Source organism: Rhodobacter ferrooxidans (assembly GCF_000176015.1).
Lineage (GTDB): Bacteria > Pseudomonadota > Alphaproteobacteria > Rhodobacterales > Rhodobacteraceae > Pseudorhodobacter_B > Pseudorhodobacter_B ferrooxidans.
On the sequence record NZ_ACYY01000003.1, the window covers coordinates 53,990 to 166,038 of the forward strand.

Here is a 112,049-nt window from a genome sequence, read left to right on the forward strand (position 1 = left end):
CGCGCGGCGGTTGCGGCCATGCGCTATGCCCCGCGCGGGCTACGTGGCGTGGCCGGGATGACGCGGGCCGGGCGGTTTGGTGCGGTGCAGGACTATGCCAACCGCTGCGAGGCAGAGCTGTGTCTGCTGGTGCAGGTGGAAACCGCCGAAGCTCTTGGCAGAATTGAGGAAATAGCCGCAGTCGATGGGGTGGACGGGATGTTCATTGGTCCTGCTGACCTTGCGGCTTCGATGGGCCATGCGGGCAATTCCGGCCACCCCGAGGTGGTGGCGGCGATCCGGGATGCCATTCAGCGGATTGTGGCAGCGGGCAAGCCTGCGGGAATTCTGTCGCTTGATCCGGCCTTTGCCCGGGCCTGCATCGGCTGGGGCACGCGGTTCACCGCCGTGGGGATGGACATCGCCCTGCTGGTCAATGCCGCGCGCGGGCTGGCCTCCGGGTTCCGCGACACCTGACGCCATTCTGGCACAAGGATCAATGCCGACCCCGCATGGGGATCAATTTTGGTAGGCCCGGAGGGACTCGAACCCCCAACCAAGGCGTTATGAGCGCCCTGCTCTGACCAGTTGAGCTACAGGCCCGGTCGGGCGCAGGGGTAGCAGAAATCCACTTGCGGTCAAGCGCGACGGCCGGGAATGTCAGGGCCGGACCAGACGCGGGTCTGTTCAGGCAATCGTCTGGTAAAGCGCGAAATCGCTGGCTGCAAACTGCCGCAGCAGCGCCTCGGTTTGCGGCGAAAGCGCATCGTCGCCGGGGGGCGAGACGTTCAGGCGGGGGATGTCCAGCGTGCAGCCCAATTGCGCTTGCAGGAACTCCACCAGCGAGCCGATCTGGTCATAGCGGAACAGCCGGTCGGCACCGCGGCCATTCTTGCCGGCCAGAAAACGGGCCTGCGAGCCGACATTGGCAAATTCGGGCGGTTTGTCCTGACACCAGGCGCGCACGAAATCATCAAAGCTGATCGCCGCCGTGCTGCGGGCCGGCCTGCCGATCTCGGGGCGTTGGCGATAGCGATACCAGCTTCCCAGCCAGTCGCGCGGCTCGCGCATCACTGCCAGCACGGTGAAATCCTCGCCTGCGGTTGCCGAAAGCCAGGGCGCCACGAAGCGATGATACCGCTGCGCCGAGGTGTGTTTCAGCGCCGGCGGGCCCTTGGCAATCACCGCCGCATGTGATTCGAGAGCGGCCTCCAGCGCCGTGGTGCCGGTCTTGGGCGTGGCCAGCAAGGTCAGCCGTTGCGCCCAGAATACCAGCATAGCCGCCCCTTTTTTTGCATGGCCCCGCCCTTGGGGGCCGATTTTTAAACTATACCTTAACCAAAATGGGAAAAAGCTGATTTTGCGAAAAAGCGATTGAAATGTTCTCGGTTTGATCGCATAAAGCAGGAACATAATGCGAACAAGGCCAAGGATTGCTGCCCGCGTGCAGCTGTGAAATAAGGATCAGGACATGGCAACGGCGACCCTCCTCGACTTGAACGGAAAGCGCGATATGGACAAGGCAAAGGCGTTGGAAAGTGCTCTGGCGCAGATCGAGCGGCAGTTCGGCAAGGGCTCGATCATGAAGCTGGGCGCCAACAGCCCGGCGATGGATATCGAATCCACCTCGACCGGCTCGTTGGGGCTGGACATCGCGCTGGGCATCGGCGGGTTGCCGAAGGGCCGGATCATCGAGATCTACGGGCCGGAAAGCTCGGGCAAGACCACGCTGACGCTGCATGTGGTTGCCGAGGAACAGAAAAAGGGCGGGGTCTGCGCCTTTGTCGATGCCGAACACGCGCTCGACCCGCAATATGCCAAGAAGCTGGGCGTCAATCTGGACGAGCTGCTGATCAGCCAGCCCGACACCGGCGAGCAGGCGCTGGAGATCGTCGATACGCTGGTGCGCTCCGGCGCGGTCAGCCTGGTGGTGATCGACTCGGTGGCGGCCCTGGTGCCGAAATCCGAGATCGAAGGCGACATGGGCGACATGCAGATGGGCAGCCAGGCCCGGCTGATGAGCCAGGCGATGCGCAAGCTGACCGCAAGCATCGGGCGCAGCAACTGCATGGTGGTGTTCATCAACCAGATCCGCATGAAGATCGGCGTGATGTTCGGCAGCCCGGAAACCACGACGGGCGGCAATGCGCTGAAATTCTACGCCTCTGTGCGGCTGGACATCCGCCGCATCGGCTCGATCAAGGACCGCGACGAGGTGGTGGGGTCTTCGACCCGCGTCAAGGTGGTGAAGAACAAGGTGGCGCCGCCGTTCAAGCAGGTGGAATTCGACATCATGTATGGCGAGGGGATTTCCAAGACCGGCGAGTTGATCGACATCGGGGTGAAGGCCGGCGTGGTCGAGAAATCCGGAAGTTGGTATTCCTATGGCGACGAGCGCATCGGCCAGGGCCGGGAAAACGCCAAGCTGTTCCTGAAGCAGAACCCCGCCGTGGCGATGGAGATCGAAGACAAGATCCGCGCCGCCAACGGTCTGGATTTCCACATGGCCGAAGGCGGGCCGGATGCAGCGGGCGACGATCTGGTCGATATGTAAACGCTGCAATCGCGGGCAGTTTCGGGGCCGGGCGTGCGAGCGTCCGGCCCTTTTCCATGCCGGATGCTGGTCGCTGTGGACAGCCCGCCGCCGCGCCGTTAAACGGATGCCAAACGCAGCCATCCGCCAGACCACAGGCCGAATTGGGGGGCCAGGACCATGCCGTCGCTCAACGATATCCGTTCCACTTTTCTTGAATTCTTTCAGCGCAATGGCCACCGGGTGGTGGAAAGCTCACCGCTGGTGCCGCGCAACGACCCGACGCTGATGTTCGCGAACTCCGGCATGGTGCAGTTCAAGAACTGCTTCACCGGCGTCGAGACCCGCGATTACACCCGCGCCACCACAGCGCAGAAATGCGTGCGGGCGGGCGGCAAGCACAACGATCTGGACAATGTCGGCTACACCGCGCGGCACCACACGTTTTTCGAGATGCTGGGGAACTTCAGCTTTGGCGACTATTTCAAGTCCGACGCCATCCCCTATGCCTGGGAACTGCTGACCCGCGATTTCGACATCCCGAAGGACAAGCTGCTGGTCACGGTCTACCACACCGACGACGAGGCGGCGAATATCTGGAAGCGGGTGGCGGGCCTGCCGGACAGCCGCATCATCCGCATCCCGACCGACGACAATTTCTGGCGCATGGGGCCAACCGGGCCTTGCGGTCCCTGCACCGAGATATTCTTCGACCATGGCGACAAGATCTGGGGCGGCCCGCCCGGGTCGGCGGATCAGGACGGCGACCGCTTCATCGAGATCTGGAACCTGGTTTTCATGCAGAACGAGCAGTTCGCCGATGGCCGCCTGGTGCCGCTGCCGAAGCAAAGCATCGACACCGGCATGGGGCTGGAGCGGATCGGCGCGCTGCTGCAGGGCAAGCACGACAACTACGACACCGATCTGATGCGGGCGCTGATCGAAGCCTCGGCGCACGCCACCAGCACCGACCCGGATGGCGAGGGCAAGACCCATCACCGGGTGATCGCAGACCACCTGCGCTCGACCTCTTTCCTGATTGCCGACGGGGTGATGCCGTCCAACGAAGGCCGCGGCTACGTGCTACGCCGGATCATGCGCCGCGCCATGCGGCATGCGCATCAACTGGGCGCGCAAGACCCGCTGATGCACCGGCTGGTGCCCGCACTGGTGCGGCAAATGGGCGGCGCCTATCCCGAACTGACCCGGGCGCAGGCGCTGATCGAAGAGACGCTGCAACTGGAGGAAACCCGGTTCCGGCAGACTTTGGAGCGTGGTTTGCACCTGCTGGCCGATGAACTGTCGCGCATCCCGGAAGGGGCGGCGCTGCCCGGCGAGGCGGCGTTCAAGCTTTATGACACCTACGGCTTCCCGCTGGACCTGACGCAGGACGCGCTGCGCGAGCAGGGCCGCAGCGTCGATACTGCCGGGTTTGACGCGGCGATGGCCGAGCAGAAGGCCAAGGCCCGCGCCAGTTGGGCCGGGTCGGGCGAGACTGGTGACGCGAAAATCTGGTTCCAGATTGCCGAGGATTTCGGGCCGTCCGAATTTCTGGGCTATGACACCGAAACCGCCGAGGGGCAGGTGTTGGCGCTGGTGGCCGATGGTGCCGCGGTGCAGACCGCCGGGGCCCGCGTGCAGATCGTGGTCAACCAGACGCCGTTCTATGCCGAAAGCGGCGGTCAGGTTGGCGATGCCGGCTGGATCAGGACCGAAACCGGCGTGGCGCAGGTGACCGACACCAAGAAGGCCGCGGGCGTGGTGATCCATGTGGCGGAAGTGACCGAGGGACAGATTTCGCAGGGCCAGCCCGCCAAGCTGGAGGTCGATCACTCGCGCCGCGCCGCCATTCGCGCCAACCACTCGGCGACGCATCTGTTGAACGAGGCGTTGCGGCGCGCACTTGGCGATCATGTGGCGCAGCGCGGTAGCCTGAACGCCGCCGACCGGCTGCGCTTTGACTTCAGCCATGCCAAGGGGATGACCCCTTCGGAACTGGCGCAGGTCGAGGCCGAGGTGAACGCGGTGATCCGGCAGAACAGCCCGGTGGAAACCCGGCTGATGACCCCCGATGACGCCCGCGGTCTGGGTGCGCAGGCGCTGTTTGGCGAGAAATACGGCGACGAGGTGCGCGTGGTCTCGATGGGCGCTTTGGCCGGTTCGGGCAAGGGCAGCGATGGGCAGACCTATTCGCTGGAGCTGTGTGGTGGCACCCATGTGGCGCGGCTGGGCGAGATCGGCTCGTTCCTGATCCTGTCGGAAAGTGCCTCTGCCTCGGGCATCCGGCGGATCGAGGCGATCACCGGCGAGGGTGTTTTGCGCGACGTGCGGGCGAATTATGCGCATCTGGAGGCGGCCGCGGCGGCTTTGGGCGCGGTGCCTGCCGACCTGGCACCCCGGATCAAGGCGCTGATGGCGGAACGCAAAGCCTTGCAGAACGAGGTGGCGCAACTGCGGCGCGAAGTGGCGATGGGCGGACGTGCCGAGGGGCCGGAAGCCAAGGATATCAACGGGGTAAAGTTCATAGCTCAAGTGCTTTCGGGCGTGTCGGGCAAGGACTTGCCGGGGCTGATCGACGAGATGAAGGCGCGGCTCGGCTCGGGTGCGGTGCTGCTGATCGCCGATACCGGCGGCAAGCCTGCGGTGGCGGCGGGGGTGACGGGCGATCTTGTGGCGCGGCTCTCGGCGGTGGCGCTGGTCAAGGCGGCAGCCGAGGCGATGGGCGGCAAGGGCGGCGGCGGGCGGCCTGACATGGCGCAGGCCGGCGGCGCCGATATTGCTTTGGCCGACGCGGCGATTGCTGCCGCCGAAGCCGTGATCGGGGGCTGACATGCCAACAGCCCTTTGGATCGCCCATGTGCAGGTGACCGACGCCGAGGCTTACGGGCGCTATGCCGCCCTTGCCGGGGCGCCGATTGCGGCACATGGCGGCGTGTTCCTCGCCCGCGGGGGCCGCTATGTGCAACTGGAAGGCGTTGAGCGTCCGCGCAACGTGGTGGCGCGGTTTCCCAGCCTGGAGGCGGCGGTGGCCTGCTACAACTCTGAGGCGTATCAGGCGGCGTTGGCCCATGCCAAAGGCGCCTCGGTGCGCGACCTCATGGTGGTTGAAGAGGCCGAATAGGGCGATTTGCCGCTAAATATGGTTCCGCGTGCCGGAAAAACCGTGCTAGCCTTGGGAAAAGACCACGAGGCAGAGCAATGTGTTGTAAACAGTTGAAGCGGGGGGACCGCTGATGTGCCGCTGGGCCGCCTATGTCGGGGCGCCGATCTTTCTGGAAGAGATCATCAGCCGCCCGCGCCACTCGCTGATCCACCAAAGCCATTGCGCCACCGAATGTTCCTCGGCCACCAATGCCGACGGTTTCGGCATCGCCTGGTATGGCGAGCACGCGGAACCGGGGCTGTACCGCGATGTCTATCCGGCCTGGTCGGACCCCAACTTGAAAAGCCTGACGGCGCAGGTGCGATCCGGGCTGTTTCTGGCGCATGTGCGGGCCTCGACCGGCACGGCGACCAGCCGCAACAACTGCCATCCGTTCACCGTGGGGCGTTGGAGCTTCATGCACAACGGTCAGGTTGGCGGCTATGACAGCTTTCGCCGCGATGCCGACATGCTGATCCCTGACGCGCTTTACCCCAACCGCCGGGGGGCGACGGACAGCGAGGCGCTGTTTCTGGTGGCGCTGGCCGAAGGCATGGACAGCGACCCGAAGGCCGCCTTGCTGCGGGCGGTGGCGCGGTTCGAGGCGCTCAGCCGCGCCAAGGGCGATGCGCCGCACATGCGGCTGACGGCGGCACTGTCGGATGGCCAGCGGCTTTATGCGGTGCGCTATGCCACCGATGCCTTCGCGCCGACGCTGTATCACCGCTGGTCAGGCTCGCGTGGGGGTCGGGCGGTGGTGTCGGAACCGCTGGATACCGACGAGGACGACTGGCAACTGGTGCCCTCGGGGTCGTTCTGCACTTTTGAGGGCGAGAGCGTGCGGATCGAAGCCTTTGCCCCCGAACCCCTCGCTGCCGCCGCCTAGAAAAAGGCCGCCCCGAAGGGCGGCTTTTTCAATTCAGGCCGATTTGGCGGCGCGTTTGCGTTCATGCGGGTCCAGATAGCGCTTGCGCATGCGGATGTTCTTCGGCGTCACCTCGACCAGCTCGTCGTCGTCGATATAGGCAATCGCCTGTTCCAGCGACAGCTTGACCGGCGTGGTCAGCCGCACCGCCTCATCCGTGCCGGAGGCCCGGACGTTGGTCAGTTGCTTGCCCTTCAGCGGGTTCACTTCCAGATCATTGTCGCGGTTGTGCTCGCCGATGATCATGCCGGTGTAAACCGCTTCCTGCACGCCGATGAAGAAATGGCCGCGGTCTTCCAGCTTCCACATCGCATAGGCGACCGACGTGCCGCTTTCCATCGAGATCAGCACCCCGGCGCGGCGACCCTGGATCGGCCCCTTGTGCGGCGCCCATTCGTGGAACACCCGGTTCAATACGCCGGTGCCGCGGGTGTCGGTGAGGAACTCGCCGTGGTAGCCGATCAACCCGCGCGACGGCACATGCGCGATGATGCGGGTCTTGCCGACGCCGGCCGGTTTCATCTCGACCAGGTCGCCGCGACGCGGGCCGGTGACCTTTTCGATCACCGAGCCGGTGTATTCGTCGTCCACGTCGATGGTGACTTCCTCGATCGGCTCGTGGCGCACGCCGTCGATGTCCTGGAACAGCACGCGCGGGCGCGAAATCGACAGCTCGAAGCCCTCGCGGCGCATGTTCTCGATCAGCACGCCCATCTGCAATTCGCCACGGCCCGCCACTTCGAACGCATCGCCGCCGGGGGTGTCGGTGACCTTGATCGCCACGTTGATCTCGGCCTCTTTCATCAGCCGCTCGCGGATGACGCGGGATTGCACCTTGGTGCCATCCTTGCCGGCCAAGGGCGAGTCGTTGATGCCGAAGGTCACGGAAATCGTCGGCGGATCAATCGGTTGTGCGGGCAGCGGGATCTCGTTTTCCAGCGCGCACAGCGTGTCGGCCACGGTGGCTTTCGACATGCCGGCCAGGGTCACGATATCACCGGCTTCCGCCACGTCGATCTGGGTCTGCGACAGGCCGCGGAAGGCCAGCACCTTGGAAACCCGGAACTGTTCCAGCTTCACGCCATCGCGCGACAGCGCCTTGATGGTTTCGCCCGCCCGCAGGGTGCCTGCCTCGACACGCCCCGTGAGGATGCGGCCGATGAAGGGGTCGGCCGACAGCGTGGTGGCCAGCATGCGGAACGGCTCGTGCCGATGCGCAACCTGCGCCGGTTCGTGGACGTGGCGCAGCACCAGATCGTAAAGGGCGGAAAGATCCTTGCGCGGGCCATCCAGCGTCTCGTCGGCCCAACCGGCCCGGCCCGAGGCGTAAAGATGCGGGAAATCAAGCTGTTCGTCGTTGGCGCCAAGGTTGGCGAACAGATCGAACACCTCGTTCAGCGCCCGGTCGGGTTCGGCGTCGGGCTTGTCGACCTTGTTCAGCACCACGATCGGGCGCAGGCCCAGCGCAAGCGCCTTGGCGGTGACGAATTTGGTCTGCGGCATCGGGCCTTCGGCGGCATCGACCAGCAGCACCACGCCATCGACCATGCTGAGAATCCGTTCCACCTCGCCGCCGAAATCGGCGTGGCCGGGGGTATCGACAATGTTGATCCGCTTGCCCGCCCATTCCAGCGAGGTGCATTTGGCCAGAATGGTGATGCCGCGCTCGCGCTCGATATCGTTGCTGTCCATGGCGCGTTCGGCCACGGCCTGATTGTCACGGAAGGCGCCGGACTGCTTCAGCAGCTCGTCAACGAGTGTGGTCTTGCCATGGTCCACATGCGCGATGATGGCGATGTTGCGAAGCTCCATCGGGAGGGTCTCTTTCATTTGTCTGATGTTGTCGCGGCGTTACAGCACGGGCGGGCAAAACGCCAGAGGAAAGGCGGAAATCGCTTTGAATCTTGGTCAGGTGGCGATGTAGCGGTCGCGGCGGTGGTTGATGGCGACCACCAGATTGACCACCGCGGCACCGAGGAAGCTGTAGGCGACGGTCGTCGGGTCGCGCAGGAACAGGGCGGCGGTGAACAGGGCGGCGTCGAACAGCAATTGGGTGTAGCCCGCGCGAAAGCCGGTCTTGTCTTGCAAGGCCAGCGCCAGGATGCCGACGCCGCCCAGGCTGGCGCCGTGGCGGAACAGCGCCAGCAGGGCGGAACCCGAAACCGCGCCGAACAGGATGGCACCGAAGATCGGGTTCAGGTGGGCAAAGCTGACCCAGGTCGGCATGATCAGGGTGAGGCCCGAGACCGTGGCCACCGCGATGAAGGTTTTCACCGTGAAGGCCAGCCCCATGCGGCGGTAGCCGATCCAGTAGAACGGCAGGTTGATCAGGAAGAACACCGCGGCAAAGCTGTATCCCGTGGCGTAGGAGATCAGCACCGCAAGGCCTGCGGTCTGGCCGGTGATCAGGCCAAGATGCGTCAGCAGGATGACGCCGAACGCCGCCATGCCCGCGCCATAGGCGATGCCCTGGGCGTCTTCGATCAGGGTGTGGGTAAGGGTGTCTGCCATGGGCTTTCAATGGAAAGGCCGGGGGGCTGACTGCCCCCCGGACCCCCCGTGGATATTTGATAACAGATGAAAGGGGTTGCGGCGGTTTCTTAACCCTTCAGCGCCTTGTTCAGATACTCATCGACCTTTTCCAGATAGCCGATGGTGGTCAGCCATTTCTGATCCGGGCCGACCAGCAACGCCAGATCCTTGGTCATGTGGCCATCCTCGACCGCATCGACCGTGACCTTTTCCAGCGTGTTGGCAAAGCGCAAGAGTTGGGCGTTGTCGTCCAGTTTGGCGCGGTGCTTCAGCCCGCCGGTCCAGGCATAGATCGAGGCCACCGAGTTGGTGGAGGTGGCCTTGCCCGCCTGATGCTGGCGGAAGTGGCGGGTGACGGTGCCATGCGCCGCCTCGGCCTCGACGGTCTTGCCATCGGGGGTCATCAGGACGGAGGTCATCAGGCCGAGGCTGCCGAAGCCCTGCGCCACAGTGTCGGACTGCACGTCGCCGTCATAGTTCTTGCAGGCCCAGACATAACCGCCCGACCATTTCATCGCACTGGCAACCATGTCGTCGATCAACCGGTGTTCGTAGATGATGCCCTTTTTCTTGAAGGCATCGGCGAATTCTTCCTCGTAGACCTTGGCGAACAGATCCTTGAAGCGGCCGTCATAGGCCTTCAGGATGGTGTTCTTGGTGGACAGATACACCGGCCAGCCGAGGTTCAGGCCGTAGTTCAGCGACGCACGGGCGAAGTCGATGATGCTGTCATCGAGGTTATACATGCCCATGTAGACGCCGGAGGAGGGCGCGTCGTAGACCTCGCGCTCGATCACCGTGCCGTCGTTGCCGACGAACTTCATCGTCAGCTTGCCGGCACCCGGAAAGCGGAAGTCGGTGGCCTTGTATTGGTCGCCAAAGGCGTGACGGCCGACCACGATCGGTTGGGTCCAGCCCGGCACCAGGCGCGGCACGTTGCGGCAGATGATCGGCTGGCGGAAGATCACGCCGCCCAGGATGTTGCGGATGGTGCCGTTCGGCGATTTCCACATCTGTTTCAGGCCGAATTCCTCGACCCGGGCTTCATCAGGGGTGATGGTGGCGCATTTGACGCCGACGCCGTATTGCTTGATCGCATTGGCGGCATCAATGGTGACCTGATCGGCGGTGCGGTCGCGTTCCTCGATGCCCAGGTCATAGTATTTCAGGTCGATGTCGAGGTAGGGCAGGATCAGCTTCTGCTTGATGAAATCCCAGATGATCCGGGTCATCTCGTCGCCGTCGAGTTCGACAACGGGGTTGGCTACCTTGATCTTCGACATGCGGGCCTCTTGCGGTTGGGGATTCGGGTTGCTTGGGTCTTAGCGGAAAACGGCGGGCTTGGGAAGGGCGGTATGCGAATGTATACCGAAATGTCGCGGGGCGTCAGAAGCGGTGGCGGCGCCACAGCCAGAAGCCGCTGGTCAGGGTGCAGCCGACCAGCACGCTCAAAGCAAAGGCCAGCCAGGAAAGCGGCCACAGCCCGGTGGCGATGCGGCCCAGCGCCATGCCGCAGGTGGCGGCGGTCAGCAGGTTGACGAAATGCTGCGGCGTGGTGTGGACAGGGGCCATGGCGGCGGTCAGGGCCAGGCACAGCAGCACCAGCGCCATCAGCCCAGATCGCAGCATCGGCGGGCCGGGCGGGGTGGCGGGCGTGCCATCGGTCAGGGCATCGGTAAGGGCATCGGTAAGGGCGGGGGCCGCGTCGGCGATTTGCGCCAGCACCGGTTGCAGCAGCCAGCCCACGCCCAGCCACAGCCCCAGCGTCAGGACAAAGACCGCAGCGATCCGCAGGGTTGCCGCCATGCCTTACACCTTTGCGAACCAGTCCAGCGCCTGCGCCCGGACCCAGGTCCACAGGGCGGGGGCACCGCGGGTGACCTTGGCGCCGACGCGGGCTTCCAGTTGCTGGGGCGTCACGGCATATTCGATCCAGGTGCCGCCACCGGATTGCAGGTTGGCCATCACCGGCTGCACCCGGTCGAGGCTTTTGGCAAAGACGGCATCCGGGGTTTCACCGGCCTCGAACTCTTGCCACAGCGCGTGAAGATCGTGTCCCAAGTCCATGGGAAGCAATTCGAAGATGCGCTTGGCGGCCTTCGCCTCGGCGGCCTGCACATCGCTTGATCCATGCGCCGTGCCACCCGCCGAATGGATCGGCACGTCGCCCACGTCGATCTCGACCAGATCGTGCAACAGCAGCATGCGGATGACGCGGTTGATATCGACGCCCGGCGCCGCCTGATCGGCCAGCACCAGCGCATAAAGCGCCAGATGCCAGGAATGTTCGGCCGAGTTTTCGCGCCGCGAGCCGTCGCAGAGCGTGGTGGCGCGCAGCACCGATTTCAGCTTGTCGGCCTCGTTCAGAAAGGCGAACTGCGCGGCCAGCCGGTCGGTCATTCCGGCGCCTTGGCCTTGGCGGCGCGGGCGGCGTGCAGCGCGTCTTCAACGTATTTTCGCGCCCGCCGTTCGGCCAGCCGCACCCGGATTGCGGTCATGTAGGCCTCTTGCGTGGTGGGCGACATGTCCAAGAGCAGCTTCGAGACCTTCTCGAAAAACCGGTCGTCGCCGATCTCGTCCATCGCGGCGATCACGTCGCGGGCCAGGGCGTCTGTCAGATCTTCCAGCGTTCCCATGGGCTTACCGCGAGGCTTCGGTCAACCGCCGTTTCACATAGGTGGAAACGGTGTCGATCATCGGGATCATATGCGCCTCTTCGTCCTTGAAGAAATGGTCGGCGCCCTCGATCTGGGTGTGGGTGATGGTGATGCCTTTCTGCTCGTGCAGCTTGTTCACCAGATTGACCGTGTCTTTCGGCGTGGCCACCCGGTCGGCGGTGCCGTTGATGATCAGGCCCGACGAGGGGCAGGGGGCGAGGAAGGAGAAATCATACATGTTGGCCGGGGGGGCGACCGAGATGAAGCCGGTGATTTCCGGACGCCGCATCAGCAGTTGCATGCCGATCCAAGCGCCGAAGGAAAACCCGGCGACCCAGCAATGCTTGGCGTTCTGGTTCATTGATTGCAGATAATCCAGCGCCGAGGCGGCATCGGACAATTCGCCAATGCCCTGATCATACTCGCCCTGGCTGCGGCCGACGCCGCGGAAGTTGAAGCGCAGCACGGTGAAACCCAGCCGGTAGAAGGCATAGTGCAGGTTGTAGACCACCTTGTTGTTCATCGTGCCGCCATAGGACGGGTGCGGATGCAGCACGATGGCAATCGGCGCATCACGGTCTTTTTGCGGATGGTAACGACCTTCAAGCCGCCCCTCGGGGCCTGCGAAAATCACTTCGGGCATTGTGCGCCTGTCTCTTTCCCACCCGAGCCAATCTTGACCATTTAACTCGGATAACTTAGAACGGTTCAAAAGGGACAGGCTGCCTGCCCCCGGTTGGGTCTGAGTTAAGCACCCCGCCTGCGCACGTCAATGGAATTGGAGAAAGGACCGCATGAAACTGTCGACCAAGGGGCGTTATGCCATGGTGGCGCTGGCCGATCTGGCTTTGGCGCGGGATGACGATCTGGTGTCGCTGGCGGAAATATCGCGGCGGCAGGATATCTCGCTGGCCTATCTGGAGCAGTTGTTCGTGAAACTGCGGCGGGCATCGCTGGTCGAGGCGGTGCGCGGGCCGGGCGGCGGCTATCGGTTGGCGCGCAGCCCGGATGCGATAAGGGTCAGCGAGATATTGGAAGCGGTAGAGGAAACCGTTTCCGCCATGCATTCCGGTGCCGGGGCCAGCGGCGGGATTTCGGGCAGCCGGGCGCAATCTCTGACCAACCGGCTGTGGGAGGGGCTTTCAGCGCATGTCTATGTGTTTTTGCATCAGACAAGGTTGTCGGACGTGATTGGCAACGAGATGCGGCCTTGCCCCGCGGTGCCGGCGTTGTTCCGGGTGGTGGACGAGGAGTGAGGCAGCGGGATTGCGGCGCGGCCGGGGGCTGCCTGCCCCCCCAGCGTCGCCACGGGCGACGCGTTCCTTGCTGAAATGGTCCACTGGACCATTTCCGGGCGCGCGTCACCCCCGGGGATATTTGTGCAGAGAAGAAAGGTTTTAGGGTGAAGCCGCGGGTTTACCTCGACTGGAACGCCACGACGCCGCTGCGGGCCGAGGCGCGGGCGGCGATGGCGGCGGCGATGGATGTTTTCGGCAACCCTTCCTCGGTGCATGCCGAAGGCCGGGCGGCGCGGGCGCTGGTCGAGCGGGCGCGCGGGCAAGTGGCGCAGGCGCTGGGGGCCGAAGGGGCGGATGTCGTGTTCACCTCGGGGGCGACCGAGGCGGCGGCTTTGGCTTTGGCCGGGCGCGGGCTTTTGAGCGCGGGTGTCGAGCATGAAGCGGTGCTGGCCTGGTGCGATTGCAGTCTGGTTGCGGATTCGCAAGGCCGGGTGGCGGTGGCCGATCCGGGCCGCACGGCGCTGCAACTGGCCAATTCGGAAACCGGGGTGATGCAGGATTTGCCTGCCGGTCTTGCCGTTTCCGATTTGACGCAGGCCTTCGGCAAGGTGGCTTTCGCCTTCAACTGGCTGGGCTGCGACATGGGGCTGGTGTCGGCGCATAAATTGGGCGGGCCGAAGGGGATTGGCGCGCTAGTGCTGCGGCGGGGGCTTGATTTTGTTCCACAATTGCGCGGCGGCGGGCAAGAGATGGGCCGCCGTGCCGGCACCGAGAACCTGATCGGCATCGCCGGTTTTGGGGCTGCGGCAGAGGCTGCGGCCCGCGATCTGGCCGATGGTGTGTGGGACAAAGTGGCCGAACTTAGAAATATTCTAGAATTGGCATTGTCGGCGCAGGCAAATGAGACTATTTTTGTCGGGAATGGTGCGACACGCCTGCCGAACACGCTGTATCTGGTCACGCCGGGCTGGAAAGGCGAGACGCAGGTGATGCAGATGGACCTTGCGGGCTTTGCCGTTTCGGCGGGCTCGGCCTGTTCCAGCGGCAAGCTGCGCGCCTCCCGCACCTTGCGGGCGATGGGGTTTGACGACGGCCTGGCTGCCTGCGGTTTGCGGGTGTCGATCGGGCCGCAGACGACGCAAGACCAGGTGCTGCGCTTTGCCGAGGCCTGGGGCGCGCAGTATCGCAAGGCCCGCGCGCGGGTGTGACAGAAGAAGGACGGACCGATGAGCGAAGACCAGATCGAAGTGCGCGACGGGGTTGACCGCGAGACGATCGAGGCCGTGCATGCGATGTCGGGCAAGTACAAATACGGCTGGGAAACCGAGATCGAGATGGATTTCGCGCCCAAGGGGGTGTCGGAAGACATCGTGCGGCTGATTTCGGCCAAGAACGGCGAGCCGGAGTGGATGCTGGACTGGCGGCTGGCGGCCTATCGGCGCTGGGTCACCATGACCGAGCCGCGTTGGGCGATGCTGCACTACCCCGAGATCGACTATCAGGACATCTATTACTACGCCAAACCGAAAAGCATGGCGGGCAAGCCGAAATCGCTGGACGAGGTGGACCCGAAGCTTTTGGCCACCTATGCAAAACTGGGTATCCCGCTGAAAGAACAGGCGTTTCTGGCGGGCGTGCAGGACGAGGCAGCGCCGCGCCGGGTGGCGGTGGATGCGGTGTTTGACTCTGTTTCGGTGGGCACCACCTTCAAGGCCGAACTGGCGAAGGCCGGGGTGATCTTCTGCTCGATCTCCGAGGCGCTGCGCGATCACCCGGATCTGGTGCGCAAGTATATCGGTTCCGTGGTGCCGCAGACCGACAACTACTTTGCCACGCTGAATTCGGCGGTGTTTTCCGATGGGTCGTTTGTCTATATCCCCGAAGGCGTGCGCTGCCCGATGGAGCTTTCGACCTATTTCCGCATCAATGCCGAGAATACCGGCCAGTTCGAGCGCACGCTGATCATTGCCGAAAAAGGCAGTCATGTCAGCTATCTGGAAGGCTGCACCGCACCGAAACGCGACACCAACCAGTTGCACGCCGCGGTGGTCGAGATCGTCATTCTGGAAGATGCCGAGGTGAAATATTCCACGGTGCAGAACTGGTATCCGGGCGACGAGAACGGCGTGGGCGGCATCTACAATTTCGTCACCAAGCGGGCCGATTGCCGCGGCGCGCGGGCCAAGGTGATGTGGACGCAGGTGGAGACGGGTTCCGCGATCACCTGGAAATATCCAAGCTGCATCCTGCGGGGCGAGGCGTCGCAGGGCGAGTTCTATTCGATCGCCATTGCCAACAATGCCCAGCAGGCCGACACCGGCACCAAGATGATCCATCTTGGCAAGAACACCCGCTCACGCATTGTTTCCAAAGGGATTTCCGCGGGCAGGGCGCAGAATACCTATCGCGGGCTGGTCTCCATGCACCCCAAGGCGACCGGCAGCCGCAACTATACCCAATGTGACAGCCTGCTGATCGGCGACAAATGCGGGGCGCATACGGTGCCCTATATCGAGGTGAAGAACAACTCATCCCGGGTCGAGCACGAGGCCACCACCTCGAAGGTCGATGACGAGCAACTGTTCTACTGCCGAAGCCGTGGCATGGACGAGGAAGAAGCGGTGGCGCTGGTGGTGAACGGCTTCTGCAAGGAAGTGCTGCAATCGCTGCCGATGGAATTTGCCCTGGAAGCGCAGGCGCTGGTGGCGATCTCGCTGGAAGGTTCGGTCGGATGACCGAGACCGCTGCCCCGACGCGGCCACACCTGACCCTGCCCGACGCCGAGGCGGCGGCGGTGTTGGAGGCCTATGCCGGGGCGGAGTGTATTCTGGAATATGGCTCGGGTGGCTCGACCGTGCTGGCCGGGGATATGCCGGGCAAGACGGTGTATTCGGTCGAAAGCGATGCCGGGTGGCTGGCGATGATGCAGGGCTGGTTTGCCGCCAACCCACCGAAATCGCGGGTTTTTCTGCATCACGCCGATATCGGGCCGACCAAGGAATGGGGCCACCCCGTTGACGAGGCGCAGTTTCGCCGCTGGCCCGGCTATGCGCTGTCGGTCTGGGACCGGCCGGATTTCCGCCACCCCGATACCGTGCTGATCGACGGCCGTTTTCGCATGGCCTGCCTGCTGACCGCGGCATTCCGCATCACCCGGCCGCTGGTGGCGCTGGTGGACGACTATATCGACCGCAAGCCCTATCATGGCGTCGAGCGGTTTCTGAAACCCGCCGCGATGATCGGTCGCATGGCGCGTTTTGAACTTGTGCCCACGGCTTTTCCGGTGGACCGGATGGCCTGGGTGCTGAACTTCTACCATCGCCCCGCCTGAGGCCAGAGGAAAAACATGCTGAAAATCAACAACCTGCACGTCAAACTTGAAGAAGAAGACAAGGTCATCCTGAAAGGGCTGACGCTGCACGTTCCGGCGGGCGAAGTGCATGCGATCATGGGGCCGAACGGGTCGGGCAAATCGACGCTCAGCTATGTCTTGTCGGGCAAAGGCGGCTATACCGTCACCGCGGGCAGCGCGACGCTGGAGGGGGCGGATTTGCTGGAAATGGAGCCCGAACACCGCGCGGCGGCGGGGCTGTTTCTGGCCTTCCAGTATCCGGTTGAAATTCCCGGCGTCGGCAACATGACCTTCCTGCGCACCGCGGTGAACGCCCAGCGCAAGACCCGCGGCGAGCCGGAAATGTCGGCGGGCGAGTTCCTGAAAGTGGTGCGCGACAAGGCAAAAACCCTGAAGATCGACGCCGAGATGATGAAGCGCCCGGTCAACGTCGGCTTCTCGGGTGGCGAGAAGAAGCGCAACGAGATTCTGCAGATGGCGATGCTGGAGCCGAAGATGTGCATCCTCGACGAGACCGACTCGGGTCTGGATGTGGACGCGATGAAACTGGTGTCGGACGGGGTGAACGCCCTGCGCGCGCCGGGGCGGTCATTCCTGGTTATCACGCATTATCAACGGCTTCTGGACCATATCAAACCTGACGTTGTACATATCATGGCGGATGGCCGCATCATCAGGACCGGCGGGCCGGAGCTGGCGCTGGAGGTCGAGCAGAACGGCTACGCCGACATTCTGGCGCAGGTGCAGTGATGGCGATGGCGGCATTGCAACAGGCGCTGGCAGCGCGGATTGCCGGTCTGGACCTGCCGGCGACAGGCTGGCTGGGGCCGCTCCGGGCCGAAGCTTTGGCGCGGCTTTCGGTGCAGGGCCTGCCCGGCAAGCGCGATGAATACTGGCGCTATACCGACCCCGCGGCGTTGAATTCGGCCACACCCCCGCGGGCATCTGCCTTTGATTCCGGCGGCGAGGCGCCGGTGTTCGACGGCATCGACCGGCTGAAGATCGTGTTTGTCGATGGGGTGTTCGATGCCGCCGCCTCGGACGATCTGGCGCTGGCCGGGGTCGAAATCGACCTGCTCAGCCGGGCCATGACCGCCGATATCCACTGGGCGCAGGGGGTTTACGGTCGGCTGGAGGCCGCGGGCCAAGTGCCGGTGAACCGGCCCTTTGCCGCGCTGAATTCGGCCTTCGCACCCGAGGGGGTGCTGATCCGTGTCACCGGCAAGGCGGTCAAGCCAATTTCTATGATTTATCACCATAAATCAGATAGTTCCGACGCGATCCTACATCATTGTATCAAGATCGAAACCGGCGCCGACCTGACGTTGTTGGAGAATGGCCCGGCGGCGGCGCGCTTCAACAAGGTGATCGAGGTGGATATCGCCGATGGCGGCAGCTTTCACCACATACGTGCCCAGGGCCGCGATCATGATCGCCGGGCCGTGACCCATGTCTTCGCCCGTCTGGCCGCGAAGGCGCGGTTCAAATCCTTCACCCTGACCGCCAATGGCATGCTGACCCGCAACGAGGTGGTGATTGATCTGCAGGGCAGCGACTCGCTGGCGCATGTGGCCGGGGCGGCGCTTGGCGACGGGGCGTTTCACCATGACGATACCGTGTTCATCACCCATCGGGCCGAGCGGTGCGAAAGCCGTCAGGTGTTCAAGAAGGTGCTGAAGAGCGGCGCGGTCGGGGTGTTTCAGGGCAAGATTCTGGTGCAACAGGGGGCGCAGAAGACCGATGGCTATCAGTTGAGCCAGGCGCTTTTGCTGGACGATGACAGCCAGTTCCTGGCCAAACCCGAGCTGGAGATTTACGCCGACGACGTGAAATGCAGCCACGGCTCGACCACCGGTGCCATTGATGAAGAGGCGCTGTTCTATCTGCGCGCACGAGGAGTGCCGCGCAAGACCGCGGAATCGTTGCTGGTTCTGGCATTTCTTGCCGAATCCATCGCCGAGATCGACGATGCGGCGATTGCCGACGACATCCGCGCCCGGCTGGAAAACTGGCTGGCGCGGCATGACCACAGCGGAGCGGCGTGAATGGCGATCAGTTCCGATATCGTGGAAAGTTACCGCCATCCGCGGGCGGTGATCCGACGCAGGCTGGATCAGGGTCCGCGCGAGGATCGGGTGCTGGTGCTGCTGATGCTGGCCTGCGGGCTGAATTTCGTGGCGCAATGGCCGGGGCTGGCGCGGGCAACCTATCTGGACCCGTCGCAGCCGCTGGAGGCCCGTCTGGGCGGCGCGCTGCTGGCGACGCTGTTTCTGGTGCCGCTGATCGCCTATGGTGTTGCGGGCCTTAGTCATCTGATTTCAAAGGTTTTCGGCGGCAAGGGCAGCGGCTATGGCGCGCGGCTGGCGCTGTTCTGGGCGATGTTGGCGGCAGCGCCGCTGATGCTGTTGCAGGGGCTTGTTTCGGGGTTCATTGGCGCGGGGTCGGCGCAGATTGCGGTGGGGCTGGTGGTTCTGGGTGGTTTTCTGTTCATCTGGCTGAACGGCCTTGTCGAGGCGGAGCGGTAGAATGGACGCATCAATCGAACTGCTGCGCGATCTGGTCGTCCAAAGCTTTCGCGCCCCCCGTCAGGCCGCTGCCCGGATCATCGCGCTGAACCTGCCGATGGCGGCGCGCTGGGTCGGACTGGGGCTGATGGCGGTGGTCTCCGCTTTGCTGGTGCACTTGAGCTTCTCCATACAACCGGCGGAAGTAAAAGATTTTTTTGTCGAGGCGATGGCCAGCCCGCTGCGAACCGCCTGGATGCAGGCGGTGTTCATGCTGGTGGCGGTGGCGCTGATCCACCGGATCGGGGCCTGGCGCGGCGGTCACGGCAGTTTTGCCGACGCGCTGGTGCTGGTGGCCTGGTTGCAGTTTCTGCTGCTGCTGTTGCAGGGGCTGCAACTGCTGGCCTTCGCGGTGTTGCCGCTGCTGGCCGATCTGGTCGGGTTGGCGACGCTGGGGCTGTTTTTCTGGCTGCTGAGCAATTTCGTGGCCGAGTTGCACGGCTTCCGCTCGCCGCTGGTGGTTTTCGTCGGGATACTGCTGTCGGTTTTCGCGGCGGTGCTGGTGTTGACGCTGCTGCTGACGTTCTTTTTCGGGGGCTAGGCGATGTATGACGTGACCGCGGTGCGCCGCGACTTTCCGATCCTGTCGCGGCAGGTCAACGGCAAGCCGCTGGTCTATCTGGACAACGGCGCCTCGGCGCAGAAACCGCGGGCGGTTATCGAGGCGGTGACGCAAGCTTATGCGATGGAATACGCCAATGTTCATCGTGGCTTGCATACGCTTTCGAATATCGCCACCGAGAAATACGAGGCAGTGCGCGGCACCATCGCCCGCTTTCTGAACGCACCGTCCGAGCAGGAGATCGTGTTTACCTCGGGGGCGACCGAGGGCATCAATCTGGTCTCCTATGCCTGGGCCGCGCCGCGTTTGCAGCCGGGCGACGAGATCGTGCTGAGCATCATGGAGCATCACGCCAACATCGTGCCCTGGCATTTTCTGCGCGAACGCCAGGGCGTGGTGCTGAAATGGGTGGAGTGTGACGCCAACGGCGATCTGGACCCGCAGGCGGTGCTGGATGCCATCGGGCCGCGCACAAGGTTGGTGGCAATTACCCATATGTCCAATGTGTTGGGCACCGTTGTTGATGTGGCAGCGATCTGCGCGGGCGCCAAGTCGCGCGGTGTGCCGGTGTTGGTCGATGGCTCGCAGGCCTCGGTGCACATGCCGGTCGATGTGGCGGCTCTGGGTTGCGACTTCTATGCCATCACCGGACATAAGCTATATGGGCCAAGCGGTTCCGGGGCGATCTTTATCCACCGCGACCGGCAAGCCGAGATGCTGCCGTTTCTGGGCGGCGGCGACATGATCCGCGAGGTTTCGCGCGATGCCGTGACCTACAACGACCCGCCGATGAAATTCGAGGCCGGCACCCCCGGCATCGTGCAGCAGATCGGGCTGGGGGTGGCGCTGGACTATCTGATGGGTCTGGGCATGGCCAATGTTTCGGCACATGAACGGGTGTTGCGCGATTATGCCCGCGATCGGCTTTCCAGCCTCAACTGGCTGACCGTGCAGGGAAATTCTGCGGGCAAGGGGGCGATCTTCTCGTTCACGCTGCAAGGGGCGGCACATGCGCATGACATCTCGACCGTGCTGGACAAGAAGGGGGTGGCGGTGCGGGCGGGCACCCATTGCGCCATGCCCTTGATGACGCATCTGGGGGTGGGGGCGACTTGCCGCGCCTCGTTCGGGCTTTACAACACCGTGCAGGAGGTGGACGTTCTGGTTGACGCGCTGCACCTGTGCCACGAACTGTTTGCCTGAAGCGTCGGGCCACGACCGCCTGGCCGGATCGGTGAAACTATGGTGCCCCCAGAGAGGATTGAACTCCCGACCTTCAGTTTACAAAACTGCTGCACTACCGCTGTGCTATGAGGGCATCGGTTTGATATATAGTTGCCGCAAGCGGCTGGCAAGGGCGCGGCAAGCGGCAGTTGCTTGCACCCCGCGGACAGGGCAGAGCGGGTATTTCAGCCAAGAAGAAACAGCCAGGCCGCCGCTTCATTCTGCAGCGATCTTGATGACCGGCTCCATGCTGGCCAGAACCTCGGCACGCAGGTGGCACTTGATCTGATGACCTGCCACCAGCGTCTGGATCGGCGGCATCTCGCGGTCACAAAGCCCGCCGGGCACCTGCACCTTCCAGCGGCAACGGGTCTGGAACGGGCAGCCCGGCGGCGGGTTCATTGCCGAGGGGATATCGCCTTCCAGCACGATGCGCTGTTTCACCACCCGGGTGTCGGCCACCGGCACCGCCGACAGCAGCGCCTCGGTATAGGGGTGGTAGGGCGGGCTGAACACCTGATCGGTGGTGCCCATTTCCACCACATGCCCCAGATACATCACCATCACCCGGTCGCTGAGGTAACGCACGATGGACAGATCGTGGCTGATGAACAGCAGGGTGGTGCGGTTTTCGCGCTGAATTTCCATCAGCAGGTCGGTGACGGCGGCCTGCACCGAGACATCCAGCGCCGACACCGGCTCATCGGCCACCACGATCTTGGCGCCGCCGGCAAAGGCGCGGGCGATGCCGACGCGCTGTTTCTGGCCACCCGAAAGCTGCCGCGGCATGCGTTCGGCAAAGGCGCGCGGCAGTTTCACCAGATCCAGCAGTTCCAGCATGCGGTCGCGGCGGGCGGCGTCGCTGTCGCCGATGCGAAAGATTTCCAAGGCGCGGATGATCTGCCGCCCCACGCTCATCGACGGGTTCAGGGTGTCGAACGGGTTCTGGAACACCATCTGCACGCCCGACACGGTTTCGGTGGACCGCTTCTCGATCGGGGTGTTCTGGATGTCGCGGTCATAGAGCATGATCTTGCCCGAGGTGGCGGTTTCCAGCCCCATCAGCACCTTGGCGAAGGTGGATTTGCCACAGCCGGATTCACCGACGATGGCCAGGGTCTCGCCCTCATGCGCCTCGAAACTCAGGGTCTCGTTGGCTTTGACCACCTTGCGGCCACCACCGCCGAACAGGCCGCCGCCACCGACCTCGTAATATTTGCGCAGGTCGTCCATCTTCAGAACCACCGGGCCGACCGGGGTCTTTTCGAAGGTCTTGCCCGCCTTCAGCGGCGCATCCCAATCAATTTCGGCAAAGCGCAGGCAGCGGGTTTCGTGGCGGTCGCCTTCGGGCACATGCGCCATCGGCACCTCGGCCGCATCGCACAGCCCGCGCTGGAAATAGTCGCAGCGCGGCCCGAAATTGCAGCCGCGGGGCCGTTCGTGCGGCAGCGGGAAGTTGCCGGGGATCGCCACCAGGGGATGCGCGTTCTTGTCGGCACCGGGCAGCGGGATCGAGCGGAACAGCGCCTGGGTATAGGGGTGGCGCATCTTGTCGAACACCTGCCGGACGTTGCCGGCCTCCACCGCCTCGCCGGAATACATCACGCAAAGCCGGTCGCAGACATCGAGGATCAGGCCGAGGTTGTGGCTGATGAACAGCATGGAGGTGCCGTATTTATGGCCCAGATCCTTGACCAGATCGACAATCCCGGCCTCGACCGTCACATCCAGCGCGGTTGTCGGCTCGTCCAGAATCAGCAGCGCGGGTTTCGACATCAGCGCCATGGCGATGACGATGCGCTGCTGCTGGCCGCCGGAAAGCTGGTGCGGATATGCCCCAAGGATGCGGTCGGGGTCGGGCAGGCGCACGTCGGCAACGATCTGGCGGGCCAGCGCCAGCGCCTCGGCGTGCGGCATGTTCTGGTGGATCATTGGCACTTCGGCCAGTTGCGCGCCGATCTTCATCGCCGGGTTCAGGCTGGCCATCGGCTCCTGGTAGATCATGGCGATTTCGGAACCGCGGATGTGGCGCAGGTCTTCTTCGGACATGTGGGTCAGGTCGCGGCCTTTGAATTTGATCGACCCGCCGACGATGCGGCCGTTCTTGCCCAGATCGCGCATCACCGCGAGGGCCACGGTGGATTTGCCGCAACCGGATTCGCCGACCAGCCCCATCGCCTCGCCCGGCATCACCGTGCAGGAGAAATCCATCACCGCCGGGATCTCGCGGCTGCGGGTGAAGAAGGAAATCGAGAGGTTCTCGATTTCGAGGATCGGTTGGTCGGGGGTCCAGTCAGGCATGGCAGCCTCCGGGTTTGCGGCAGGCGCCGGGGGCTGTCTGCCCCCGGACCCCCGAGGATATTTGAGCAAAGGCGAAATTCATCAGTCTTTCAGGCTTTCTTCGCGCAGGCCGTCGGCCAGCAGGTTGAGGCCGAGGACAAGGCTCATCAGGGCCAGCGCCGGGACCACGGCGGGGTGGGGGAAAGAGGAGAGGAGTTTGCGGCCGGCGTTGATGGTGGAGCCCCAGTCGGGGCTTTCGGGGCTGACGCCCAGGCCGAAAAAGCCCAGCGTTCCCAGAAGGATGGTGGTGTAGCCGATGCGCAGGCAGAAATCGACGATCAAGGGGCCACGGGCGTTGGGCAATATCTCCCACAGCATGATATACCACGGACCCTCGCCGCGGGTCTGGCCTGCGGCGACGTAATCGCGGGATTTGATGTCCATCACGATGCCGCGCACGATGCGGAACACCGTGGGGGCGTTGACGAAGACCACCGAGACGAAGACGTTCAACAGGTTGGGGTCCATCGACCACACCCCCAGCGGGTCGGCGTTGAAGGCAAGGCCCGCGTAGGCCCAAAGGCCGATCACCAGCGTGGCGCCGACGTAAAGATTGCGTTGCCGCGGGTTGGTGAAGAACCGGCTGTTCAAGAGCACCGTGACGAAGATCACCGGGAAGATGAACAGCACCGCCGCCAGCACATTGGGGATCGACGAGCGCCAGGTGGCGTCGGTGAAGGGCAGCGGGATCTCGGTGCCGGTTTGCTGAATCTCGGGGGTGACCAGCAGGTAGAACAGCAGGATCACCGGGAAGGCCAGCACCAGATTGGCCAGAAACGACAGCGCGGTATCAAGGCGGCCGCCGAAATATCCCGCAGGCAGGCCCAGCGTGATGCCCATGATGAAGGCGAATGTGGTGGCGGCGGGGGCGATCGACAGCACCGAGCGCGCCCCCATCACCACGCGGGAAAACACGTCGCGCGCCAGATGGTCGCCGCCCAGCAGGTAATAGGGGTAGATGCCGTCCTTGGCATCGCGCACCGGCAGGCCGGGCAGGGCGTTCTTCATGCCGGAAAGCTGGGTCAGCGGGTCGTGGGTGATGATCTGCCCGGCAAAGATCGCCGTCAGCACCCAGAACAGCACCATGCCGAAGCCGATCATTCCCACCGGGCTGTCGTAAAGCTTGCCGTAAAGCCCCAGCCGCCGCTTGAAAGCGACCGAGACGGCAAAGGTCGCCAGCATGCCAAGCCAGACCGGCAGGAACTGCCAGGCCATCGCGGTGAAAATCTGGGTCCAGCCCAACTCCGGCATGTGCTGTCCCTATCTTACGCGGATGCGGGGGTTGAGCCAGGCATAGCCCAGGTCGGAAATCAGTTGCGTCACCAGCACCACCACCACCGCCACCACCGAACAGCCGAGCAGCAATTCGATATCGTTGTTGCCCGCGGCCTGCACCAGCGTCCAGCCGAAGCCCTTGTAATTGAACAGGGTTTCCACGATCACCACGCCGTTCAGCAGCCAGGGGAACTGCAGCATGATCACGGTGAAGGGGGCGATCAGCGCGTTCCGCAGCGCGTGCCGCAGCACCACGTCGCGGAAGCGCACGCCTTTCAGCCGGGCGGTGCGGATGTATTGCGCCGTCATCACCTCGGTCATCGAGGCGCGGGTCATCCGGGCGATGTAGCCGACGCCGTAAAGGGCGATGGTCATCACCGGCAGGAAGAAATTCTGGAAGGTGATGTCGTCCATGGCACTGGTGGCGGTGCCCTTGAACCATTTCAGCCCGGTGACGGACGAGGCGAAGATGGTGATGAACAGCACGCCCGAGACATATTCCGGCGTCGCCGTGGTGGCGATCGACATGGTGGAAAGCACGCGGTCGGTGCGGCTGCCCTCGCGCATCCCCGCCAGAATCCCGATCAGCAACGACATCGGCACCATCACCAACATGACGCAAAGCATCAGCCAGCCGGTCAGGCCCAGACGGGTGGCGACGATTTTCGAGACCGGCTCTTTGAAGACGTTGGAAAAGCCCCATTCGCCCTGCATGACGCCGCAGAAACTGGGGGCGCTGGCGGCGTCCTGACCGCGGGCGATGCAGCGGCCGGTGGTGGCGCCGTCAATCTCGCGCGTCCAGCCCGGCACCACGCCCAGCCATTCGCCATAGCGCAGCAGCACCGGCTGGTCGTAGCCATGCTTGTGCAGCCAGCTTTCCACATCGGCGTCGGAGATGCGGGTGCCGGCCTCGGACTTGGCGATTTTCTCCAGGTTCGGCGGCAGGTTGGTCAGATAGAACACCACGAAGGTCAGACACAGCGCCGTCAGCAGCATGGTGGCAAGCCGTCTGAGCAGAAAACGGAGCATGGCTTATCCCTTGCCGAGCCGGACGGTAAACGGGCAGACCGGGCAGCACTGCCGCCCGGTCTGGCACTTCAGGGGCGCGGTGCCCCGGCACCTTGCGATCAGGCCGTCATCCACCACTTGTAATGGTGATGCTCGAACGTCGGGTGCATTTCGGCGCCCTTCACCTTGTCGGTGGTGTGGCGGAACAGCGAGCGCCAATAGGGCTGGATCAGAACCCCTTGTTCCTGCATGATTTCCTCCAGGCGCTTCATCACCTCGCGGCGCTTGTCGGCATCAGCGATGGCCAGCGCCTCGCCCAGCTTTTCGTCGAACTCGGCGTTGGAGAAGGCACATTCATTCCACGCCACGCCCGATTTGTAGGCCAGTTGCAGGATCTGCACGCCCAAGGGCCGCATGTTCCACTCGGTGGCCGAGAACGGATATTTCAGCCAGTCGTTCCAGAAGGTCGAGCCGGGCAGGATGGTGCGCTTGATCTTGATGCCGGCATCGCGGATTTGTGCTGCCACCGCATCGCAGGTTGCCGATTGCCAGTTGTCGTCCAGCGAGATCAGCTCGAACTCGGTCTCGGCATGGCCCGCGGCGTCGATGGCGGCCTTGGCGGCAGCCGGGTCGGCCACCAGCGGCGGCAGTTCGGCATATTCCGGGTGGATCGGGCAGACATGGTGGTTTTCGGCCACCTGGCCCAACCCGGCATAGCCCAGCTCCAGCACCACGGCGTTGTTGACCGCCAGTTGCAGGGCCTTGCGGACCTCCAGATTGTCATAGGGGGCGGCGGCGTGGTGGAACCGCACGGCCAGCGTGCCTGCGGTGATCGCCTCGGTCTTGCCCCAGCCGATGCCGTCGAACACCGCCACGAAATCGCCCTCGGTGCGGTAGGTGGCGTCGATCTCGCCCGATTCGGCAGCGGCCACCACGGCGGCGGGGTCAGTGCCGTAGTCGATGTATTCGATGCGGTCCAGATAAGCGCCGGTGCCCCACCAGGTGTGATTGGCGTTCTTCACCAGCACCTGCTTGACGCCGACCTCGTTGACCTCGGGCAGATAGGGGCCGGTGCCGATCGGGTTGGTGACCGGGTCGCCGTTGTCATAGGATTTGTGCACCACCGCCGCCGGATAATCGGCAAAGCCTGCGATGATCGAGATGTCGGGCGCGGGCAGCACCAGCTTGACGGTGTGGCTGTCCACCGCCGTCACGGCGCCCTCGCGCACCAGCTTGGTGGCCTCGTCGACCAGCCCGCCCATCCGCGCCGCCATCGAGTTGCCCTCGACCGCCGCCTCGCACCAGCGGTTGATGTTGTGCACCACGTCATCGGCGGTGAAATCGTCGCCGTTGTTCCATTTCACGCCCTTGCGCACCGCCAGAGTGTATTCGGTGGCATCGTCATTGGCGGTCCAGCTTTCCAGCAGCCGGCCTTCGAATGTGCCATCGGTATTGTATTGCACCAGATATTCCAGCCAGCCGCGGCCGAAATTGGCCAGCTCCGACCAGTCCCAGACCCGCGGGTCTTTCATGGCGCGGGTTTCCATGTTCATCCGCAGCGTGCCGCCCATCACCGGGGTTTCCTGCGCCAGCGCCGGCGCCTTCAGCCCCAGCAGGCCGTAAGCGGCGGCGGCGCTCAGGCCAAGCGCCGAGGCCCGGGTCAGGAATTCGCGGCGGCTCATGCTGCCCGCGCGCACCTCTTCGGAATACGCCCGGGCGGCCGGGTGCAGCGTTTCACGGTTCGAACGCGTGGTGGTCATCATCTTCTCCCTGGGTTTTCTGGTTTTTGGCGGCGGTCTGCGCAAAGCACCTTTGCCGGGGCCAAGCCCCCGATCGGCGCTGTGCCAAGATGTCACAATCGGCATTGCGCATTGTTTTCGGCCCGGCGTCAACGCTCGGTTTCGGCAAGTGATGGCGCGTTTGCGACATTTTCAGCCGGGCAAGCTGTAAAAAGCCGACCCAGTGTGATGCTGCAACGGCGAGGTGTTCGGGAAAGCCGAAAGGGTTCAGGGGGCGCGGCGGAACGCGGTGGGGGATTTGCCCACCTGATGCTGGAACGCCCGGGTGAAATAGGCAGGCGAGGTGAAGCCAAGGCTGCCCGCGATCAGCCCCACCGGCAGGTCGGTTTCGGTCAACAGCCGCCGCGCCTCGAAGATCAGCCGGTCGTGCAGCAAGGCCGAGGCCGGGCGGCCACTGGCCTGCTTGCAACAGCGGGTCAGATGCGTCGGCGTCACGTCCAGGGCTGCGGCAAAATCCGCCACCCCCATGCCCGAACGGAACTCGCGTTCCAGCAGTTGGGCATAGCGCGCCACCAGACGGCGGGCGGCATCGGGGCGTTTTGGCTCGGGTTCGGCGCGGCTGATCTGGCGTTCCAGCCAGACGCTGGCGAGGCCAAGGTAGTTCTGCGTCGCCCGTTCATGCGCCGGGCTGTCACTGTCGATCTCGCGCTGCATGGCGTCGAGGATCAGGTTCAGTTCCTGCTGCAGATGGGTTTCGCGGATGCGCAGGTGGTGGGGTATCGTCGGCAGCGCCACGGTTGGATTGCGGCCAAAAAAGATTGCCGAGCCAAAGACTTGCGGCCCGACCTCGAAGCCGTGCATCACCCCGGCCGGGATGAAGATGGCGTTGAAGGCGGTATAGCCGCGGGTGACACCGGCGATGGTGATGCGACCCTGGCCCTTGGTGAACCACAGAAACATCGGCTCCGAGATCGAGCGCATGGCCTCGACGCGCCACCGGCCACCCGCGGCAAGGCGGGGGATGGCAACAAGGCGCATTTGCGAGGCGGCGGACAGGTCTTGCATGCAACTTTCACGATCGGGACAGTGCAGATTAACCAGTGGTTGCACCAAGACCCAAGCAAAAAGATGGCATCTGCGGCAAGATGCGTCGATCCGGCGGAAACCGGCGCAAAATGGCCACAAGCTTCGGCGGGTTTCAGGTTGGCGGGTTTCAGGGTTGGGCGATGCTCTGCCACGCCTGCATCCGGCTGCGGAACCAGGTGCGCTGGCGCTTGGCGTATTGCCGCGAGGCGATTTTCGCCGCCGCCACCGCGGTCGCCAGATCGGTTTCCCCCCGCAAACAGGCCACCAGTTCTGCCGCGCCGATGGCGCGGGCCGAAGGCAGGGCCGGGTTCCAGCAGGGAAGTTCCGCCCGCACTTCCTCCAGCGCGCCGGCGTCCAGCATGGCGTCGAACCGCGCGTCGATCCGGGCGCCCAGCCAGGCCGCATCGGGGCGCAGCACCAGCGCCTCGGCCTTTGCCAAAGGCAGCAGCGCCGGGCCGGTGGCGTTCTGCCATGCGGCCAGACCCTGGCCGGTGGCGCGCAGCACCTCCCAGGCGCGCTGCACCCGCATCGGGTTCAGCGGGTCAATGCGGGCGCGGGTTTCCGCATCAAGTTCGGCCAGCATGGTATTGATATCGCCTGATTTTCGTCGTGCATCCGCCTCCGCGCGCACCGCGGCTGGCGTAGCGGGGATGTCCGCCAACCCCTCGGTCAGCGCCGAAAGATACAGCCCGGTGCCGCCGACAATGATCGGGCGCATGCCATTTTCCAACACCTGCGCCACCTCGCGCAGCCAGTGGCCAACCGAATAGTCCTGCATCCGCCCGACATGGCCATACAGTGCATGCGGCACCGCCGCCATTTCCGCCGCCGTTGGCCGCGCCGTCAGCACTTGCCAGCAGTCATAGACCTGCAAGGCATCGGCATTGACGATCACCCCGCCGCTGGTTTCGGCAATCCGCAGCGCCAGCCCGGATTTGCCGCTGGCGGTCGGCCCGGCAATCAGCACCGGTCGCGTCGGGGAAAGACCGTCGATCAAGCCCTGCATCTGCCGTCCCGTGCTGCCATGGCGGACCAGCCGCACCGGGGGGCCTAGCATGTCGGCCGAAAAAGCGAAATCGGCTTGCTATTCCTCCTCCTCGACAATCAACACCAACTCGCCAGTGGATTCCAGTTGCCGCACCGCCTGCACCACGGCGCTCATGGCTTCCTCGGCATCTTTTTCCTTGACCTTGCCGCGGGTCGAGACCTCTTCGCGCAACGCTTGCGCCAGCCGTTGCGACATGTTGGCCAGTACGAATTCGGCGGCATCCACCTTGCCGGGGTCGGCCATGGCGGCGGCAAGGGCCGTCACCAGCACCGGCTGATCGACAATCCGTGCCACCTTCGGCACATCGCGCGGCAGCACCCGTTTCGGCAGATGCACGAAAGTGAAGATCGCCTTGCGCACCTGTTCGGCAAAGCTGGCGTCGTCTTCCTCCAGCCCTTTCAGCACATCCTCGCGCGTGGCGGCGGGCGAGACGTTCAGGATGGCGCCGACCCGTTCCACAGGTCCTGCCTCGAAGGCGCGGGCGGGCAGGTTTTCCAGTTGCGTGGCCAGCGACAGCCCGATCCGGCGCACGGTTTCGGGATCGACATTGCCGGTCATCGACACGGCATAGGCCACGCGTCGCGCCTTTTCGCCCGGCAAGCGCCCCAGCAGTTCGGCGGCTTTCGGCACCGGCAGTTTCGACAGCATCACCGCCGCCACTTCGGTGCTTTCCTGCTCCAGCACCGGCAGCAAGCGGTCCGAGGGCAGCATCATGATCCGGTCCCAGGGGTCAGCCTTCGAACTGGCCCCGGCCAGACGCCGCAACCGGCTGGCGGCGGTGGTCGAGATGTGACCATCCATCATGCTCAGCGCGCCTTCGATGCCGCCGGGGAAAGACAGGCCAACCTCTTGCAATTCATGCATGAATTCATCGACCACCGCCCCCAGCGTGGTGCGGTCGATGCTGCGCATCAGTCCGATCTGCTCGGCCAGCGCCGCCTGCATGTGTTCAGGCAGCGCCGACAGCGGCAGCGGTGCACCCTCGGCCAACATCAGCCGCACGATGATCGCGGCCTTTTCGCGGTTGGAAAGCACCCGCTGCCCGCCTGCGATGCGTTGCACCGGTTTGATCTGCGCCAGCACCTGAGCCATTCCGCCCCTCCGATTCCCTCATCTGGAGGCAGGTTGGCAGGTTGCGGTTAACGCGGGCTTAGTTTCGCAAATATCCGGGACTTACGCCCCAAACACCCGGCGGAAAATCGTATCGACATGTTTGGTGTGATAGCCCAGATCGAATTTCTCCTCGATCTCGGCGGGCGACAGGGCGGCGGTCACTTCCGGGTCGGCCAGCAGTTCGGTCTTGAAATCGGCGCCCTTCTCCCAGACCTTCATGGCATTGCGTTGCACCAGCCGATAGCTGTCCTCGCGCGAAACGCCCGCTTGGGTCAGCGCCAGCAGCACCCGCTGGCTCATCACCAAGCCGCGGAATTTGTTCATGTTGGCCAGCATGTTGGCAGGATAGATCACCAGCTTTTCCAGCAAGCCGGCCAGCCGGTGCAGCGCGAAATCCAGCGTGATCGTGGCATCCGGCGCAATGGCGCGTTCCACCGAGGAATGGCTGATGTCGCGTTCGTGCCACAGCGCCACGTTTTCCAGCGCCGGCACCACCGCCATCCGCACCAGCCGGGCCAGACCGGTCAGGTTTTCCGACAACACCGGGTTGCGCTTGTGCGGCATGGCCGACGAACCCTTCTGGCCGGGGGAAAAGAACTCCTCGGCCTCAAGCACTTCGGTGCGCTGCATGTGGCGGATTTCGATGGCGATATTCTCGATGCTGGAGGCAATCACCCCCAGAACGGCGAAATACATCGCATGACGGTCGCGCGGGATCACCTGGGTGGAGATCGGCTCCGGCGTCAGCCCCAGCATCTTGCAGACATGTTCCTCGACCGAGGGGTCGATGTTGGCAAAAGTGCCGACCGCGCCGGAAATCGCCCCCGTGGCCACCTCGGCCCGCGCCGCCACCAGCCGCGCCCGACCGCGTGCCATCTCGGCGTAGAACCGCGCGAAGGTCAGGCCCATGGTGATGGGTTCGGCATGGATGCCATGGCTGCGGCCGATGCGGACGGTATCCTTGTGCTCGTAAGCGCGGGTTTTCAGCGCCGCAAGCACCCGGTCCATGCCGGCGAGCAAAAGGTCGGTGGCCCGCACCAATTGCACGTTCAGCGTGGTGTCCAGCACGTCGGAACTGGTCATGCCCTGATGCACGAAGCGCGCGTCATCGGCGCCGATATGCTCGGCCAGATGGGTCAGAAAGGCGATGACATCGTGCTTGGTGACCGCCTCGATCTCGTCGATCCGCGCCACATCGAAGGTCACATCGCGCGCCTTCCACACCGCCGCCGCATTGGCCTGCGGGATCACCCCCAAGGCCGCCTGCGCGTCGCAGGCATGCGCCTCGATCTCGAACCAGATGCGGAACTTGGTTTCCGGCGCCCAGAGGGCAACCATTTCGGGGCGGGAATAGCGCGGGATCATCGGGCGGGCCTTTCGGGGTTCGGACAGCAGGCGGGGTCGTCCTAGACCGCGCGCGCCGCGCTGGCAAGCACCGCAAGCCATGCTGCGGCACCAAACCCCTTTCGACGAGGAATTTCTCCTTTGTGAAAATATCCTCGGGGGGGCCACCGATTTTTCGGTGGCGTGGGGGGCAGACAGCCCCCCTTTTTTCCGCAATGCCACCGGCTGACACCGGAGCACCCGTCATGGCGAGCGCATACCGGCGGCGTTGCCCGGTCGCACAGCAACCCGACAGCTTCAGTCAGCCGGAATGGCCGATCAAGACCGAGAGCAGCACCAGCAAGCCGGTCAGTTCCAGCCAGGGTGCCGCAGGCAGTTGCAGGTGCCGGGTTGCGACCCGCCGCGGCGGCAGAGCGTCGATCTGGTCTTGTGGCAGAATGTCGGGGAAACGCATGATATCCGCTTCTTTGCAAGGGCTGGCCGAACCAGCATCAAGCCAAGAACTTAACGGGAACATAAGCAGCGCAGGCCTCAGGCCTCCAACTTCGGAAACAATCCGTTTCTGCTTTTCCACTTCCGGGTTTGCGCGCAGCGGGCGGTCTATCGCAAGAACCTGCGGGCCAAGCGGATGTTTTTCAACAGCCAGAGGGCGCGGCCTCAGGCAAGCCGATTTCAGTCGCGCGCCAGGCGGGCTTCGGGCAGGCTGATCCGCGCCACCTGTTCGGAAATCGGGTCCACCGACAGCGGATGCAACTCGGCCCGGTGGTCGGCGGGGTCACCGATTGGCTGCCACTGCCCGGCCTTGTAGATCTCCAGCGCCGAAAACCCGGCCTTGTAGCCCATCTTGCGGCTGCCCGGCACCCAGTAGCCCAGATAGACAAAGGGCAGACCGGCGTCGCGGGCGATCTCGATATGGTCAAGGATCAGATAGGTGCCAAGGCTTTGCGCCGCCAGATCGGGGTCGTAGAACGAATAGACCATGCTGAGGCCATCATCGAACACGTCGGTCAGGCACACCGCGGTAAGGCTGCGGGTCTGCGCGTCGGGCTGGCTGGTGGTATATTCGATCACCCGGCTGCGCACCGGGGTTTCCTCGATCATCGCGGCAAACTCGAAGATGTCCATGTCGGCCATGCCGCCATCGGCGTGGCGGTCATCCAGATAGCGGCGGAACAGCGCATACTGGTCCTCGGTGGCCCAGGGGCTGGTGGCGTTGCGCCGCAGGTGCATGTTGCGCCGCACGATGCGCTTTTGCGTGCGCGAGGGCACGAAATCCGCCACCCGGATCCGCGCCGAAAGGCAGGCGGAACACTCGGCGCAGGACGGGCGATACAGCACGTTCTGCGAGCGCCGGAACCCCTGTTTCGACAGCGTGTCGTTCAGCTTTTGCGCATGATCGCCCTGCAACGCGGTAAACAGCTTCCGCTCCATGCGCCCATCCAGATAGGGGCAGGGCTGCGGGGCCGTGACATAGAATTGCGGCGCGATCGGCAGAGTGTGGCGCATGATCGACATTCAAAGGGGATCCGCCGCCACGTTAGCAAGCCGCGCGGCTGCCGCCAAGGACTGTCTTTGCCGCGCCCCCAAGGGTCAGTAGCGGGCGGCGCGGTTGATCGCCACGCTGCCCATCAAAAGGTCGGTCAGCCCCTGCGCCCGCGGCGTGACCAGCATCAGCCCGGCCGAAAGCACCTGCGGCGCCACCATGCCGATGGAAATGCTGTAGCCCAGCGTGTGCAGGATCGCGGTGGCCAGATCAAACCGCTGGCCGCGATAGTCGCGCAACTCGATCGCCATCAGCCGCATCCCCCAGGTGGCAGAGCCGCCCGCAAGGGTCAGGGTGCGATAGACAAAGCCCACCACCAGATACAGGAAGGGCAGGAAAAACAGCGCGGTAAAGGCGGTGAACGGCACGATGATCGCGGTGACCACGGCGATCAGCACCATATCCGCCACCCAGGCCAGCGCGCGCTTGGTCGGCACGCCGGCATAGAACTCGGCATGGCGGTCGGGGTCGGGAAGCATGGTGTCGTAGGTCATCGCAGCCATTCCTTGTGGAAAGGGGGAAGGCCCCGGCAAGGGGCCCTCCCTTCAGCATCAGTTTGCGCCCGAACCGCTGGTTTCGGCAACCGCCGTTGCGGCCTTGGCACGGTCGGCCATGAAGGCGTCGAATTCCGATTTGTCCTTGGCGTCGCGCAGACGCTGCAGGAAGGAATTGAACGCGTCCTGTTCGTCTTCCAGGCGGCGCAGGGTTTCGGCCTTGTAGGCGTCGAAGGCGGTGTTGCCGCTGCTGCGGTAAGCGCCGTGGAAAGCGTGATGGTGGCCGCAGCCATTGCGTTTGAACATGCGTTTGCTCCAGATCATGTAGCCAAGGATGAACAGGCCAAGCGGCCAGACGAAGATGAAGGACAGCACCATGGCGGCGATCCAGGCGCCTTTGCCACGGTCATCCAGCCAGGCGACCGCGCGGTTGAACCACGTGGTGACGCTGCCAGATGCGGCAGGGGAAGAAGCGGTATACATATGGCGGTCTCCCGTTCAGGGTTGCAGGTCGATGTGAAGGTGTTTCACATGAACGGAGATCGGTATTGCCGGGGGCAGGTTCAAGACCCGATGTAAAACATTTTTACATGGGCCTCAGGCGGTGAAATCGGCCAGATGCGCCGCAGTGATCCGCAACAGCAGATGCGGCGGGGCGGCGAAGATGTGGCGCGGGGTGCCGGCGGCGGCCCAGACCTGCGGAAACTCCAGCAGCCGCGCGTCGAACCAGCAGGGCAGCGGGGTCAGGTGGCCGATGGGGGCCACGCCGCCGATGGCAAAGCCGGTGGTCTTGCGCACCTGATCGGCATCGGCCCGCCCCAAAGCCTCGCCCGCCAGCGCCGAGGCCTTGTCGGCGCAGACCTGATTGCCACCCGCCGTCAGGAACAGCCGCAACTGCCCCGAGCCTTCGCCGCGAAACAGGATCGACTTCACGATCTGGTCCAGCGCACAGCCCGCAGCCTCGGCAGCTTGCGGGGCGGTGCGGGTTTCCTGCGGCATTTCCAGCACCGGGGCGTCAATCCCATGCGCGGCAAGGGCGGCTTTCACCCGGGCGAGGCTTTTGCTCATCGGCGTCTCCTTCCCCGGCTTTATCCGCAAGCCGGGTGACGCTTGCAATCCCCCCGGTTGACCCGGCACCCGGCCCCGGCCATGCTGGCGCCATGACCCATGCGCCCTTTGCCGCCCGGCTGACCCGCCATCCCATCGCCTTCGCCGCCGATGCCGCCGCCGATGCCGCCCGCAGCCTTGCCGACCTAGGCCCGGACCTTCTGCCGCTGATCCACGGCACCGCCGGGTGCAGCCCCTACCTGAAAGGCCTGATGCTGCGCGAGGCCGACTGGCTGCGTGCGGCCTTGACGATCTCGCCCGAAGCCGCCTTGGCCGAAGTGCTGGAGCCGCTCGACACCCTGTCCGTCGATACCCTCGGCGCCGGTCTGCGCATCGCCAAGCGGCGGGTGGCGCTGCTGATCGGCCTCGCCGATCTGGGCGGCGTCTGGCGGCTGGAGGCGGTGACGGGCGCCCTGACGCAACTCGCCGACCGGGCGGTGCACCTGTGCCTGACGCGGCTGGTGGCCGAGGAAATCAGGCGCGGCAAGCTGCCGGGGCAGGGGCCGGATGATGCCGAAACCGGCGCGGGCATGGTGGCGCTGGCCATGGGCAAGATGGGCGCGCACGAGCTGAACTATTCCTCCGACATCGACCTGATCTGTCTGTTCGACGAGACCCGCTATGGCGGCGATGCCCCCGAGGCGCGGGCGGCCTTCATCCGCGTCACGCGGCGGATGACCGCCCTGCTGTCGGACCTGACCGGCGAGGGCTACGTGTTCCGCACCGACCTGCGGCTGCGCCCCGATGCGGCGGTGACGCCGGTGTGCCTGTCGATGGCGGCGGCGGAAAGCTATTACGAAAGCGTCGGCCGCACCTGGGAACGCGCCGCCTATATCAAGGCCCGGCCCTGCGGCGGCGACCTTGCCGCCGGGCAGCGGTTCCTGCACAGCCTGACCCCCTTCGTCTGGCGCAAGCATCTGGATTTCGCCGCCATCCAGGACGCCCACGACATGCGCCTGCGCATCCGCGACCATCGCGGGCTTCACGGCCCCATCGTGATCGAGGGTCACAACATGAAACTCGGCGTCGGCGGCATCCGCGAGATCGAGTTCTTCACCCAGACCCGCCAGTTGATCGCCGGGGGCCGTGACACCGCCTTGCGCGGTCGCACCACCGTTGGCAGCCTTGCGGCGCTGGCCGAAAAAGGCTGGGTGCCGCCCGAGGTGGCCGAGGATCTGACCGCGCTTTACCGCGCCCACCGCGAGGTCGAGCACCGCTTGCAAATGGTCGGTGACGCCCAGACCCACGACATGCCCGCCACCGCCCAAGGCGTTGCCCGCATTGCCTTTTTCAGCGGCACCGAGGATGTGGCAGGCTTTCGTGCCGCCCTGACCGCCCGGCTGGAGCAGACCGATTTCCTGACCGAAGGCTTCTTTGCCCCCGGCCAGGTCGAAGACGGCCCCGAGCTTTCCGACAGCGCCCGCGCCATCGTCGATGCCTGGGCCAACTATCCCGCCCTGCGCTCGGATCGTGCCGTGGCGATCTTTCAGCGCCTGCGCCCCAGCCTGCTGCGCAGCCTGATGGCCGCCGCCAACCCCGACGAGGCGCTGGTGGCGTTTGACGGCTTTCTGATCGGCCTGCCCTCGGGCGTGCAGATCTTCTCGCTGTTCGAAGCCAACCCGCAACTCGTTGAATTGATTGTAGATATCGCCGCCACCGCCCCGGTGCTGGCGCGGTATCTGTCGCGCAACGCCGCAGTGCTGGATGCGGTGATCGGCGGCAGTTTCTTCGCGCCCTGGCCGGGCTGTGCCGCCCTGACCGGGCTGTTGGCCGAGCATCTTTCGGGGGTCACTGACTACGAAGGCAAGCTTGACGCCGCCCGCCGCTGGACCCGCGAATGGCACTTCCGCGTCGGCGTCCACCACCTGCGCGGGCTGATCGACGCTTTCGAGGCGGGCAAGCACTATGCCGATCTGGCCGAGGCGGTGGTGGCCGCCCTCTGGCCGGTGGTGGGCGCGGAATATGCCCGCAAGCATGGGGCAGCGCCGGGGCGGGGGGCGGTGCTGCTGGGCATGGGCAGCCTGGGTGCGGCGCGGCTGAACGCCGGGTCCGACCTCGACCTGATCGTTATCTACGACAGCGCCGATGCCGAGGCCTCGGACGGCCCCCGCCCGCTGCCACCGCGCCTGTACTACGCCCGCCTGACGCAAGCCATGGTGACAGCCCTGACCGCCCCGATGGCCGAAGGTCGGCTTTACGAGGTGGACATGCGGCTGCGCCCCTCCGGTCGGCAAGGGCCGGTGGCGACCTCGATCGAATCCTTCCGCGCCTACCAGATGACCGAGGCCTGGACCTGGGAACACCTGGCCCTGACCCGCGCCCGGCCGCTGGCGGGCAACCCCGATCTGGCCGCCGAGGTCGAGGCCTTCCGCCGCGAGGTGTTCGCCGCCACCGGGCAGGGGCCGAAGGTGCTGGCCGACGTGGCCGAGATGCGCAGCCGCCTGCAAGCCGCCAAACCCCCCGAAGGCGCCTGGGAGGCGAAGAACGGCGCGGGGCGCCTGATGGACATCGAACTGCTGGCGCAGACCTGCGCGCTGCGGCTGGCCGACCCTGCGCGGCGGGTGGAAGCGCAGTTGCGGGCCGGCGTAAAGGGCGGTTTCCTGTCGCAAGCGGGCGAGACGGCGCTGCTGGCGGCCTACAGGCTGTGCTGGCGGTTGCAGGCGGGCACCCGGCTTCTGACCGACCGCAAGTTGGAGCTGGACCGGCTGGGCAGCGGTGGCCGGGCGTTTCTGGTGCGCGAAACCGGCGAGGCCGACGCCGATGCCCTGTCGGCACGGCTGGAGGCCTTGGTGGCGGCAGCGGCGGCGGTGATTTCGGAACGGCTGGGCGAAAAGGACGGGGCAGGCGATGCAACTGACTGAGGCGGACCCCAAGGGGCTGGTGCGCGAAAGCTATGCCATCGACGGCATCACCGCCGCCGAATGCCGCTCGATCTTCGTCGATTGGGCGCTGAGCCTGCCGCTGACGCTATCCACCCCCGAGGCGCTGGCGGCACTGATCGCGCATTACGCGGCGGCCCTGCCGGATCACCCGATGAGCGGCGTGCTGCAGGCAGGCCTTGCCGCGCCCGAGGCCCCCCGCCGCAAGGGTGGCCGCTCCACCCGCGTCGAAGGCGGCTCGCGCAAGCTGCGCCCGCTGGCCTGAGGTCAACCGCGGGCAGCGGCCTCCAGTGCGGCAATGTCAATCTTCACCATGCCCATCATCGCCTGCATCACCCGCCCCGAGGTGTCGGTCTGCAAAAGCCGCGGCAGCACCCGCGGCGTGATCTGCCAGGACAGCCCGAAGCGGTCGGTCAGCCAGCCGCAGCGGCTTTCGACACCGCCTTCCAGCAAGGCGTCCCACAGCCGGTCCACCTCGGCCTGAGTATCGACATGCACCCCCAGCGACACCGCGGGCGTCAGCGCGTAATGCGACCCGCCGTTCAGCGCCAGATAGCGCTGGCCCAGCAGATCGAAATACACCGCCAGCGCCTGGCCTGGGTCGTCGGGCTTTTGTAGGATTTCAGTGATGCGGGCGCCCTCGAACAGGCTGCAATAGAACCGCGCGGCGGCTTCGGCCTGGGTGTCGAACCACAGGCAGGTGGACAGCGAAGGCTCGGTCATCGGCATTTCCCCCTTTTGCAAGGCATTGAAAACTTAGCGCAGATCGCAGGCCTCGCGCGCCAGCCGGGTGATCCCGGCCCAGTCGCCCTTGACCATCATCGCCTTGGGTGCCACCCAACTGCCGCCGACGCACAGCACGTTGGACAGCGCCAGATAGTCCCGCGCATTGCCCAGCCCGATGCCGCCGGTGGGGCAGAAACTGACCTGCGGCAACGGCGCACCAATCGCCTTCAGCGCCGCCGCCCCGCCCGAGGCTTCGGCGGGAAAGAACTTCTGCACCGTATAGCCGCGCTCCAGCAGCGCCATCACCTCGGTCGCCGTCGCCGCCCCCGCCAGCAGCGGCAAGCCCTCGGCCTCGCAGGCGGCCAGCAAACGGTCGGTGGCCCCCGGAGACACCCCGAAGGTCGCCCCCGCCGCCTTGGCCGCCCGCACATCCTCGGGCGTCAGCAATGTGCCCGCGCCGACCACGCCGCCCGGCACCCCGGCCATGGCACGGATCACCTCCAGCGCCGCCGGCGTGCGCAGCGTCACCTCCAGCACCGGCAAGCCGCCCGCCACCAGAGCCTCGGCCAAAGGTCGGGCATGGCGCACATCCTCGATAACCAGCACCGGAATGACCGGCGCCAGACGGCAGATTTCGGCAGCGCGGGCGGATTGTTCGGCGGGGGTCATCATCGGCTCCTTGTGGTCCGCCACGGCTCGGGCGGAAACTGCGGGTGCCTCCGGCGGGGATATTTAGAAACAGATGAAATCACGAGGCATTCATCTGTTCTCAAATATCCTCGCCGAAGGCCAGAAGTTCTCTATTTTTCCGTCACACCACCACGCCGGCACCCTCGGTGGCCGGGCCGACATTGCGGCGGAAGGCGTCGAACAGATCGCGGCCCATGCCGTGACCGTTTTCGGACAGATCGGCGACCACCGGGCTGCGGGTTGCGAAGTCCTCGGCCCCCAGCACGGACAGCGTGCCCGCCGGCGCGTCCAGTCGCACAATGTCGCCATCGCGCAGCCGGGCCAGCGGGCCACCGCAGGCAGCTTCGGGCGAGACGTGGATGGCGGCGGGCACCTTGCCCGAAGCCCCCGACATCCGGCCATCGGTCACCAATGCCACCCGCAAGCCGCGGTCCTGCAGCACGGAAAGGATCGGCGTCAGCGAGTGCAACTCGGGCATGCCATTCGCCTGCGGCCCCTGGAACCGCACCACCACCACCACATCGGAGGTGAATTCCCCCGCCTTGAACGCCGCCTTCACCGCGTCCTGCGCGTGGAATATCCGCGCCGGGGCCTCGATCACCTGCCGCTCGGGCGCCACGGCAGAGACCTTGATCACGCCGCGCCCCAGATTGCCGGTCAGTTGCTTCAGCCCGCCCGAGGCCGCGAAGGGCGCCGCGACCGGGCGCAGGATTCTGTCGTTCAGGGTTTCCGCGGCACCGTCTTGCCAGACCAGCTTGCCATCGGCCAGCTTGGGGTCTTGCCGGTAATGGCTCAGCCCGTCGCCCGCCACGGTGCGGGCGTCGGGGTGCAAAAGGCCTGCGTCCAGCAACTGGCCGATCATGTAGCCCAAGCCGCCCGCCGCATGGAAATGGTTCACGTCGGCCAGCCCGTTGGGATAGACCTTGGCCATCAGCGGCACCACGTCCGACACATCGGCGAAATCCTGCAAATCCAGCGCGATACCCGCCGCCCGTGCCATCGCGGGCAGGTGCAGCACCAGATTGGTCGAGCCGCCCGTGGCCATCAGCCCGACCAGCCCGTTGACGAAGGCCCGCTCGTCCAGCAACTCTCCCACCGGGCGGAAATCGTTGCCAAGCGCGGTGATCCTCGCCGCGCGTTCCACCGCCGCCTCGGTCAGCGCCGCGCGCAGGGGCGAGCCGGGATGCACGAAAGAGGCGCCCGGCAGGTGCAGCCCCATGAACTCCATCAGCATCTGGTTGGTGTTGGCGGTGCCGTAGAAGGTGCAGGTTCCGGGGCCGTGATAGCTGGCCATTTCCGCCGCCATCAGCACCTCGCGGCCCACTTCGCCGGCGGCGAAGGCATTGCGGACCTTGGATTTTTCGTCATTCGGCAGGCCCGAGGCCATCGGCCCGGCCGGCACGAACACCGCCGGGATATGGCCGAAACTGGCCGCCGCGATCACCAGACCGGGCACGATCTTGTCGCAGACCCCCAGAAACAGCGCGGCGTCAAAGGTGTTGTGCGACAGCGCCACCGCCGCGGCCAGCGCGATCACGTCGCGCGAGAACAGCGACAATTCCATCCCCGGCTGGCCTTGCGTCACGCCATCGCACATCGCCGGAACCCCGCCCGCCACCTGCGCCGTGGCACCCACGCGGCGGGCGGCGGCGCGGATCAGTTCGGGGTAGGCTTCATAGGGCTGATGCGCCGACAGCATGTCGTTATAGGCGGTGACGATGCCCAGATTGGGTGCCCGTGCGGCCGCCAGTGCCGCCTTGTCCACCCCCATCGCCGCATAGGCATGCGCCTGGTTGCCGCAAGACAGATGCGCCCGCGCCGGCCCCGCGGCGGCGGCCTTGCCCAACCGCTCCAGATACGCCCCGCGGCTGGTTTCCGAGCGGGCGCGGATGCGGTCGGTGACCCGGGCGATGGTGCGGTCAAGCGTCATTTGCGTCCTCGCGAGCTCTGGTTGCGCCGGGTCTAGCAGATGCTGTTACCGCTAACAACTGCTGCCTTCCGCCGCGGCGTTATCCTGTCGGGGCGCTGGAACAAGGTTAACGAAACCTCAACTTTGCTGCAAGGTTTTCGCAATTCAGTCGCAATTGCCGCGCATCACGGGGGCAGTCGAACAGGGGGAATTCCCCCGGAGGAACCCGAGATGAAAACGCTTCGTTTGATCGCCGCTTTGGGATTGGCCGTATCGCTGAGCGCGTGCGGCGGGATGCAGCCGGTGTCGCGGGCCAGCCTGCCCGACGCCACGGCGCTGTCGATCACCTCGAAAAGCGGGCCGAACATGGTGGCCCCCGCTGCGCAATATGACGTGGCCGAAGTGCGCATCAGCGTGCCGCAAAACCTGCGGGTGTCGGAAGCCAACATGTTCTATCCGATCGCCGATATCGTCTGGCGCGGCGAACCGCTGGGCGACCGCCATGCCCAGGTCAAGGCGATCTTCGAGGAAGCCTTTGCCACTGGCACCCAGGCCATGCACCAGGGCCGCAAGGTGATCGTCGAGGCCGAAGTCACGCGGTTTCACTGCCTGACCGAAAAGACCCGCTATACCGTTGGCGGCACCCATTCGATGAAATTCACCCTGACGCTGCGCGACGCCGCGACTGGCCAGATCATCGACGGGCCGCGACTTGTGGTGGCTGATGTCAAGGCATCCGGCGGCAACCGGGCGCTGGCCGAGGAATTGGCCGGGCGCACCCAGCGCGTGGTGGTGCTGGAACGTCTGGCACAGGTGATCCGGCAGGAACTGTCGCAACCGCAGCCGCTGCCGGATGCCGGTGCCGTGCCGACCTCGCGGCTGGAAAGCGATCTGATCCTGACGCCGGTGGCGCTGCGCGACTGACCGCGGCTCTTTCCCAAGCCCGCAGAACACAGTAGGAGGGAGGGCATGACGCCCTCCCTGCCGCATGTGCCCCGCCCCGATGCCGATACCGCCGCCGAACCTTCGGGTTACGCGGGACGCCCGGTTGTCCGCCTGAAACCGAAAGCCGAGGCCCGCGCCATCCGCCATGGGTTCCCGTGGGTCTATGCCGATGAGTTGGTGACCGACCGGCGCACCCAAAACCTTGTCCCCGGCGCGCTGGCGGTGCTGGAGGATGCCGATCGGCGGCCGCTGGCGCTGGTGACGGTGAACACGGCCTCGAAGATCATCGCCCGGGTGCTGGACCGTGATCCTTTGGCGCAGATTGATCAGGCGTGGTTCGAAGCGCGGATCGGGCGGGCGCTGGCCTTGCGGGCGCGGCTTTATCCGCAGCCCTATTACCGGCTGGTGCATGCCGAGGCCGACGCGCTGCCCGGTGTGGTGATCGACCGCTTTGGCGATACGGCGGTGGTGCAGCCCAACGCCGCCTGGGCCGAGGCGCATCTGGAGGCGCTGGTGGCCGCGCTTGTGGCGGTAACCGGGGTGGCGAATGTGGTCAAGAACGGCACCGGGCGCGCGCGCGGGCTGGAGGGGCTTTCGGAAGAAACCCTGCTGATCCGTGGCGCTGTCGATGCGCCGATCAAGGTGCCGATGAACGGCGCCACCTATCTGGCCGATGTGATCGGCGGCCAGAAAACCGGGCTGTTCTTCGACCAGCGCCCGAACCACGCCTTTGCCGCGAGCCTCGCGCAGGGTGCGCGGGTGCTGGACGTGTTCGCCCATGTCGGCGGTTTCGGGCTGGCGGCGCTGGCTGGCGGGGCGGCGTCGGTGTTGGCGGTGGATGGCTCGGCCCCGGCGCTGGCACTGGCCGAACAGGGGGCGGCGGTTTCGGGCTTTTCGGGCCAGTTCACCACGCGGCAGGGCGATGCCTTCGCGGTGCTGGAGGATCTGGGCACCCAAGCTTCGCAGTTCGATCTGCTGATTTGCGACCCGCCGGCCTTTGCTCCGAACAAGCCCGCGTTGGAAGCTGGTTTGCGCGCCTATGAACGGGTGGCGCGGCTGGCGGCGCCGCTGGTGGCGCCGGGCGGCTATCTGGTGCTGTGCTCGTGCAGCCATGCCGCCGATCTTGTCGCGTTCCGCAACGCCTGCGGGCGTGGCATCGGCCGCGGCGGGCGGCGGGCGCAACTGCTGCACACCGGCTTTGCCGGGCCGGACCATCCGCTTTTGCCGCAACTGGCGGAATCGGGTTACCTGAAGGCCCTGTTCTTCCGGCTTGACGGGTGAAGCTGGTTCTCGACGCCTGCGTGCTTTATCCGCCGATCCTGCGGGACATCCTGCTGGGGGCGGCCAAGGCCGGGCTTTTTGAACCGCTTTGGTCGGAACGGATTCTGGAAGAATGGGCCCGCGCCACCCGCAAGCTGGGACCAGCGGCCGAGGCGCAGGCCCGCATCAGCGTGGCGCTGACCAAGGCTGGCTTTCCCAAGGCGATGCTGGCCGCCGCCCCGGGGCTGGAGGCGCGGCTGCATCTGCCGGACGAGAATGACACGCATGTTCTGGCGGTGGCGGTGGCGGGCAGCGCCGATGCCATCCTGACCCTGAACAACGCCGATTTCCCCCGGCATGTGCTGGCCGCCGAAGGGGTGCAGCGGCGCGAGCCGGACGGGTTTCTGTGGGAGTTGTGGTCGTCGCAGCCGCAGGCGATGGGCCTCGTGCTGGAGGCGGTGCGCGCCGAGGCGGAACGCCTTTCCGGCGCGCCGGTGACGCTGAAATCCCTGCTCAAACGCGCGAAACTGCCGCGTCTGGCCAAGGCGGTGGCTCAGGCCTGATCCCAGCGGGCCTCGCGGTCTTCGATCGCGGCGATGCGGTCCTGGGTTTTCGGGTGGCTCAGCAACCAGGCCGGGGCGTTGGCGCCGGGCGCGCCGGTCAGCGCCTCCAGTTTGCGAAACAGCGACTTCTGCGGCGCGGTGCCGATGCCGGATTTCACCAGCAAGGCCGAGGCATAGGCGTCGGCCTCGTGCTCGTCGCGCCGCGACAGGCTGGCGGCAAGCGTGTTGGCGACGGTGCGGGCGATCAGCACGCCGATGCCGGGCAAAAAGCGGTTCAGCAGGGTGGACAGCAGCATGAACACCGCGTTCTGGCCGGTGAAGTCGATCATCCTTCGCCGCGCATGGCCCAGCGCCACATGGCCCAACTCGTGGGCGATCACCGAAGCCAGTTCCGCCGCCGTCACTTCGCCCGCGCGGTATTTCTGCAAGAAACCGCGGGTCAGGAAGATGCGGCCATCGGGGGCGGCCAGGCCGTTGACCGGATCGACCTCATAGACCTGCACCGCGATACGCGGCAGCCCCAGCGCCTGCGCCATCCGGTCGGTCAGCGCGGTGATCTCGGGTTCGGCCAGCGGATGCGACTGCGCATCCAGCGCCTTCAGCGTGCGCCAGACCGAAAAGCGATACATCGCGAAGGCGTAAAGCAGGGCGAGGATCAGCGGGGTGAATTTCAGCATGGGGGGAATATGGGGGTTCGGGGCCGGAAAGCAACGGCAGGATGGCGGAAGGGCAGGAGCCTCCGGCGGGGATATTTAGGCGAGTGTGAATGGGTCAGGCGCGGGGTTCGCGGGCGGCGTGCCACAGGGCGCGGGCCAGCAAGAGGGTGACAAGGCCTGCGGCAAGGGCACCTGCGATGTTGCCAAGTGCTGCGCTGACCGCCTCGATCTGGCTGGAGAACGCCATGCCAAGGCCGACGTAAAGCGCCACCCAGGTGGCCTCGCCCACAAGGTCAGCGGCGGTGAAGCGGGCCCAGTTCATCGCGGTGGCGCCGCCCAAGAGGTTGACATACGGCCCCAGCGGGCTGAACAGCCAGCGGCTGAAATACACCGCCAGCAGGTCATGCCGCTTCAGGTTGGCTTCGGCGCGGGCAGCGAGGGCGGCGGTGGCGGGGCGGCGGGTGAAGTGTGCCCAGATCGGCGTGCCACCGAAGCGGCCGGCGAAGTAGCCCAACTGATCGCCCAGCAGCGCCCCGCCCAGCGCCGCCGCGGCGACCGCCAGCAAGTTCAGATCGCCGGCACTGACAAAGGCCCCCGCCGCCAGCATGATCAGCGACGATGGCACGGGAAGTGCGAGGCATGACAGCAAGGTGGCCACCAGCACCAGCAAGGCGCCCCAGGTCGGCACCAGTTCCAACAGGGTTTCGGTCATTGCTGCAAGTGGCCTCTGGCGGCGCGCACTGCCGCCTCGACCCTTGCTGCCAGCGCCGCAGAGTCGATGCCCTGATCTGCGGCAATCTCGGCCAGGGTTTGCCGCGGGTGGAATTTTTCAGGCAGGCCAAGCACTTGTTCCAGAACTTCCGGCGGGACGCCGTAGGTCTTGACGATCAGCTTCGGCGTCATCCAGGGCTGCACCGGCTGGGCTGCATAGTCGAGGTGCAGATGCCAGCGCGGCACGAACAGGGCGGCGCGGATGCCGAAGAACATCGACAGGCTGGCGGCGACAAGGAAAGCCAGCACCAGCCAGCGGTGGGTCTGCCACAGATGTTTCATCGTCCCAGCGCCTTGATCCCGCGGGCGATGCCCTCCAGCGTCATCGGCACCATGCGGCCGTCGAATATCTGCTGGATCAGCCGGATGGACGGCGTGTAAGACCAATGCGCCTCGGGCACCGGGTTGATCCACAGATGCGCGGGCCAGGCCTGTGCGGCGCGGGTCAGCCAGGTCTGGCCGGTCTCCGGGTTCCAGTGTTCGTTGGCGCCGCCGGGGTGCAGGATCTCGTAGGGGCTCATGCTGGCGTCGCCTACGAAAATGCATTTGTAATCCGCGCCATAGCTGTGCAGCACCTCGGCGGTGGGGGTCTGGGCATCCCAGCGGCGGGCGTTGTCGCGCCACACGCCTTCATAAAGGCAGTTGTGAAAGTAGAACGGGATCAGGTGCTTGAACTCGGCGCGGGCGGCGGAGAACAACTCCTCCATCACCTGCACATGCGGGTCCATGCTGCCGCCGATATCGAGGAACAGCAGCACCTTGACCGCATTGCGCCGCTCGGGGCGGGTTTGCACGTCCAGCCAGCCATGCTCGGCGGTGGCGCGGATGGTGCCGGCCAAGTCAAGCTCCTGTTCCGCACCGTCGCGGGCCCAGTGGCGCAGGCGGCGCAGGGCGACCTTGATGTTGCGGGTGCCCAGTTCCACCCGGTCGTCCAGATTGCGAAAGAGGCGCTGGTCCCAGACCTTGACCGCGGTGCGGTGGCGCGAGCCGTCCTGACCGATCCGCACGCCTTCGGGGTTGGCGCCGTAGGCGCCGAAGGGCGAGGTGCCCGCCGTGCCGATCCATTTCGCGCCGCCCTGATGCCGCCCCTGCTGTTCGGCCAGCCGCGCCCGCAGCGCCTCCATCAGCGCATCAAAGCTGCCCAGGGCCTTGAGTTCGGCGCGTTCTTCCGGCGTCAGGGTGGATTCGGCCAGCTTTTCCAGCCAGTCGCGCGGCAGATCGACCGCCTCCAGCACCTGTTCGGCGGTGATGCTGTCCAGCCCGTGAAAACTGCTGGCAAAGGCGCGGTCGAAGCGGTCGAGGTGGCGTTCGTCCTTGACCATGGTCAGGCGGGCGAGGTGGTAGAAGCCGTCCGGGTCATAGGTGGCAAGCCCCGCGGCCATGCCTTCCAGAAACGACAGGTATTCGCGCAAGCTGACCGGCACGCCGAACTGCCGCAGGGTCTGGAAGAACGGCACGAACATGTGGCCCCCGGCGGATCAGCCCTTTTCCCGTGGCGGGGTCAGGGCGGCAATCTCGGCCATCCGGGTCTGCACCGCTTGCGCCGAGCCGAAACCATAGCGCGCCCAGCCAAGGCTGTCGAGCCGGACGGCCTGCGCCTGCGCCGTGCGGCCAAGCGCCTCCAGCGCCTCGGCCTTGACCATCAGCAGCGTGGCCAAGAGGGCTGCGTTCTGCGCCGAGGTGACCACCGGAATGGCCCGATCGGCCAGCACCAGCGCGCCCTTGGCATCGCCCTGCCGCAGGGCAAAGGCGGCAAGCTGCATATCGACATGGGCTGCATGGATCTGGCCGCCGGGCAGGCTGCGGTAAAGTGCTGCGGCGGCGGTAAAGGCCACAAGGGCGGTTGCGGGGTCGTGGCCGATGTTCAGCCGCCCCACCGCGAACTGGCTGAAGGCAAGGCGGCTGTCGTGCCAGCCTTGCGCCGTGGCAATTTCCAGCGTGCGGCGGGCGGCGGCCCGGCGGGCGGCGACCGGTGCCTGCCCGCCAAGCGCCTTTTCCATCGCGTCGATCCAGGCCCGCGGCGTGGCGCTGCTGACCGGGTTTCCCGCATGGCGGCCGCCTGGGTTCAGTCGCGCCAGCAGGTCGGGCAACAGCGCCGCCACCTCGGCCTCGGTCATGCCGGATCGCAGTTCCGGCGCGTAATGCGCGCGCAGCACCAGCATGTCGAAGCCGGTCAGCGTGGTGTGGAAATTGTCGTCGTTGAACACCGAATCCGACAGCGAATACAGATCGTTGAGCGGCCCCATCGCCTGCGCCAGTTCCTCGTGCAGACAGTCGCGCACCTCTTGCGGGCTGGTGTCGGCGGGCACGAAGATCGCGGCCTGCTCGCGGGCGGTCACTGTGGCCCAATCCAGCCTGGCCGCGCCACGGGCAGCGCGGTAGTCGGCCCAGGACGACACCCTTGGCACCACGAAACAGGCGACATTGGCATAGACGCCCTGGATTTGCGCCCGCGGGATGAATTCAACGGTGATGCGGGCGGCGCTGTCGGTCTGGCGGATGTCGATCCCGGCCTCGGCCCGGAAGCGGGCGACCACGGCGGCCAGATCGCGGGCGGCGGTGGCAGGCACGGCGCCGGTCAGCGCCACGGTGATCGGGCCGTCAAAGCGGCTGAGCACCGGCAGCGCCCGCCCGCTTTCCATGCGAAACTCCAGCGCCAGAAAGTCCTGCGCGATCTCGGCATTGCTGCGGGTGGGGGCGGGGGCGCGCTGCGGCCCGAAGGTTTTCATCGCGGGCAACCCGTCCAGCGCCAGCACGTCGGTGGCGCGGGTCATCGTCACCAGCGGCGGGGCGGCGGCGACACAGCCCGACAGGGCAAGGACACTGGCAAGGCACAGCCGCCGCATCTTACGCGGGCCGGTTGTAGCGGATGAACGGCGATTTCACTGCAACCTGATCATAAAGCATCCGCCCCGGATAGTTGTTCTCGGCGGTCAGCCAATAGACCCCCGGGCGCTCCGGCGGCATCGGCGCGGGCATAGACCGCCTCGATCAGCGCCCGGCCCACGCCCGAGCCACGGGCGGCAGGGGTGGTGAACAGGTCTTGCAGATAGCAGGCAGGCTCGATCTTCCAGCAGGAGGGGTGAAAGATGAAATGCGTCAACCCCAGCGCCACGCCGCCGCGTTCGGCCAGCAAGCCATGGATGCCTGCGTTGCCCGCGATCAGCCGCGCGAAGGTGCTGTCATAAACCGCCTGCGGCAGGGCGGTCTTGTAGAACAACAGATAGTCGTGCCACAGCGCCTGCCAGACCGGGCGGTCGGCTTCGGTGATGGGGCGGATGGCGACGGGCAGGCTTTGGGTCATGGCGCAATCTGTCTGGTTCTGAAAGGGCTTGCCGCAGCTAACCCCGGGGCTGCGGCAGCAAGGCGACCGGGGTGCGGCAACTTCTGGACCTTGCGGCACGCGCGGGGGGTAGGTCAAGGCCGCGGGCGCCGGGTAAGCGGCGCCGCGCCGCCTAGCCCTGGCGCCGCGCCATGAAGGCCAGCCGCTCGAACAGATGCAGATCCTGCTCGGTTTTCAGCAGCGCGCCGTGCAGCTTTGGCAACACCGCCTTGCCCTCGCGCTTCAGATCCTCGGGGCCGAGGTCTTCGGCCAGCAACAGCTTCAGCCAGTCCAGCACCTCGGAGGTGGAGGGCTTTTTCTTCAGCCCCGGCATCTCGCGCAGCTCATAGAACTGGGTCAGCGCCGTGGTCAGCAAGGCTTCCTTGATGCCGGGAAAATGCACCTCGACGATGGCGCGCAGGGTGTCGATGTCCGGGAAGCGGATGTAGTGGAAGAAACAGCGGCGCAGGAAGGCGTCGGGCAGTTCCTTTTCGTTGTTCGAGGTGATGATCACCACCGGCCGATGCTGCGCCCGCACGGTTTCGCCGGTCTCGTAGACGTGAAACTCCATGCGGTCGAGTTCCTGCAACAGGTCGTTGGGAAACTCGATATCGGCCTTGTCCACCTCGTCGATCAGCAAGACCACCCGGCCCGGTGCCTCGAAGGCCTGCCACAGCTTGCCCTTGCGGATGTAGTTGGCGACATCGTTCACCCGCGCGTCGCCCAACTGGCTGTCGCGCAACCGGCTGACCGCGTCGTATTCGTAAAGCCCCTGCTGCGCCTTGGTGGTGGATTTCACATGCCATTCGATGATCGGCAGTTGCAGCGCCAGCGCCACCTGCCGCGCCAGTTCGGTCTTGCCGGTGCCCGGCTCGCCCTTCACCAGCAAGGGGCGTTGCAACGTCACCGCCGCATTGACCGCATGGGCGAGGTCGGTGGTGGCGATGTAACTGGCGGTTGAGCGGAATTTCATCTTTGGCCTTCGCAGCTTGGGAAGACACAGACTAGCACGGCCCAACCCACCCGCAACCCCGGCTGAACGCTAGTGACAACGGCTTTGGCTTGCGATATGGCACCGCCAGCAGGAGCGCCCGACCTCAAACGCCGCCTGTCGGTGCGGTCCGGGGAGATGGAGAGTGCAGTGATGAAGGCAGAGGTCTTTATTCCCGAAGACTACCGTCCGGCCGAAACCGAGCCGTTCATGAACGAGCGGCAACTGGAGTATTTCCGCCGCAAGCTGGTGGTCTGGAAACAGGAATTGATGTCGCAAAGCGCGGAAACCATCGAGGGCCTGCAGGACTCCGGGCGCAACGTCGCTGACATCGCAGACCGCGCCTCCGAGGAAACCGACCGGGCGCTGGAACTGCGCACCCGGGATCGCCAGCGCAAGCTGGTTTCGAAGATCGACGCGGCGCTGCGGCGGATCGAAAACGGCGAGTTTGGCTATTGCGAGGTGTCGGGCGAACCGATCAGCCTGAAGCGGCTGGATGCCCGCCCGATTGCCACCATGACGCTGGAAGCGCAGGAACAGCACGAACGCCGCGAAAAGGTGCACCGCGACGACTGACCACGGGGGCAGGCCGGGCTTGGTGCTTGCAGCAGGCCGGGCGGACGCTCACACTTGACGTTGGATATTGTCGGTCCGGCGTTTGGTTGTGTGGGGACAGAATGGCGTTGACGGGAACAGAGATCACCGTGCTTGGGGCCGGCATTGCCGGGCTGGCGGTGGCGCGTGCCCTGGCGATGCGCGGGGCGCAGGTCACGGTGCTGGAGCAATCCGATGCCGTGCGCGAAGTGGGGGCCGGCTTGCAGATCGGCCCGAATGGCGCAGTGGTGCTGCGCGCGCTGGGCTTGGGGGCGGCGCTGGATGCTGCCTCGATCCGCGCCACGGCGGTCGAATTGCGCGACGGTCGCGATGGCGGTGTGGTGCTGCGGCTGGATCTGGCGCGGCTGCGTGCCGGGCAGACCTATCACCTGCTGCATCGCGCCGATCTGATCGCGCTGCTGGAAAACGGTGCCCGCGCGGCGGGGGTGACCATCGAGCTGTCGCAGAAGGTCGATGCCGTCGATCTTTCCGGCCCGAAGCCGCGGCTGAAGATGGCGGATGGCGCGACCCGCCTGGCCGATCTGGTGATCGGGGCGGACGGGCTTCATTCGAAACTGCGCAGCGCGCTGAATGGCGTGGTGGCGCCGTTCTTCACCCGGCAGGTGGCCTGGCGGGCGGTGATCCCGGCCGAACCCGGCGCGCGCTCGGTGGCCGAGGTGCATATGGGGGCGGGGCGGCATCTGGTCAGCTATCCGCTGCGCAACGGTGCGCTGCGCAACATCGTGGCGGTGGAAGAGCGCAGCCATTGGGTCGAAGAAGGCTGGAACATGCAGGACGACCCGCTGACGGTGCAACTGGCCTTTGCCGAGTTCAACCCGCAGGTGCGTGGCTGGCTGGACCAGATCGAGGATGTCTATCTGTGGGGCCTGTTCCGGCATCCGGTGGCCAAGGTCTGGCAAAAGGCCTTGCCGCAGGGGGCGGTGGCGATTCTGGGCGATGCGGCGCATCCGACCCTGCCGTTCCTGGCGCAAGGCGCCTGCATGGCGCTGGAGGATGCCTGGGCGCTGGCCAAGGCGCTGGACGGCACCCGACCGCAGGCCGAGGCTCTGGCCGCCTATCAGGCCGCCCGCGCCCCGCGCACAGCCCGGATTGTCGAGGCCGCCAACGGCAATGCCCGCGCCTACCATCTGCGCGGACCGTTGCGCGAAATGGCGCATCTGGCGTTGAAGATCGGCGGCCGGTTGGCACCACAACTGGCGTTGAACCGGTTCGACTGGGTCTATGACTTCGACGTGACCAAGGTTTAGCGGCGCCGCTCGCGCCACCAGTCCTGCGCCTGCAGCTTCCAATAGGTCAGTTGCGCCGCGGCCAGCCCCAGCGGCCCACCGGCCCAGGGCAGGCCGAAGGGGGCGAACATCGCAATGCGGTCGGTTTCGCCCAGGATCGCCTCGGCCAGCACCTTGCCGCCGATGGCCGTGGTGTTCAGCCCATGGCCGCCGAAGGCCGTGCAATGCCACACGTCGGGCGCCATCTGGCCGATCTGCGGCATCAGGTGGCGGGCGTAGCCCATCTGGCCGGACCATGCCAGATCGGTCTTGAGGTCAGCCAGTTGCGGAAACACCCCCAGCATCTCGCGCCGCAATTCGCGTGCCAGTTCGGCAGGCGAGGCCGCGCGGGTGGTGATCCGCCCGCCCCACAAAAGCCGGGTGCCCCCCTCGACCAGCCGGTAGTAATCGGCGGCGCGGCGGTCATCCAGCACCGCGTCGCTGGTGCGGATCGCCGCGCTGAGCAGGTCGGGGGCGGCTTCGGTCAGCAGCATGTAGGTGGCAATCGGCAGCACCGCGCGTTGCAGGCGCGGCACCAGCGCCCCGGTATAGCCGCCCATGGCAAATACCACCCGGCGGGCCTGCACCTGACCCTGTGGCGTGGTGATGGTTTTCACAGCCCCCGTCAGTGCCGCCCCGGTGGCGGGGGAGGCGTCAAACACCTTGCCGCCCAGCCGTTCCACCTCGGCGGCAATGCCGCGCAGGGTGTTCAGCGGGTGGATATGGAAGGCGCGGCTGTCGCGCAGCCCGTGGAAATAGCGGTCCGATACCAGCAGGCCGCGCAGGGCGTCGCGGTCCAAATACTCCAGCCGGTAGTTGAAATCGCAGGCAAATTCCTCGGCATGGGCGATCAGATCGGCTTTCGCATCGTGGCGGCGCAGATGCAGCACGCCGGGGCAGGGGTCGGCGCTGTCGATCTTCAGATCGCTGATGGTGGCGCGCAACCGCTCGACGCCTTCGATGGTCAGCCGGTGCAATTCCCGCGCCGCCCGGATGCCGACCCTGCGGGCAATCGCGGTGTTGCCGCAGGCAAACGACGGGCTGACGATGCCGCCATTGCGCCCCGAGGCACCAAAGCCGATGCTTTCGGCCTCCAGCACCACCACCGATTGCCCGGCGCGCGCCAGTTCCAGCGCCGTGGTCAGCCCGGCCAGACCGCCGCCGACGATCACCGTATCGGCCTCGATCTTCCCGGTAAGGGCAGGGCGGCTGCCGGGGGTTGCAACCGTGCGGCTGTAATACGTTTCAGGGGCGGGCATGTCAGGCGTCCAGATCTATCCAGACCGGCACATGGTCTGAGGGCTTGTCGCCCGCCCGCACCGCCTTGTCGATCCCTGCATCGCGCAAAAGATCGCTTGCCTGCGGCGACAGCAGCAGATGGTCGATGCGGATGCCGTTGTTGCGCTCCCACGCGCCGGCCTGATAGTCCCAGAAGGAGTAGTGGCCGGGGCCGGGGTGGCGCAGGCGGAAGGCGTCGGCGTAGCCAAGGTTGACGATGCGCTGCAACGCCGCCCGGCTTTGCGGCAGGTAAAGCGCGTCTTCCAGCCAGGCTTCGGGCTTGGCGGCATCCATCGCCTGCGGGATCACGTTGTAATCCCCGGCCAGCACCACCGGCTCCTCGGTCGCGAGCAAGCCCAGCGCCCGCTCGCGCATCCGCGCCATCCAGCCCAGCTTGTAGTCATACTTCGGCCCCGGCGCCGGGTTGCCATTGGGGGCATAAAGCCCAGCAACCCGCACCGCACGCGCGCCGATCACCGTCGCCTCGATCCAGCGCGCCTGTTCATCGGTAGGATCGCCGGGCAGGCCGCGGGTCACATCCTCCAGCGGCAGTTTCGACAGGATCGCCACGCCGTTGAAGCCCTTCTGGCCATGGGTCTCCACCCGGTAGCCGAGGTCCTCGAACAGCCCGCGCGGAAAACCCTCGTCCACCGACTTGATTTCCTGCAACACCACCACATCGGGGGCGGCGTCGGCAAGCCAGGCGGGCAGCGCCTCGATCCGCGCCTTGATGCCGTTGATGTTGAAACTGGCGATCTTCATGCGCGCACCCATCCGGTTTGTTCCGTTCTAGGCGGCGTTGCGCGGCGGGGCAAGGCTCAGGCGCTGCGGGCCTGTGCCGGGCGGGCGGCGGCCAGCCACAGCGCGTCGAGTTCGGCCAGCGCCTGCGGGTCGAACTGGTCGGCCTGTTCCCAATACCGCCCCGAGGCCACGAAATAGCCAAGCGAGGCTTCCAGCGCCAAGGCCCGTTCCGCCAGAGCGGTGTCAAACGCCAATGGCCGCGGCTGCGCCAGCCCCGCCAGCGAGGCGCGCGGAAACACCAGCCGCGACGGCCCCGCCGACAGGTTGACCATGGCCGTGCCGCGCATCGCCGCCAGCAGCATCAGCCGCGCCGATTTCGCCTCCAGACTGCGCAGGGTGATGTCGGGGCGCAACGGGTCGGCGCTTCCGATGCCGTAGAAATGCGTGGCGCCCGCCTTCGGGTAATGCATGTCGCAGCCCATCATGGCGATCACTTTCGGGCGATGGGCAAACAGCGCCCAATAACCGGCGGTGAAGGCCATGGTGCCGCCGGCATAGACAAAGCCGCCCAAGGCGTTCTGGGCAGGCACGAAATCCTCTTGCGATACCAATACTTTGCCCGTCACAGCCTCGGGCAGCCCATCGGGCGGGAAATCCCACGGCGTGATCAGCGCATCCCAATCCGGCCGCACCCGCCAGGCATTGTTGATCGCCAGAACATGATCAAACGCCGCCCGCGGCCAGGCCCGCGCCTGCACCACATTGGGGCCGGACCCCAGGATCAGAACAGTCCGCATCGCACGCCCCCGGTGACCTCGGCAAGGCGTTCAGATAGCGCGCGCCCGGCCAAGGGCGAGGGGCCGCAGGCGATTTCCGCCGAGATTCAGATCGAGAACGAGGTGCCGCAGCCGCAGGACGAACTGGCGTTCGGGTTGTCGATCACGAAACGCGCGCCGATCAGTTCCTCGGAATAGTCGATCACCGCATTGGCCAGAAACGGCAGCGACACCGCATCGACCAGCACCTTCTGGCCATCCTTCTCCAGCACCAGATCGTCGGCAGCGGGGTCATCCAGCTTGATGTCATACTGGAACCCGGAACAGCCGCCGCCCTCGACCGCCACCCGCAGGGCGCGCTGCTCGCCCGAGGCCGCAGCAATCTCGGCCAGCCGGGCAAAGGCGCGGTCGGTCACCCGTGGCGGCAAGGTCAGCGTGATGGCCATGAAAATCCCCGTGTCAATTCTGTCACCCGGAACATATAGGTTGAACAGGATGCCCCGACAAGAACAGGCGACATGATGCTGGCCCCCTATGCCTGCCACCCCGAAGCTTCCCGCGGGCGGCTTTACCCCGAAACCATGTCCAGCTTTCGCTCGGCCTTTCAGCGCGACCGCGACCGGATCATCCATTCATCGGCCTTCCGGCGGTTGAAGCACAAGACCCAGGTGTTCGTCGAACACGAGGGCGATTATTACCGCACCCGGCTGACCCATTCGATCGAGGTGGCGCAGGTGGCGCGCACCATCGCCGGGGTGCTGGGCCTGAACACCGATCTGGCCGAGGCGGTGGCACTGGCGCATGATCTGGGCCACACCCCGTTCGGCCATACCGGCGAGGATGCCCTTGGCGCGCTGATGGCGCCTTACGGCGGCTTTGACCACAACGCCCAGGCGCTGCGGATCGTCACCAAGCTGGAACGCCACTACGCCGATTTCGACGGGCTGAACCTGACCTGGGAAACCCTTGAAGGGCTGGCCAAGCACAACGGCCCGGTCACCGGCCCCCACGCCGATGCCAAGCACGCGGGGCCCTTGCCCTACGCGCTGGCCGAATGTAACGCCGCCTGGGATCTGGAGCTTTCCACCCATGCATCGGCCGAGGCGCAGGTGGCGGCGATTGCCGATGACGTGGCCTATTCGCACCATGACCTGCACGACGGGTTGCGTTCCGGCCTGTTCAGCGAGGCCGACCTGATGGACCTGCCGGTGACCGGCCCGGCCTTTGCCGAGGTGGACGCTCGCTACCCCGGCCTCGACCCGATGCGCCGCCGCCACGAGGCGCTGCGCCGGGTGTTCGGCCGCATGGTCGAGGATGTGATCGCGGTGGCGAAGAACCGCCTCGACGCCGCACAACCGAAATCGGTCGAGGAGATTCGCGGCCTTGGCACCACGGTGATCCGGTTCTCCAAACCGCTGTATCAGGACCTGAAGGCCATTCGCGGCTTCCTGTTCACCCACATGTATCGCGCGCCCTCGGTGATGGTCGAACGCGCCCGCGTCACCATCGTGATCAACGACCTGTTCCCGCTGTTTCTGGCGCATCCCGAACACCTGCCCGCCGAATGGCGCGCCGATGTGGCGCAGGCGGCGGATCAGACGGCGCTGGCCCGCATCGTCGCCGACTATGTGGCCGGCATGACCGACCGCTTCGCGCTCCAGGAACACGCAAGGCTCTGCGGCTGATCCATTTCGCCTGTTCTCAAGTATCCCCGGGGGGTGCGGGGGGCAGGCAGCCCCCCGCTCTGTTTCAGCCGCTCAGCGCCGCCGCACCGAAGCCGCGGCGAACCACAGCACCGCAAACCCCAGCGCCAGCAGCGTGTTCCAGCTTGCCAGCGACAGCGTCAGGAACTCGAACCCCACCTCGTCGCAGCGCACCACCGGGGCGGCCAGAATCTGGTTCAGCAGATCTTCCGGCGACACCCCCGCCACCGAGCCGGAGGTGCAAGAGGCAGGGCCAGCCCACCAGTGCCGCTCGACCCCGGTGTGATAGGCGCCGATCCCCGCCGTGGTCAGCGCCGCCAGCCCGCCCAGCACCGGCAGCGTCCGCCCCCGCAGCAGCAGTGCCAGCACCCCGATCGCCACCGCCACCATATGCGGATAGCGCTGCCAAAGGCACAGCTCGCAGGGCGGCGGCCCACCCCACAGCGGGGCGGCAAAGGCCGCGATCAGCAAGGCCGCCGAACCGCCCACGGCCAGCAAGATCAGGATGTTGCGCATCAGCGCCTCCTTACAGGTATTTCACCGCCGCCCAGACCAGTGCCAGCGCCCCGGCCACCCCGGCCACCACCAGCGGAAACCGTCGCTCGATGAAACCGACAATGGCCTGCCCATAGCGTCGCAGCAGCCAGGCCAGCAGATAGAACCGCGCCCCGCGGGCCACGATGGCCGACAGGATGAACAGTTTCAGATCGAAGGCAACCACCCCTGACAGGATCGTGACCACCTTCATCGGCGGCAGATGCGACAGCCCCGACGTTACCAGCAACAGCAGGATCGCCTCGGCCCCGGTGCCCTGGCGCAACGCGTCGAACGCCGCCAGCTTGCCGTAGAATTCCAGGATCGGCCGGGCGATCATGTCGAAGAAATAGAACCCGATCACCCAGCCCAGTATCCCCCCCAGCACCGAGGTCACGGTGGCGATCAGCGCATATCGCATCGCCTTTTCGGGGCGCGACAGGCACATCGGAACGAACAGCACATCCGCCGGGATCGGGAAGACCGAGCTTTCGACGAAGGACACCGCCGCCAGCGCCACCGGGGCCTGCCGCGACCCCGCCCAACGCAGGGTCCAGTGATACAGCGCGCGAAACATCATGCCTCCAGGGTTGCCCGCCGCTTGCACCATGGCCGGGCGGCAAGGTCAAGCCAGCTTGGGGGTTACTTTGGCCGCCGCTTTGGCTACACTTGGCCGCACAATCATTAGGGGGTGACGGCATGGAGTGGAAAGGCAGACGCGGCAGCGGCAATATCGAGGATCGCCGTGGCGCATCCATCGGCCGGGTCGGCGGTATCGGCGGCGTTGGCGCTGTTGCCGTGCTGCTGATCGGCTATTTCCTCGGGGTCGATCTGACGCCGCTGCTGAACGACCCCGGCCTCAACACCGGCGGCCCCCCGCGTGAGATCACTGCCGCCGACCAGCAGGCGGGCGAGTTCGTCTCGGTGACGCTGGCCGATACCGAAGAGGTCTGGGACAAGGTGTTCAAGGACCAACTGGGTGCCACCTACAACCAGCCGGTGCTGGTGCTTTACAAGGACGTGACGCAATCGCCCTGCGGCGGCGCCTCGGGGGCCACCGGGCCGTTCTACTGCCCGGGTGACAAGAAGATCTATCTCGACACCGCGTTTTTCACCACGCTGTCGGACCGTCTGGGGGCGAAGGGCGATTTCGCCGCCGCCTATGTGGTGGCGCATGAAGTGGCGCATCATGTGCAGGACGAATTGGGGATTCTGGGCGAGGCCAATGCCGCCCGTGCGCGCATGTCCGAGGCCGACAGCAATCAGGTTTCGGTGCGCATCGAGTTGCAGGCCGATTGTCTGGCGGGCATCTGGGCGCGTCAGGCCGAGGCGCAGTTCGGCTCGATCTCGCCCGGCGATCTGGAAGAGGCGGTGAACGCCGCCCGCAAGATCGGTGACGACACCCTGCAAGCCAGCGCCGGCCAGCGGCCCTCGCCCGACAGCTTTACCCATGGCACCTCGAAGCAGCGCTCGACCTGGTTCGTGCGCGGCTACAACTCGGGCCGTCTGGACCAGTGCGATACCTTCGGCACCAACCGGCTGTAGCGCCCGATTGAACGCGGGGCCAAAGGGGAATTGACGCACGCGGCGGGGCGGGCTAAACCGCCCTCCGTGCCCGAGTGGTGGAATGGTAGACGCAGAGGACTCAAAATCCTCCGCCGCGAGGCGTGTCGGTTCGAGTCCGACCTCGGGCACCACCTTATCCGATGATGTTTGGCCCGGTTGACGGCCGCTTGCGGGCGGGCTTTGGCCTGCCCTTGCCGCCCGACGCTGGGTCAGGCGCCAGCGCGACACAATGTTTCGCCGTGCCTTCTGGACAGGTGCGCAATGGCGTGCAAGTCTTTGGCCACGCCTGTGCGGCACATCAGATACACCATTCGGGCTAGTGCAAAATCAACGGGAGGTTACCATGGATCGTCGTTCATTCCTGACCAAGGCCGGTATCGCCGGTGTCGGGGCCGCCTCGGCGGCAACACTGGCCGCTCCGGCCATTGCGCAAGCTGCCCCCAAGGTCACCTGGCGGCTGACGTCGTCTTTCCCCAAGTCGCTGGACACCATTTATGGCGCCGCCGAAGTGCTGTCGAAATACATCTCCGAAGCCACCGACGGCAATTTCCAGATTCAGGTGTTCTCGGCGGGCGAACTGGTGCCCGGCCTGCAAGCGGCTGACGCGGTGACCGCGGCCACGGTCGAGGCCTGCCACACCGTCGGCTACTACTACTGGGGCAAGGATCCGGCCTGGGCGGTGGCGGCGGCGATTCCGTTCTCGCTGTCGGCGCGCGGCATCAACGCCTGGCACTACCACGGCGGCGGCATCGACCTTTACAACGAATTCCTTGGCCAGCAGGGGCTGATCGGCTTCCCCGGCGGCAACACCGGCGTGCAGATGGGCGGCTGGTTCCGCAAGGAAATCAACACGGTGGCCGACCTGCAGGGCCTGAAGATGCGGATCGGCGGCTTTGCCGGCAAGGTCATGGAACGCCTTGGCGTGGTGCCGCAGCAGATCGCCGGTGGCGACATCTATCCGGCGCTGGAAAAGGGCACGATCGACGCCTCGGAATGGGTCGGCCCCTATGACGACGAGAAGTTGGGCTTCTTCAAGGTGGCGCCCTACTACTACTATCCCGGCTGGTGGGAAGGTGGCCCGACCGTCCACTTCATGTTCAACAAGGCCGCCTACGAAGGCCTGCCGCCGGCCTATCAGTCCTTGCTGCGCACCGCCTGTCAGGCCGCCGATGCCAACATGCTGCAGATGTATGACTGGAAGAACCCGACGGCGATCAAGTCGCTGGTGGCGCAGGGCGCGCAACTGCGGCCTTTCAGCACCGAGATCCTTGACGCCTGCTTCAAGGCCGCCAACGAGGTCTATGCCGAGATGGAGGCCACCAACCCGGCCTTTGCCAAGCTGTGGGGCTCGATCAAGGCGTTCCGCTCGGAAAACTACACCTGGGCGCAGATCGCCGAATACAACTACGACACCTTCATGATGGTGCAGCAAAACGCGGGCAAGCTCTGATCCCTTCAGGGTCGGACGGCTGAAGAAAGGCCCCGAGGCAGCGATGCTTCGGGGCCATTTGCTGCGGATTGCGGCGCGCTGCGTCAGCCAGAGCCAAAAGTTTTCCAAAACTTTTGCCAAAATCCTTCGAAGGATTTTGCCTGTCCCGCTAGGGCGAGGCGGGAGCCGGTGCAGGCAGGATGAGCGGCTGCCCGACCGGCGCCGGTGAAAGCGCAGGCGGGGGGACGGGTTCCTGTGCCGGTTCCAGCGCAGGCACAGGCTCTGCCGCCGGTTCCGGGGCAGGCGCTGTGGCGGCGTCCGGGGCAGGGGTCGGCGCAGGAGGTGCAAGCCCGGGAGGCGGGGCCAGACCGGGGGGCGGGGTCAGTCCGGGCGGGGGTGCCAGTCCCGGAGGCTGGGCAAGACCGCCACCCAAACCTCCACCCAGACCGCCGCCGCCCAGCGCGCCGCCGCTGCCCAGACCGCTGCCGCCCATCATCGTCGGCAGGGTGATCTTGACGTTGGTGGTGTCGATTGCCGGCCCCTTGTAATGCATCACCATCTGCGGGAAAGCGATCACCAGCGCCACCATCACCACCTGGATGATCACGAAGGGCACCGCCCCCCAATAGATCTGGCCGGTGGTCACCGGAGCGGTGCGGATGCCGGTCACCTTGTCGATGAAGGCCGATTTCGGTGCCACCGAGCGCAGGTAGAACAGCGCGAACCCGAAGGGCGGATGCATGAACGAGGTCTGCATGTTCACGCCCAGAATGATCCCGAACCAGATCAGGTCGATCCCCATCGCGTTGGCCGCCGGGACCAGCAGCGGCACGATGATGAACGCCAGTTCGAAGAAATCGAGGAAAAACGCCAGCAGGAACACCAGCAGCGACACCGCCACCAGAAAGCCGGTCTCGCCGCCGGGCAGCGAGGTCAGCAGATGCTCGACCCAGATATGGCCGTTGACGCCGTAGAAGGTCAGCGAGAACACCCGCGCGCCCAGCAGGATGAACATCACGAAGGCCGACAGCCGCGTGGTCGAGGTCAGCGCCTGACTGACCACACCGAAGTTCAGCCGCCCCTTCATCAGCGCCAGCAGCAGCGCGCCGACAGCGCCCATGGCCCCGCCCTCGGTCGGCGTGGCGATGCCAAGGAAGATGGTGCCCAACACCAGAAAGATCAGCGCCAGCGGCGGGATCAGCACGATGATCACCTGCTGCGCCAGCCGCGACATCAGGTTGGTTTTCAAGCCCCGGTCGATGATCGCAGCAATATAGATCACCACAACGCCGACCGTGGCCCCCAGAATGTCGGCATTGGCCCCCTGCGTCGCGTAAAGCAGCTTGTGCGCGCCCCAGGAGCAGCCCACCGCCACCGCCAGCGCCACGAAAAGCGAGGTGACGCCATTGCCCAGTGTGCGCGCCTCCAGCGGCAGGGCAGGCATCAGCTTGGGCCGGAAGATCGACACCAGCAGCACATAAAGCATGTAAAGCCCGGTCAGGATCAGCCCCGGCAGCAGCGCCGCCTTGTACATGTCACCGACCGACTTGCCCAACTGATCGGCCAGCACGATCAGCACGAGACTCGGCGGGATGATCTGCGCCAGCGTGCCCGAGGCGGCGATGACGCCCGAAGCCACCCGCCGGTCATAGCCATAGCGCAGCATGATCGGCAGCGAAATCAGCCCCATGGCGATCACCGATGCCGCCACCACGCCGGTCGTGGCCGCCAGCAACGCGCCGACGATGATCACCGCATAGGCCAGCCCGCCGCGCACCGGGCCGAACAATTGCCCGATGGTGTCCAGAAGGTCCTCGGCCATGCCCGATCGTTCCAGCACGATGCCCATGAAGGTGAAGAACGGTATGGCCAGCAGGGTGTCATTCGACATCACCCCCCAGAACCGCTCGGGCAGCGCGCCCAGCAACGGCCAGTCGAGGTTGATCGACCCCGCCGACAGTGGCGCCAGTTCCACCCCGATGAAGAAGAAGAACAAGCCGTTCGCCGCCAGCGCAAACGCCACCGGATAGCCCAGCAGCATGAACACCACCAGACTGGCGAACATGATCGGCGCCAGGTTCTGGGCGATGAATTCCAGCATCATTTGCTGATCTCCTCGACCAGCGCGCGGCCTTCAAGCTCTGCCGCCTCGTGGACCGAGATGAACGGCGTGGGGTCCGGGATGATGCCGCGCATCACCGCGATTTTCTTGATGATTTCGGAAACCCCCTGCAGCGCCAGCAACGAAAACCCCGCCAGCAGCAGCGCCTTGGCCGGCCACAGGATCAGCCCGCCCGCGTTGGTGGACACCTCGCCGTTGCGCATCGACATCGCCACATAGGGCACGAAATACCAGATCATCAGCAGCACGAAGGGCATCAGGAAGAACAGATGGCCGAACAGGTCGATCCAGTGCTGCACCCGGCGCGAGAACAGGCCATAGACGATGTCGATGCGGATATGCTCGTTCTGCCGCAGCGTGTAGGCCGAGGCCAGAAGGAACGCGGCACCGAACAGATACCACTGCAACTCCAGCCAGGAATTCGACGAATCGTTGAAGATCTTGCGGATCACCGCATTGGTGGCGCTGACCAGCACCGCGACCAGGATCAGCCAGCCCACCGCCTTGCCGATGATTTCGGTCAGCTTGTCGATGGCCCGGGTCAGGGCGAGCAACAGGTTCATCTCAGACCTCCCCTGTTCGCCGTTGTCCGGCAAACGCGCACTGTTTTGTTTACGGTATGGCGGCGGCAGCGGCGGACGTCAATCGGCAGGCCCGGATTCTGCGGCAATGGGTCCGGCCTGACCCCGGGTCAGAACACCGCGTGGTCGCCAAGATCCACCGTTGCCGTGCCGCCCAACAGCCGGGCGTAGAAGTCGAACAACGTGTCGCTGCCGGTCGAGGGCGTGGCCTCGGCATCATAGCGCCCGCTGGCGGGGTTCAGCACCAGCATGGATTCGGTGGCATAATAGCGGCCGATCCGCGCCAGCTCGGCCTTGTCGCGCAGCTTGGGAGACAGCTGACCAAGCGTGGACAGCACGGCGATGGCGGCGTCCATCAGCGCCACGGGCACCTGTTTGAACTTCGGCGCCCGGCCCAGCAGGCGGAACAGTTCTTCGCCCTGTTGCCGTGGCGTGATGGCCGGGCCGGGGCCGCCGATCGGCAGGATGCGGTTGTGGCGGCTGGGGTCGTGCAGGCAATCTGCGATATAGCCGCCCAGATCGGCGTCGCTGATCGGCTTGCAGGCGGTCAGCGCGCCGTTGCCGAACAGCAGGAACGGCTTGCCCTGCTGCACCCGCGCCACCTGGCCCGACAGCGATTTGAAAAACGCGGTCGGGCGGACGATGCTGTAGGTCAGACCCGAGGCGATCAGCGCCGTCTCGAACGCCAGCTTGGCCTGCTGGAAGGCCAGCAACGGCTTTTGCACGCAGATCGCTGACAGCAGCACCACCTGCGTCACCCCCGCCGCCTGTGCCGCGGCCAAAGCATCGACATGCGCCTGATGATCAATCGCCCAGGCGTCGCGCGGCACGCCGGTGCGCGAGGCCAGGCAGGACACCAGCGCGTCGAACCGCTCGCCGCGAAAGCCGTCGCGGGCCAGCGCGCCTGGGTCGGTCACATCGCCAAACCGCAAAAGGGCGGCATCGGGCAGGCCCTTGGCACCGGGCCGCACAAAGCAGACCACCTGATGACCGCGCTCCAGCAAGGCGGCCAGGGTGGCCCGGCCGATGGTGCCGGTGGCCCCCAGCAGGAACACCCGCCGGGGTTGCGGTGCCGGTGCGTCCGGGGCGGTTTCTGAAGTGTGCATCTGATACTGCCTCTTGCGGTTGCCGACACCCTGGTTCAGCGACAGTCTAGGCAAGCTTGGGCGGCAGATGAAGGGCGAACATCCAGCCGCGACGAGATGGCCTGGCGCGCCCGAGCCTGCCTTGGTTTCGCCCCAATTCTCTTGGGTGATTCGGGTTTGTTAAGCTAAACAGTGCGTTAACTTTCACCGATCCGTCGAAAAACCGCCGATTGGTGCGTCTGTGTGAACAAGCCCAAGACGGCTGCACAGGAAAAATGGCAAAATCATGTTCATCCTTAACGCGAGCTTGACGGCCTCTGAATGTTACGGAAATGGAAACACTGGCGGAAGTGCCCCGTAAGGCGTTTGCAAGAATCCCAGCGAGTTCTGCGCGTTAGCCTTTTGCTGGTTCTGGGCTATCGGCGGAACTGGAAACAGTTGGATCAACGGTTTGGTAATTTTCTTGCCAGCGGCGGCGGCGCACAGCGATTTTCCGTCGATTGCGCTGCCACAGATCGGCCGTTTTTTACTTTCCGGCAACCTTAACAGAGAGTATTTAACAGGTGTCTTGCTGGGTAAGACATTGTGGCCGTGGGGGCGGTCGTTCAGTGGTGAAGCGCCGTTTGGCGCAGGAGTGGTTTCGAAAGCGCTGCCAGGTTTCGGAGATTTCAGTCCGGCATGACCCATAGCCCTTGCGGCTTCTGGGGCCTTGGAAGGTCTGCCCAACGTGGCAAGGCGCGCTTTTTGCATCACTTCTTCACGTCCTGACGACAGGCAGCGTGGCGCAGGGTCCGGGCAACCGGGCCGCGCCGATCGAGCGCTTTCCGGTGGAAGGCGTCGGGGTGTGGATCGGATGCGGCCAGAATTTTGGCGCTCTGCTGATGTGAGGAAAAGACGATGCCGGTATTTGCACAATACAACTTCGATGACACGGGAACGCACGTGGCGGATTCGGCACTGGGCAATGGTGCGCAGGACGGCCTCTATCTCAACGGTGCGGCGGCGAGCGGTGGCAATCTGGTGCTGGATGGCGTGAACGATATCGCCAAGCTCTATGCCAACCCGACGTTCCAGATGGATCGCGGCACGCTGGAGATCAATTTCACCCAGACCGCGCATGACAAATGCGGCTGCGACACGCTGCTGTCGCGCGATTACCTTGGCAACACCGCGGGCGGTTTTCACATCGACGTGCTGAACGACGGCTCGATCCAGATCGTGCACGAGACCGGCGGCGTGCCGGTAACCTTCGGCACGCCTGCGGGCTTCATGGCGCTGGGCGACGAAATCAACCTCAGCTATTCCTGGGACGAGGGCGGCGCGGGCGGGCGGCTGGTGATCGAGAACGTCACCGCAGGCACCACCTTTGATGCGCCGGTGCCGAACACTGTGACCATGGATCAGGGCAGCGTCAGCCAGCCCTGGATCATCGGTGCCGGGCAGGCGGCCTCGCATCCCGGGCAACTGGACAACATCAACCAGCATTTCCACGGCACGGTGTCGCAATTCACCCTGTCGGACAGCGTGGACAACTGCGATCACGACCCCGAGCCGCAGCCCGACATGGCCGCCACCGATGAAGACGTGGCGATCGACATTCCGGTGCTGGCCAATGACACCGATCCCGATGGGCAGACCCTGACCGTGACTGGTGGCAACGCAGCCCATGGCACGGTGACGGTGAACGCCGACGGCAGCCTGCATTATGTGCCCGATGCCGATTACAACGGCCCCGATACCATCACCTATACCGTGACCGACCCCGACGGCAACACGGCCAGCACCACCGTCGCCGTGACGGTGCGGCCGGTGAACGACGATCCGGTGGCCAACCCCGACAGCGCCAGCACCACGGCGGGTGTGGCGGTGATCATTCCGGTGCTGGCCAATGATACCGATGTCGATGGCGACAGCGTGGCGCTGTTCGGCACGCCCACCTCGCCCAATGGCACGGTGGTGGTGAACGGTGACGGCACGCTGACCTTCACGCCGAACCCGGGCTTTACCGGCGAGGCGACCATCGAATACGGCATCACCGATGGCAATGGCGGCACCGCTACCGGCATTGTCACGGTTACCGTGGGCGCAGGCCCGGTGCGCGACGGCTATGTTGATGGCACCGCGGGCGGCGATCTGATCGACACCGCCTATGCCGGCGACCCCGATGGCGACTTCATCGACGCGGGCGACGCGATCCTGCCGGGCGATGCGCCCAACGACGACCGCGTGCGTGCCGGTGGCGGCAATGACACCGTGCTGGCGGGCCTGGGCGACGACATGGTTGTGGGTGGCGCTGGCAACGATCTGATCGACGGCGGTGTGGGCGATGACATCCTGAACGGCGAAAGTGGCAACGACACCGTGATCGGTGGCGACGGCAATGATCAGGTGGCGGGCCTCGATGGCGATGACGTGATCGACACCAGCGGCGGCGGCAGCAACCCGCTGCCCGACCGCGGCTATCCCGGCCTGTTCCCTGCCGATGCCGACCCGTTCGATGACCGTGACACCGTTTATGGCGGCACCGGCAATGATCGCATCACCACCGGCGACGACAACGACTGGATCGAGGCCGGTTACGGCAACGATACCGTTGACGGCGGCTTTGACGACGACACCATTCAGGGCCGTCAGGGCAACGACAGCATCATCGGTGGCGAAGGCTCTGACCTGATCGACGGCGGTCAGGACGACGACATCATCTATGGCGGGCTGTCGCCGGTGTTCCCGGACGGGCTGAACATTCCTGATGCCTATGACGCCCGGCCCGACAATGGCCGCGACACCATCCGCGGCGGTGACGGCAACGACACCATCTTTGGCCAGGACGACGACGACCTGATCTTCGGCGACCGCGGCAATGACCTGATCGACGGCGGCATCGACGAAGACACCATCCTGGGCGGTGGCGGCAACGACACCATCATCGGCGGTGCCGGGGTTGACAGCATGTCCGGCGGCAATGACCGCGACGTGTTCCTGGGCGGCAATGCCGGCGATTTCGTCGATGGCAACGAAGGCGGCGACGACTACGACACGCTGGACCTGCATGGCGTCACCGGGCCGTTCCGCATTGTCTATGATCCGGCCAATGCCGAAAACGGCGTGGTCAACTTCCTTGATGCCGACGGCAACACCACCGGCAGCATGACCTTCCGCAACATCGAGAATGTCATTCCCTGCTTCACCCCCGGCACGCTGATCGCGACGCCGAAGGGCGAGGTTCCGGTGGAAAGCCTGGCGGTTGGCGACCGGGTGATCACCCGCGACAACGGCATCCAGGAGATCCGCTGGGCTGGCCGCAAAGCGCTGAGCTGGCAGGATCTGGCGGTCAATCCGCATCTGAAGCCGATCCTGGTGCGGCGCGGCAGCCTGGGCGACGGTCTGCCCGAGCGTGACATGATGGTCAGCCCCAACCACCGCATGTTGGTGGCCAACGACCGCACGGCACTTTATTTCGAAGAGCACGAAGTGTTGGTGGCGGCCAAGCATCTGGTCGGCGGCGCGGGCGTTCACGAAGTGGACAGCATCGGCACCACCTATCTGCACCTCATGTTCGACCGCCACGAAGTGCTGTTGTCGAACGGCGCCTGGAGCGAAAGCTTCCAGCCCGGCGACTATACGCTGAAGGGCATGGGCAACGCCCAGCGCAGCGAGATCTACGAGCTGTTCCCCGAACTGAAGACCGAGGAAGGCATCGAAAGCTACACCGCCGCCCGCCGCACGCTGAAGAAGCACGAAGCGCGGCTGCTGGTGAAGTAACGGCTTATGCAGCGCGGACCGGGCGACGCGTGTCGTGGCCCGGACTGCACAGGGAAAGGGCCTCGATCTCGGGGCCCTTTGCCATTTTCGCTATCGAACCGCGCAAGATTGCGGCTGGTGCGGAAACAATCACCCCGGTTACGGGCCATTGGGGACCGGAACCGCTAACTGCCTAAAATTGCGCATATTTTCGCCGCAAAATTCCATGAACCGAACCCAGATCCTGCACGTTTACGCCACGATCATTGCTTAACCCGGAAATCAAGGCGGCGTGACCTGCGACCAGACGGTGGCAGGGGGCCCGTATGGATATGGAAATGAAGCCGAACCTGTCGAACCTGCAAATCTTCAGCGGCCCGGTTGCCCGCCTGCGGTCGATGCAGCGGGTTGTCCGGCCCGGTCCGGCTTTCGGCATAGTGTGAAAGAGTATCTGGCATGGCCACAGCGACCGAACTGACCATCAACACCTCCGCCACGGCGCTGGACATGGCCAACGAGATGTTCGGCGACGGCATCCAGATCGTCAGCGCCACCTACACCGGCGACCCGGTCTCGGCCGGCATTTATTCCGATGCCACCAGCACCATCCCGGGCGTGGTGCCCTCGGACAGCGGCGTGATCCTGTCCACCGGCAATGTCGGCAGCTTTACCAACGGCAGCGGCACCGCCGACACCAACCTGCAGGCCGGAACCTCGACCGACACCACCGGGGTCAACGGCGATGCGCAACTGAACGCCATTGCCGGAACCAACACCTTCGACGCCGCGATCTTCGAGGCCAACTTCATCCCGACCGGCGATTTCATCACGATGCAGTTCGTGTTCTCGTCCGAGGAGTATCTGGAATACGTCAATGGCGGCTTCAATGATGCGGTGGGGGTCTGGGTCAACGGCGACTTCGTGCCGCTGTCGATCGTGCATGAATCGGTGTCGATCGACAACGTCAACACCACCTCGAACCAGAACCTTTACGTCAACAACCCCGCTGCCACCGACCCCTACAACACCGAGATGGACGGCTTTACCATCACCCTGTCGCTGAAGGCACCGGTCAATTCGGGGCAGGTGAACACCATCAGGATCGGCATCGCCGATGCCGGCGACCCGGTCTATGACAGCAACCTGCTGATCATGGGCGACAGCATCCAGACCGTGGCGCTGGCCTATGACGACACCATCAACATGGCGGCCAACTCCAGCCGCACCTATGACATTCTGGCCAATGACACCGACCTGAACCACACCGGCCTGCACATCACCCATATCAACGGCCAGCCGATTGCCGTGGGGGGCACGGTGACGCTGGCCACGGGCGAGCAGGTGACGCTGAACGCCGATGGCACGGTGACGGTGACCACCGATGGCGACATCGGCGCCAACAGCTTCACCTATACGGTCGAGGATGGGCTGGGCAACACCGACATCGGCTTCATCACCGTCAACACCACCACCGCCCCTGCTGCCGATGGCATTGTCGATGGCACCAGCGGCGATGACATGATCGACACCGCCTATCTGGGCGACCCCGATGGCGACCGGATCGACGCCGGTGATGCGCTGCTGGCCGGGCAGGTGGGCGAGGACGATATCGTGGTGGCCGGTGACGGCAACGACACCGTGGTGGCGGGTCTGGGCGATGACGTGGTTTACGGCGGTGCCGGACAGGATTCGCTTTACGGCGAGGATGGGGCCGACACCCTGTTCGGCAGCACCGGCGCCGACATGCTGGAAGGCGGGCTGGGGGCCGACGTGCTGGTGGGCGGCGATGATGCCGACCTGATCCGCGGCGCCTCGGGCGATGTGGTCGATGGCGGCGAGGGCGGCACCGATCAGGACACCCTGACCGCCAGCGGCGTGCTGACCATCGCCTTCGATCCGGGCAACCCGGAAAACGGCACCATCACCTTCATCGACAACTCGACCCTGACCTTCAGCAATATCGAGCATCTGATCCTGAACGGCGGCAACCCGGATGGCATCGTCTATGGCACCGCGGCGGCCGACCTGATCGGCGCGGGCTATGTCGATGTCAACGGCGACGTGATCGACAACGGCGACGCGATCTTTGCCGGTGCCGGGCCGGACGACGACGAGGTTTTCGCCGGTGACGGCAACGACACGGTGTTTTCCGGCGCTGGCGATGATGACGTTTACGGCGGCAATGATCAGGACGTGATCCACACCGGCATCGGCAACGACTATGCTCAGGGCGACACCGGCGATGACACGGTTTACGGCGACGCGGGCGACGACTTCCTGCGCGGCGATGCCGGCAGCGACAGCGTTTATGGCGGTGATGGCAACGATTCGGTCTATGGCGGGCTTGGCACCGATCAGGTGTTCGGCGGCGACGGCAACGACTACATCTATGGCGGTTATGGTGACGATACCGTCTATGGTGGGGCTGGCAACGACACCATCACCGGCTCGGGCGAGAACGATCTGGTTTATGGCGATGACGGCGACGACTTCATGCAAGGCTCGAACGGCGCCGACACGCTGATCGGCGGCCTTGGCGCCGACACCATGCTGGGCGAAGAGGACGCCGACAGCTTCTATGGCGGCGCGGGCGACTATGTGGACGGCTACGAGACCGTCACCACCGGCACCGACAACGACACGCTGCATGTGGAAGGCGTGGCCTCGGTCAGTTGGGATCCGTTCAACAGCGAAAACGGCACCATCACCTTCACCGCCGGTGGCACACTGGCGTTCTACAACATCGAAAACCTGTTCGTCGATGGCGTGCTGACCACCCGGCCCGATGGCACGGTGTCGGGCACGGCGGGCAATGACCTGATCGACACCGCCTATCTGGGTGACCCCGATGGCGACCGGATCGACAACAATGACGCCAGCCTGGTGGGCCATGCCCCCAACGACGATCTGGTCGTGGCGGGCGACGGGTTTGATACGGTGATGGCCGGGCTTGGCGACGATACCGTTTACGGTGGCGCCGGGCAGGATGTGCTTTACGGCGGCGAGGGCGACGACAGCCTGCTGGGCGGTGACAACGCCGACCTTCTGTTCACCGATGCAGGCAACGACAGCCTGCTGGGCGAGGGCGGCGACGACAGTTTCCAGATCACCGATGGTTTTGGCACCGATGTGGTGGTGGGCGGCGAAACCGGCGAGACCTTTGGCGATGTGCTGAACGTCAGCAGCATGACCGGCGATGTGGTGCTGGACCTGAGCGCCGGCAATCCGGCCAGCGACGAAGACGGCACGCTGACCTCGGGCACCGATAGCCTGAGCTTCTCGCAGATCGAGGCCATCGTGCTGGGGGGTGGCAACGATGTGGTCATCGGCTCCAGCGGTGACGATTTTGTTGCGGTCGGCTGGGGTGCTGACAGCATCGACGGCGGGGCCGGGAACGACACCTTCGAGATGGAGTTCGACGGCGATGCCGATGTGATCAACTTTGCCGATGGCGACGGCGCGGATACGCTGCTGGGCTTTGATGCGCCGATCGACAATGGCGATGGCACCTACAGCGGCGTCGATACGCTGGACGTCAGCGGCATGACCGATGCGCTGGGCAATCCGGTCAATGTGGCCGACGTGACCGTGCTGGACGATGGCATGGGCAATGCCGTGCTGCTGTTCCCCGGTGGCGAAAGCCTGACGCTGGTCGGGGTGACGGTGGCCGCGGTCTCCAGTCCGGCGGCGCTGGAAGCGCTGGGCATCCCGCCGGTGCCGCCCGATGGCATTGTCGAAGGCACCGCAGGCGGTGATCTGATCGACACCAGTTATCTGGGCGATCCGGGTGGCGACCGCATCGACGCAAGCGACGCGCTGTTGCCCGGTGCCGCACCCGAGGACGATTATGTGCTGGCCGGGGCGGGCGATGACACCATCGAATCCGGTCTGGGCAACGATTCCGTGCTGGGTGGCGACGGGGCCGACGGCATCTTTGGCGGGGCAGGGGCCGACACTCTGCTGGGCGAGGCCGGGGCGGATTACATCGAGGGCGGCGACGGTGCCGACACGCTGGACGGCGGTGCCGACAACGACGAGCTTTACGGCGGACTCGGTGACGATCTGGTGCAGGGCGGCAGCGGCGCCGACTGGCTGGAAGGCGATCTGGGCATCTATTCCAGCATCGGCGGCAACGATACGCTGCAAGGCGGCGACGGCAGCGATACCATCCTCGGCAACCGGGGCAACGACCTGCTGACGGGCGATGCCGGTGACGACAGCCTGCTGGGCGAGGCCGGGGCCGACACGCTGGACGGCGGCCTTGGCGCCGACACGCTGCTGGGTGGCGACGACCGCGATACCTTCCTGGTCGGCGCGGGTGATGTCGTCGATGGCGGCAATGGCGGCGACGATTACGACACGCTGGACCTTTCGGCCTATGGCTGGGGCAACACCAACGTCATCTATGACCCCGGCAACAGCGAAAATGGCACGGTGCAGTTTCTGGACAGCACCGGCGCTGTCACCGGCACCATGGCCTTCACCGATATCGAGCATGTGGTGCCCTGTTTCACCCCCGGCACGCTGATCCTGACCGCGCATGGCGAGGTGCGGGTCGAGGATCTGGTGGTGGACGACCAGGTGTTGACCCGCGACCACGGCTTGCAGACCATCCGCTGGGTCGGGCGGCGCGACCTCAGCCGGGCCGACCTCGCGCGGCAACCGCGGCTGTCGCCGGTGCGCATCCGCAAGGGGGCGCTGGGCGGCGCACTTCCCGACCGCGACATGCTGGTGTCGCCGCAGCACCGGATGCTGTTTTCCGGCGCGCGGGCCGAGATGTTCTTTGGCGAGGACGAGGTGCTGGTGGCCGCCACTCATCTGGTCGGCGAAGCCGGGGTGGAGCGCATCTTCCCCAATGGCGTCAGCTACATCCACATCATGTTCGACCAACACGAGATCATCAGCGCCGATGGTGCATGGACCGAAAGCTTCCAGCCGGGCGATCTGACGCTGAAGGGGCTGGATCAGGCGCAACGCGACGAGTTGCTGATGCTGTTCCCGGAATTGGCCGACATGGGCAGCTTTTATCCGGCGGCGCGGCGCACCCTGCGCAGCCACGAGGCGCGGGTGATGCTGGCGTCCTAGGTCGCGCGCCAGGCCGCCCAGTCCTCGGGGGTGTCCAGATCAATGATGGCATGGCGGCCGGGCAGCGGCACGCCCTGCACCCGGTCGGGATGCGTTGCCAGCACGGCCCGCGCGCCGCTGTCGCCGGTCAGGCTGGCGAGGCTGGGGAAGAACGCGCGGGGGAAAATCACCGGATGCCCGGGGATATCGCGGCTGGTGCCACGGTGGATCAGTTGCGGTGCCGCAAGGAAGGCACCCAGCAGCGCGCCAAGGTCGGCGGCATCCAGGTCCGGCATGTCGGCAGGCAGAATCATCAACCCCGCCGCATCACCTGCGGCTGAAACCCCGGCGCGGATGCTGGCGGCCATGCCGGTTGCGGCATCGGCCACGGTGACCAACGTCACCGCAAGCCCCGCCAGCACCGCCACCCGCGCCCCCGCCTCGGGCGGCAAGGCAACCAATACCCGGCACCCGGTTTCCAGCGCCGCCCGGGCAATCCGGCCCAGTTGCGGCACGCCCGCCACCTGCTCCAGCAGCTTGTCGCGCCCCCGCATCCGCGCCGAGGCCCCCGCCGCCAGGATCAGGATCGCGGGCACGGGTTAGCCCCGCATCCGCGCCCCATCGGCATCGAACAGCGGCGTGCTGACCAGCCGGGCAGGGCGGCGCTCGCCCAATATCTCGATCTCCACCTGCAAGCCATCGACCGCCCGCGCCGTCGGCACAAAGCCCATGGCGACCGACTGGCCGGTGTGGTGCGAATAACCGCCCGAGGTGCAATAGCCCACCACCTCGCCGTCCAGCCAGATCGGCTCCCAGGCCACCACATCGGCGCCGTTGGCATCGACCACAAAGGCGGAAAGCCGCCGCTTCGCCCCCGCCGCCTTTTCCGCCGAAGCCGCCGCCTTGCCGATCCAGTCCGCCGGTTTGTTCCAGCGGATGAAGCGGTCCAACCCGGTCTCCAGCGGCGTGTAGTCGGGGGAATACTCGCGGCCCCAGGAGCCGAAGAACTTGTCCAGCCGCAGGCTCATCATCGCCCGCATCCCGAAGGGCCGCAGCCCGAGGTCTTGCCCGGCAGCCCAAAGCGTGTCCCACAGATGCCGCACCGACATGTGGTCGCAGTAGATCTCATAGCCCAGATCGGCGGTATAGCTGACCCGTTGGGCGATGCAGTTGGCCATCCCCACGGTCAGCCGCTTCACGTCCATGAACCTGAACGCCTGCGCCGAGACATCGCTGCGGGTGCAGCGCGCAAGCAACTCCCGCGCCTTCGGCCCGGCGATCTGGAACCCCGACCGCGCGTCCGAGATGTTTTCGACGCGCGCCCCATGTTCGGCGTGCTGGTCGAACCAGCGCATGTGCCAACCCTGCGCGCCATAGCTGGCGGTCAACTGGAACTCGGTCTCGGAAAGGCACGACACCGTGAAATCGCCAATGATCTTGCCCGATTCCGCCAACATCGGCGTCAGGCTCAACCGCCCCGGCTGCGGGATCAGCCCCGCCATCATCCGGTCCAGCCAAGCCCGCGCCTTCACCCCGGTCACCCGATATTTGCCGAAATTCTGCACCTCGTTGATGCCGACACCGCCGCGCACCGCCGCCACCTCGGCCGCCGTGGCACCCCAGGCGTTCGAGCGGCGGAAGGTCGGGGTCTCATACACCGGCTCGCCGGGCAGGGCGTAGTAATTGGGCACTTCCAGCCCGTATTGCTGGCCCCAGACCGCCCGCATCGCGGTGAAGGTGTCATACATCGGCGTGGTGCGGAACGGTCTGGCGGCCGGTTTCTCCTCGTTCGGATAGGCCACCGAGAACCGGGTCTGATAATTCTCGATCACCTTCGGCACGGTGTAGCCGGGTGTCGTCCAGTTGCCAAAGCGCGCCACATCAAAGCCGCGCGGGTCGCGTTCGACCTCGCCATGGATCATCCATTGCGCCAGCGCCAGCCCCATGCCGCCACCCTGGCTGAACCCGGCCATCACCGCGCAGGCCGACCAGTAGTTGCGCAACCCCGGCACCGGCCCGATCAGCGGGTTGCCATCGGGGGCAAAGGTGAAGGGGCCGTGGATCACCCGCTTGACGCCCACCCGCTCCAGCACCGGGAAGCGCTTGTAGGCAAATTCCACTGAATCCGCGATCTTGTCGAACTGCTCGTTCAGCAATTCATGGCCAAAGCCCCAGGGCGTGCCGTCGATCGACCAGCCCTCGCAGGGCTTTTCATAGAACCCGATGCAGAAGCCGCGCCCTTCCTGCCGCAGATAGGATTCGCCACCTGGATCAATCACATGCGGGAATTCCTTGGCGCGGCCAATCACCTCGGCCACGTCATCGGTGACCAGATACTGATGCGCCATCGGCAAAAGCGGCAGATAAACCCCGGCCATCGCCCCCACCTCGCGCGCCCACAAGCCACCGGCGTTCACCACATGCTCGGCGACGATCAGCCCCTTCTCGGTCTGCACGTCCCAACCGCCATCGGCACGCTGGGTGGTGGAAAGCACCCGGTTGTGCAGAATGATCTCTGCCCCGCCCATTTTCGCGGCCTTGGCATAGGCATGCGTGGTGCCCGAGGGGTCCAGATGCCCGTCCAGCGGATCATAAAGCGCGCCGATCACCCCCGCCGTATTCACCAGCCCGTCGGTCATCGCCTCCACTTCTGCAGGCGTCAGGATCGCGGTGTCCAGCCCCATGTAGCGGTGCTTGGCCCGCTCGGCCCGCAGCATGTCGAACCGCTCCTGCGTGTCGGCCAGGGTGATGCCGCCGACATGGTGCAAGCCGCAGGACATGCCGGTGATCGCCTCCAGTTCCTTGTAAAGCCGGATGGTGTAGCCCTGCAGCGCCGCCATGTTGGTGTCGCCGTTCAGGGTGTGAAAGCCGCCCGCCGCATGCCAGGTCGAGCCGGAGGTCAGGTCCGACCGCTCGATCAGCGTCACGTCCGACCAGCCCAGCTTGGTCAGATGGTAAAGCACCGAACAGCCGACGACGCCGCCGCCGATCACCAGAACACGGGTATGGGTCTTCATCGCGGCCTCCTCGCAGGATTTGCGCCAGAGTGGCCGCGCGCCGGGCAGGCATCATGCTCACTTGCGACAAAATATGTCGCGCAATCACACGGCCCGCACCTGCTTCCCGGCTTCTTCTCTGCGCAAATATCCTCCGGGGGTCCGGGGGTGGAAAACCCCCGGCTGCCTGCCCGGCAAAGCTACTTCTCCGGTATCAACCCGCGCGGGCTGAACCGCAGCACCAGCAGCAGAATGATCCCCAGCGTCAGCAACCGCATGTGCTGCGCGCTGTCAATCAGATGCGTCTTCAGCGCCCCGTCCGCCATCCCCGCCGTGATCGCCCCCATCACCTGCGGCCCCAGGCTTTCGACAATCAGCCACAGCCAGCCGATCAGCAACCCGCCCAACACCGCACCCCAGTTGTTGCCCGAGCCGCCGACGATCACCATCACCCAGATCAGGAAGGTATAGCGCAACGGGTTGTAGGTGCCCGGCGTCAACTGCCCGTCCATCGAGGTCATCATCGCCCCCGCCACGCCCACGATGGCCGAGCCGATGATGAAGATCTGCAAATGCCGCCGGGTCACGTTCTTGCCCATGGCGGCGGCCGACACCTCGTTGTCGCGGATCGCCCGCATCATCCGGCCCCAGGGCGAGTTCAGCGCCAGTTCCGAAAGCCAGATGATCGCCAGCAACACCAGCCCGAACATGCCGGCATAGATCAGCTTGACCAGGATCGACGAGCCGGTGACCGGATCAAACCCCCAGCTTTGCGCCCAGCCCAGAAACCCCTGGCTTTGCTGCAATTCCACCTCGTAGGGCACCGGCCAGGGCCGCGGCAGGCCGATGACGTTCTTGACGCCGCGCGCCATCCAGTCCTCGTTCTTCATCACCGAGATGATGATCTCGGCAATCCCCAGTGTTGCAATCGCCAGATAGTCCGACCGCAGCCCAAGGGCGGTCTTGCCGATGGCCCAGGCCGCGGCGGCGGCCAGCAAGCCCCCCACCGGCCAGGCCAGCAGCACCGGCAGGCCCAACCCGCCAAGGCTGCCCAGCAGCGACGGGTTGTTGGCCTCGATCGCCGTGGTCGCGGGGTCCAGCACCGCGCGGAACAGCAGGAACCCGCCCGTCAGCACCGCCACAAGACCGATGCCCCGCAGCACCCCCGGTGCCATCCGCTTGTAAAGCTGGGTGGCCAGCACCAGCGTCGCCGCCCCCAGCGCCAAGGCCAGCAGCACACCCGGCCCGCCCGCACTCCAGCCCCCCGGCGTCGGTTTCGAGGATACCAGCACCACCGCCAGCCCGCCCAGCGCGGTGAACCCCATGATCCCGGTGTTGAACAGCCCGGCATAGCCCCATTGCATGTTCACCCCCAGCGCCATGATCGACGACAACAGCGCCATGTTCAGGATCGACAGCGACAGGTTCCAGCTTTGCAACATGCCGGTGGCCACGAACAACGCCGCCACCCCGGCAAACAGCCCGATGTTCTTCAGGTTCATACCGATTTCCCCTTGAACAGCCCGGTGGGCATGAACAGCAGCACCAGGATCAGGATCGAGAAACTGACCGCAAACTTGTAGTCGGTGGAAAGCAGTTGCAGCAGCGTGTCCGGCGCCATTCTGTCGGGCACCACGTAGGTCACCACCTTCTTCCAGGCATAGGTCACCGTGACCTCGCTGAAGGCAATGACGAAGCCGCCGGCAATCGCCCCCAGCGGGTTGCCCAGGCCACCCACGATGGCCGCGGCAAAGATCGGCAGCAACAACTGGAAATAAGTGAAGGGTTTGAACGACTTGTCCAACCCGTAAAGCACCCCGGCAATCGTCGCCAAAGCCGCCGCGATCACCCAGGTCACCGCCACCACCCGGTCGGGGTTGATGCCCGACAGCAGCGCCAGATCCTCATTGTCGGAAAACGCCCGCATCGACTTGCCGGTGCGGGTCTTTTGCAGAAACCAGAACAGCGCCGCCACCACCAGCACCGCGGTGATCACGGTGATGCCTTGTGTGGCCTTGATCGCCAGCCCCTCGTCCAGCCCGGTGGCTTTCTTGAAGCCCGCCGCGGTGACCATGAACCGCGCGCCATCGGCAAATTCCTGATCACCCACCCCGATGATCAGCCGCACGATGCCGTTCATCACGAACATCACGCCCAAGGACACGATCACCAGGATCGTCGGCGCCGCCTTCTGCTTGCGATAGAACCGATAGACCACCCGATCAGTGCCCAGCACGAAAGCCGCCGTGATCGCAATTCCGAACGGCAGCGCCAGCAGCGCCGTCGGCAAGGGGCCAAAGCTGATCCCCATCGACTGGAACCACCAGGTGAACAGGATCGTCACCATGGTGCCCATCGCCATGGTGTCGCCATGGGCAAAGTTGGAAAACCGCAGGATGCCGTAGATCAGCGTCACCCCAAGCGCCCCCAGCGCCAGTTGCGCGCCGTAAGCCAGGCCGGGGACAAAGACGAAGTTCAGAAAGACCACAAGGGCGTTGAGAATATCCATCATTCCGGGTCCACACAGCTGAGAAACCGGGTCTGGCCGGGGGTGTCATCGGTGCCGCTGTTGCTGCTGTGCCAGACCATGTTCACCCGATCATCATCGCTGTAGCCGGTCGCCAGCATGGTCTGGCTGTCGCCGCGCCCCTCCGACCAACTGAGCGGTCCATTGTCATCACCGCCGCTGGTCACCGGTGCCGACACGGCATCGTAAACCAGCAGCACATCCGATCCCGCTTGCCGTTGCAGGCGAAAACTGGCCGGGCGGTCTTGCGGCGTGCATTTGCCATCGGCGTCGCAGGCGGTGACCACCCGGCAGTCCAGCGTCACCACGCCATCTTCGGCCAGGGCAAACGTCGGCAGCATGGCCAACAGCAAAACAGACAGACGCATCTCAACCCCCCAGGAAACTGCGGCGAACCTCCGGGTCGGCCAGCAAGGCCTGCCCGGTGTCGGTGAAACGGTTGGCCCCCTGCACCAGCACATAGCCCTTGTCGGCAATGTCCAGCGCCTGCCGGGCGTTCTGTTCCACCATCAGGATGGAAATGCCGGTGCGCGCCACCTCGATGATGCGGTCGAACAACTCGTCCATCACGATCGGGCTGACGCCTGCGGTCGGCTCGTCCAGCATCAACACCTTGGGCTGGGTCATCAAGGCCCGCCCCACCGCCACCTGCTGGCGCTGGCCACCCGACAATTCCCCCGCCGCCTGATAGCGCTTCTGCTTCAGGATCGGGAACAGATCATAGACCTGCTCCATGGTGCCCTGAATATCATCGCGGCGCAGAAACGCCCCCATCTCTAGATTTTCCTCGACCGTCATCGAGGTGAAGATGTTGTGGGTCTGCGGCACGAAGGCCATGCCCTTGGCCACCCGCGCCTGCGGGCTGAGTGCTGTGATATCCTCACCCGCCAGCTTCACATGGCCGCCGCGCAACCGCAGCATGCCGAACACCGCCTTCATCGCGGTGGATTTGCCCGCCCCGTTCGGGCCGACGATCACCGCGATCTGGCCCTTTTCCACGGCAATGGTGCAGGCGTGCAAGATGTCCACCGGCCCGTAGCCGCCAGTCATCGCCTCGCCAATCAGAAACGGCTCAGCCATGCGCCATCGCTTTCATCTGTTCAAAAATATCCCCGCCGGAGGCTCCCGCCGCCGCCGCAATCCCCCCCGGCTCACCCATTGGCCACCACCTTGTTCTTCAACCCGGTGCCCAGATAGGCCTCGATCACCCGCTCGTCGTTCTTCACCTCGTCCACCGTGCCCTCGGCCAGCACCCGGCCCTCGGCCATGCAGATCACCGGGTTGCACAGGCGGGCAATGAAATCCATGTCATGCTCGATGACGCAGAAGGTATAGCCGCGCTCCTGGTTCAGCCGCACGATGGCATCTCCGATGGTGTTCAGCAGCGTGCGGTTCACCCCGGCCCCCACCTCGTCCAGAAACACGATCTTGGCGTCCACCATCATGGTGCGCCCCAGTTCCAAGAGCTTCTTCTGCCCGCCCGAGATGTTGGCGGCGCGCTCGTCGGCCAGATGGCGGATGGTCAGAAACTCCAGCACCTCGTCGGCGCGCTCGCGGATGCGGCGCTCCTCGGCGGCCACGGCACCGCGGCGGAACCAGGTGTTCCACAGCGTCTCGCCGGTCTGGCCCTCGGGCACCATCATCAGGTTTTCCCGCACCGTCATGGAGCCGAACTCATGCGCGATCTGAAAGGTGCGCAGCACGCCCTTGTGGAACAATTCATGCGGCGGCAGGCCGGTGATATCCTCGCCGCTCATCAGCACGCGGCCGGAAGTTGGCGGCAACCGCCCGGCGATCACGTTGAACAGCGTGGTCTTGCCCGCGCCGTTCGGCCCGATCAGCCCGGTGATCGACCCGGCCTTGATGTGCAGCGACGCGCCGTCCACAGCGCGAAAACTGCCGAAATGCCGGTGAAGATTCTCGACGACGATCATCCGGTTCCCCTTTGCTCCGCCGTTTCGCGCCAGCCCTGCGCGCCGTTGGGGCTTTTTGTCAAAGCAACGGCCCGGGTTTGCCCCGGGCCGTTGCCGATTTCAACCGATGCTGGCGATCAACGGAACCCGTCCGTCACGAAAGCGCCGTCCTTGACGGTATATTCGCGGAAGCTGCCAGCACTTTCGCCGGGCCCGATCAGTTCCAGCGCGGTGGCGCCGACATAGTCGATGTCGGTGCCCGCCGCGATCAGGTCCAGCGCCTTGCCCAGTTCGCCCGGCATGATCGGCTCGCCCGGAGCGTTGGCAATGTCGTTGACCTTGGCGGTCCAGTCCTTGGCATTGGTCGAGTTTGCCGCCGCCATCGCCAGCAGCATCAGCGCCGCCGCGTCATAGCTTTCGCCGGTGTAGGACGAGGTCGGATCAAAGCCCGCCGCCTTGCCCATTTCGGCAAACGTCGCAGACCCCGCCGAATCGGTGCCCGGCACGGTGCCGTAAGAGCCGTTCAGCCCGTCGCCGATGGCTGCGATCAGCGCGTCGCCATACATGCCGTCCGGCAGGAAGAAGGTCGAGAACGCGCCCGAGTCGAGCGAGGCCTGGATGACGCCCTTGCCACCCTGATCGACATAGCCCGCCACGACCAGCACATCGCCGCCCGCCGCCGCCAGCGCCGCCACTTCGGCGGAATAGTCGGCCTTGCCGTCCTCATGCGCGGCCGAGATCGTCACCTTGCCGCCCGCCGCCTCGTAGGCCTTCTGGAAGCTTTCGGCCAGACCCTTGCCGTAGTCGTTGTTGGTATAGGTGATCGCCACCGACTTCACGCCGCGGGCCATCAACACATCCGACATCACCACGCCCTGACGGGCATCCGAAGGCGCGGTGCGGAAGAACAGCCCGTCATCCTCGGCATCCGAAAGCGCCGGCGAGGTGGCCGAGGCCGAGATCATGCCGATGCCGTTCGGCCGCGCCACGTTCTGCAACACCGCCCCGGTCACACCCGAGCAGTCGGCGCCAATGATCGCCGCCACCTTGTCGGCGGTGACCAGACGTTCGGCTGCCGCCGTCGCCGCCGCCGCGTCAACGCAGGTGCTGTCGCCGCGCACCGAGGTCACGGTGGTGCCACCCATGAACTTGCCCGAGTCCGACACTTCCTTCATCGCCAGTTCGGCACCCGCCGCCATGTGCGGGGTGATCGATTCCAGCGGCCCGGTAAAGCCCAGCAGCACGCCCAGCTTGATTTCCTCGGCACCGGCAACGCCCGCCATCAGGACGGTCGCCGTGGTGGCCAAAAGCAGTTTCTTCATGTTTCGCTCCCTGGTCGGAAAAAATTCCTGTCCGCGAACCTAGAGCCAGAGCCCACAAAAGAAAAGTGGCTATCCTGCGGCGATAGCGCCGATCCGGCCCTAGTTTTCAACCGCAAGATGCAATTCGCATCCCTGCCCCCGGATGCCACGAAATCTGACCCTACGTCAGCCGCGACTCGCCCCGCTTGGGCTTCATCTGTTCGAAAGTATCCTCGGGGGGAGCCCGCAGGGCGTGGGGGGCAGACAGCCCCCCTCTGTCCGTCAAACCGCGATCAGATCGACAGCCGCACCCCGGTGCCGCCGCCCTGGGTGCCGCGCTCGCGGTAAGGCGTGGTGTTGTAATGCGCCCGGTAGCATTTGGAAAAATGCGACGGGCTGGCAAAGCCGCAGGCGAGGGCCACGTTGATCACGCTCATGTCGGTCTGCATCAACAGGTTGCGCGCCTTCGACAGCCGCAATTCCATGTAATAGCGCTTGGGGCTGCGGTTCAGATAGCGGCGGAACAGACGTTCCAGCTGCCGGGTGGACATGCCGACCTCCTCGGCCAGATCGGCCGGGCTCATCGGGTCTTCGATGTTGCTTTCCATCATCTGGATGACTTGCGAAAGCTTTGGATGCCGCACGCCGATCCGGGTCGGGATCGACAGCCGCTGGGTGTCCTGATCGGTGCGGATCGCCGAATAGATCAACTGGTCGGCCACGGTATTGGCCAGGTCCTCGCCGTGGTCCTGCGCGATGATCTTCAGCATCATGTCGATCGACGCGGTGCCGCCGGCACTGGTCAGCCGGTTGCCGTCGATCACGAACACCGATTTCGTCAGCTTCACATCCTCGAATTCCTCCAGAAACCCGTCCTGGTTTTCCCAGTGGATGGTGGCGCGGCGCCCGTCCAGCAAGCCCGCCTTGGCCAGCGCATAGGCCCCGGTGCAAAGCCCGCCGATGGTGGCACCGCGCCGGGCCTCGCGCCGCAGCCAGCCGATGATGCCGCGCGAGGTGGCGCGCTGCACGTCGATGCCGCCGCAGACCAGCACGGTATCCTCGCGCGTCACCTCGTCCAGCCCCATGTCCAGCTTGAACGCCGTGCCGTTGGAACAGATGGCGGTGTCGCCGGACTCGCCGGCCAGTTTCCAGGCATACAGCGTTTCCTCGGCCACCCGGTTGGCAATTCGCAACGGTTCGATCGCGCCGGCAAAGGACAGCATGGTGAAACGGTCCAGCAGCAGGAACACAAAGCGCCGGGGTTCGGCGGGTTTGGTCACGTTGGTGGCCTTGCGGGCGTGGGCGGACATGCGGTCATCCATTTTACGCGACGTGTTTGCGTCGTTTCTGGCACATGGATACAGCATTTCCCGCCCCCTTCAAGCGGAACCGGGGGTTTGAGGCTTTGCTTTCACCCGGCATTTGCCCTATATGCCCCGCGATACCGCTGAACCACGGAGAACACCGATGACCACCGGCTGGACCAAATCGGATTGGCGCGCCAAGCCGCGGGTGCAGATGCCCGACTATACCGATGCAGCGGCGCTGCGCGGCGTCGAGGCGCAACTGGCCAAATATCCGCCGCTGGTGTTCGCGGGCGAGGCGCGGCGGCTGAAGAAGCAGCTCGCATTGGCCGCCGAGGGCAAGGCTTTCCTGTTGCAAGGCGGCGACTGCGCCGAAAGCTTTGCCGAGTTTTCTGCCGACAACATCCGCGACACCTTCCGCGTGCTGCTGCAAATGGCGGTGGTGCTGACCTATGGCGCCAAGGTGCCGGTGATCAAGGTCGGCCGCATGGCCGGGCAATTTGCCAAGCCGCGCTCTACCGCGACCGAGGTGATCGACGGGCTGGAACTGCCCAGCTACCGCGGCGACATCATCAACGGCTTCGATTTCACCCCCGAGGCGCGGATCCCCGATCCGGCCCGGATGCTGCAGGCCTACACCCAGGCCGCCGCCAGCCTGAACCTGCTGCGCGCCTTCTCCACCGGCGGTTTTGCCGACATCCACCGGGTGCATAGCTGGACGCTGGGATTTGCCGAAAGCGACAAGGCCGAACGCTACCGCGAAATCTCCAACCGGATTTCCGACGCGCTGGATTTCATGAACGCTGCCGGGGTGAACGCCGAAACCGCGCATAATCTGGCGGTGGTGGATTTCTACACCAGCCACGAGGCCTTGCTGCTGGAATACGAGGAAGCCCTGTGCCGGATCGACAGCATCACCGGCCTGCCGGTGGCGGGGTCGGGCCACATGATCTGGATCGGTGATCGCACCCGGCAGGTCGATGGCGCGCATGTCGAATTTGCCAAGGGCGTGCTGAACCCGATCGGGCTGAAATGCGGCCCCACCACCACTGCCAGCGACCTGAAGGCGCTGATGGCCAAGCTGAACCCGACCAACGAGCCCGGTCGGCTGACCCTGATCGCCCGCTTTGGTGCCGGCAAGGTGGCCGAAAACCTGCCGCGCCTGATCAAGGCGGTGCAGGAGGAGGGCGCTGCCGTGGTCTGGACCTGCGACCCGATGCACGGCAACACCGTGAAATCCGCCTCGGGCTACAAGACCCGGCCTTTCGAGCAGGTGCTGCGCGAGGTGCGCGAATTCTTCGGCATCCACAAGGCCGAGGGCACCATCCCCGGCGGCGTGCATTTCGAGATGACCGGCAAGGACGTGACCGAATGTACCGGTGGCCTGCGGGCGGTGAAGGATGAAAATCTGGCCGACCGCTATCACACCGCCTGCGACCCGCGGCTGAACGCCAGTCAGTCGCTGGAACTGGCGTTTCTGGTGGCCGAAGAGCTTTCCAGCCTGCGCCACGCCGATCGTCGCATCGCCTTGTGATCTGCATCAAGCAGGGCGGGCGCGGCACCCAAACGGGTGCCGCGCCCGCCCTTTGCCATTTCAGTCGTCGAACCGCACCAGCCGCAGATGCGGGCGTTTGACAGGGGCCGGAGCAAACCCGGGCACCGCTTCGGCAAACCCCGGCTCCGGCACACGCGCTTTCGGCGCATCACTCAGCATTTCCTGCGTCGTGGTGGCAATGTGGAACCGCCGCGGCTTGCGACCGATCTCGCCTATGGTGGCAAGGCACCCCAGCGCCAGATCGGCGGCCCCGCTGTCGCCGCGCAACGGCAGGATCAGCATCCGCCCGTGCAGCGACGGCTTGCCAAGCCCGCGCTCCGCCGCCAGCCGCAGATCAAGGATCGACGGGCCTTTGAACACCTGCTCCAGCCCGGTCGCCAGCGCCGCCCGGCCCATCGGGTCGAACATCGCTGACAGCGGCATGCCGCGCACTTCCATCCCCATCAACTCGACCAGATGCATCCCCGCCAGCCGGAATCGGGCGATGCCGGGGGCAATGCGTTCGATGATGAAGGCGCAATCCAGCGCACCGGCAATGCCGCGCGGGTCGATCTGCGCCCGGGCGGGCAGGGTGGCACCGTCGCGCAGCGCCTCCCAATAGGCCCGCACCTCGGCGGTCTGGGCGAAGATCAGCCGCGCCGCCGGATCGCGCACAATCAGCGGACCCTTGGCAACCGCCGGTTCGGCGTCCGACGCCCCGCGCTTTCCGCTCAAAAAGAAAATCGACATCTCGCAACCCTCAGCCCCGGACCCGTGCCCCCGATCCGGCTGCCAACGCACTGGCCCTGCGGTCCTCTGCGATGCGGGCCACGCCCGGATACCAGATCAACGACAGGCCGCCTTTGCTGCGACAACAGGATTAACCGTGGAACAACACAGATTACCCAGATATGAATTTACACCAAATTCGAACGATTGGGGGCACAATCTGTAGAATTGGTAAACCGGGGGACCGCACCTGCTGCGATGCCACCGCAACAAGCCGTCCGCAGGCGGCAGAAGGATCGCGTAACCATGACAGTTTCGATGACCGGTTTTGCCGCCCGCAAGGGGCAGGGCCACGGCCACAGTTGGGCCTGGGATATCCGCTCGGTGAACGGCAAGGGGCTTGATCTGCGGCTGCGGGTGCCGGACTGGATCGACGGGCTGGAACTGGCGTTGCGGGCCGAACTTGGCCGGGCCTTGCAGCGCGGCAATGTCAGCCTGACGCTGAAACTGGCGCGCGATGGCGGCGAGGCCGAGGCGCTGCGGGTCAACCCTGCGGTGCTGCGCGGCGTGCTGGCAGCACTGGCGCAGGTCGAAGCCGCGGCGATGGAATGTGGCATGACGCTGGCGCAGGCGAGCCAGGCCGATGTGCTGGCCCTGCGCGGCGTGCTGGAATCGGGTGCCAGTGACGACGATACCGCGCCGCTGCGCGCCACCCTGCTGGCGGATCTGCCGCCGCTGCTGGCCGATTTCCACGCCGCCCGTGCCGCCGAAGGCGCCGCCCTTGGCCGGGTGATCGCCGCCCAACTGGACCGCATCGCCGCCCTGACCGAGCTTGCCGCAGCCGAGGCCGCCGCCCGGGCCGACAGCGCCGCCACCACGTTGGCCGACAATCTGGCCCGCGTGCTGGCCAACAGCGACGGGGTGGACGCCACGCGCCTGGCGCAGGAACTGGCGCTGCTGGCGGTGAAAACCGACGTGACCGAGGAACTGGACCGCCTGACCGCCCATATCGCCGCCGCCCGCGCCTTGCTGGAGGATGCAGGCCCGGTGGGCCGCAAGTTCGATTTCCTGATGCAGGAATTCATGCGCGAGGCCAACACCCTGTGCTCCAAGGCGCAGGCGCTGGCGCTGACCCGCATCGGGCTTGACCTCAAGACCGTCATAGATCAGATGCGCGAACAGGTTCAGAACGTGGAGTGAGCATGGCCGATCCCCAACGCCGCGGGCTGCTGCTGATCCTGTCCTCGCCCTCCGGTGCCGGGAAATCCACCCTGGCGCGGCGGTTGATGGACTGGGATCCGACCATCCGCTTTTCGGTTTCCGCCACCACCCGCCCGCCGCGCCCCGGCGAGGTGGATGGCACGGATTACCATTTCCGCAGCCACGCCGCCTTCGCCGCCGAGGTGGAGGCGGGCGAGATGCTGGAACATGCCAGGGTGTTCGACAACTTCTACGGCTCGCCCAAAGGCCCGGTGCAGGCGGCGATGGCCGAAGGCCGCGACACCCTGTTCGACATCGACTGGCAGGGCGGCCAGCAGATCCGCAACTCCAGCCTGGGCCGCGACGTGGTGTCGATCTTCGTGCTGCCGCCCTCGATTGCCGAACTGGAGCGGCGGTTGCGCAGCCGTGCCCAGGACAGCGACGCGGTGATTGCCGGGCGGATGGCGAAAAGCCGGGACGAAATCAGCCATTGGGCGGAATACGACTATGTGCTGGTCAATGCCGATCTTGATCAGGCCTTTGCGCGATTGGTCACGATATTGCAGGCCGAAAGGTTGCGGCGCGACCGCCAGCCCGGCCTGTCGGAATTTGTGCGCGGGTTGAACAGGGAGTTTGAAGCCCGATGATCTATGCGCTGGAAGGCCTGCTGCCCGAGATCGACCCTGACACCTGGGTGGCCCCCGATGCCAATGTGATCGGCCGGGTGGTGCTGGCGGCAGGGGCTTCGGTCTGGTTCGGATCGACGCTGCGCGGCGACAACGAGCCGATCATGGTCGGGCCGGGCAGCAATGTGCAGGAGGCTTGCGTGTTGCACACCGACATGGGCTATCCGCTGACCATCGGTGCCAACTGCACCATCGGCCACCGGGTGACGCTGCATGGCTGCACCATCGGCACGGGCAGTCTGATCGGCATGGGGGCCACGGTGCTGAACGGCGCGAAGGTGGGGGCTGGCTGCCTGATCGGCGCGGGCGCGCTGATCACCGAAGGCAAGGAAATTCCCGATGGGTCACTGGTGATGGGCGCGCCGGGACGGGTGGTGCGGGCCTTGGATGCAGCGGCGCAGGCACGGCTGATCGCCTCGGCGCTGGGGTATCAGGCCAACATGCGGCGGTTTCGTGCGGGGCTGGCGGCGCTCTGAACAAAAGTTTTGGAAAACTTTTGCAAAATCCTTCGAAGGATTTTGGCTCTCGGCGTGATGCGACAGTTTTCGGGGCACGGTCCTTGCAAGCGAGGTGTTTGCCCGGCGCACCATGGGATGTTTCAGGGCAGCACTTCCGCCTGCCTGGGTCGGCGCAATCAGACGGCGGCTTCGGGAAGCTCGATCAACCGCACATCAAGACCGGGGGCAAAGGCGCGCAGCTCGGACTCGACCATGCGGCGATTTGGCAGCGCCGGGCACAGCGCGCAGATGCAGCCGCCAAAACCCAGGGCCGCCAGCACCAGCAGCGCCTGCTCGATGTCGATGCCGGGGTGCAACAGCGGCAGCACGATGCAATCGGGGTTTACCTGGGTCAGGATTTCGTGATCCAGTGCGCCGAAACTTGCCATCACCACCGAAGGACGCGGCACCCGCATGTCGATCAAGGCCAGCGCCTCGGGCGCATCGACCAGCAGGAACACCTGCGCCATCGGCAGTTGCGGGTTCTGGCCCGAGGTCTTGCCACTGGAAAGCACCGAACTAGCCGACATGGGGCACCCGAGCGGGGCGGCGCGATAGGAGGGGCTGGCGCATGGGCGTGGTCCTGGTCGGGTCGAGGGTTCACCCTATGGGGGCGGGAAAAAGAGATTTTCGCGTAGAAAGGGTATTGGCCGCCGGGAAAAGCTGCAAGCCCTGATCGGGGCAGGTGGGACAAAATGGCCAGACGGCGCGCCGGCGCCAAAGTGAGGAACGGGCATGGATGGGGTCAGGCTGGAAGATGTGTTGGCGGCAGTGCCGGTGCCGGTGCTGCTGATTGATGCAGGCGGACGGCTTGCGGTGGCCAATCCGCAGGCGCTGGCGATGCTGAGCACCGACCAGATCGGGCGGCACCACGGTCTCGCGATCCGCGCGCCGGGGCTGCTGGCCGCCATCGAGGCGGCGCTGTTGCGCGGCGAGGCCGGGCAAGTGCGATTCGTGGCCTCCGATGCGGCGCAGGAGGCGGTTTACCGGGTGGCGGTGACGCCGGTGGCCGCCGCCGGTGGCCGGGCCGCGCTCTGCGCCTTTCAGGATACCACCGAGGCCGAACTGGTGGGGCAGGTGCGCCGCGATTTCGTGGCCAATGTCAGCCACGAACTGCGCACGCCGCTGACGGCGCTGGTGGGGTTCATCGAGACGTTGCAGGGGGCTGCCCGCGACGACGCCGGCGCGCGCGAGCGGTTCTTGACCATCATGGCGCGCGAGGCCGGGCGGATGAACCGGCTGGTGCAGGATCTGTTGCAACTCAGCCGGGTCGAATCGGAAGAGCGGCTGCGCCCGACCGAGATGCTGGACATCGTGGCGCTGATTCGCGGTGTGAAGGCCACGCTGCGGCAATTGGCCGATGCGACGGCGGTTACGGTGCAGATGACCGGCATCGAGGCGCCGGTGCTGCTGGCCGCCGATGCTGACCAGATCACCCAGGTGCTGCACAACCTGATCGAAAATGCGGTGAAATACGGCGGTCCGGGCAAGACCGTCACCATCGAGACCAGTCTGATTGCCCGCGACCCGGTGTTGCGTGGCCCGGGCGTGCGGATCACCGTCACCGATCAGGGCGAGGGCATTGATCCTGTGCATCTGCCGCGGCTTACCGAGCGTTTCTACCGCGTGGACAGCCACCGCTCGCGCGAGATGGGCGGCACCGGGCTGGGGCTGGCCATCGTCAAGCACATCGTCAACCGCCATCGCGGGCGACTGCTGATCGACAGCGAAAAGGGCAAGGGCAGCCGGTTTTCGGTGATCCTGCCTGCGGGCTGACCTAGGCGCGAACGGCTGTGCGGCTTCATCAAACTGTTACATTGCTGTCGCAAAACCGTGGTCAAGCCCGCTTACTGCAGGTGCCGGGATCGCCATCCGGGCGGTCGTTGTGACAGATCAGGAGAACCTCATGTCCGCCATGAAACTTGCTGCTTCCGTGCTGACTATTGCCGCCGTTTCCGCCACCGCCGCTGCGGCGCGCGATCAGGTGCGCGTCGTCGGCTCTTCCACCGTGTTTCCCTATGCGCAGGCGGCAGCGGAAAACTTTGCCAATGCCACCGGCATGGCGGCACCGGTGGTCGAATCGACCGGCACCGGCGGCGGCATGAAGATTTTCTGCGAAGGCATTGGCGAAGGCTTTGCCGATGTGACCAACGCCTCGCGCGCCATGAAGAAATCGGAATACGAACTCTGCGCCAAGAACGGCGTGACCGACATCACCGAAGTGATGCTGGGCTATGACGGCCTGACCCTGGCGGTCTCGCGCGACAGCACCTACGCTTGGGCGCTGACCGAAAAGCAGATCTACCAGGCGCTGGCCGCCGAGGTGGACGTGGACGGCAAATGGGTGGCCAACCCCTACAAGAAATGGTCGGAAATCGACCCCAGCCTGCCCGATGTGGCAATCATCGCCTATGGCCCGCCGCCGACCTCGGGCACCCGCGATGCCTTTGTCGAGCTGGCGATGCATGACGGCTGCAAGCAGCTTGATTACGTCAAGGCGATGAAGGAAACCGCGTCCAAGGAAGACTATGACAAGTTCATCACCGACAGCTGCTCGCGGATGCGCCAGGACGGGCCGTTCGTCGAGGCCGGCGAGAACGACAACCTGATCGTGCAGCGCATCGAAGCCGACCCGACCGCTGTCGGCATCTTCGGCTACTCGTTCCTTTTCGAGAACGGCGACAAGCTGAAAGGCATCCCGGTTGATGGCGTCGAGCCGACGGCCGAGACCATCGCCGACTTCAGCTATGGCGTGGCGCGGCCGCTGTTCATCTACATCAAGAACGCGCATCGCGGCGTGATCCCGGGCCTGAACGAGTTCGTGGAGGAGTTCGTCTCGGACGCGGCGATGGGCGACGGCGGCTACATGCAGGAACGCGGGCTGACGCCGCTGGACGCGGAAAAGCTGGCCGCCCAGCAAGCGGTCGCGACCGGGGCCGTCGCGATGACCGCGCCGGAAAAGTAAGACCATGACCGCCGCCCGCGCCAAACGCGCGGGCGGCCGTTTTTCATTGACCCGAGGCCGCGCATGACCCTTATTGCCCTTCTTTTGTTGCTGACCGCCGCAACGTTTGGCTATCTGGTCAACCGTCGTGCGGCGCAGACCATCCGGGCGAGGGGCGGCAGCCTGCACTCGCTGGCAAGCTATCATGGCGGCTATTCGGTGCTGCTGGTGCTGCTGCCGGGGGCGACCTTCCTGCTGCTTTGGCTGCTGTTCCAGAGCAGTGTCATCATGGCGCTGGTGATGGGCCGGCTGCCTGCCGATGCGCTGAGCGGGCTGGACGCCGGGGCGGTGCAACTGGTGCAGACCGAGATCACCTCGCTGTCCAAGGGTCAGGTGTTCGGTGCGCCCGCGCCGTGGAAGCTGGACGCAGCCGATCACATGGTCGCGCTGCAAGCCACCTCGCGCTGGCTGATGCTGGGGCTGCTGGCGCTGATCGCCGTCGCGGGCCTGGCGTTTGCGCGGTTTCGCGTGCGGGCGGCCTTTCGCGCGCGTCAGGGTGTTGAAGGCATCCTGCTGGCGCTGATGATCGGCTGTTCGCTGGTGGCGATTGTCACCACCATCGGCATCGTCGCCTCGCTGGCCTTCGAAAGCTGGCGGTTTTTCAGCATGGTGCCGGTGACCGAGTTCCTGTTCGGCACCAACTGGGAGCCGCAGATCCCGCTGCGTGCCGACCAGATTGCCGGGGCAGGGGCCTTTGGCTGGCTGCCGGTCATTCTGGGCACCATCGTGATCACGGTGATTTCGCTGGTGATCGCGGTGCCGATCGGGCTGTTTTCGGCGGTCTATCTGTTCGAATTCGCCTCGCCCAAGTTTCGCGCCGTGGCCAAGCCGCTGCTGGAAATTCTGGCGGGCATCCCGACCGTGGTTTACGGCTTTTTCGCCGTGCTGACAGTGGCGCCGGCGCTGCGTGACGGGGCAGATGCCATGGGGCTGGTCTTGTCGCCCAACACGGCGCTGGCGGCGGGATCGGTGATGGCGATCATGCTGATCCCGTTCATCTCGTCCTTCACCGATGACGCGCTGGCCGCTGTGCCGCGCAGCCTGCGCGACGGCAGTCTGGCGCTGGGGGCGACGCGCGCCGAGACGGTGACCGAGGTGCTTATTCCGGCGGCGATCCCCGGCATTGTCGGCGGCGTGCTGCTGGCGGTCAGCCGGGCGGTCGGGGAAACCATGATCGTGGTGATGGCCGCAGGTCTGATTGCCAGCATGACCATCAACCCGCTGGATTCGGTGACCACCGTCACGGTGCAGATTGTCACCCTGCTGATCGGTGATACCGCGTTCGACAATCCCAAGACCCTGGCGGCCTTTGCGCTGGGGCTGATGCTGTTTCTGGTGACGCTGGCCATCAACATCCTGGCGTTGCGCATCGTGCGCAAATACCGCGAAATCTACGATTGAGAAGGGCCGCCATGACCGTCATCACCCCGACCCCTGCCGCCGCCCCAGCCGCCGCGCGCGCTGACTCGGTCCGTGCCAATCTGCGCCGCCGGCATCGCCGCGAAACCGGGCTGAAATCGCTTGGCATGGCGGCCATCGCGATTGCCTTCCTGATGCTGGCCATTCTGGTCGGCTCGCTGGTCTCGACCGGCTGGCAGGCCTTCACCCAGACCCATGTCACCATCACCTTCCCGATCGACCCCGCCAAGGTGAAGGCCGAAAAGCCCGAGGCCGGCAATTACCGCGCCCTCGTGCAGGCCGCGATGGTGGCGGCCTTGCCCGATGTGCCTGCAGCACAGGCCAAGAAGCTGGCGGAAATCGTGTCGAACTCGGCCCAGTTCACCCTGCGCGACCGGGTGGTGGCCGACACCGGCCTGATCGGCCAGAGCATCACGCTGACCGTGCCCGCCTCTGACCCCTATGACCAGTTGAACAAGGGCCTGATCGACCGCGCCACCCCTGCCGCCAACCGCCGCCTGAGCGACGAGCAGGTGGCCGCCTTTGACGCGCTTGCCGCCGATGGCCGCATCTCCAAGCCGTTCAACTGGGCGCTGTTCACCAATGCCGACAGCCGGTTTCCCGAGCTGGCCGGGCTGACCGGCGCGCTGGTCGGCTCTTTCTACGCGCTGTTGACCTGCTTTGTGCTGGCCTTTCCGCTGGGTATCGGCTCGGCCATCTATCTGGAAGAGTTTGCCCCGAAAAACCGCATCAGCGATTTCATCGAGATCAACATCAACAACCTCGCGGCAGTGCCGTCCATCGTGTTCGGGTTGCTGGCGCTGGCGGTGTTTCTGAACGGCTTCGGCCTGCCGCGCTCGGCCCCCATCGTCGGCGGGTTGACGCTGGCGCTGATGACGCTGCCCACCATCATCATCGCCACCCGAGCGGCGCTGAAAGCGGTGCCGCCGTCGATCCGCGAGGCGGCGCTGGGCATCGGCGCATCGCGGCAACAGGTGGTGTTCCACCATGTGCTGCCGCTGGCGATGCCGGGCGTGCTGACCGGCACCATCCTGGGCCTTGCCCGCGCGCTGGGCGAGGCGGCCCCCTTGCTGCTGATCGGGATGAACGCCTTCATCACCGCCGCCCCCGGCAGCCCGTTCGACCCCGCCACCGCCCTGCCGACACAGATCCTGATCTGGGCCGACAGCACTGAACGCGGCTTTGTCAGCCGCACCTCGGCGGCGGTTCTGGTGCTGCTGGGCTTTCTTCTGATCATGAATGCCGTTGCGATTTATCTGCGCGCCCGCTTCGAGCGGAAATGGTAGAACCGGAGTGACCCCCATGAAAGACATGCATACCCTGGAGAAAAGCGTGCAGATCGAGACCACCAAGATGACCGCGCGCGGCGTGCAGGTGCATTACGGCACCAATCACGCGCTGAAGGATGTCGATGTCGATATTCTGGACAAGACGGTGACGGCGTTCATCGGGCCGTCGGGCTGTGGCAAATCCACCTTCTTGCGCTGCCTGAACCGGATGAACGACACCATCGTCGGCTGCCGGATCGACGGCAAGATCACCCTCGATGCGCAAGACATCTATGCGGCATCGGTCGATCCGGTGCAGTTGCGCGCCAAGGTCGGCATGGTGTTCCAGAAGCCGAACCCGTTTCCGAAGTCGATCTATGACAACGTGGCCTACGGCCCGAAAATTCACGGCATGACCCGGGGCAAGGCGGAACTTGATGCCATCGTCGAGAAATCGCTGCGCCGTGCCGCGCTGTGGGGCGAGGTGAAGGACCGGCTCGATGCCCCCGGCACCGGGCTGTCGGGCGGTCAGCAGCAGCGGCTGTGCATTGCGCGCGCCATTGCCACCAACCCCGAGGTGCTGTTGATGGACGAGCCCTGCTCGGCGCTTGACCCCATCGCCACGGCGCAGGTCGAGGAACTGATCGACGAGTTGCGCAGCCAGTTTTCGGTGGTGATCGTCACCCACTCGATGCAGCAAGCCGCCCGCGTCAGTCAGAAAACCGCGTTTTTCCACCTGGGCAACCTGGTGGAGTTTGGCGAAACCGGCCAGATTTTCACCAATCCGCGCGATCCGCGCACCGAAAGCTATATCACCGGCCGGATCGGCTGAGGGGAACGCCATGAACACCGAACGCCATATCGCCACCGCCTTTGACCGCGACCTGGAAGCGGTGCAGGCCATGACCCTGAAAATGGGCGGGCTGGTGGAAACCGCCATCCTGAACGCCGCCCTGGCGCTGGAAAGCCGCGACGAGGAACTGGCCGAACAGGTGCGCGCCGGAGATACCGCCATCGACGCGCTGGAAAACCTGATCAACACCGAGGCCGCCCGGCTGATTGCGCTGCGCTCGCCCACCGCGGGCGATCTGCGCACCGTGCTGACGGTGATGAAGATCGCGGCGGCGCTGGAACGCTGCGGCGATTATTCCAAGAACATGGCCAAACGCACCGCCCTGCTGGCGCGGATGCCGCCGATCGGCTCGGCGCCCGGTGCGTTGCGGCGGATGGCCAAGGCGGTGCAGCTGCAACTGAAGGACGCGCTGGACGCCTATATCCGCCGCGACGCCGAACTGGCCGCCGAAGTGCGGCTGCGCGATCTGGACGTGGACCAGATGTATAACGGCCTGTTCCGCGAGTTGTTGACCCACATGATGGAAGACCCGCGCAACATCTCGGCCTGCATGCATCTGCATTTCATCGCCAAGAACATCGAACGGATGGGCGACCATGCCACCAGCATCGCCGAGCAGGTGATCTATCTGGTGACCGGCAGCGCCCCGGCCGAGGCGCGGCCGAAATCGGATCCCACCCGGGCGGCGGGCGGCGAGGCATAATCCATGGCCGAGATCGACAAACCGCTGGTCTTGCTGGTGGAAGACGAGGCGGCACAGCGCGAGGTGCTGGCCTACAACCTGGCTGCCGAGGGCTACCGGGTGGTGCAGGCCGGTGACGGCGAAGAGGCGCTGGACCTGATCGGTGACGAATTGCCCGACCTGATCGTGCTGGACTGGATGATGCCCAAGGTGTCGGGGCTGGAGGTGTGCCGCCGCCTGAAGACCCGGCCCGAAACCCGCGCCGTGCCGATCCTGATGCTGTCGGCGCGGTCGGAAGAAGTGGACCGGGTGCGCGGGCTGGAAACCGGGGCGGACGACTACGTGATCAAGCCCTATTCGGTGGCCGAACTGATGGCGCGGGTGCGCGCCAACCTGCGCCGCGCCCGCCCCGCCAGTGTCGGCGTGGTGCTGGAGCATGGCGACATAAGGCTGGACGGCGAGACCCACCGGGTTTACCGCGCCGACAAGGTGCTGAAGCTGGGGCCGATCGAGTTCCGCCTGCTTGCCACCTTCATGGAGCGTCCCGGCCGGGTATTCTCGCGCGAGCAGTTGCTGGACCGGATCTGGGGCCGCGACATCAACGTCGAAACCCGCACCGTCGATGTGCATGTCGGACGGCTGCGCCGGGCGCTGTGCGTCTTCGGCGGGGACGACCCGCTGCGCACGGTGCGGGGTGCAGGCTACGCTCTGGGCTAGGCGCAAAAGTTTTCAGAAAACTTTTGCCAAAATCCTTCGAAGGATTTTGTCTTTCTACAGCCGACCAACGCGCTCGATCAGCAGTTCAAAAAACCCGTCAGCGTCGATGCCGCCGATGAACAGCGCATTGGCGGGCCGCTTGGTCACCCCCCACCAGTCGGCCACCGTCATGCCCAGGGTCAGCGGGCTTTGGGTCTCGATCTCGACGTTGATATGGCGCCCGGTGAACAGATCGGGGCGCAGCAGATAGGCGATCACGCAGGGGTCGTGCAGCGGCGCGCCTTCGCTGCCGTATTTCTGCATATCAAAACGCTCGAAGAAATCGGTCCATTCGGCCACCATCCGGCCCGGCTCGGTGCCCAGGGCCCGGAACGCCTCGATCCGGGCGCGGGTGGTCAGCGCCTTGTGGGTGACATCCAGCGGCATCACCACCAGCGGCACGCCGGATTTGAACACGATATCAGCGGCTTCCGGGTCGACATAAATGTTGAATTCCGCCGCCGGGGTGATGTTGCCCACCTCGAAATAGGCGCCACCCATCAGCACGATCTGTTGCACGCGGGCGATGATGTCGGGGGCGCGCAGGAAGGCGGTGGCAATGTTGGTCAGCGGGCCAAGCGGGCACAGCGTCACCGTATGCGCCGGCTCGCGGCGCAGCGTGTCGATGATGAAATCCACCGCATGCTGAGCCTGCAACGGCATGGTCGGGGCGGCAAGCTGCGGGCCATCGAGGCCGGTCTTGCCATGCACATGCTCGGCCGTTACCAGTTTGCGGTGCAGTGGGGCATCGCATCCGGCAAAGACCTTCACATCAGCTTTGCCAGCCAACTCGCAGATAATGCGTGCATTTTTCTGCGTCAGTGCCAGCGGCACGTTGCCCGCCACGGCGGTGATGCCCAGCACCTCCAGCGCCTCGGGGCTGGCCAGCGCCAGCAGGATCGCCACCGCATCGTCCTGACCGGGATCGGTGTCGATGATGATCTTGCGTGGCGGACTCATGGCGTTCTCCCTGCTTTGGCGGCAGGAAAGCGGATGGGCAAGGCTTTGTCCATCCGCAATGGTTCAACCGTCGAAGTTGATGGCCTCCATCAGCTTCAGCGCCTCCAGCCGGTGCCGCGCCACATCGACCAGCGGCAGCGGATCGGCGGTAAACGCGCCCCAGCCTTGCACCAGCGCCGACCGAGGCACGCCAGGTTTCACCGGAAACTCATAATTGGTCTCGGCATAGATCGCCTGTGCGGCGTCCGAGGAAAGCCACTCCATCAGCTTCAGCGCCGCGTCGTGGTTGGGCGCGGCCTTGGTCATGGCGACGCCCGAGATATTCATATGGGTGCCGCCATTTTCGAACACCGGAAACACGATGCGCACCGCACCGGCCCATTCGGCCTGCTCGGGGTCGGCCAGCATTTCGCCCATGTAATAGGTGTTGCCCAGCGAAATATCACATTCGCCAGCCCAGATCGCCTTGACCTGATCGCGGTCGCCGCCATCGGGTTTCTTGGCCAGATTGGCGCGCAGCCCTTCGGCCCAGGCGCGGGCGGCCTCGGGGCCGTGATGCTCGATCTCGGCCCCCAGCAGGGCGATGTTGTAGTCATGCGTTCCCGAGCGGCTACAGATGCGGCCCTGCCATTTCGGGCTGGCGAGGTCTTCGTAGGTGGTCACCTCGCCGTCCTGCACCCGGTCGCGGCTGGCATAAACCACGCGGGCGCGGCTGGTCAGGCCGAACCACTGGTTGCCCGGATCGCGGTATTCGGCGGGGATGTTGGCGGTCAGGGTGTCGGATACCACCGGCTGCGTCACCCCGGCCTCGACCACCTGCATCAGCCGGGCGATATCGACGGTCAGCACCAGATCGGCGGGCGAGCGGTCGCCCTCGGCCACCAGCCGTTCCACCATGCCCTTGTCCACATAGGCCACGTTGACGGCGATGCCGGTCTCGGCGGTGAAGGCGTCCAGCAGCGGCTGGATCAGTTCGGGCTGGCGGTGCGAATAGATGTTCACCTCATCGGCCCAGGCGGGCAGGGCGGTGCTGATCAGGGCAAGAGCAATCAGGGGCAGGCGCATTGTTGACCTCTTTCGTCGGATTTGATGCGTTGATTTACCCCTGAGTCGGGCGCGCGGTCAATACCTGAGTGAAGTTGTCGGAAAAGAAAGACACCTCCGGCGGGGGGGTATTTAAGCCAGGAAGAAGCTGTGGAGCGGGGTCAGCCGGATTTTTCCTCGGCCTTGGCCTGATCCCAGAGCGCGTCCATCTCGGTCAGATCGCTGTCGGCGGGGGTCTTGCCGCGCGCGTGAAGAACCTCCTCGATCCGCTTGAAACGGCGGGTGAATTTGGTGTTGGCGGCGCGCAGACAGGCCTCGGGGTCAAGCTGCAGATGCCGTCCAAGGTTGGTCATCACGAACAGAAGATCGCCGTATTCCTCGGCCAGTTCAACTGCGGTCAGGCTGTCGCGGGCCTCGACCAGCTCGTGGGCCTCCTCGACGATCTTGTCGAGCACCTGATCGGTGGAGGGCCAGTCGAACCCCACCCGGGCCGCGCGTTTCTGCAGCTTCAGCGCCCGGGTCAGCGCGGGCAACCCCAGCGCCACGCCGTCCAGCACCCCGGCGGGGCCGCGCTCGGCGGCCTTGATCCTTTCCCAGTCGGCGGTCTGCTGTTCGGCGGATTTGTCGCGGGATTCGGTGCCGAACACATGCGGATGCCGCGCCACCATCTTGTCGGAAATCGCCCGCACCACATCGTCAAAGCCGAAATAGCCGGCCTCGGCGGCCATCTGCGCGTGATAGACCACCTGCAGCAACAGATCGCCCAGCTCGCCCGGCAACTCGTCCCAGGCCGCGCGCGCGATGGCGTCGGCAACTTCGTGGGCTTCTTCAATGGTATAGGGGGCGATCGAGGCGAAATCCTGCACGATGTCCCAGGGGCAGCCGCTGACCGGATCGCGCAGCCGCGCCATGATGTGCAAAAGCCGCGGCAGGCCGCCGTCCGGGTCGGTGGCAAGGGGGGATGTGGTCATGTCTCTGCGCCCGCTGTTGTGCAGGCGCAGAGTAGCAGTTTGGCCGCCGCTGTCACGCGGTGCCGGTCAGGATCAGAACTGGAAGCCGACGCGCAACGACACGGTGTCGAGGTCGATCTTGGCTTGCTGGCCCAGACCATCCGGGTTGTCGCCGGTCAGGTCGCGTGCCAGATATTCCAGGCCGACGGTCATGCGGTCGGTCACCAGATAGTCCATGCCCAGGCCATAGTTGACGCCTGCCGGATCCCAGCTGCCGCCAGCGGTGTCAAAGCTGGCCACCGAGTACCCAAGAACGCCATAGAACAGCGCCCGGTTGGCGGCATAACCAACCTTACCCTTCAGGTCGATCGTCTGGTCGATCTCGTCGGCAAAGCCGGTCACGGTATTCTTGTCCAGCCCGGTATAGGCAAGTTCCGCGCCATAGACGAGCGCATCGCGCTGCACCAGGTAGCCCACGAAGGCCGAGGCTGCGTGACCGTCGTCCAGCTTGTTGGCGACGTCGGGATTGGTAAAGTCGATATCGCCCGACGAAACGCCATAGCCCAGACCGGCGTAGAAGCCGGACCAGTCGGCGGTCGGCTGTTGCACGGTTTGCACATAGGCAAGCTGCGGTTCTTCGGCAACGACAACCGGCCCGCCGGCCTGTGCGGCTGTGGTCAGGACAGAAGCCGCCACGACGGCGACTGCGAATCGGGAAGTCCGGGAAGTGTTCATCACTCTTTCTCCAATGGATGCGGAAACCTTCAGTGCGGGATGGCACATTCTGTTTGGTCCGTTGCGCCTGTCTAAGGTATTGTTTCTAAAGGGTGCTGATACAGATCAGTTTGCATGACCGGATTTGGCGCCCCCCCGGCCTACCGGCGATTCCTTGCCTGTCCGGTCAGGTCTTGCACGGATGTCGGTGGTATTGGCACCTTTGGGGCGCAGGATCGGCGATTGCGGCCCGGGCGGATTTGCGGTCTGATGCAGGGCCGAACACCCTCGCCGCCCTGCAAAAAAGGAATCTTTCATGCCCGTTCTGAACCGGATCGCCGACTATGCCGCGGAAATGCAGGGCTGGCGGCGGCATCTGCACCAGCATCCCGAGTTGGAGTTCCAGTGCCAGCAGACCGCCGCCTTCATCGCTGACCGGCTGCGCGAGTTCGGGGTGGATGAAATTCACGAAGGCATCGCCACCTCGGGGCTGGTGGCGATCATCAAGGGGCAGGGCGACGGCCCGACCATCGGGTTGCGCGCCGACATGGATGCCTTGCCGATCATCGAGGCCACCGGCGCGCCCTATGCCTCGACCGTGCCGGGCAAGATGCACGCCTGCGGCCATGACGGCCATGTGACCATGCTGCTGGGGGCGGCGAAATACCTGTGCGAAACCCGGCGCTTCGCAGGCCGGGTGGCGCTGCTGTTCCAGCCGGCCGAGGAAGACGGCGGTGGCGGCAACGTCATGGTGCAGGAAGGTGTGATGGACCGCTTCGGCATCGCGCAGGTTTTTGGCATCCACAACGCCCCGAACGTGCCGTTCGGGCATTTCCAGACCACGCCCGGCGCGCTGATGGCCTCGGTCGATACCGCCTATGTGCATGTCACCGGCAAGGGCGGCCATGGCGCGACGCCGCATGAATGTGTCGATCCGGTGGTGGCGGTGGTGGGCATGGTGGCGGCGATCCAGACCATCATCCCGCGCAACGTCTATGCGCTGGATGAGGTGGTGATCTCGGTCACGCAAATCCACGCCGGCACCGCTTCCAACATCATCCCCGAAACCGCCTGGTTCTGCGCCACCATCCGCTGTTTCAGCCCCGAGGTGCGGGCGCTGCTGAAGAAACGCTTCCACGAGATCGTGGCGGGCCATGCGACGGCCTATGGCGTCGAGGCGCGGGTGGAGTATGACTGGGGCTATCCGGCCACCGTCAACCACCCCGAGCAGGCGAACTTCGCCGCCGAGGTGGCGCGCGAGGTGTCGGGCGATGCGGCGGTCAACGCGGCTTCGGTGCGCGAGATGGGCTCCGAGGATTTCTCCTATATGCTGGAGGCGCGGCCGGGTGCCTATCTGTTCCTGGGCACCGGGCCGGGGGCAGGGCTGCACCATCCGGCCTATGATTTCAACGACGAGGCCGCCCCGATCGGCGCCAGTTTCTTTGCCCGGCTGGTCGAACGCGCCCAGCCGATGCCTTGAGCGAAAGGAACCGCCATGGACCTGCGTCTTGCCGTTGTCTTGCTGCTGACCGCCAGCCCGGCGCTGGCCGACGAGTTTCTGGCGTTCCGTGCGCCTTCGGGCAACATCCACTGCATGATCGCAACGGGTGATGATTATGCGCAAGCCCGCTGCGACATGGTTGAATTGACGCCCAGCTTCACCAAGCCCCCGGCGGGGTGCGATCTGGACTGGGGCAGCGCCTTCAGCGTCGGGTTGAACGACAGCCAGGGCCAGTTGGCCTGCGTTGGCGACACCGTGATGATGCCCGACGCGGCGGTGCTGGGTTATGGCAACACGCTCACATCGGGCGGTTTCAGCTGCACCTCGGACCAGACCGGCATGACCTGCACCAACCCGGCAGGTCACGGCTTCAGCCTGTCAAAGGCCCGCCAACGGCTGTTCTGAGCCGGTCAGTTGGAATAGCAGCGCGAGCGTTTGCCAAAGCCGGCGGGCGAGCAGATGTAGCTGCCACGCCCCAATTGCCGGGCCAGACGCGGGCGCTGTGCCGGGGCGGTGTTGGCCCTGCGCACCAGCTTGGCGCGCGGGTTGTGCGACATCCAGTTGAAGCCGTTGATGCGCACCGCGGCTGGCGTCACCAGCGATGGCGCCATCAGCGGGGCGTGGAAGCTGATGCTTTGCGCCAAGGCCCTGTCCGGGGCAGCAAGCCCCAGCGTCGCGGCAGCGGCGAGCGCAAAGGTCAGACGGGCGATCAAGCCACGGGTATGAGCCAAGTCAGTTCTCCTTCACTGTGCGAACGTCGTGCCGCAACGACAGGAATTCCCGGCTGCACGCTGCAACCCTTCGGACCCCTTGTTGCGCAGATTGGCGCGAACGTTTCACCGAACAGTTAAGAAGAACATTCTGACGCGAGTTTGGCCCGAATAGGGCGATAATGCGGTAGCGCCGTCAGCGCAAACAATATTTTGAAGTCAAACCCACTTGATCAACAACCTGTGGATAATTTTCCACAGGTTGTCGTCGTTTGGCAGCAAAGAATCGCCTCTGACCCGGCGATCTCGGCAAGAAACCGCCGGGTCAGGGCCGACACGTCATTCGGTCACACGCTCGGCCAGGCGCCAGTCGGGCAGACCCATGTTGTCGGGCCAGGGATAGACTTCACGCTGATCGAAATAGACCACACCCACCAGACGCGGGTATTCGGGGCGATCCTTGCGGACCTCCTGTTCCCAGGCATCGACATAGGCGGCGCTGCCCGAATAGCCCAGTTCGGCCACCACGACCGGCTTGCCAAAGCTGGCGGCCCGTTCGTAGCGCGGGCCAAGGATGTCGGTAAAGCTGCGGTCGGCGCCGGTCTGCAACTGGTCCATGGCCTGCAAACCGAACACCGAGACCCCGACCAGATCGACGAATTCATCGCCCGGATAATAGGCCTCCATGCCCTCGTCGCCCAGCGGCGACCACATCACGTTGATGCCGGGTGCCTTTTCACGGCAAAGGGTGATCACATGCCGGTAGGCGGCGATGTAATCCTCGGGCTTCCAGCCGGACCAGATGAACTGGCCGTTGTCGTCGTCCATCTCATGGCCCCAGCGCAGCGTCACCGGGCTTTTCAGCGTGCCCAGCATTTCGCAGATCGCCGTGACGTTGGGATCAAACAGCCCGTCGGCAATGCCCTTGCGCAGGAATTCGGGCGTGTTGCGCTCGTCGCGGGTCCAGGTCCAGGGTTCCAGCGTCACCAGAAGCGCGCGCTTGCGGGCCAGGGCATAGGTATCGGCCTCTTGCAGCGAGGGCAGGAACACGTCCTGCCAGGGCAGGAACAGATGCTCGATCGCCAATGCCGGGTCGTCGATATAGTCGCCACCCGGGTCATAGGCGCCGTAAGGCATCGGACCGGGCGGTGCTGCCTGCGCGGCGGGAACCACGGTCGTCATCAGCAGAACCGCAGCCACCCCAACCGCACGACGCAGCGTGATACCGTTTGTCGTTTCAGCGAGTTTTCGTGACATGATCCGTCTCCTTCTCAAGCTATGTTGTCGTCATCTTGTCCATCCCGGCTCGAACCGGAAATGGATCGTTGGTTTGGTGTCGCTGCCCGCACCCGACACTGAAAACTCGGCCCGGGTCACCCGGATCGGTGAAAGCCCGAACGTCAGGGCATGCAGGCTTTCGATGCCACGCCACACAAAGCCGGTCCCAAGCAAGACCAGCACCAGCGCCACGGCGGCGAACTGCCCCAAGGTGTTCAACACGTTGCCGTGCCAGGCGATGCCGTTTTCAGCGATGTGGCGCAGCACGGTCATGATCACGGTCACGCCGTAAAGCAGGCCGTTGAGCAGCGTCAGCAGATAGAACCCCTGGGCGTTCTGGTTGTTGCCAAACAACAGCACCGGCACGATGCACCCCAGCGCCAGCGCGGTATAGACCATGATCACCTTCATCGGCAGCCGAGCCCTGGCGGCCTCGCCCTTCGGGGTGATGCGGAAATCGACGAATTGCCCGGTCAGCGCGTCGCGCAGCGCCATCACGCTGCCCCACAGCACCCAAGGCCATTGCAGCAGCACGAACAGCACCTTTTCCCAACTGATCACCTTGGCATCGGCCGGGCGGAACAACCCGTCCCGCCGGATCGAGGTCGCGATGACCAGCATCACCAGAACCGTCGGCACGGCATGTTGCAGATAGTCGGGGTAAGTGACCGCCGCATAGCGGATATCGAACACCACGGCGGTGATCGGCACCAGATACATCGCGGTCAGGGTCAGGGCCAGCAGCGGATACAGCATCTGGCAGAACAGGAACTGCGCCCGCAGCCGCGGCGTCAGATGCCCCAGATAGCGCGGTGTGTGTTGCAACAGCAGCGTCACCAGGCTGCGCGACCACTGGAACTCCTGGGTGATCATGTCCGCCACCGAGGCCGGACCGTCGCCAATTGCAATCGCATCCACCGCATGGACGCCGCGCCAGCCACCGGCGTTCAGGATCATCGTGGTCGAGTGATCCTCGGCCAGATCCGGCCCCAGCCCGCCAACCGCCTTCAGCGCCTTGGTGCGCACCGCGTAATGCGAGCCGATGCACATCGGCGCGAACCCGTCGCTGTAGCCGGCCTGCAAGGCCCCATGGAACGCCGCCTCGGTGTCCAGCCGGGTGCGGGCGGCCCAATTGGTGCCGGCGTTCGACGAACAGATCGACGGCGCGCTGACATAGCCCACGCCCGGGTCGGCAAACGGCCGCAGCATCTCGCGCAGGTAGCCGGGTTGCGGCACATGGTCGGCATCCAGCTGGCTGACGATATCGTAATTGGCATAGCCCCACTGGTCGTAGAAGAACGCAAGATTGCCTTCCTTGCAGCGGGTGCGGCGCGGCCAGGTCGGGCGGTGATAGGCCGAACGGCCCTTGCGGCTGGAGATCAGCACGCCATGCTTGCGACACCAGATGATCGTCTCGGGTTGTGGAGATTCGTCGGCCAGCCAGGTGTCATGCGGATAGTCTTGCGCCAGCATCGCCTCCAGCGTGCGCTGCACGATGGCGAAAGGCTCGGACGGCGTCTTGGTCACGATCATCGCCACCCGGTATTTCCCCGGGTAGGGGGCGGGTGCCGAGGACCGGCTGGCACGCATCAGGAAGAACAGGAAATAGACCTGCAACAGATAGGTCCAGACCAGCAGGGCGGTGATCAGCCCATAGCGGCCCCAGCCCAGCACATGGTCGGGACGCAGCCACCATTGCCAGAAATACACAGATGCCGTCAGCCACAGCACGACCCCAAGGCCGTACTTCACCCGGATGCGCCCCCACAGGATCGGGCTTAGAAACGCGGCGTTCCCTGTTTCATGCGCCCTGATCATTCGCCACTTCCAATCCGAATGATGGTGCAGCGTGCCGCACCATACTAGTGATATCGGAGTGATCAGGACGAAAATCAAGCACTTGCGCAGCTTTTCCGGGGTCGGCCAGCAAAATCGGCGGGTCGCCCGGACGGCGCGGCAGATCCTGCACCGGCACGCGCCTGCCGGTCACATTTTCGACCGCCGCCACGATCTGACGCACCGAGGTGCCTTGCCCGGTGCCCAGGTTCAGCGCCACGCTGCCCCGGCCCGCCAGCAGGTGCCGCAGCGCCAGCACATGCGCCCGCGCCAGATCGCTGACGTGGATATAGTCGCGCACGCAAGTGCCGTCGGGCGTCGGGTAATCGGTGCCGAAAATCCCCAGCGCACCGCGCCTGCCCGCCGCCGCCAGCAGCGCCAGCGGGATCAGATGGGTCTCGGGGTCGTGGCGTTCGGTCAACTCGCCGTCCGGGTCGGCACCTGCGGCGTTGAAATAGCGCAGCGCCACATGGGTCAGGTCGGAAGCCGCGCCGATGTCGCGCAGCATATGCTCGCAGATCAGCTTGGTCTGGCCATAGGGGTTGATCGGCTGCTGCGGCGTGGCTTCGGTGATCGGCATCACCGCGGGCTGGCCGTAGGTGGCGCAACTGGAGGACAGCACGACCCGGTTGACCCCGGCGCCACGGCATCCCGCCAGCAGGCCCAACATGCCGCCCACGTTGTTGTCGTAATAAAGCTGCGGCTTCTGCATCGATTCGCCGACATAGGCGAAGGCGGCGAAATGCATCACCGCCACCGCGCCATGATCGCGCAGCGCCTGCTGCACCGCCATGCCGTCACGCACGTCGCCATGCACGAAAGGCCCAAAGCGCACCGCATCGCGGTGGCCGTTGCACAGATTGTCAAACGCCACAGGCGTAAAGCCCGCCCGGCGCAAGGCCTTGCAGGCGTGCGAGCCGATGTAGCCCGCGCCGCCGGTGACCAGAACCGTCAGATCGCCGGTCACCCTACACCAGCTCTTTCCGGCTCCGCTTTTGGGCCAGTTCGGCGGCGAAATGCGCGATGGTGCGCGTCAGCCCCTCTTCCAGCGGCACGGTCGGGCTCCAGCCCAGCAGGGTCTGCGCCAGCCGGATATCGGGCTTGCGTTGCCGGGGGTCATCCACCGGCAGCGGCCGTGTCACCAGCCGCGATTTCGATCCGGTCTGCGCCAGCACCATGTCGGCCAGCTCGCGCATGGTGAACTCGCCGGGGTTGCCAAGGTTGACCGCCTGGGTGCAATCGGACGCCATCAGCCGCATCAGCCCATCGACCAGATCATCGACATAGGCGAAAGACCGGGTCTGCAGGCCGTCGCCATAGATGGTGATGTCGTCGCCGGTCAGCGCCTGCACCACGAAATTCGACACCACCCGGCCATCCTGCGGGTTCATCCGCGGCCCGTAAGTGTTGAAGATCCGTGCCACGCGGGTTTCCACGCCCTGATGCGCGCCATATTCCCAGAACAGCGTCTCGGCCGCACGCTTGCCCTCGTCATAGCAGGCACGGGGGCCCATGGTGTTGACCGCACCCCGATACTTCTCGGACTGCGGCGACACTTCGGGGTCGCCATACACCTCGGAGGTCGAGGATTGCAGGATGCGCGCCCGCTTCTGCCGCGCCAGTTCCAGAAGGTTGTAAGACCCCTCGATGCAGGTGCGGAAGGTGTGGATCGGCAGCTTCTGATACAGCGGTGGCGAGGCGGCGCAGGCCATGTTGTAAATCTGGTCCAGCGGCCCGTCGATCGGCAGCGGATCAATGATGTCCCAGCGGATGAAGCTGAAGCGCGGGTTGGCGAACAGATGCGCCACATTGCTTTCGCGCCCCGTCTCCAGGTTATCGACGCAGATCACATGATTGCCCGCGCCGATCAGCGCGTCGCACAGGTGCGAGCCGACAAAGCCCGCGCCACCGGCAACGAGTATGGTCTTCTGGCGCGCCGAATAGGTGGCAGCGCCGTGGTCGTCCGGGCCGATCTCGGCTGGGAATTTGTTTCCGTCCACTTTCCTGTCCCCTTTCGGGTGCAGAAAGCTGGTGTTGCCTCATTTTGCGTCTTTTGCCGGCGGAACACGTTTTCGTCGACTTTGCGCTTACTGCCCTGAAACGACCAGGATTCCACACAACGACAAAACTTTATGGCATAAATATGGTGATTTTGGGCAAATGTGTCAATACGGGTTCGAGATTATGTCACAAAAACAGCGCGTTACAGCCTATGGTTGTTTGGGGGGAATTTTGGATTGATTTTGTTCATTTTTTTAAAGGTTAACATGAACATGTAAATTAAAACCCGTGGGGCGATTTTACGGGAATTGGAAACGACGCAAATCAATTTTGCAGGAATTCTGCCTTATATTGATCACCGTCGCCGCAACGACTCTTCGCGACACTGCTGCCGCGAGGCCGGCGCCGGTGGTCAGGCGCGCCATTGTCGGCGGCGCGTCCTTCCCGTTTTTCGAGGGCCGTCCCCGGCAAACCCGTCTTGCCCGATTGTCCGGGTCCGTGTTGCGGCACCCGCGGTCCGGCAGGCAACATGTTGAGGTAATGACCGGAATGTTGTCCATGAATGGTATCGAATCGCCGCTTCCCGCCGCATCAGCGCCTGAGATCGCCCCGCCAACCCCGCAGGCCGATGCCGTTCCCGCCGGGTTCGTCAGAATGATCCTGACGCTGCCATTCCAAATCTGCGTCGGTTTGCCTTGGAATTTTAGGTATATATCAGGTTAATGTTTCAGGCGCGGATTTATGGCTGCGACAGTTTTTCCGCAATAGGGTTTTCACCTGGCAAGCCGAAGCGCGGCGTTTGGGCCGGGCCGCCTCTGCCGCAGCATTTTTCATTGGGTTTGGCGCAATCGGCCGGCAGGCCATCTTTCGTTCCGATCAGGTCACGCGAGCGCGGGTGCGGTATTCGGGGCGGTCCCACAGGGTGCCCTGCATCACCTCGGCCAGCACCTCGATGGCGCGGGAAACCTCGGGGGCGCCGATGAACAGCGGCGTGAAGCCGAATCGCAGGATGTCGGGGGCGCGGAAATCACCGATCACGCCACGGGCGATCAGCGCCTGCATGATGGCATAGCCTTCGGGGTGGCGGAAGCTGACCTGACTGCCGCGCCGGTCGTGGTCGCGCGGGGTGGCGAGGGTCAGCGTGGGGCAGGCGGCCTCGACCCCGGCGATGAACTGGTCGGTCAGCGCCAAGGATGCAGCGCGCAGATCGGCCATGTCCACCTGATCCCAGATGTCCAGCGCCGCCTCCAGCGCCGCCAGTTGCAGCACGGGGGGCGTGCCGACCCGCATCCGCTCGATCCCCGCCCCGGGGCGATAGCCGGGCTCAAAAGCAAAGGGCGCCTCGTGCCCCAGCCAGCCTGACAGCGCCGGGCGCACGCGGTCGGCATGGCGCGGGGCCACATAGATGAAGGCCGGGCCGCCGGGGCCGGAGTTCAGATACTTGTAGGTGCAGCCCACCGCGAAATCGGCGCCCTCGGCCGCCAGATGCACCGGCAAGGCCCCCGCCGAATGGGCCAGATCCCAGATCGCCAGCGCCCCCACGTCATGCGCCCGCGCGGTCAGCGCCGCCATGTCATGCCGCCGCCCGGTGCGGTAATCGACCTCGGTGATCATCACCACGGCCACGCTGTCGTCGATCGCCGCCAGCACATCCTCTGGCGCCACCGTTTTGAGGCTGTAATCCGGCCCCAGCGTGCGCACCAGACCCTGCGCCATATACAGATCGGAGGGGAAGTTGCCGGTGTCGGACAGGATCACCCGCCGCTTCGGGTTCATCTCCAGCGCCGAGGCGAGCGCCTGATAAACCTTGATCGACAGGGTGTCGCCCATCACCACCGAGCCAGGTTCCGCCCCGACCAGCCGCGCCACGCGGTTGCCGACCTTTGCCGGCTGCTCCATCCATCCCGCCTTGTTCCAGCCGGTGATCAGCATCTTGCCCCATTCCGCGGTGATGGTCTGCGCCACCCTTGCAGCGGCGGACTTCGGCATCGGCCCCAGCGAGTTGCCGTCGAGGTAGATCATGCCTTCCGGCAGATCAAAGGCGGCGCGGGTGGCGGTGAAATCGGTGGTCATGGCAGGCTCCTTTCGGTTGCCGGGCAAGCTGCACCGATTGCCGCAGGGGTTCAAGCGGCATCCACGGTGATTGGCGTTGCAATTGCCGCCCCCGCCCGCACAATGCCGCCAGACAAGAGGAGCATCGACATGCGAAACCTGGAATGGCCGCCGCTGTGGCTGGCGGCGGCGCTGGCGCTGGTCTGGGGGATAGACCGGGTGCTGCCGTTCGGGCTGTTTGGCGCGGCCGGGCGGGTGGTTGGTGGCGGGCTGATCCTGGCCGGGCTGGGGCTGATGGGGCTGGCCAGCCTGCAAATGATGCTGGCGCGCACCACGGTCATTCCGCACGAGGTGCCGCGGGCGCTGGTCAGCAGCGGGGTGTTCCGCTTCAGCCGCAACCCGATCTATCTGGGCGATGCGCTGGTGCTGACGGGCGTGATTCTGTGGTGGGACGTGCCACTGGCGCTGCCCTTGGTACCGGTTTTCATGGCGATCATTCAGGTTCGGTTCATCCTGGCCGAGGAGGATCGGCTGCGGGCCAAGTTCGGCCCGGAATTCGAGGCCTGGTCGCGCCGCACCCGGCGCTGGTTGTAAGCCCGGGCGCGCATCATGCCGCATAGCAGCAAGCGGCTTGTGAAATTTTGTTGCGCGGTGTTATAGGGTGCGGCTAAAGCGTTGGCGGGCCGGATGGTCGCGGCAAAGGGGGAGATACTGTGAAGATCGGGGCACCCAAAGAGATTTTCGACGGCGAAGCGCGGGTGGCGCTGACGCCCGAGTCGGCGCTGCAATTGCAAAAGCTGGGCCATGTCTGCGTGGTCGAGGCGGGCGCCGGGGCGAAAGCCGGGTTCTCGGACGCGGCCTATACCGCCGCCGGGGTCGAGGTGCTGGCCGATGAAAAGGCCGTGTTCGAGGCAGCCGACGTGGTGGTCAAGGTCCGCGGCCCGGAGCCTGCCGAGGCCGACATGCTGCGCAAGGGCCAGACCCTGATCAGCTTTTTCTGGCCCGCCCAGAACCCCGACCTGCTGGAGCAGGTGAAGGCCCGCGGTGCCACCGTGGTCGCCATGGACATGGTGCCGCGGATTTCCCGCGCGCAGAAGATGGACGCGCTGTCGTCGATGGCCAATATCGCGGGCTACCGCGCGGTGATCGAGGCGGGCAACAACTTTGGCCGCTTCTTCACCGGGCAGGTGACGGCGGCTGGCAAGGTGCCGCCCGCCAAGGTGCTGGTGATCGGGGCAGGGGTGGCGGGTCTTGCCGCCATCGGCACCGCGACCAGCCTTGGGGCCATCACCTACGCCTTCGACGTGCGCCCCGAAGTGGCCGAGCAGATCGAATCGATGGGGGCGAATTTCGTCTATCTCGATTTCGAAGCGACGCAGGATGGCGCGGCGACAGGGGGCTATGCGGCGCCCTCGTCCCCCGAGTTCCGCGAAAAGCAACTGGCGAAGTTCCGCGAGCTGGCGCCCGAGATGGATATCGTCATCACCACGGCGCTGATCCCCGGACGCCCGGCGCCAAAGCTGTGGCTGGCCGACATGGTGGCTGCGATGAAGCCCGGCTCGGTGGTGATCGACCTTGCGGCGGAACGTGGCGGCAATTGCGACCTGACGGTGCCCGACCAGAAGATCGTCAGCGACAATGGCGTGACGGTGGTCGGCTATACCGATTTCCCCAGCCGGATGGCCGCACAAGCTTCGACGCTTTATTCCAACAATATCCGCCACATGCTGGCCGATCTTACACCGAAGAAGGATGGCGTGATCTTCCACAACATGGAAGATGACGTGATCCGCGGCGCCACGGTGGCGCATGACGGCGCCATCACCTTCCCGCCGCCGCCGCCGAAAGTGGCAGCGATTGCCGCGGCCAAGCCGAAGGAAAAGGTCAAGGAACTGACCCCGGTGGAAAAGCGGGCGCTGGAGGTTGCGACCTTCCGCAAGCAGACCGTGACGCAGGTGACCCTGCTGGGCGTGGGTGGCCTGCTGCTGGCGCTGGTGGGCTACGCCGCTCCGGCCAGTTTCATGTCGCATTTCATCGTGTTCGCGCTGGCCTGTTTCGTCGGCTTCCAGGTGATCTGGAACGTCTCTCACAGCCTGCACACGCCGCTGATGTCGGTGACCAACGCCATTTCCGGCATCGTGGTGCTGGGGGCCTTGTTGCAGATCGGCTCGGGCGGCTTTGTGGTGTCGGTGCTGGCGATGGCCGCCATCCTGATCGCCACCATCAACATCGTCGGCGGTTTCCTGGTCACGCGCCGGATGCTTGCCATGTTCCAGAAGTCGTGAGGGGTCAGCCATGAGCATCGGAATTGTCGGGGCGGCCTATGTTGCGGCTGCCATCCTGTTCATCCTGAGCCTGGGCGGGCTGTCGGGCCAGGAAAGCGCCAAGCGCGCCGTCTGGTATGGCATCGTCGGCATGGCTTTCGCCGTGGGGGCCACGCTCTTGGGCCCGGATGCGGGCAAGCTGTGGGCGGTGCTGCCGATGCTGGCGGTCGGTGCCTATGCCGGGCAGTATGTTGCGGGCAAGGTGCAGATGACCGAAATGCCGCAACTGGTGGCGGCGCTGCATTCCTTCGTCGGCATGGCCGCGGTGCTGATCGGCTTCAACGCCCATCTGCAACTGGGCGCCGTGCAGGGCATGGACGAGGCGGCGCGGGCCAGCCTGAACGGCTTTGCCGCGGTGCTGGCGCACAAGACCGGGGTGGAAGTTGCCATCCTGAAGGTCGAGGTGTTCCTGGGCGTGTTCATCGGCGCTGTGACCTTCACCGGCTCGGTGGTGGCCTTTGGCAAGCTGGCGGGCAAGGTCGATGGCAAGGCCACCAAACTGCCGGGCGGCCATATCCTGAACGCGGTGGCGGCGCTGTTTTCGGTGGCGATGCTGGTGTCTTATCTCAACGACGGCGGCATCTCGGCGCTGATCCTGATGACGCTGGCGGCGTTCTTCATCGGCTATCACCTGATCATGGGCATCGGCGGCGCCGACATGCCGGTGGTGGTTTCCATGCTGAACAGCTACTCGGGCTGGGCGGCGGCGGCGATCGGCTTCACGCTGGGCAACGATCTTCTGATCGTCACCGGCGCGCTGGTCGGCTCGTCGGGTGCGATCCTGAGCTACATCATGTGCAAGGCGATGAACCGCAGCTTCATCTCGGTGATCCTCGGCGGTTTCGGCAACCCCACCGGTCCTGCCATGGAAATCTCGGGCGAGATGATTGCCATTGATGCCGAAGGTGTCGCCGCGGCGCTGAACGAGGCGGATAGCGTCATCATCATCCCCGGCTACGGCATGGCGGTGGCGCAGGCGCAGCAGTCGGTTTCCGAACTGACCCGCAAGCTGCGGGCGGCGGGCAAGACCGTCCGGTTCGCCATCCACCCGGTTGCGGGGCGCTTGCCCGGCCACATGAACGTGCTGCTGGCCGAGGCGCGGGTGCCCTACGACATCGTGATGGAGATGGACGAGATCAACGAGGATTTCCCCAGCACGGACGTGGCCATCGTCATCGGCTCCAACGACATCGTCAACCCGGCAGCGCAGGAAGACCCCAACAGCCCCATCGCCGGGATGCCGGTGCTGGAATGCTGGAAGGCCAAGCAGGTGTTCGTCAGCAAGCGCGGTCAGGGCACCGGTTATTCCGGCATCGAGAACCCGCTGTTCTACAAGGAAAACACCCGGATGTTCTATGGCGACGCCAAGAAATCGCTGGATGCCTTGCTGCCGATGATTGATTGATCTTCACGCGCTCTGCGTGCAACTTGCCCAAGGCCCCGGTCGCAACACCGGGGCCTTTTGCATGAAAGGCCGGAACTTGGCAAAACTTCCCGCAGGCATCGTGGCCTTGGGCTTTGTCAGCCTGCTGATGGATGTCTCGTCCGAGATGATCCACGGCCTGCTGCCGGTGTTCATCGTCGGCACCCTTGGCGCTTCGGCGGCGATGCTGGGGCTGATCGAGGGCATGGCCGAGGCCACGGCTTCGGTCACCAAGCTGTTCTCCGGCCTCCTCAGCGACCGGATGGGCAAGCGCAAGCCTTTGGCGGTGCTGGGCTATGGCCTCAGCGCGCTCACCAAGCCGCTGTTCGCGCTGGCGGGTGGGGCGGGCATGGTGGCCACGGCGCGTTTTGCCGACCGGGTGGGCAAGGGCATCCGCGGTGCTCCCCGCGACGCGCTGGTGGCGGACCTGGTGCCCGAGGCGCAGCGCGGCGCGGCTTACGGTCTGCGGCAAAGCATGGACACCATCGGCGCCTTCCTTGGCCCCTTGCTGGCGATGGCGCTGATGCTGGCTTTCGCGGGCAACGTGCGGCTGGTGTTCTGGCTGGCGAT

General features: G+C 65.3%; 104 protein-coding genes, 3 tRNA genes and 1 pseudogene (2 of these 108 running past the window's edge). 44 read left to right on the top strand and 64 right to left on the bottom strand.

Going from position 1 to position 112,049, the window contains the following annotated elements; translation table 11 throughout:
• Positions 1-456, top strand: the 3' portion of a protein-coding gene (locus RSW2DRAFT_RS03120) for an aldolase/citrate lyase family protein (protein ID WP_008027965.1). The gene continues 312 nt to the left of window position 1, outside the view; the window shows 456 of its 768 coding nt (coding positions 313-768); its start codon lies off the left edge, out of view; it ends in the stop codon at positions 454-456.
• A gap of 49 nt (positions 457-505) precedes the next feature.
• On the opposite strand, the gene RSW2DRAFT_RS03125 is transcribed toward RSW2DRAFT_RS03120, so the two are convergent.
• A tRNA-Ile gene (locus tag RSW2DRAFT_RS03125) sits at positions 506-582 on the bottom strand.
• 84 nt (positions 583-666) lie between these two features.
• Entirely contained in the window at positions 667-1,257 is a 591-nt protein-coding gene (locus tag RSW2DRAFT_RS03130) for a hypothetical protein (protein WP_008027967.1), read from the bottom strand.
• 193 nt (positions 1,258-1,450) lie between these two features.
• Between RSW2DRAFT_RS03130 and recA the strand changes: the two genes are divergently transcribed.
• From recA to RSW2DRAFT_RS03150, 4 genes are all read left to right on the top strand, one after another.
• The gene (gene recA / locus RSW2DRAFT_RS03135) at positions 1,451-2,533 is read left to right on the top strand and encodes a recombinase RecA (protein ID WP_008027969.1); all 1,083 of its coding nucleotides are present in this window, start codon (positions 1,451-1,453) and stop codon (positions 2,531-2,533) included.
• Between the two features lie 159 nt (positions 2,534-2,692).
• Complete coding sequence (gene alaS, locus RSW2DRAFT_RS03140; RefSeq protein WP_008027971.1) at positions 2,693-5,341, top strand: alanine--tRNA ligase; 2,649 nt, start codon at positions 2,693-2,695, stop codon at positions 5,339-5,341.
• A 1-nt stretch (position 5,342) separates the two neighbouring features.
• Positions 5,343-5,633 carry a DUF1330 domain-containing protein gene (locus RSW2DRAFT_RS03145; RefSeq protein WP_008027973.1) on the top strand — a complete coding sequence of 97 codons (291 nt, stop codon included), beginning with the start codon at positions 5,343-5,345 and terminating at the stop codon, positions 5,631-5,633.
• Between the two features lie 112 nt (positions 5,634-5,745).
• Positions 5,746-6,540, top strand: a complete 795-nt coding sequence (locus tag RSW2DRAFT_RS03150) for a class II glutamine amidotransferase (RefSeq protein WP_008027975.1) — start codon at positions 5,746-5,748, stop codon at positions 6,538-6,540.
• A gap of 33 nt (positions 6,541-6,573) precedes the next feature.
• Here the strand turns inward: RSW2DRAFT_RS03150 and typA are convergent, their stop codons facing one another.
• The 7 genes from typA to RSW2DRAFT_RS03185 form a co-directional block, all read right to left on the bottom strand.
• The gene (typA, locus tag RSW2DRAFT_RS03155; RefSeq protein WP_008027977.1) at positions 6,574-8,391 is read right to left on the bottom strand and encodes a translational GTPase TypA; all 1,818 of its coding nucleotides are present in this window, start codon (positions 8,389-8,391) and stop codon (positions 6,574-6,576) included.
• A gap of 96 nt (positions 8,392-8,487) precedes the next feature.
• Positions 8,488-9,090, bottom strand: a complete 603-nt coding sequence (locus RSW2DRAFT_RS03160) for a YitT family protein (RefSeq protein WP_008027978.1) — start codon at positions 9,088-9,090, stop codon at positions 8,488-8,490.
• A gap of 89 nt (positions 9,091-9,179) precedes the next feature.
• The gene (locus RSW2DRAFT_RS03165) at positions 9,180-10,394 is read right to left on the bottom strand and encodes an NADP-dependent isocitrate dehydrogenase (protein WP_008027980.1); all 1,215 of its coding nucleotides are present in this window, start codon (positions 10,392-10,394) and stop codon (positions 9,180-9,182) included.
• A gap of 103 nt (positions 10,395-10,497) precedes the next feature.
• Complete coding sequence (locus RSW2DRAFT_RS03170) at positions 10,498-10,917, bottom strand: hypothetical protein (RefSeq protein ID WP_008027981.1); 420 nt, start codon at positions 10,915-10,917, stop codon at positions 10,498-10,500.
• Positions 10,918-10,920: 3 nt separating this feature from the next.
• Positions 10,921-11,511 carry an HD domain-containing protein gene (locus RSW2DRAFT_RS03175; RefSeq protein ID WP_008027983.1) on the bottom strand — a complete coding sequence of 197 codons (591 nt, stop codon included), beginning with the start codon at positions 11,509-11,511 and terminating at the stop codon, positions 10,921-10,923.
• Complete coding sequence (locus RSW2DRAFT_RS03180) at positions 11,508-11,747, bottom strand: hypothetical protein (RefSeq protein WP_008027985.1); 240 nt, start codon at positions 11,745-11,747, stop codon at positions 11,508-11,510. The genes RSW2DRAFT_RS03175 and RSW2DRAFT_RS03180 overlap by 4 nt, the downstream gene beginning before the upstream one ends.
• A gap of 4 nt (positions 11,748-11,751) precedes the next feature.
• On the bottom strand, positions 11,752-12,411 hold the full coding sequence (locus RSW2DRAFT_RS03185; RefSeq protein WP_008027987.1) for an alpha/beta hydrolase: 660 nt from the start codon (positions 12,409-12,411) through the stop codon (positions 11,752-11,754).
• 151 nt (positions 12,412-12,562) lie between these two features.
• On the opposite strand from RSW2DRAFT_RS03185, the gene RSW2DRAFT_RS03190 reads away from it, so the two are divergent.
• The 9 genes from RSW2DRAFT_RS03190 (at position 12,563) to RSW2DRAFT_RS03230 (ending at position 20,687) form a co-directional block, all read left to right on the top strand.
• Positions 12,563-13,024, top strand: a complete 462-nt coding sequence (locus tag RSW2DRAFT_RS03190) for a Fe-S cluster assembly transcriptional regulator IscR (protein ID WP_008027988.1) — start codon at positions 12,563-12,565, stop codon at positions 13,022-13,024.
• Between the two features lie 146 nt (positions 13,025-13,170).
• Positions 13,171-14,214, top strand: coding sequence for a cysteine desulfurase family protein (locus RSW2DRAFT_RS03195; RefSeq protein WP_008027990.1), 1,044 nt, complete (start codon positions 13,171-13,173; stop codon positions 14,212-14,214).
• 18 nt (positions 14,215-14,232) lie between these two features.
• Positions 14,233-15,741 (top strand): Fe-S cluster assembly protein SufB, encoded by a 1,509-nt coding sequence (gene sufB / locus RSW2DRAFT_RS03200; RefSeq protein ID WP_008027992.1) that lies wholly within the window; start codon positions 14,233-14,235, stop codon positions 15,739-15,741.
• Positions 15,738-16,337, top strand: coding sequence for a hypothetical protein (locus RSW2DRAFT_RS03205; protein ID WP_008027994.1), 600 nt, complete (start codon positions 15,738-15,740; stop codon positions 16,335-16,337). Before sufB ends, RSW2DRAFT_RS03205 begins: the two co-directional genes overlap by 4 nt.
• Positions 16,338-16,352: 15 nt before the next feature.
• Entirely contained in the window at positions 16,353-17,108 is a 756-nt protein-coding gene (sufC, locus tag RSW2DRAFT_RS03210) for a Fe-S cluster assembly ATPase SufC (RefSeq protein ID WP_008027995.1), read from the top strand.
• The gene (gene sufD, locus RSW2DRAFT_RS03215) at positions 17,108-18,403 is read left to right on the top strand and encodes a Fe-S cluster assembly protein SufD (RefSeq protein ID WP_008027997.1); all 1,296 of its coding nucleotides are present in this window, start codon (positions 17,108-17,110) and stop codon (positions 18,401-18,403) included. The genes sufC and sufD overlap by 1 nt, the downstream gene beginning before the upstream one ends.
• A complete protein-coding gene (locus RSW2DRAFT_RS03220) occupies positions 18,404-18,883 on the top strand; it encodes a YIP1 family protein (RefSeq protein ID WP_008027999.1) in 480 nt (159 codons plus the stop codon).
• A gap of 1 nt (position 18,884) precedes the next feature.
• Positions 18,885-19,463 carry a YIP1 family protein gene (locus tag RSW2DRAFT_RS03225; protein WP_008028001.1) on the top strand — a complete coding sequence of 193 codons (579 nt, stop codon included), beginning with the start codon at positions 18,885-18,887 and terminating at the stop codon, positions 19,461-19,463.
• 3 nt (positions 19,464-19,466) lie between these two features.
• A complete protein-coding gene (locus RSW2DRAFT_RS03230; protein WP_008028003.1) occupies positions 19,467-20,687 on the top strand; it encodes a cysteine desulfurase in 1,221 nt (406 codons plus the stop codon).
• A gap of 40 nt (positions 20,688-20,727) precedes the next feature.
• On the opposite strand, the gene RSW2DRAFT_RS03235 is transcribed toward RSW2DRAFT_RS03230, so the two are convergent.
• From RSW2DRAFT_RS03235 to RSW2DRAFT_RS03300, 14 genes are all read right to left on the bottom strand, one after another.
• Positions 20,728-20,802: transfer RNA gene (locus RSW2DRAFT_RS03235), tRNA-Thr, on the bottom strand.
• A gap of 122 nt (positions 20,803-20,924) precedes the next feature.
• Positions 20,925-23,009, bottom strand: coding sequence for a dipeptide ABC transporter ATP-binding protein (locus RSW2DRAFT_RS03240; RefSeq protein ID WP_008028004.1), 2,085 nt, complete (start codon positions 23,007-23,009; stop codon positions 20,925-20,927).
• 81 nt (positions 23,010-23,090) lie between these two features.
• A complete protein-coding gene (locus tag RSW2DRAFT_RS03245; protein ID WP_008028006.1) occupies positions 23,091-24,299 on the bottom strand; it encodes an ABC transporter permease in 1,209 nt (402 codons plus the stop codon).
• Between the two features lie 9 nt (positions 24,300-24,308).
• Positions 24,309-25,352: an ABC transporter permease gene (locus RSW2DRAFT_RS03250; protein ID WP_008028007.1), complete on the bottom strand. Its 1,044-nt coding sequence runs from the start codon at positions 25,350-25,352 to the stop codon at positions 24,309-24,311.
• Between the two features lie 98 nt (positions 25,353-25,450).
• On the bottom strand, positions 25,451-27,091 hold the full coding sequence (locus tag RSW2DRAFT_RS03255; RefSeq protein ID WP_008028010.1) for an ABC transporter substrate-binding protein: 1,641 nt from the start codon (positions 27,089-27,091) through the stop codon (positions 25,451-25,453).
• 246 nt (positions 27,092-27,337) lie between these two features.
• Positions 27,338-28,135 (bottom strand): helix-turn-helix domain-containing protein, encoded by a 798-nt coding sequence (locus tag RSW2DRAFT_RS03265; RefSeq protein WP_008028012.1) that lies wholly within the window; start codon positions 28,133-28,135, stop codon positions 27,338-27,340.
• A 148-nt stretch (positions 28,136-28,283) separates the two neighbouring features.
• The gene (gene miaA / locus RSW2DRAFT_RS03270) at positions 28,284-29,162 is read right to left on the bottom strand and encodes a tRNA (adenosine(37)-N6)-dimethylallyltransferase MiaA (protein ID WP_008028014.1); all 879 of its coding nucleotides are present in this window, start codon (positions 29,160-29,162) and stop codon (positions 28,284-28,286) included.
• 78 nt (positions 29,163-29,240) lie between these two features.
• Positions 29,241-30,296: a flagellar motor switch protein FliG gene (locus RSW2DRAFT_RS03275; RefSeq protein WP_008028015.1), complete on the bottom strand. Its 1,056-nt coding sequence runs from the start codon at positions 30,294-30,296 to the stop codon at positions 29,241-29,243.
• 81 nt (positions 30,297-30,377) lie between these two features.
• Positions 30,378-31,682, bottom strand: a complete 1,305-nt coding sequence (purB, locus tag RSW2DRAFT_RS03280) for an adenylosuccinate lyase (protein WP_008028016.1) — start codon at positions 31,680-31,682, stop codon at positions 30,378-30,380.
• Between the two features lie 280 nt (positions 31,683-31,962).
• The gene (locus tag RSW2DRAFT_RS17775) at positions 31,963-32,115 is read right to left on the bottom strand and encodes a hypothetical protein (RefSeq protein ID WP_008028017.1); all 153 of its coding nucleotides are present in this window, start codon (positions 32,113-32,115) and stop codon (positions 31,963-31,965) included.
• A gap of 218 nt (positions 32,116-32,333) precedes the next feature.
• On the bottom strand, positions 32,334-33,167 hold the full coding sequence (locus tag RSW2DRAFT_RS03285; RefSeq protein WP_040671522.1) for an arginyltransferase: 834 nt from the start codon (positions 33,165-33,167) through the stop codon (positions 32,334-32,336).
• Between the two features lie 84 nt (positions 33,168-33,251).
• Positions 33,252-33,698, bottom strand: a complete 447-nt coding sequence (locus tag RSW2DRAFT_RS03290) for an RDD family protein (RefSeq protein ID WP_008028019.1) — start codon at positions 33,696-33,698, stop codon at positions 33,252-33,254.
• 57 nt (positions 33,699-33,755) lie between these two features.
• Entirely contained in the window at positions 33,756-34,181 is a 426-nt protein-coding gene (locus RSW2DRAFT_RS03295) for a DUF2852 domain-containing protein (protein ID WP_008028020.1), read from the bottom strand.
• A 114-nt stretch (positions 34,182-34,295) separates the two neighbouring features.
• Positions 34,296-34,766 (bottom strand): YbaK/EbsC family protein, encoded by a 471-nt coding sequence (locus RSW2DRAFT_RS03300; RefSeq protein WP_008028022.1) that lies wholly within the window; start codon positions 34,764-34,766, stop codon positions 34,296-34,298.
• A 92-nt stretch (positions 34,767-34,858) separates the two neighbouring features.
• Between RSW2DRAFT_RS03300 and RSW2DRAFT_RS03305 the strand changes: the two genes are divergently transcribed.
• Positions 34,859-37,666: a [protein-PII] uridylyltransferase family protein gene (locus tag RSW2DRAFT_RS03305; protein ID WP_008028024.1), complete on the top strand. Its 2,808-nt coding sequence runs from the start codon at positions 34,859-34,861 to the stop codon at positions 37,664-37,666.
• The gene (locus tag RSW2DRAFT_RS03310; RefSeq protein ID WP_008028026.1) at positions 37,653-37,949 is read left to right on the top strand and encodes a hypothetical protein; all 297 of its coding nucleotides are present in this window, start codon (positions 37,653-37,655) and stop codon (positions 37,947-37,949) included. Before RSW2DRAFT_RS03305 ends, RSW2DRAFT_RS03310 begins: the two co-directional genes overlap by 14 nt.
• A 2-nt stretch (positions 37,950-37,951) precedes the next feature.
• Here RSW2DRAFT_RS03310 and RSW2DRAFT_RS03315 read toward each other — a convergent pair whose 3' ends face one another.
• The 3 genes from RSW2DRAFT_RS03315 to edd form a co-directional block, all read right to left on the bottom strand.
• Positions 37,952-38,407: a VOC family protein gene (locus RSW2DRAFT_RS03315; protein WP_008028028.1), complete on the bottom strand. Its 456-nt coding sequence runs from the start codon at positions 38,405-38,407 to the stop codon at positions 37,952-37,954.
• A gap of 33 nt (positions 38,408-38,440) precedes the next feature.
• Positions 38,441-39,079 carry a bifunctional 4-hydroxy-2-oxoglutarate aldolase/2-dehydro-3-deoxy-phosphogluconate aldolase gene (eda, locus tag RSW2DRAFT_RS03320; RefSeq protein WP_008028029.1) on the bottom strand — a complete coding sequence of 213 codons (639 nt, stop codon included), beginning with the start codon at positions 39,077-39,079 and terminating at the stop codon, positions 38,441-38,443.
• Positions 39,080-39,221: 142 nt separating this feature from the next.
• Positions 39,222-41,030, bottom strand: a complete 1,809-nt coding sequence (edd, locus tag RSW2DRAFT_RS03325) for a phosphogluconate dehydratase (protein ID WP_008028031.1) — start codon at positions 41,028-41,030, stop codon at positions 39,222-39,224.
• Between the two features lie 210 nt (positions 41,031-41,240).
• On the opposite strand from edd, the gene RSW2DRAFT_RS03330 reads away from it, so the two are divergent.
• Genes RSW2DRAFT_RS03330 through RSW2DRAFT_RS03340 form a run of 3 tightly spaced genes read left to right on the top strand, consistent with a single transcriptional unit; the run spans position 41,241 to position 43,777 of the window.
• Positions 41,241-41,933 (top strand): DUF6778 family protein, encoded by a 693-nt coding sequence (locus tag RSW2DRAFT_RS03330; RefSeq protein ID WP_008028033.1) that lies wholly within the window; start codon positions 41,241-41,243, stop codon positions 41,931-41,933.
• A gap of 45 nt (positions 41,934-41,978) precedes the next feature.
• Positions 41,979-43,235, top strand: coding sequence for an RSP_2647 family RNA methyltransferase (locus RSW2DRAFT_RS03335; protein WP_008028036.1), 1,257 nt, complete (start codon positions 41,979-41,981; stop codon positions 43,233-43,235).
• Entirely contained in the window at positions 43,232-43,777 is a 546-nt protein-coding gene (locus RSW2DRAFT_RS03340) for an RSP_2648 family PIN domain-containing protein (RefSeq protein WP_008028038.1), read from the top strand. Before RSW2DRAFT_RS03335 ends, RSW2DRAFT_RS03340 begins: the two co-directional genes overlap by 4 nt.
• Here RSW2DRAFT_RS03340 and RSW2DRAFT_RS03345 read toward each other — a convergent pair.
• The 7 genes and pseudogenes from RSW2DRAFT_RS03345 to RSW2DRAFT_RS03375 all read right to left on the bottom strand — a co-directional run bounded on the left by RSW2DRAFT_RS03345 (position 43,768) and on the right by RSW2DRAFT_RS03375 (position 49,499).
• Positions 43,768-44,454 (bottom strand): M48 family metallopeptidase, encoded by a 687-nt coding sequence (locus RSW2DRAFT_RS03345; protein ID WP_008028041.1) that lies wholly within the window; start codon positions 44,452-44,454, stop codon positions 43,768-43,770. The two genes, RSW2DRAFT_RS03340 and RSW2DRAFT_RS03345, sit on opposite strands and share 10 nt — an antisense overlap.
• 94 nt (positions 44,455-44,548) lie before the next feature.
• Positions 44,549-45,145: a DedA family protein gene (locus tag RSW2DRAFT_RS03350; protein WP_008028043.1), complete on the bottom strand. Its 597-nt coding sequence runs from the start codon at positions 45,143-45,145 to the stop codon at positions 44,549-44,551.
• The gene (locus RSW2DRAFT_RS03355) at positions 45,142-45,486 is read right to left on the bottom strand and encodes a hypothetical protein (RefSeq protein WP_008028044.1); all 345 of its coding nucleotides are present in this window, start codon (positions 45,484-45,486) and stop codon (positions 45,142-45,144) included. Before RSW2DRAFT_RS03355 ends, RSW2DRAFT_RS03350 begins: the two co-directional genes overlap by 4 nt.
• Complete coding sequence (locus RSW2DRAFT_RS03360) at positions 45,483-46,667, bottom strand: vWA domain-containing protein (RefSeq protein WP_008028045.1); 1,185 nt, start codon at positions 46,665-46,667, stop codon at positions 45,483-45,485. The genes RSW2DRAFT_RS03355 and RSW2DRAFT_RS03360 overlap by 4 nt, the downstream gene beginning before the upstream one ends.
• A gap of 15 nt (positions 46,668-46,682) precedes the next feature.
• Entirely contained in the window at positions 46,683-48,050 is a 1,368-nt protein-coding gene (locus RSW2DRAFT_RS03365; protein ID WP_008028046.1) for a DUF2927 domain-containing protein, read from the bottom strand.
• A gap of 1 nt (position 48,051) precedes the next feature.
• Positions 48,052-48,508 (bottom strand): annotated as a pseudogene (locus tag RSW2DRAFT_RS03370) (N-acetyltransferase family protein).
• Between the two features lie 151 nt (positions 48,509-48,659).
• Positions 48,660-49,499, bottom strand: a complete 840-nt coding sequence (locus RSW2DRAFT_RS03375; RefSeq protein ID WP_008028049.1) for an AAA family ATPase — start codon at positions 49,497-49,499, stop codon at positions 48,660-48,662.
• A gap of 171 nt (positions 49,500-49,670) precedes the next feature.
• Between RSW2DRAFT_RS03375 and dksA the strand changes: the two genes are divergently transcribed.
• A complete protein-coding gene (dksA, locus tag RSW2DRAFT_RS03380) occupies positions 49,671-50,093 on the top strand; it encodes an RNA polymerase-binding protein DksA (protein WP_008028050.1) in 423 nt (140 codons plus the stop codon).
• A 101-nt stretch (positions 50,094-50,194) separates the two neighbouring features.
• Complete coding sequence (locus tag RSW2DRAFT_RS03385) at positions 50,195-51,379, top strand: FAD-dependent monooxygenase (protein WP_008028052.1); 1,185 nt, start codon at positions 50,195-50,197, stop codon at positions 51,377-51,379.
• Here RSW2DRAFT_RS03385 and RSW2DRAFT_RS03390 read toward each other — a convergent pair.
• From RSW2DRAFT_RS03390 to RSW2DRAFT_RS03405, 4 genes are all read right to left on the bottom strand, one after another.
• Entirely contained in the window at positions 51,376-52,656 is a 1,281-nt protein-coding gene (locus RSW2DRAFT_RS03390) for an NAD(P)/FAD-dependent oxidoreductase (RefSeq protein ID WP_008028054.1), read from the bottom strand. The two genes, RSW2DRAFT_RS03385 and RSW2DRAFT_RS03390, sit on opposite strands and share 4 nt — an antisense overlap.
• A gap of 1 nt (position 52,657) precedes the next feature.
• Complete coding sequence (gene xth, locus RSW2DRAFT_RS03395; protein WP_040671530.1) at positions 52,658-53,437, bottom strand: exodeoxyribonuclease III; 780 nt, start codon at positions 53,435-53,437, stop codon at positions 52,658-52,660.
• 56 nt (positions 53,438-53,493) lie between these two features.
• Complete coding sequence (locus RSW2DRAFT_RS03400; RefSeq protein ID WP_008028056.1) at positions 53,494-54,213, bottom strand: hypothetical protein; 720 nt, start codon at positions 54,211-54,213, stop codon at positions 53,494-53,496.
• A gap of 86 nt (positions 54,214-54,299) precedes the next feature.
• Positions 54,300-54,626, bottom strand: a complete 327-nt coding sequence (locus RSW2DRAFT_RS03405) for a HesB/IscA family protein (protein WP_040671532.1) — start codon at positions 54,624-54,626, stop codon at positions 54,300-54,302.
• Positions 54,627-54,713: 87 nt separating this feature from the next.
• Between RSW2DRAFT_RS03405 and RSW2DRAFT_RS03410 the strand changes: the two genes are divergently transcribed.
• Entirely contained in the window at positions 54,714-55,877 is a 1,164-nt protein-coding gene (locus RSW2DRAFT_RS03410) for a deoxyguanosinetriphosphate triphosphohydrolase (RefSeq protein WP_008028058.1), read from the top strand.
• Between the two features lie 72 nt (positions 55,878-55,949).
• Here the strand turns inward: RSW2DRAFT_RS03410 and RSW2DRAFT_RS03415 are convergent, their stop codons facing one another.
• A complete protein-coding gene (locus tag RSW2DRAFT_RS03415) occupies positions 55,950-56,411 on the bottom strand; it encodes a disulfide bond formation protein B (protein ID WP_008028059.1) in 462 nt (153 codons plus the stop codon).
• A gap of 10 nt (positions 56,412-56,421) precedes the next feature.
• Positions 56,422-57,006, bottom strand: a complete 585-nt coding sequence (locus RSW2DRAFT_RS03420; RefSeq protein ID WP_008028060.1) for a YqaA family protein — start codon at positions 57,004-57,006, stop codon at positions 56,422-56,424.
• A gap of 122 nt (positions 57,007-57,128) precedes the next feature.
• On the opposite strand from RSW2DRAFT_RS03420, the gene ypfJ reads away from it, so the two are divergent.
• The 3 genes from ypfJ (at position 57,129) to RSW2DRAFT_RS03435 (ending at position 59,445) form a co-directional block, all read left to right on the top strand.
• Complete coding sequence (gene ypfJ / locus RSW2DRAFT_RS03425; protein WP_008028062.1) at positions 57,129-57,974, top strand: KPN_02809 family neutral zinc metallopeptidase; 846 nt, start codon at positions 57,129-57,131, stop codon at positions 57,972-57,974.
• 68 nt (positions 57,975-58,042) lie between these two features.
• A tRNA-Leu gene (locus RSW2DRAFT_RS03430) sits at positions 58,043-58,126 on the top strand.
• Positions 58,127-58,338: 212 nt separating this feature from the next.
• Positions 58,339-59,445, top strand: a complete 1,107-nt coding sequence (locus RSW2DRAFT_RS03435) for a TRAP transporter substrate-binding protein (protein ID WP_008028065.1) — start codon at positions 58,339-58,341, stop codon at positions 59,443-59,445.
• 148 nt (positions 59,446-59,593) lie between these two features.
• On the opposite strand, the gene RSW2DRAFT_RS03440 is transcribed toward RSW2DRAFT_RS03435, so the two are convergent.
• The 4 genes from RSW2DRAFT_RS03440 to RSW2DRAFT_RS17780 all read right to left on the bottom strand — a co-directional run bounded on the left by RSW2DRAFT_RS03440 (position 59,594) and on the right by RSW2DRAFT_RS17780 (position 63,962).
• Positions 59,594-61,525: a TRAP transporter large permease gene (locus RSW2DRAFT_RS03440; protein WP_040671534.1), complete on the bottom strand. Its 1,932-nt coding sequence runs from the start codon at positions 61,523-61,525 to the stop codon at positions 59,594-59,596.
• Positions 61,525-62,109, bottom strand: coding sequence for a TRAP transporter small permease subunit (locus tag RSW2DRAFT_RS03445; protein ID WP_008028069.1), 585 nt, complete (start codon positions 62,107-62,109; stop codon positions 61,525-61,527). The genes RSW2DRAFT_RS03440 and RSW2DRAFT_RS03445 overlap by 1 nt, the downstream gene beginning before the upstream one ends.
• A gap of 128 nt (positions 62,110-62,237) precedes the next feature.
• Positions 62,238-63,233 (bottom strand): NAD(P)H-binding protein, encoded by a 996-nt coding sequence (locus tag RSW2DRAFT_RS03450; RefSeq protein WP_008028070.1) that lies wholly within the window; start codon positions 63,231-63,233, stop codon positions 62,238-62,240.
• A gap of 303 nt (positions 63,234-63,536) precedes the next feature.
• Positions 63,537-63,962, bottom strand: coding sequence for a hypothetical protein (locus tag RSW2DRAFT_RS17780; protein ID WP_156790615.1), 426 nt, complete (start codon positions 63,960-63,962; stop codon positions 63,537-63,539).
• Positions 63,963-64,109: 147 nt separating this feature from the next.
• Between RSW2DRAFT_RS17780 and RSW2DRAFT_RS18435 the strand changes: the two genes are divergently transcribed.
• On the top strand, positions 64,110-66,974 hold the full coding sequence (locus RSW2DRAFT_RS18435) for a Hint domain-containing protein (protein WP_008028071.1): 2,865 nt from the start codon (positions 64,110-64,112) through the stop codon (positions 66,972-66,974).
• 435 nt (positions 66,975-67,409) lie between these two features.
• Complete coding sequence (locus tag RSW2DRAFT_RS18670; RefSeq protein ID WP_008028075.1) at positions 67,410-72,038, top strand: Hint domain-containing protein; 4,629 nt, start codon at positions 67,410-67,412, stop codon at positions 72,036-72,038.
• Here the strand turns inward: RSW2DRAFT_RS18670 and RSW2DRAFT_RS03465 are convergent.
• The 9 genes from RSW2DRAFT_RS03465 to RSW2DRAFT_RS03505 form a co-directional block, all read right to left on the bottom strand.
• Entirely contained in the window at positions 72,035-72,613 is a 579-nt protein-coding gene (locus tag RSW2DRAFT_RS03465) for a nucleotidyltransferase family protein (protein ID WP_008028077.1), read from the bottom strand. The genes RSW2DRAFT_RS18670 and RSW2DRAFT_RS03465 overlap by 4 nt on opposite strands.
• A 3-nt stretch (positions 72,614-72,616) precedes the next feature.
• Positions 72,617-75,034: a GcvT family protein gene (locus tag RSW2DRAFT_RS03470; RefSeq protein WP_008028079.1), complete on the bottom strand. Its 2,418-nt coding sequence runs from the start codon at positions 75,032-75,034 to the stop codon at positions 72,617-72,619.
• Positions 75,035-75,213: 179 nt separating this feature from the next.
• Positions 75,214-76,515 (bottom strand): branched-chain amino acid ABC transporter permease, encoded by a 1,302-nt coding sequence (locus RSW2DRAFT_RS03475; RefSeq protein WP_008028081.1) that lies wholly within the window; start codon positions 76,513-76,515, stop codon positions 75,214-75,216.
• The gene (locus tag RSW2DRAFT_RS03480; RefSeq protein WP_040671504.1) at positions 76,512-77,522 is read right to left on the bottom strand and encodes a branched-chain amino acid ABC transporter permease; all 1,011 of its coding nucleotides are present in this window, start codon (positions 77,520-77,522) and stop codon (positions 76,512-76,514) included. Before RSW2DRAFT_RS03480 ends, RSW2DRAFT_RS03475 begins: the two co-directional genes overlap by 4 nt.
• Positions 77,522-77,908, bottom strand: coding sequence for a hypothetical protein (locus tag RSW2DRAFT_RS03485; protein WP_008028085.1), 387 nt, complete (start codon positions 77,906-77,908; stop codon positions 77,522-77,524). Before RSW2DRAFT_RS03485 ends, RSW2DRAFT_RS03480 begins: the two co-directional genes overlap by 1 nt.
• A 1-nt stretch (position 77,909) precedes the next feature.
• Positions 77,910-78,620 (bottom strand): ABC transporter ATP-binding protein, encoded by a 711-nt coding sequence (locus tag RSW2DRAFT_RS03490; RefSeq protein ID WP_008028086.1) that lies wholly within the window; start codon positions 78,618-78,620, stop codon positions 77,910-77,912.
• A gap of 71 nt (positions 78,621-78,691) precedes the next feature.
• The gene (locus tag RSW2DRAFT_RS03495; RefSeq protein WP_008028088.1) at positions 78,692-79,474 is read right to left on the bottom strand and encodes an ABC transporter ATP-binding protein; all 783 of its coding nucleotides are present in this window, start codon (positions 79,472-79,474) and stop codon (positions 78,692-78,694) included.
• A 116-nt stretch (positions 79,475-79,590) separates the two neighbouring features.
• Entirely contained in the window at positions 79,591-80,775 is a 1,185-nt protein-coding gene (locus RSW2DRAFT_RS03500; protein WP_008028090.1) for an ABC transporter substrate-binding protein, read from the bottom strand.
• A gap of 272 nt (positions 80,776-81,047) precedes the next feature.
• Complete coding sequence (locus RSW2DRAFT_RS03505) at positions 81,048-82,064, bottom strand: GlxA family transcriptional regulator (RefSeq protein ID WP_040671538.1); 1,017 nt, start codon at positions 82,062-82,064, stop codon at positions 81,048-81,050.
• Between the two features lie 157 nt (positions 82,065-82,221).
• Here RSW2DRAFT_RS03505 and RSW2DRAFT_RS03510 point away from each other — a divergent pair, with 157 nt between their 5' ends.
• Positions 82,222-83,592, top strand: a complete 1,371-nt coding sequence (locus RSW2DRAFT_RS03510; protein ID WP_008028097.1) for a class II 3-deoxy-7-phosphoheptulonate synthase — start codon at positions 82,222-82,224, stop codon at positions 83,590-83,592.
• A gap of 60 nt (positions 83,593-83,652) precedes the next feature.
• Here the strand turns inward: RSW2DRAFT_RS03510 and RSW2DRAFT_RS03515 are convergent, their stop codons facing one another.
• A complete protein-coding gene (locus tag RSW2DRAFT_RS03515; RefSeq protein ID WP_008028099.1) occupies positions 83,653-84,342 on the bottom strand; it encodes a PAS domain-containing protein in 690 nt (229 codons plus the stop codon).
• 285 nt (positions 84,343-84,627) lie between these two features.
• On the opposite strand from RSW2DRAFT_RS03515, the gene RSW2DRAFT_RS03520 reads away from it, so the two are divergent.
• The 3 genes from RSW2DRAFT_RS03520 to RSW2DRAFT_RS03530 are packed head-to-tail and all read left to right on the top strand — an operon-like array spanning position 84,628 to position 86,683.
• A complete protein-coding gene (locus RSW2DRAFT_RS03520; RefSeq protein WP_008028102.1) occupies positions 84,628-85,521 on the top strand; it encodes a YicC/YloC family endoribonuclease in 894 nt (297 codons plus the stop codon).
• A 2-nt stretch (positions 85,522-85,523) separates the two neighbouring features.
• Entirely contained in the window at positions 85,524-86,168 is a 645-nt protein-coding gene (gene gmk, locus RSW2DRAFT_RS03525) for a guanylate kinase (RefSeq protein ID WP_008028104.1), read from the top strand.
• The gene (locus tag RSW2DRAFT_RS03530) at positions 86,165-86,683 is read left to right on the top strand and encodes a gamma carbonic anhydrase family protein (protein ID WP_008028107.1); all 519 of its coding nucleotides are present in this window, start codon (positions 86,165-86,167) and stop codon (positions 86,681-86,683) included. Before gmk ends, RSW2DRAFT_RS03530 begins: the two co-directional genes overlap by 4 nt.
• 158 nt (positions 86,684-86,841) lie before the next feature.
• Here RSW2DRAFT_RS03530 and RSW2DRAFT_RS03535 read toward each other — a convergent pair whose 3' ends face one another.
• On the bottom strand, positions 86,842-87,234 hold the full coding sequence (locus tag RSW2DRAFT_RS03535) for a hypothetical protein (protein ID WP_008028109.1): 393 nt from the start codon (positions 87,232-87,234) through the stop codon (positions 86,842-86,844).
• Between the two features lie 205 nt (positions 87,235-87,439).
• Between RSW2DRAFT_RS03535 and RSW2DRAFT_RS03540 the strand changes: the two genes are divergently transcribed.
• The 7 genes from RSW2DRAFT_RS03540 to phoB all read left to right on the top strand — a co-directional run bounded on the left by RSW2DRAFT_RS03540 (position 87,440) and on the right by phoB (position 94,647).
• Positions 87,440-88,480 carry an ATP-binding protein gene (locus RSW2DRAFT_RS03540; RefSeq protein WP_008028111.1) on the top strand — a complete coding sequence of 347 codons (1,041 nt, stop codon included), beginning with the start codon at positions 87,440-87,442 and terminating at the stop codon, positions 88,478-88,480.
• A 130-nt stretch (positions 88,481-88,610) separates the two neighbouring features.
• A complete protein-coding gene (locus RSW2DRAFT_RS03545; protein WP_008028112.1) occupies positions 88,611-89,669 on the top strand; it encodes a substrate-binding domain-containing protein in 1,059 nt (352 codons plus the stop codon).
• A gap of 63 nt (positions 89,670-89,732) precedes the next feature.
• Complete coding sequence (pstC, locus tag RSW2DRAFT_RS03550; RefSeq protein WP_008028113.1) at positions 89,733-91,109, top strand: phosphate ABC transporter permease subunit PstC; 1,377 nt, start codon at positions 89,733-89,735, stop codon at positions 91,107-91,109.
• 11 nt (positions 91,110-91,120) lie between these two features.
• Positions 91,121-92,413 (top strand): phosphate ABC transporter permease PstA, encoded by a 1,293-nt coding sequence (pstA, locus tag RSW2DRAFT_RS03555; RefSeq protein WP_008028114.1) that lies wholly within the window; start codon positions 91,121-91,123, stop codon positions 92,411-92,413.
• A 25-nt stretch (positions 92,414-92,438) separates the two neighbouring features.
• On the top strand, positions 92,439-93,227 hold the full coding sequence (gene pstB / locus RSW2DRAFT_RS03560; protein ID WP_394295233.1) for a phosphate ABC transporter ATP-binding protein PstB: 789 nt from the start codon (positions 92,439-92,441) through the stop codon (positions 93,225-93,227).
• A 10-nt stretch (positions 93,228-93,237) separates the two neighbouring features.
• Positions 93,238-93,951, top strand: coding sequence for a phosphate signaling complex protein PhoU (phoU, locus tag RSW2DRAFT_RS03565; protein WP_008028116.1), 714 nt, complete (start codon positions 93,238-93,240; stop codon positions 93,949-93,951).
• A 3-nt stretch (positions 93,952-93,954) separates the two neighbouring features.
• Positions 93,955-94,647: a phosphate regulon transcriptional regulator PhoB gene (gene phoB, locus RSW2DRAFT_RS03570; RefSeq protein WP_008028117.1), complete on the top strand. Its 693-nt coding sequence runs from the start codon at positions 93,955-93,957 to the stop codon at positions 94,645-94,647.
• 54 nt (positions 94,648-94,701) lie between these two features.
• On the opposite strand, the gene RSW2DRAFT_RS03575 is transcribed toward phoB, so the two are convergent.
• From RSW2DRAFT_RS03575 to RSW2DRAFT_RS03590, 4 genes are all read right to left on the bottom strand, one after another.
• Positions 94,702-95,646 (bottom strand): nucleoside hydrolase, encoded by a 945-nt coding sequence (locus RSW2DRAFT_RS03575; protein ID WP_008028119.1) that lies wholly within the window; start codon positions 95,644-95,646, stop codon positions 94,702-94,704.
• A gap of 63 nt (positions 95,647-95,709) precedes the next feature.
• Positions 95,710-96,711 (bottom strand): Fe(3+) ABC transporter substrate-binding protein, encoded by a 1,002-nt coding sequence (locus RSW2DRAFT_RS03580; protein ID WP_008028120.1) that lies wholly within the window; start codon positions 96,709-96,711, stop codon positions 95,710-95,712.
• A gap of 140 nt (positions 96,712-96,851) precedes the next feature.
• Positions 96,852-97,661: a nucleoside triphosphate pyrophosphohydrolase gene (gene mazG, locus RSW2DRAFT_RS03585; protein WP_008028123.1), complete on the bottom strand. Its 810-nt coding sequence runs from the start codon at positions 97,659-97,661 to the stop codon at positions 96,852-96,854.
• Between the two features lie 72 nt (positions 97,662-97,733).
• A complete protein-coding gene (locus RSW2DRAFT_RS03590) occupies positions 97,734-98,336 on the bottom strand; it encodes an outer membrane protein (protein WP_040671506.1) in 603 nt (200 codons plus the stop codon).
• Positions 98,337-98,670: 334 nt separating this feature from the next.
• Between RSW2DRAFT_RS03590 and RSW2DRAFT_RS03595 the strand changes: the two genes are divergently transcribed.
• Complete coding sequence (locus RSW2DRAFT_RS03595; protein WP_008028128.1) at positions 98,671-99,834, top strand: M20 aminoacylase family protein; 1,164 nt, start codon at positions 98,671-98,673, stop codon at positions 99,832-99,834.
• A 15-nt stretch (positions 99,835-99,849) separates the two neighbouring features.
• A complete protein-coding gene (locus tag RSW2DRAFT_RS03600; protein ID WP_008028130.1) occupies positions 99,850-100,260 on the top strand; it encodes a DUF6636 domain-containing protein in 411 nt (136 codons plus the stop codon).
• 5 nt (positions 100,261-100,265) lie between these two features.
• Here RSW2DRAFT_RS03600 and RSW2DRAFT_RS17100 read toward each other — a convergent pair whose 3' ends face one another.
• The 6 genes from RSW2DRAFT_RS17100 to kynU all read right to left on the bottom strand — a co-directional run bounded on the left by RSW2DRAFT_RS17100 (position 100,266) and on the right by kynU (position 107,753).
• A complete protein-coding gene (locus RSW2DRAFT_RS17100) occupies positions 100,266-100,586 on the bottom strand; it encodes a hypothetical protein (protein WP_008028133.1) in 321 nt (106 codons plus the stop codon).
• A gap of 318 nt (positions 100,587-100,904) precedes the next feature.
• Positions 100,905-101,822, bottom strand: a complete 918-nt coding sequence (locus RSW2DRAFT_RS03610; protein ID WP_008028135.1) for a glycoside hydrolase family 26 protein — start codon at positions 101,820-101,822, stop codon at positions 100,905-100,907.
• A 30-nt stretch (positions 101,823-101,852) separates the two neighbouring features.
• Complete coding sequence (locus RSW2DRAFT_RS03615; protein WP_008028136.1) at positions 101,853-103,661, bottom strand: glycosyltransferase; 1,809 nt, start codon at positions 103,659-103,661, stop codon at positions 101,853-101,855.
• The gene (galE, locus tag RSW2DRAFT_RS03620; RefSeq protein WP_008028138.1) at positions 103,645-104,646 is read right to left on the bottom strand and encodes a UDP-glucose 4-epimerase GalE; all 1,002 of its coding nucleotides are present in this window, start codon (positions 104,644-104,646) and stop codon (positions 103,645-103,647) included. The genes RSW2DRAFT_RS03615 and galE overlap by 17 nt, the downstream gene beginning before the upstream one ends.
• Before the next feature lies 1 nt (position 104,647).
• Complete coding sequence (locus RSW2DRAFT_RS03625; protein WP_008028139.1) at positions 104,648-105,679, bottom strand: UDP-glucuronic acid decarboxylase family protein; 1,032 nt, start codon at positions 105,677-105,679, stop codon at positions 104,648-104,650.
• A gap of 877 nt (positions 105,680-106,556) precedes the next feature.
• Positions 106,557-107,753: a kynureninase gene (kynU, locus tag RSW2DRAFT_RS03630; RefSeq protein ID WP_008028141.1), complete on the bottom strand. Its 1,197-nt coding sequence runs from the start codon at positions 107,751-107,753 to the stop codon at positions 106,557-106,559.
• Positions 107,754-107,882: 129 nt separating this feature from the next.
• On the opposite strand from kynU, the gene RSW2DRAFT_RS03635 reads away from it, so the two are divergent.
• The 4 genes from RSW2DRAFT_RS03635 to RSW2DRAFT_RS03650 form a co-directional block, all read left to right on the top strand.
• The gene (locus tag RSW2DRAFT_RS03635) at positions 107,883-108,326 is read left to right on the top strand and encodes a methyltransferase family protein (protein WP_008028143.1); all 444 of its coding nucleotides are present in this window, start codon (positions 107,883-107,885) and stop codon (positions 108,324-108,326) included.
• A gap of 119 nt (positions 108,327-108,445) precedes the next feature.
• The gene (locus tag RSW2DRAFT_RS03640) at positions 108,446-110,017 is read left to right on the top strand and encodes a Re/Si-specific NAD(P)(+) transhydrogenase subunit alpha (protein WP_008028145.1); all 1,572 of its coding nucleotides are present in this window, start codon (positions 108,446-108,448) and stop codon (positions 110,015-110,017) included.
• 10 nt (positions 110,018-110,027) lie between these two features.
• Positions 110,028-111,461, top strand: a complete 1,434-nt coding sequence (locus RSW2DRAFT_RS03645) for an NAD(P)(+) transhydrogenase (Re/Si-specific) subunit beta (protein WP_008028147.1) — start codon at positions 110,028-110,030, stop codon at positions 111,459-111,461.
• A gap of 76 nt (positions 111,462-111,537) precedes the next feature.
• Positions 111,538-112,049, top strand: partial view of an MFS transporter gene (locus tag RSW2DRAFT_RS03650; protein WP_232209641.1) — the start only. The gene runs 652 nt beyond the window's last position; the window shows 512 of its 1,164 coding nt (coding positions 1-512); it begins with the start codon at positions 111,538-111,540; its stop codon lies off the right edge, out of view.

Excerpts from the sequence above, each read along its gene's own strand:
- RSW2DRAFT_RS03130 (WP_008027967.1), bottom strand. The coding sequence starts at position 1,257 with ATGCTGGTATTCTGGGCGCAACGGCTGACCTTGCTGGCCACGCCCAAG.
- recA (WP_008027969.1), top strand. The coding sequence starts at position 1,451 with ATGGCAACGGCGACCCTCCTCGACTTGAACGGAAAGCGCGATATGGAC.
- alaS (WP_008027971.1), top strand. The coding sequence starts at position 2,693 with ATGCCGTCGCTCAACGATATCCGTTCCACTTTTCTTGAATTCTTTCAG.
- RSW2DRAFT_RS03145 (WP_008027973.1), top strand. The coding sequence starts at position 5,343 with ATGCCAACAGCCCTTTGGATCGCCCATGTGCAGGTGACCGACGCCGAG.
- RSW2DRAFT_RS03150 (WP_008027975.1), top strand. The coding sequence starts at position 5,746 with ATGTGCCGCTGGGCCGCCTATGTCGGGGCGCCGATCTTTCTGGAAGAG.
- typA (WP_008027977.1), bottom strand. The coding sequence starts at position 8,391 with ATGGAGCTTCGCAACATCGCCATCATCGCGCATGTGGACCATGGCAAG.
- RSW2DRAFT_RS03160 (WP_008027978.1), bottom strand. The coding sequence starts at position 9,090 with ATGGCAGACACCCTTACCCACACCCTGATCGAAGACGCCCAGGGCATC.
- RSW2DRAFT_RS03165 (WP_008027980.1), bottom strand. The coding sequence starts at position 10,394 with ATGTCGAAGATCAAGGTAGCCAACCCCGTTGTCGAACTCGACGGCGAC.
- RSW2DRAFT_RS03170 (WP_008027981.1), bottom strand. The coding sequence starts at position 10,917 with ATGGCGGCAACCCTGCGGATCGCTGCGGTCTTTGTCCTGACGCTGGGG.
- RSW2DRAFT_RS03175 (WP_008027983.1), bottom strand. The coding sequence starts at position 11,511 with ATGACCGACCGGCTGGCCGCGCAGTTCGCCTTTCTGAACGAGGCCGAC.
- RSW2DRAFT_RS03180 (WP_008027985.1), bottom strand. The coding sequence starts at position 11,747 with ATGGGAACGCTGGAAGATCTGACAGACGCCCTGGCCCGCGACGTGATC.
- RSW2DRAFT_RS03185 (WP_008027987.1), bottom strand. The coding sequence starts at position 12,411 with ATGCCCGAAGTGATTTTCGCAGGCCCCGAGGGGCGGCTTGAAGGTCGT.
- RSW2DRAFT_RS03190 (WP_008027988.1), top strand. The coding sequence starts at position 12,563 with ATGAAACTGTCGACCAAGGGGCGTTATGCCATGGTGGCGCTGGCCGAT.
- sufB (WP_008027992.1), top strand. The coding sequence starts at position 14,233 with ATGAGCGAAGACCAGATCGAAGTGCGCGACGGGGTTGACCGCGAGACG.
- RSW2DRAFT_RS03205 (WP_008027994.1), top strand. The coding sequence starts at position 15,738 with ATGACCGAGACCGCTGCCCCGACGCGGCCACACCTGACCCTGCCCGAC.
- sufC (WP_008027995.1), top strand. The coding sequence starts at position 16,353 with ATGCTGAAAATCAACAACCTGCACGTCAAACTTGAAGAAGAAGACAAG.
- sufD (WP_008027997.1), top strand. The coding sequence starts at position 17,108 with ATGGCGATGGCGGCATTGCAACAGGCGCTGGCAGCGCGGATTGCCGGT.
- RSW2DRAFT_RS03220 (WP_008027999.1), top strand. The coding sequence starts at position 18,404 with ATGGCGATCAGTTCCGATATCGTGGAAAGTTACCGCCATCCGCGGGCG.
- RSW2DRAFT_RS03225 (WP_008028001.1), top strand. The coding sequence starts at position 18,885 with ATGGACGCATCAATCGAACTGCTGCGCGATCTGGTCGTCCAAAGCTTT.
- RSW2DRAFT_RS03230 (WP_008028003.1), top strand. The coding sequence starts at position 19,467 with ATGTATGACGTGACCGCGGTGCGCCGCGACTTTCCGATCCTGTCGCGG.
- RSW2DRAFT_RS03240 (WP_008028004.1), bottom strand. The coding sequence starts at position 23,009 with ATGCCTGACTGGACCCCCGACCAACCGATCCTCGAAATCGAGAACCTC.
- RSW2DRAFT_RS03245 (WP_008028006.1), bottom strand. The coding sequence starts at position 24,299 with ATGCCGGAGTTGGGCTGGACCCAGATTTTCACCGCGATGGCCTGGCAG.
- RSW2DRAFT_RS03250 (WP_008028007.1), bottom strand. The coding sequence starts at position 25,352 with ATGCTCCGTTTTCTGCTCAGACGGCTTGCCACCATGCTGCTGACGGCG.
- RSW2DRAFT_RS03255 (WP_008028010.1), bottom strand. The coding sequence starts at position 27,091 with ATGACCACCACGCGTTCGAACCGTGAAACGCTGCACCCGGCCGCCCGG.
- RSW2DRAFT_RS03265 (WP_008028012.1), bottom strand. The coding sequence starts at position 28,135 with ATGCAAGACCTGTCCGCCGCCTCGCAAATGCGCCTTGTTGCCATCCCC.
- miaA (WP_008028014.1), bottom strand. The coding sequence starts at position 29,162 with ATGCAGGGCTTGATCGACGGTCTTTCCCCGACGCGACCGGTGCTGATT.
- RSW2DRAFT_RS03275 (WP_008028015.1), bottom strand. The coding sequence starts at position 30,296 with ATGGCTCAGGTGCTGGCGCAGATCAAACCGGTGCAACGCATCGCAGGC.
- purB (WP_008028016.1), bottom strand. The coding sequence starts at position 31,682 with ATGATCCCGCGCTATTCCCGCCCCGAAATGGTTGCCCTCTGGGCGCCG.
- RSW2DRAFT_RS17775 (WP_008028017.1), bottom strand. The coding sequence starts at position 32,115 with ATGCGTTTCCCCGACATTCTGCCACAAGACCAGATCGACGCTCTGCCG.
- RSW2DRAFT_RS03285 (WP_040671522.1), bottom strand. The coding sequence starts at position 33,167 with ATGCGCCACACTCTGCCGATCGCGCCGCAATTCTATGTCACGGCCCCG.
- RSW2DRAFT_RS03290 (WP_008028019.1), bottom strand. The coding sequence starts at position 33,698 with ATGACCTACGACACCATGCTTCCCGACCCCGACCGCCATGCCGAGTTC.
- RSW2DRAFT_RS03295 (WP_008028020.1), bottom strand. The coding sequence starts at position 34,181 with ATGTATACCGCTTCTTCCCCTGCCGCATCTGGCAGCGTCACCACGTGG.
- RSW2DRAFT_RS03300 (WP_008028022.1), bottom strand. The coding sequence starts at position 34,766 with ATGAGCAAAAGCCTCGCCCGGGTGAAAGCCGCCCTTGCCGCGCATGGG.
- RSW2DRAFT_RS03305 (WP_008028024.1), top strand. The coding sequence starts at position 34,859 with ATGACCCATGCGCCCTTTGCCGCCCGGCTGACCCGCCATCCCATCGCC.
- RSW2DRAFT_RS03310 (WP_008028026.1), top strand. The coding sequence starts at position 37,653 with ATGCAACTGACTGAGGCGGACCCCAAGGGGCTGGTGCGCGAAAGCTAT.
- RSW2DRAFT_RS03315 (WP_008028028.1), bottom strand. The coding sequence starts at position 38,407 with ATGACCGAGCCTTCGCTGTCCACCTGCCTGTGGTTCGACACCCAGGCC.
- eda (WP_008028029.1), bottom strand. The coding sequence starts at position 39,079 with ATGACCCCCGCCGAACAATCCGCCCGCGCTGCCGAAATCTGCCGTCTG.
- edd (WP_008028031.1), bottom strand. The coding sequence starts at position 41,030 with ATGACGCTTGACCGCACCATCGCCCGGGTCACCGACCGCATCCGCGCC.
- RSW2DRAFT_RS03330 (WP_008028033.1), top strand. The coding sequence starts at position 41,241 with ATGAAAACGCTTCGTTTGATCGCCGCTTTGGGATTGGCCGTATCGCTG.
- RSW2DRAFT_RS03335 (WP_008028036.1), top strand. The coding sequence starts at position 41,979 with ATGACGCCCTCCCTGCCGCATGTGCCCCGCCCCGATGCCGATACCGCC.
- RSW2DRAFT_RS03345 (WP_008028041.1), bottom strand. The coding sequence starts at position 44,454 with ATGCTGAAATTCACCCCGCTGATCCTCGCCCTGCTTTACGCCTTCGCG.
- RSW2DRAFT_RS03350 (WP_008028043.1), bottom strand. The coding sequence starts at position 45,145 with ATGACCGAAACCCTGTTGGAACTGGTGCCGACCTGGGGCGCCTTGCTG.
- RSW2DRAFT_RS03355 (WP_008028044.1), bottom strand. The coding sequence starts at position 45,486 with ATGAAACATCTGTGGCAGACCCACCGCTGGCTGGTGCTGGCTTTCCTT.
- RSW2DRAFT_RS03360 (WP_008028045.1), bottom strand. The coding sequence starts at position 46,667 with ATGTTCGTGCCGTTCTTCCAGACCCTGCGGCAGTTCGGCGTGCCGGTC.
- RSW2DRAFT_RS03365 (WP_008028046.1), bottom strand. The coding sequence starts at position 48,050 with ATGCGGCGGCTGTGCCTTGCCAGTGTCCTTGCCCTGTCGGGCTGTGTC.
- RSW2DRAFT_RS03375 (WP_008028049.1), bottom strand. The coding sequence starts at position 49,499 with ATGAAATTCCGCTCAACCGCCAGTTACATCGCCACCACCGACCTCGCC.
- dksA (WP_008028050.1), top strand. The coding sequence starts at position 49,671 with ATGAAGGCAGAGGTCTTTATTCCCGAAGACTACCGTCCGGCCGAAACC.
- RSW2DRAFT_RS03385 (WP_008028052.1), top strand. The coding sequence starts at position 50,195 with ATGGCGTTGACGGGAACAGAGATCACCGTGCTTGGGGCCGGCATTGCC.
- RSW2DRAFT_RS03390 (WP_008028054.1), bottom strand. The coding sequence starts at position 52,656 with ATGCCCGCCCCTGAAACGTATTACAGCCGCACGGTTGCAACCCCCGGC.
- xth (WP_040671530.1), bottom strand. The coding sequence starts at position 53,437 with ATGAAGATCGCCAGTTTCAACATCAACGGCATCAAGGCGCGGATCGAG.
- RSW2DRAFT_RS03400 (WP_008028056.1), bottom strand. The coding sequence starts at position 54,213 with ATGCGGACTGTTCTGATCCTGGGGTCCGGCCCCAATGTGGTGCAGGCG.
- RSW2DRAFT_RS03410 (WP_008028058.1), top strand. The coding sequence starts at position 54,714 with ATGCTGGCCCCCTATGCCTGCCACCCCGAAGCTTCCCGCGGGCGGCTT.
- RSW2DRAFT_RS03415 (WP_008028059.1), bottom strand. The coding sequence starts at position 56,411 with ATGCGCAACATCCTGATCTTGCTGGCCGTGGGCGGTTCGGCGGCCTTG.
- RSW2DRAFT_RS03420 (WP_008028060.1), bottom strand. The coding sequence starts at position 57,006 with ATGTTTCGCGCGCTGTATCACTGGACCCTGCGTTGGGCGGGGTCGCGG.
- ypfJ (WP_008028062.1), top strand. The coding sequence starts at position 57,129 with ATGGAGTGGAAAGGCAGACGCGGCAGCGGCAATATCGAGGATCGCCGT.
- RSW2DRAFT_RS03435 (WP_008028065.1), top strand. The coding sequence starts at position 58,339 with ATGGATCGTCGTTCATTCCTGACCAAGGCCGGTATCGCCGGTGTCGGG.
- RSW2DRAFT_RS03440 (WP_040671534.1), bottom strand. The coding sequence starts at position 61,525 with ATGCTGGAATTCATCGCCCAGAACCTGGCGCCGATCATGTTCGCCAGT.
- RSW2DRAFT_RS03445 (WP_008028069.1), bottom strand. The coding sequence starts at position 62,109 with ATGAACCTGTTGCTCGCCCTGACCCGGGCCATCGACAAGCTGACCGAA.
- RSW2DRAFT_RS03450 (WP_008028070.1), bottom strand. The coding sequence starts at position 63,233 with ATGCACACTTCAGAAACCGCCCCGGACGCACCGGCACCGCAACCCCGG.
- RSW2DRAFT_RS17780 (WP_156790615.1), bottom strand. The coding sequence starts at position 63,962 with ATGCAAAAAGCGCGCCTTGCCACGTTGGGCAGACCTTCCAAGGCCCCA.
- RSW2DRAFT_RS18435 (WP_008028071.1), top strand. The coding sequence starts at position 64,110 with ATGCCGGTATTTGCACAATACAACTTCGATGACACGGGAACGCACGTG.
- RSW2DRAFT_RS18670 (WP_008028075.1), top strand. The coding sequence starts at position 67,410 with ATGGCCACAGCGACCGAACTGACCATCAACACCTCCGCCACGGCGCTG.
- RSW2DRAFT_RS03470 (WP_008028079.1), bottom strand. The coding sequence starts at position 75,034 with ATGAAGACCCATACCCGTGTTCTGGTGATCGGCGGCGGCGTCGTCGGC.
- RSW2DRAFT_RS03475 (WP_008028081.1), bottom strand. The coding sequence starts at position 76,515 with ATGAACCTGAAGAACATCGGGCTGTTTGCCGGGGTGGCGGCGTTGTTC.
- RSW2DRAFT_RS03480 (WP_040671504.1), bottom strand. The coding sequence starts at position 77,522 with ATGGATATTCTCAACGCCCTTGTGGTCTTTCTGAACTTCGTCTTTGTC.
- RSW2DRAFT_RS03485 (WP_008028085.1), bottom strand. The coding sequence starts at position 77,908 with ATGCGTCTGTCTGTTTTGCTGTTGGCCATGCTGCCGACGTTTGCCCTG.
- RSW2DRAFT_RS03490 (WP_008028086.1), bottom strand. The coding sequence starts at position 78,620 with ATGGCTGAGCCGTTTCTGATTGGCGAGGCGATGACTGGCGGCTACGGG.
- RSW2DRAFT_RS03495 (WP_008028088.1), bottom strand. The coding sequence starts at position 79,474 with ATGATCGTCGTCGAGAATCTTCACCGGCATTTCGGCAGTTTTCGCGCT.
- RSW2DRAFT_RS03500 (WP_008028090.1), bottom strand. The coding sequence starts at position 80,775 with ATGAAGAAACTGCTTTTGGCCACCACGGCGACCGTCCTGATGGCGGGC.
- RSW2DRAFT_RS03505 (WP_040671538.1), bottom strand. The coding sequence starts at position 82,064 with ATGTCCGCCCACGCCCGCAAGGCCACCAACGTGACCAAACCCGCCGAA.
- RSW2DRAFT_RS03510 (WP_008028097.1), top strand. The coding sequence starts at position 82,222 with ATGACCACCGGCTGGACCAAATCGGATTGGCGCGCCAAGCCGCGGGTG.
- RSW2DRAFT_RS03515 (WP_008028099.1), bottom strand. The coding sequence starts at position 84,342 with ATGTCGATTTTCTTTTTGAGCGGAAAGCGCGGGGCGTCGGACGCCGAA.
- RSW2DRAFT_RS03520 (WP_008028102.1), top strand. The coding sequence starts at position 84,628 with ATGACAGTTTCGATGACCGGTTTTGCCGCCCGCAAGGGGCAGGGCCAC.
- gmk (WP_008028104.1), top strand. The coding sequence starts at position 85,524 with ATGGCCGATCCCCAACGCCGCGGGCTGCTGCTGATCCTGTCCTCGCCC.
- RSW2DRAFT_RS03530 (WP_008028107.1), top strand. The coding sequence starts at position 86,165 with ATGATCTATGCGCTGGAAGGCCTGCTGCCCGAGATCGACCCTGACACC.
- RSW2DRAFT_RS03535 (WP_008028109.1), bottom strand. The coding sequence starts at position 87,234 with ATGTCGGCTAGTTCGGTGCTTTCCAGTGGCAAGACCTCGGGCCAGAAC.
- RSW2DRAFT_RS03540 (WP_008028111.1), top strand. The coding sequence starts at position 87,440 with ATGGATGGGGTCAGGCTGGAAGATGTGTTGGCGGCAGTGCCGGTGCCG.
- RSW2DRAFT_RS03545 (WP_008028112.1), top strand. The coding sequence starts at position 88,611 with ATGTCCGCCATGAAACTTGCTGCTTCCGTGCTGACTATTGCCGCCGTT.
- pstC (WP_008028113.1), top strand. The coding sequence starts at position 89,733 with ATGACCCTTATTGCCCTTCTTTTGTTGCTGACCGCCGCAACGTTTGGC.
- pstA (WP_008028114.1), top strand. The coding sequence starts at position 91,121 with ATGACCGTCATCACCCCGACCCCTGCCGCCGCCCCAGCCGCCGCGCGC.
- pstB (WP_394295233.1), top strand. The coding sequence starts at position 92,439 with ATGCATACCCTGGAGAAAAGCGTGCAGATCGAGACCACCAAGATGACC.
- phoU (WP_008028116.1), top strand. The coding sequence starts at position 93,238 with ATGAACACCGAACGCCATATCGCCACCGCCTTTGACCGCGACCTGGAA.
- phoB (WP_008028117.1), top strand. The coding sequence starts at position 93,955 with ATGGCCGAGATCGACAAACCGCTGGTCTTGCTGGTGGAAGACGAGGCG.
- RSW2DRAFT_RS03575 (WP_008028119.1), bottom strand. The coding sequence starts at position 95,646 with ATGAGTCCGCCACGCAAGATCATCATCGACACCGATCCCGGTCAGGAC.
- RSW2DRAFT_RS03580 (WP_008028120.1), bottom strand. The coding sequence starts at position 96,711 with ATGCGCCTGCCCCTGATTGCTCTTGCCCTGATCAGCACCGCCCTGCCC.
- mazG (WP_008028123.1), bottom strand. The coding sequence starts at position 97,661 with ATGACCACATCCCCCCTTGCCACCGACCCGGACGGCGGCCTGCCGCGG.
- RSW2DRAFT_RS03595 (WP_008028128.1), top strand. The coding sequence starts at position 98,671 with ATGCCCGTTCTGAACCGGATCGCCGACTATGCCGCGGAAATGCAGGGC.
- RSW2DRAFT_RS03600 (WP_008028130.1), top strand. The coding sequence starts at position 99,850 with ATGGACCTGCGTCTTGCCGTTGTCTTGCTGCTGACCGCCAGCCCGGCG.
- RSW2DRAFT_RS03610 (WP_008028135.1), bottom strand. The coding sequence starts at position 101,822 with ATGTCACGAAAACTCGCTGAAACGACAAACGGTATCACGCTGCGTCGT.
- RSW2DRAFT_RS03615 (WP_008028136.1), bottom strand. The coding sequence starts at position 103,661 with ATGATCAGGGCGCATGAAACAGGGAACGCCGCGTTTCTAAGCCCGATC.
- kynU (WP_008028141.1), bottom strand. The coding sequence starts at position 107,753 with ATGACCACCGATTTCACCGCCACCCGCGCCGCCTTTGATCTGCCGGAA.
- RSW2DRAFT_RS03635 (WP_008028143.1), top strand. The coding sequence starts at position 107,883 with ATGCGAAACCTGGAATGGCCGCCGCTGTGGCTGGCGGCGGCGCTGGCG.
- RSW2DRAFT_RS03645 (WP_008028147.1), top strand. The coding sequence starts at position 110,028 with ATGAGCATCGGAATTGTCGGGGCGGCCTATGTTGCGGCTGCCATCCTG.